General features: G+C 41.6%; 78 protein-coding genes, 8 tRNA genes, 3 rRNA genes and 1 riboswitch (2 of these 90 running past the window's edge). Of the genes, 11 read left to right on the top strand and 78 right to left on the bottom strand.

Translation table 11 applies throughout. The annotated features are described in order from the left end of the window. The 9 genes from WAA20_RS00880 to argF all read right to left on the bottom strand — a co-directional run. Positions 1–295 carry the 5' portion of a LytTR family DNA-binding domain-containing protein gene (locus WAA20_RS00880; RefSeq protein WP_073388682.1) on the bottom strand. It extends 161 nt beyond the left edge of the window, so the window shows 295 of its 456 coding nt (coding positions 1–295); the start codon lies at positions 293–295; the stop codon falls past the left edge of the window. Between the two features lie 99 nt (positions 296–394). Next, entirely contained in the window at positions 395–1105 is a 711-nt protein-coding gene (locus WAA20_RS00875; RefSeq protein ID WP_073388680.1) for a hypothetical protein, read from the bottom strand. A 459-nt stretch (positions 1106–1564) separates the two neighbouring features. After that, positions 1565–3580: a lysine--tRNA ligase gene (gene lysS / locus WAA20_RS00870; protein ID WP_073388679.1), complete on the bottom strand. Its 2016-nt coding sequence runs from the start codon at positions 3578–3580 to the stop codon at positions 1565–1567. A gap of 176 nt (positions 3581–3756) precedes the next feature. Next, positions 3757–4242: a transcription elongation factor GreA gene (greA, locus tag WAA20_RS00865; RefSeq protein ID WP_073388677.1), complete on the bottom strand. Its 486-nt coding sequence runs from the start codon at positions 4240–4242 to the stop codon at positions 3757–3759. 222 nt (positions 4243–4464) lie between these two features. Then, entirely contained in the window at positions 4465–5445 is a 981-nt protein-coding gene (dusB, locus tag WAA20_RS00860) for a tRNA dihydrouridine synthase DusB (protein ID WP_073388675.1), read from the bottom strand. A gap of 246 nt (positions 5446–5691) precedes the next feature. After that, a complete protein-coding gene (locus WAA20_RS00855) occupies positions 5692–6285 on the bottom strand; it encodes a DUF6145 family protein (RefSeq protein ID WP_330393658.1) in 594 nt (197 codons plus the stop codon). A gap of 110 nt (positions 6286–6395) precedes the next feature. Then, positions 6396–7205 (bottom strand): type III pantothenate kinase, encoded by an 810-nt coding sequence (locus WAA20_RS00850; RefSeq protein ID WP_073388758.1) that lies wholly within the window; start codon positions 7203–7205, stop codon positions 6396–6398. 120 nt (positions 7206–7325) lie between these two features. Continuing rightward, the gene (locus WAA20_RS00845) at positions 7326–8126 is read right to left on the bottom strand and encodes a biotin--[acetyl-CoA-carboxylase] ligase (protein WP_073388674.1); all 801 of its coding nucleotides are present in this window, start codon (positions 8124–8126) and stop codon (positions 7326–7328) included. A 385-nt stretch (positions 8127–8511) separates the two neighbouring features. Further along, the gene (argF, locus tag WAA20_RS00840) at positions 8512–9495 is read right to left on the bottom strand and encodes an ornithine carbamoyltransferase (protein WP_073388756.1); all 984 of its coding nucleotides are present in this window, start codon (positions 9493–9495) and stop codon (positions 8512–8514) included. A gap of 343 nt (positions 9496–9838) precedes the next feature. Between argF and WAA20_RS00835 the strand changes: the two genes are divergently transcribed. Continuing rightward, positions 9839–10696, top strand: coding sequence for an Rgg/GadR/MutR family transcriptional regulator (locus WAA20_RS00835; RefSeq protein ID WP_073388673.1), 858 nt, complete (start codon positions 9839–9841; stop codon positions 10694–10696). 551 nt (positions 10697–11247) lie between these two features. Here WAA20_RS00835 and WAA20_RS00830 read toward each other — a convergent pair. The 5 genes from WAA20_RS00830 to WAA20_RS00810 all read right to left on the bottom strand — a co-directional run bounded on the left by WAA20_RS00830 (position 11248) and on the right by WAA20_RS00810 (position 17502). Continuing rightward, the gene (locus WAA20_RS00830) at positions 11248–13008 is read right to left on the bottom strand and encodes a hypothetical protein (protein ID WP_073388920.1); all 1761 of its coding nucleotides are present in this window, start codon (positions 13006–13008) and stop codon (positions 11248–11250) included. Between the two features lie 298 nt (positions 13009–13306). Further along, positions 13307–14536 carry an MFS transporter gene (locus tag WAA20_RS00825; RefSeq protein WP_073388918.1) on the bottom strand — a complete coding sequence of 410 codons (1230 nt, stop codon included), beginning with the start codon at positions 14534–14536 and terminating at the stop codon, positions 13307–13309. Positions 14537–14782: 246 nt separating this feature from the next. Continuing rightward, entirely contained in the window at positions 14783–15718 is a 936-nt protein-coding gene (locus WAA20_RS00820; protein WP_073388917.1) for an SPFH domain-containing protein, read from the bottom strand. Between the two features lie 11 nt (positions 15719–15729). Further along, positions 15730–16176: an NfeD family protein gene (locus WAA20_RS00815; protein ID WP_081373900.1), complete on the bottom strand. Its 447-nt coding sequence runs from the start codon at positions 16174–16176 to the stop codon at positions 15730–15732. Positions 16177–16413: 237 nt separating this feature from the next. Continuing rightward, positions 16414–17502 (bottom strand): cell wall hydrolase, encoded by a 1089-nt coding sequence (locus WAA20_RS00810; protein WP_073388915.1) that lies wholly within the window; start codon positions 17500–17502, stop codon positions 16414–16416. A gap of 434 nt (positions 17503–17936) precedes the next feature. On the opposite strand from WAA20_RS00810, the gene WAA20_RS00805 reads away from it, so the two are divergent. Further along, positions 17937–19223 carry a serpin family protein gene (locus WAA20_RS00805; RefSeq protein ID WP_073388912.1) on the top strand — a complete coding sequence of 429 codons (1287 nt, stop codon included), beginning with the start codon at positions 17937–17939 and terminating at the stop codon, positions 19221–19223. A gap of 106 nt (positions 19224–19329) precedes the next feature. Here the strand turns inward: WAA20_RS00805 and proC are convergent, their stop codons facing one another. The 3 genes from proC to pfkA all read right to left on the bottom strand — a co-directional run bounded on the left by proC (position 19330) and on the right by pfkA (position 22462). After that, positions 19330–20124, bottom strand: a complete 795-nt coding sequence (gene proC / locus WAA20_RS00800; RefSeq protein ID WP_073388910.1) for a pyrroline-5-carboxylate reductase — start codon at positions 20122–20124, stop codon at positions 19330–19332. Between the two features lie 114 nt (positions 20125–20238). Further along, positions 20239–21060, bottom strand: coding sequence for an RNA methyltransferase (locus WAA20_RS00795; RefSeq protein ID WP_073388909.1), 822 nt, complete (start codon positions 21058–21060; stop codon positions 20239–20241). Positions 21061–21493: 433 nt separating this feature from the next. Then, positions 21494–22462: a 6-phosphofructokinase gene (pfkA, locus tag WAA20_RS00790; protein ID WP_073388908.1), complete on the bottom strand. Its 969-nt coding sequence runs from the start codon at positions 22460–22462 to the stop codon at positions 21494–21496. Positions 22463–22644: 182 nt separating this feature from the next. On the opposite strand from pfkA, the gene WAA20_RS00785 reads away from it, so the two are divergent. Beyond that, positions 22645–26136 (top strand): DNA polymerase III subunit alpha, encoded by a 3492-nt coding sequence (locus WAA20_RS00785; protein WP_073388906.1) that lies wholly within the window; start codon positions 22645–22647, stop codon positions 26134–26136. 59 nt (positions 26137–26195) lie between these two features. On the opposite strand, the gene metK is transcribed toward WAA20_RS00785, so the two are convergent. From metK to WAA20_RS00770, 3 genes are all read right to left on the bottom strand, one after another. Then, on the bottom strand, positions 26196–27389 hold the full coding sequence (metK, locus tag WAA20_RS00780) for a methionine adenosyltransferase (RefSeq protein ID WP_073388905.1): 1194 nt from the start codon (positions 27387–27389) through the stop codon (positions 26196–26198). 114 nt (positions 27390–27503) lie between these two features. Further along, positions 27504–27608, bottom strand: a riboswitch (SAM riboswitch). Between the two features lie 226 nt (positions 27609–27834). Next, positions 27835–29298, bottom strand: a complete 1464-nt coding sequence (locus WAA20_RS00775; protein ID WP_073388903.1) for a cell wall hydrolase — start codon at positions 29296–29298, stop codon at positions 27835–27837. Between the two features lie 65 nt (positions 29299–29363). Then, positions 29364–31802, bottom strand: a complete 2439-nt coding sequence (locus WAA20_RS00770; RefSeq protein ID WP_073388902.1) for a Tex family protein — start codon at positions 31800–31802, stop codon at positions 29364–29366. A gap of 334 nt (positions 31803–32136) precedes the next feature. On the opposite strand from WAA20_RS00770, the gene WAA20_RS00765 reads away from it, so the two are divergent. Beyond that, on the top strand, positions 32137–33924 hold the full coding sequence (locus WAA20_RS00765; RefSeq protein WP_073388900.1) for a methyl-accepting chemotaxis protein: 1788 nt from the start codon (positions 32137–32139) through the stop codon (positions 33922–33924). Positions 33925–34249: 325 nt separating this feature from the next. Then, positions 34250–35260 (top strand): hypothetical protein, encoded by a 1011-nt coding sequence (locus WAA20_RS00760; RefSeq protein ID WP_073388899.1) that lies wholly within the window; start codon positions 34250–34252, stop codon positions 35258–35260. Between the two features lie 91 nt (positions 35261–35351). Here the strand turns inward: WAA20_RS00760 and arcC are convergent, their stop codons facing one another. Both arcC and WAA20_RS00750 read right to left on the bottom strand, forming a co-directional pair. After that, the gene (gene arcC / locus WAA20_RS00755; RefSeq protein WP_073388897.1) at positions 35352–36287 is read right to left on the bottom strand and encodes a carbamate kinase; all 936 of its coding nucleotides are present in this window, start codon (positions 36285–36287) and stop codon (positions 35352–35354) included. 180 nt (positions 36288–36467) lie between these two features. Next, complete coding sequence (locus WAA20_RS00750; RefSeq protein WP_073388896.1) at positions 36468–38882, bottom strand: glycoside hydrolase family 3 N-terminal domain-containing protein; 2415 nt, start codon at positions 38880–38882, stop codon at positions 36468–36470. 548 nt (positions 38883–39430) lie between these two features. On the opposite strand from WAA20_RS00750, the gene WAA20_RS00745 reads away from it, so the two are divergent. Next, positions 39431–41230 (top strand): substrate-binding domain-containing protein, encoded by a 1800-nt coding sequence (locus WAA20_RS00745; protein WP_073388894.1) that lies wholly within the window; start codon positions 39431–39433, stop codon positions 41228–41230. A 117-nt stretch (positions 41231–41347) separates the two neighbouring features. Here WAA20_RS00745 and WAA20_RS00740 read toward each other — a convergent pair whose 3' ends face one another. From WAA20_RS00740 to WAA20_RS00705, 8 genes are all read right to left on the bottom strand, one after another. Further along, positions 41348–42883 (bottom strand): response regulator, encoded by a 1536-nt coding sequence (locus WAA20_RS00740; RefSeq protein ID WP_073388893.1) that lies wholly within the window; start codon positions 42881–42883, stop codon positions 41348–41350. Between the two features lie 96 nt (positions 42884–42979). Then, entirely contained in the window at positions 42980–44701 is a 1722-nt protein-coding gene (locus WAA20_RS00735) for a histidine kinase (protein WP_073388891.1), read from the bottom strand. Between the two features lie 25 nt (positions 44702–44726). After that, positions 44727–46319: an extracellular solute-binding protein gene (locus WAA20_RS00730; protein ID WP_242951202.1), complete on the bottom strand. Its 1593-nt coding sequence runs from the start codon at positions 46317–46319 to the stop codon at positions 44727–44729. Positions 46320–46748: 429 nt separating this feature from the next. Continuing rightward, entirely contained in the window at positions 46749–47576 is an 828-nt protein-coding gene (locus tag WAA20_RS00725; RefSeq protein ID WP_027217290.1) for a carbohydrate ABC transporter permease, read from the bottom strand. Between the two features lies 1 nt (position 47577). Continuing rightward, complete coding sequence (locus WAA20_RS00720; protein ID WP_027217291.1) at positions 47578–48507, bottom strand: carbohydrate ABC transporter permease; 930 nt, start codon at positions 48505–48507, stop codon at positions 47578–47580. A 115-nt stretch (positions 48508–48622) separates the two neighbouring features. Beyond that, positions 48623–50020, bottom strand: coding sequence for an extracellular solute-binding protein (locus tag WAA20_RS00715; protein ID WP_073388890.1), 1398 nt, complete (start codon positions 50018–50020; stop codon positions 48623–48625). Between the two features lie 195 nt (positions 50021–50215). Next, positions 50216–53449, bottom strand: a complete 3234-nt coding sequence (locus tag WAA20_RS00710) for a hypothetical protein (RefSeq protein WP_073388888.1) — start codon at positions 53447–53449, stop codon at positions 50216–50218. 441 nt (positions 53450–53890) lie between these two features. Further along, positions 53891–56749 (bottom strand): hypothetical protein, encoded by a 2859-nt coding sequence (locus tag WAA20_RS00705; RefSeq protein WP_073388887.1) that lies wholly within the window; start codon positions 56747–56749, stop codon positions 53891–53893. Between the two features lie 397 nt (positions 56750–57146). Here WAA20_RS00705 and WAA20_RS00700 point away from each other — a divergent pair, with 397 nt between their 5' ends. After that, positions 57147–58013 carry a sensor domain-containing diguanylate cyclase gene (locus WAA20_RS00700; RefSeq protein ID WP_073388885.1) on the top strand — a complete coding sequence of 289 codons (867 nt, stop codon included), beginning with the start codon at positions 57147–57149 and terminating at the stop codon, positions 58011–58013. A 139-nt stretch (positions 58014–58152) separates the two neighbouring features. Here the strand turns inward: WAA20_RS00700 and WAA20_RS00695 are convergent, their stop codons facing one another. From WAA20_RS00695 to WAA20_RS00675, 5 genes are all read right to left on the bottom strand, one after another. Next, on the bottom strand, positions 58153–58998 hold the full coding sequence (locus WAA20_RS00695) for a sugar ABC transporter permease (protein ID WP_073388883.1): 846 nt from the start codon (positions 58996–58998) through the stop codon (positions 58153–58155). Continuing rightward, positions 58995–60284 (bottom strand): carbohydrate ABC transporter permease, encoded by a 1290-nt coding sequence (locus WAA20_RS00690; RefSeq protein ID WP_081373898.1) that lies wholly within the window; start codon positions 60282–60284, stop codon positions 58995–58997. The genes WAA20_RS00695 and WAA20_RS00690 overlap by 4 nt, the downstream gene beginning before the upstream one ends. A gap of 107 nt (positions 60285–60391) precedes the next feature. Beyond that, positions 60392–61888: an extracellular solute-binding protein gene (locus tag WAA20_RS00685; RefSeq protein ID WP_073388882.1), complete on the bottom strand. Its 1497-nt coding sequence runs from the start codon at positions 61886–61888 to the stop codon at positions 60392–60394. Between the two features lie 84 nt (positions 61889–61972). Beyond that, positions 61973–63688, bottom strand: a complete 1716-nt coding sequence (locus WAA20_RS00680; RefSeq protein ID WP_073388880.1) for a glycoside hydrolase family 13 protein — start codon at positions 63686–63688, stop codon at positions 61973–61975. Then, the gene (locus WAA20_RS00675) at positions 63681–64457 is read right to left on the bottom strand and encodes a hypothetical protein (protein WP_073388879.1); all 777 of its coding nucleotides are present in this window, start codon (positions 64455–64457) and stop codon (positions 63681–63683) included. The genes WAA20_RS00680 and WAA20_RS00675 overlap by 8 nt, the downstream gene beginning before the upstream one ends. Positions 64458–65115: 658 nt before the next feature. On the opposite strand from WAA20_RS00675, the gene WAA20_RS00670 reads away from it, so the two are divergent. The 4 genes from WAA20_RS00670 (at position 65116) to WAA20_RS00655 (ending at position 70411) form a co-directional block, all read left to right on the top strand. Further along, positions 65116–65997, top strand: coding sequence for a LacI family DNA-binding transcriptional regulator (locus tag WAA20_RS00670; protein ID WP_073388877.1), 882 nt, complete (start codon positions 65116–65118; stop codon positions 65995–65997). A gap of 435 nt (positions 65998–66432) precedes the next feature. Then, positions 66433–67920, top strand: coding sequence for a hypothetical protein (locus tag WAA20_RS00665; RefSeq protein WP_073388876.1), 1488 nt, complete (start codon positions 66433–66435; stop codon positions 67918–67920). A 110-nt stretch (positions 67921–68030) separates the two neighbouring features. Further along, complete coding sequence (locus WAA20_RS00660; RefSeq protein WP_073388874.1) at positions 68031–69446, top strand: hypothetical protein; 1416 nt, start codon at positions 68031–68033, stop codon at positions 69444–69446. 80 nt (positions 69447–69526) lie between these two features. Then, complete coding sequence (locus tag WAA20_RS00655) at positions 69527–70411, top strand: hypothetical protein (RefSeq protein WP_073388873.1); 885 nt, start codon at positions 69527–69529, stop codon at positions 70409–70411. Between the two features lie 383 nt (positions 70412–70794). Here the strand turns inward: WAA20_RS00655 and WAA20_RS00650 are convergent, their stop codons facing one another. The 43 genes from WAA20_RS00650 to rsmA all read right to left on the bottom strand — a co-directional run. Continuing rightward, the gene (locus WAA20_RS00650) at positions 70795–72165 is read right to left on the bottom strand and encodes an MATE family efflux transporter (RefSeq protein WP_073388871.1); all 1371 of its coding nucleotides are present in this window, start codon (positions 72163–72165) and stop codon (positions 70795–70797) included. A 168-nt stretch (positions 72166–72333) separates the two neighbouring features. Next, positions 72334–72807, bottom strand: coding sequence for a restriction endonuclease (locus WAA20_RS00645; RefSeq protein WP_073388870.1), 474 nt, complete (start codon positions 72805–72807; stop codon positions 72334–72336). A 173-nt stretch (positions 72808–72980) separates the two neighbouring features. Next, positions 72981–74594, bottom strand: a complete 1614-nt coding sequence (gene pckA / locus WAA20_RS00640) for a phosphoenolpyruvate carboxykinase (ATP) (protein WP_073388868.1) — start codon at positions 74592–74594, stop codon at positions 72981–72983. A 372-nt stretch (positions 74595–74966) separates the two neighbouring features. Further along, entirely contained in the window at positions 74967–76265 is a 1299-nt protein-coding gene (locus tag WAA20_RS00635; protein ID WP_073388866.1) for a glycoside hydrolase family 27 protein, read from the bottom strand. A gap of 213 nt (positions 76266–76478) precedes the next feature. Then, entirely contained in the window at positions 76479–77372 is an 894-nt protein-coding gene (gene rsmI / locus WAA20_RS00630; RefSeq protein WP_073388865.1) for a 16S rRNA (cytidine(1402)-2'-O)-methyltransferase, read from the bottom strand. Positions 77373–77490: 118 nt separating this feature from the next. After that, positions 77491–78264, bottom strand: a complete 774-nt coding sequence (locus WAA20_RS00625; protein ID WP_073388863.1) for a tRNA1(Val) (adenine(37)-N6)-methyltransferase — start codon at positions 78262–78264, stop codon at positions 77491–77493. Positions 78265–78281: 17 nt separating this feature from the next. Continuing rightward, entirely contained in the window at positions 78282–79697 is a 1416-nt protein-coding gene (gene ricT, locus WAA20_RS00620) for a stage 0 sporulation family protein (RefSeq protein WP_081373897.1), read from the bottom strand. A 7-nt stretch (positions 79698–79704) separates the two neighbouring features. Further along, a complete protein-coding gene (locus tag WAA20_RS00615; protein WP_338802731.1) occupies positions 79705–80793 on the bottom strand; it encodes a DNA polymerase III subunit delta' C-terminal domain-containing protein in 1089 nt (362 codons plus the stop codon). A gap of 140 nt (positions 80794–80933) precedes the next feature. Beyond that, positions 80934–81374: a YaaR family protein gene (locus WAA20_RS00610; protein ID WP_073388860.1), complete on the bottom strand. Its 441-nt coding sequence runs from the start codon at positions 81372–81374 to the stop codon at positions 80934–80936. 65 nt (positions 81375–81439) lie between these two features. After that, positions 81440–82033 (bottom strand): guanylate kinase, encoded by a 594-nt coding sequence (locus WAA20_RS00605; protein WP_073388859.1) that lies wholly within the window; start codon positions 82031–82033, stop codon positions 81440–81442. A gap of 30 nt (positions 82034–82063) precedes the next feature. Continuing rightward, positions 82064–83560, bottom strand: coding sequence for a PLP-dependent transferase (locus tag WAA20_RS00600; RefSeq protein WP_073388857.1), 1497 nt, complete (start codon positions 83558–83560; stop codon positions 82064–82066). A 110-nt stretch (positions 83561–83670) separates the two neighbouring features. After that, a tRNA-Phe gene (locus tag WAA20_RS00595) sits at positions 83671–83743 on the bottom strand. 6 nt (positions 83744–83749) lie between these two features. Then, positions 83750–83823 (bottom strand) — tRNA-Met (locus tag WAA20_RS00590). Between the two features lie 53 nt (positions 83824–83876). Next, positions 83877–83958 (bottom strand) — tRNA-Tyr (locus WAA20_RS00585). A 9-nt stretch (positions 83959–83967) separates the two neighbouring features. Further along, a tRNA-Thr gene (locus tag WAA20_RS00580) sits at positions 83968–84040 on the bottom strand. A gap of 36 nt (positions 84041–84076) precedes the next feature. After that, a tRNA-Val gene (locus WAA20_RS00575) sits at positions 84077–84149 on the bottom strand. Between the two features lie 41 nt (positions 84150–84190). Continuing rightward, positions 84191–84264 (bottom strand) — tRNA-Asp (locus WAA20_RS00570). A gap of 98 nt (positions 84265–84362) precedes the next feature. Continuing rightward, positions 84363–87278, bottom strand: a 23S ribosomal RNA gene (locus WAA20_RS00565). A gap of 247 nt (positions 87279–87525) precedes the next feature. Next, positions 87526–87598, bottom strand: a tRNA-Ala gene (locus WAA20_RS00560). Positions 87599–87603: 5 nt separating this feature from the next. After that, positions 87604–87721: ribosomal RNA gene (rrf, locus tag WAA20_RS00555) — 5S ribosomal RNA — on the bottom strand. Between the two features lie 83 nt (positions 87722–87804). Next, positions 87805–89349 (bottom strand): 16S ribosomal RNA (locus WAA20_RS00550). The 16S, 23S and 5S rRNA genes sit together here with 7 tRNA genes alongside, the layout of an rRNA operon. Positions 89350–89873: 524 nt before the next feature. Further along, positions 89874–89961: transfer RNA gene (locus WAA20_RS00545), tRNA-Ser, on the bottom strand. Positions 89962–90152: 191 nt separating this feature from the next. After that, positions 90153–90683: a Fe-S-containing hydro-lyase gene (locus WAA20_RS00540; RefSeq protein ID WP_073388212.1), complete on the bottom strand. Its 531-nt coding sequence runs from the start codon at positions 90681–90683 to the stop codon at positions 90153–90155. Between the two features lie 12 nt (positions 90684–90695). Further along, positions 90696–91541 carry a fumarate hydratase gene (locus tag WAA20_RS00535; protein WP_073388213.1) on the bottom strand — a complete coding sequence of 282 codons (846 nt, stop codon included), beginning with the start codon at positions 91539–91541 and terminating at the stop codon, positions 90696–90698. A gap of 98 nt (positions 91542–91639) precedes the next feature. Continuing rightward, positions 91640–92050 (bottom strand): HIT family protein, encoded by a 411-nt coding sequence (locus WAA20_RS00530; protein ID WP_073388214.1) that lies wholly within the window; start codon positions 92048–92050, stop codon positions 91640–91642. Positions 92051–92118: 68 nt separating this feature from the next. After that, the gene (locus WAA20_RS00525; RefSeq protein WP_081373854.1) at positions 92119–92775 is read right to left on the bottom strand and encodes a rhomboid family intramembrane serine protease; all 657 of its coding nucleotides are present in this window, start codon (positions 92773–92775) and stop codon (positions 92119–92121) included. 37 nt (positions 92776–92812) lie between these two features. Beyond that, a complete protein-coding gene (locus WAA20_RS00520; RefSeq protein WP_073388215.1) occupies positions 92813–93820 on the bottom strand; it encodes an SCP2 sterol-binding domain-containing protein in 1008 nt (335 codons plus the stop codon). Between the two features lie 130 nt (positions 93821–93950). Further along, on the bottom strand, positions 93951–95474 hold the full coding sequence (locus WAA20_RS00515; protein WP_073388216.1) for a DUF6382 domain-containing protein: 1524 nt from the start codon (positions 95472–95474) through the stop codon (positions 93951–93953). Positions 95475–95574: 100 nt separating this feature from the next. After that, positions 95575–96072: a TadE/TadG family type IV pilus assembly protein gene (locus WAA20_RS00510; protein WP_167562725.1), complete on the bottom strand. Its 498-nt coding sequence runs from the start codon at positions 96070–96072 to the stop codon at positions 95575–95577. Positions 96073–96100: 28 nt separating this feature from the next. Then, entirely contained in the window at positions 96101–96532 is a 432-nt protein-coding gene (locus WAA20_RS00505; RefSeq protein ID WP_073388218.1) for a hypothetical protein, read from the bottom strand. A gap of 25 nt (positions 96533–96557) precedes the next feature. Continuing rightward, positions 96558–97520: a pilus assembly protein gene (locus WAA20_RS00500; RefSeq protein WP_167562726.1), complete on the bottom strand. Its 963-nt coding sequence runs from the start codon at positions 97518–97520 to the stop codon at positions 96558–96560. Positions 97521–97555: 35 nt separating this feature from the next. Beyond that, entirely contained in the window at positions 97556–99118 is a 1563-nt protein-coding gene (locus WAA20_RS00495; RefSeq protein ID WP_073388222.1) for a DUF5702 domain-containing protein, read from the bottom strand. Positions 99119–99151: 33 nt separating this feature from the next. Further along, a complete protein-coding gene (locus WAA20_RS00490) occupies positions 99152–99403 on the bottom strand; it encodes a Flp1 family type IVb pilin (RefSeq protein WP_278308447.1) in 252 nt (83 codons plus the stop codon). Positions 99404–99507: 104 nt separating this feature from the next. After that, the gene (locus WAA20_RS00485; protein ID WP_073388224.1) at positions 99508–100980 is read right to left on the bottom strand and encodes a type II secretion system F family protein; all 1473 of its coding nucleotides are present in this window, start codon (positions 100978–100980) and stop codon (positions 99508–99510) included. A 57-nt stretch (positions 100981–101037) separates the two neighbouring features. Continuing rightward, positions 101038–101829, bottom strand: coding sequence for a type II secretion system F family protein (locus WAA20_RS00480; protein ID WP_073388226.1), 792 nt, complete (start codon positions 101827–101829; stop codon positions 101038–101040). After that, positions 101753–103015 (bottom strand): CpaF family protein, encoded by a 1263-nt coding sequence (locus WAA20_RS00475; RefSeq protein WP_073388228.1) that lies wholly within the window; start codon positions 103013–103015, stop codon positions 101753–101755. Before WAA20_RS00475 ends, WAA20_RS00480 begins: the two co-directional genes overlap by 77 nt. Further along, positions 103005–104048: a hypothetical protein gene (locus tag WAA20_RS00470; RefSeq protein WP_073388230.1), complete on the bottom strand. Its 1044-nt coding sequence runs from the start codon at positions 104046–104048 to the stop codon at positions 103005–103007. Before WAA20_RS00470 ends, WAA20_RS00475 begins: the two co-directional genes overlap by 11 nt. 237 nt (positions 104049–104285) lie before the next feature. Further along, positions 104286–104762, bottom strand: coding sequence for a flagellar export chaperone FliS (fliS, locus tag WAA20_RS00465; RefSeq protein WP_073388232.1), 477 nt, complete (start codon positions 104760–104762; stop codon positions 104286–104288). A gap of 104 nt (positions 104763–104866) precedes the next feature. After that, the gene (locus tag WAA20_RS00460) at positions 104867–106048 is read right to left on the bottom strand and encodes a flagellin (protein WP_073388244.1); all 1182 of its coding nucleotides are present in this window, start codon (positions 106046–106048) and stop codon (positions 104867–104869) included. Positions 106049–106095: 47 nt separating this feature from the next. Further along, the gene (locus WAA20_RS00455) at positions 106096–109095 is read right to left on the bottom strand and encodes a DUF6240 domain-containing protein (RefSeq protein WP_073388246.1); all 3000 of its coding nucleotides are present in this window, start codon (positions 109093–109095) and stop codon (positions 106096–106098) included. Positions 109096–109267: 172 nt separating this feature from the next. Then, positions 109268–111436 carry a 1,4-alpha-glucan branching protein GlgB gene (gene glgB, locus WAA20_RS00450; RefSeq protein WP_081373856.1) on the bottom strand — a complete coding sequence of 723 codons (2169 nt, stop codon included), beginning with the start codon at positions 111434–111436 and terminating at the stop codon, positions 109268–109270. Positions 111437–111463: 27 nt separating this feature from the next. Further along, positions 111464–115102, bottom strand: a complete 3639-nt coding sequence (locus WAA20_RS00445) for a hypothetical protein (protein ID WP_338801994.1) — start codon at positions 115100–115102, stop codon at positions 111464–111466. Between the two features lie 238 nt (positions 115103–115340). Further along, positions 115341–115343 carry the 3' end of a 16S rRNA (adenine(1518)-N(6)/adenine(1519)-N(6))-dimethyltransferase RsmA gene (gene rsmA / locus WAA20_RS00440; protein ID WP_073388250.1) on the bottom strand. 873 nt of this gene lie beyond the right edge of the window, so the window shows 3 of its 876 coding nt (coding positions 874–876); its start codon lies off the right edge, out of view — the gene reads right to left on this strand; it ends in the stop codon at positions 115341–115343.

Raw genomic sequence — 115343 nt, 5'->3', positions numbered from 1 at the left:
TGCTGATCCTAACAAAGCCTGCGTTTGAATAATCATCTATTATTCCCTGCAGGGTCTCTTTGACTTCTATACAGGTATCCTTTGTATATCCAAAGGTCTTCCTGTCTACGGTCTCGAAGTAAAACATGTCAGAAAGCGGGACAGTAACCCTTTTTTCATCCAACGTTCCTTCTATATATTTAAGAGCAGATCGTAATCTATCAAGGACTCCAATCGTCTCATCATCAACTTCATCATAGTGAAGTTCCAAATAATTCTCGGTTAAAAATTCTTCCTTTGTCTTAATCAGTTTCATCTCAAACCCAACACCACGTTTTGTAATAGTTTCATCATTACATCCTGTCCGGAATCCCTTACCCTTTAATTACGAAAACGCCGGTAACTATCGTAGTCTTTACAGGATGAACATAATGCAGAGGAAGAGGTAAGTCAGCTTAATGTTTCTGTTTGTAAGAAGATATGCACCGCCAAATACAAATCCACCAATTGCTGTATAGATACCCATACCAAGAGATCCCTTTGTGAACCAGTGTCCAAGACCCCAGGTAAGTGCTACCAGAATTCCTCCATATGGAATCTTATCATTTTTGAACCATTTTTCAAATGCATACTGTCCGAATACGATGATAAGAAGTACCATAACAACTTCAACCAGATAATACATATACTGGAATGGGAAAAGAATACCACGATGCATAAACTCTCTTACAACCTTACTGCCGTCCCAGTCGATCCATGTAGAGATCAGACAAAAAACTGTTCCTGTAATAAGAAGTCCCCACTGAAGCACTGACATTTCTTTTGCTCCCTTAACAAGACTGTTTTCTTTGAAATTCTTGTAGAGATCTACTTCTGACTTTTTAGCTGCTTCTCTTACAACATACCAGATTCCAAAGATCCATACGCCGCATGTTAAAAACCAGTGCAGTACTGTCTGAAATTTTGTGTAATCCTTGAAATCTGAGTAGCCATATAAATTAAACTCAATAACGTAAGCAAGTAAAAGTTCAAATCCGATAAATGCAAATATCTCAAGTCCGTAACTAAGAAAATCAAGTCCCTGGAAAAATCTGTTTTTGTTTTTTGTAAGTGTAAGTGTCTTCATTTGTGTGCTCCTTTTTTGTTTTTTATGAGATATATTTTTATGTCATTCATTTATTGGATGTAAACTGACAAGTTCAGAAATGCTTTGTTCATGAATGATTTCTGTGTCGTTCGTTTACAGGATGTAAACTGACATGTTCAGAAATACAGGGATGTATTTCTATGTCATCTCCATCTGATAGACATAGGTTATCTCAGAAGAAGCCTACCTACAATGCTTTAGGTACTAAGTTGCAATCAGGGATGTTTAAGTTGCAATTAATACTCTGATCTCCCTATTAACACGGTCTTTTCAGTCTGATAAAAAAGCTATTTGCATACAAAAAACGCCGGTACCCACTACTATGGATACCGACGCAATCTTATTATTACTATAGGATGTAGTAAGTACATGTCCAGAAATATGGAGTTCTAGAAGAAACTCCTATGCACTTCCATGTACTAATTACAGGACGCTCAATTAGTATAACTTTGCACCTGCAGGAATGTGGTTATCAACCATGAGAAGGTGGAGCTTCTCTTCTCCTTCTTCTGTGTGTACAGCTGAAAGGAGCATTCCGTTAGACTCAATTCCCATCATTGCACGAGGAGGAAGATTTGTAATAGCGATAAGTGTCTTACCTACAAGTTCTTCCGGCTCATAATATGCATGAATACCTGAAAGGATTGTTCTATCCTTTCCTGTTCCGTCATCAAGTGTGAACTGAAGGAGCTTCTTGCTCTTAGCTACAGCTTCACAAGCCTTAACCTTAACTGCTCTGAAGTCTGACTTTGAGAATGTCTCGAAATCAACATCTTCTTCGAACATAGGCTCTACATTAACCTTTGAGAAATCGATCTTGTTGTTAGGTGTAAAGAAACCTGTTGACTCCTCAGCAGCTTCTGCAGCCTTTCTTGCACTTGGATCAAGTGACTTAAGTGCAGGCCAGAGAAGTACGTCACGAATGCTAGGTGCATTTGTAAGGAGCATGCAAAGTCTGTCTATACCGTAACCGATACCACCTGTCGGAGGCATACCGATCTCCATAGCGTTAAGGAAGTCTTCATCAGTGTGGTTAGCTTCTTCGTCACCAGCTGCTGCAAGAGCATCCTGAGCCTTGAAACGCTCTCTCTGATCGATAGGATCGTTAAGCTCTGAATAAGCGTTACACATTTCCCAACCATTGATGTAGAGCTCGAAACGCTCAACCTTGGAAGGATCTGAAGGCTTTCTCTTTGTAAGAGGTGAGATCTCAACAGGGTGATCCATGATGAATGTAGGCTGGATCATCTTGTCTTCACAGAACTCTTCGAAGAAGAGGTTAAGGATATCACCCTTTGTATCATGACCAGGCTCGATCTCAAGTCCTTTTTCCTTAGCAAGAGCTATAGCAGCTTCTGCGGACTCGATAGTCTCGAAATCAACACCTGCATATTCTTTAACAGCATCTGACATAGTAAGTCTCTTGAAAGGCTTACCAAGGTCGATGACCTTATCACCATATGTGATCTGAGTTGTGCCACATACAGTCTCTGCAAGATATCTGAACATGGACTCTGTAAGTTCCATCATTCCTTCATAATCTGTATATGCCTGATAGAGCTCCATAAGTGTGAACTCAGGATTGTGACGAGGATCTGTTCCTTCGTTACGGAATACACGACCAATCTCGTATACTCTTTCCATTCCACCTACGATAAGTCTCTTAAGGTAAAGCTCAAGAGAGATACGAAGCTTTCTGTCTTCTCCGAGTGCGTTGTAGTGTGTGATGAATGGTCTTGCTGCAGCACCACCTGCATTTTCAACAAGCATAGGTGTCTCAACTTCCATGAAATCACGTCCTGATAAGAAGTTACGGATCTCGCGAAGGATAGCTGATCTCTTCTTGAATGTCTCTTTAACTTCCTCATTCATTACAAGGTCAACGTATCTCTGTCTGTATCTTGTCTCTGTATCTGTAAGGCCATGGAACTTCTCAGGAAGTGGCATAAGAGACTTGGAAAGAAGAGTAAGCTCGAATGCATGAACTGAAAGCTCACCAGTCTTAGTCTTGAAAACAAAACCCTTGATTCCTACGATATCACCGATATCCATACGCTTGAACTCAGCATATGCTTCATCGCCAAGGTCGTTACGTGATACATATACCTGCATACGTCCGTCTCTATCCTGGATATTGCAGAAAGATGCCTTACCCATTACACGCTTGGACATCATACGGCCTGCGATTGATACGATCTTCTCTGCAGGAACAGACTCTCTTGAAGGAGTGATTGTTCTTCCATCTTCTCCAACTTCAAGAACTGTCTCAAGTTTTTCAACATTATCACGGATTTCCTGTGTGTGATGTGTCTGATCGTATTTAACTATCTGGAAAGGATCCTTACCGGCATCCTGTAATTCCTTAAGCTTATCACGTCTTACCTGACGAAGCCTTCCTACGTCCTGCTCTTCTGCGGGCGCTGCGCCCTTGTTCTGCTGATTGTTATCTGCCATTTCTTACCTCACTTTATTTACGCAACAAAAGTCCTGTGCATAACACAGGACCTTCTTTTTGAGTCATCCATTCCCAAACACAAGTCTTAGAATCCGCAGCCAATGCGATTTCTAACAGTATTCAGGAAGTCATACACTATTATTAGCTAAACACTTAGCCGCTTACAGGATATAACTTAAGCGATCTGAGGGCGCTCGATCTCAAGAACTTTGAACTTGAGAACGCCAACCTGAGTCTCAACCTTAACTGTCTGGTTCTTCTTAGCTCCGATAAGAGCCTTACCAACAGGAGACTCGTTAGAGATCTTACCCTTAAGTGAATCAGCTTCTGAAGATCCTACAATCTTATAAACAACTTCTTCATCAAGCTCCATATCTTTAACTTTGACTTTGCAGCCGATGGAGATCTTATCAAGATCAACTTCTTCTTCAACTACAACTTCTGCATTTTTGAGAATCTTCTCAAGCTCTTCGATTCTAGCTTCGATATCACGCTGCTCATCTTTAGCTGCATCATACTCAGCGTTCTCAGAAAGGTCACCCTGCTCACGAGCTTCTTTGATCTTCTCTGCAACTTCTTTTCTCTTAACTACCTTAAGATTCTCGAGCTCGTCCTCGTATCTCTTCAGGCCTTCGTAAGTTAAAATCTTCTTCTCATCCATGGTCTGCATCCGCCTCCTAAAAATCTTTATTTAAAACATTATTCTTGTCAAATTTCGTTTAAGCAGTATAGAACTCGATATATTCTACATTAATATATTTCAAAACGCAATAGGGATAATCCCAAATCTTGTTAATGTTCACCTGTCTATCAGTGTGTAATTGTTATAACATAGTTTTCCTGAATCAATGATTCCAAAATATAATAATGTATAATTCTATTTTTATTCTGCTAAAAAGACGTCTCTGCAAGCTTTTCTAAGACTGTCCATATCTTCCATAGCATTAACAGCATCGCGAAGCTTTGCGGAATTGGGATATCCTGTCGTATACCACGAAACATGCTTTCGCATCTCTCTTATTCCGATATACTCACCCTTGTACTGAAGCTGAAGGTCCGCATGTCTCATGATCATATCATATACTTCATGTTTGGTTGGACGATCAGGAATCTCTTCTCCCTTAAGGCCTGCGGCTATCTCTCTGAATATCCAGGGATTACCCTGAGCAGCTCTTGCAACCATTATGCCATCGCATCCGGTCTCATCGATCATCCTCTTTGCAGATTCAGAATCTACGATATCACCGTTACCTATAACAGGTATATCAAGCGCCTCTTTAACTTTTGCAATGATGCTCCAGTCAGCTTTACCGCTATAATACTGCTCTCTGGTACGACCATGAACAGCAACCGCGTCTGCACCCCCTGCCTGGGCAGCAAGTGCGCACTCTACTGCGTTGACACGTTTATCGGTAAATCCTTTTCGTATCTTAACAGTTACAGGACGATCCGTTACGCTTTTTACACTTCTGACAAGCTCTTCTATTAATGAAGGATTCTTCATAAGAGCAGAACCTTCTCCATTAGATACAACCTTGGGAACAGGACATCCCATATTGATATCAAGAATGTCAAAAGGCCTGCCAGATATCATCTCTGCTGCCTTAGCAAGCGTATCAGGTTCCGAACCAAAAAGCTGGAGTGATACAGGATGCTCACCTTCATGGATTTCCATAAGGTCCCCTGTTTTCTTGTTCTTGTATGTAATGGCCTTACCTGACACCATTTCCATACACACAAGACCAGCCCCCTGCTCATGGCAAAGCAAACGAAATGGCAGGTCTGAAACACCTGCCATAGGGCCAAGGATTATATTATTAGGAATCGTTACGCTGCCAATCTGCAGCTCGTGATAATATTTCATCAAACAAACCTCTTGGTTCAACATTGATGGAATTACAGGATGTAGTTAGTACCTGTTTTGAAGTACATGGATGTACTTCAAGGTCGGGAACTACAGGACGTAGTTACGACATGTTTAGAAGTTCATGGATGAACTTCTATGTCGGGAACTTAGTAACATCAATGTTCGGAGTTAATCGAAGATTAACGCCCAACCTCATGATTCGACTGCAAGGAGAATCTAATGAGTTGAGCGTAGCTCAACTCATTAGTCCTCATCATCCGTTTCATCTTCATTAAGAAGCTCTGATATATCATGATGAAGCACTATAACTTTGTAATATGTTTCAAGTGCCTTGAAAAGATCCTGACGCTGTCTTCTTATCTCTCCAATAAGAAGTCCTGCACTTACTTCATCATAAGTGATATCTTCTTCGTCGGCATTAGTCTCCATCGTAATGGTTCCGTCTTCTTCAAATTCAATAGTAAAGACGCCGCCGGCATTCTGTGTATAGAGAACACAGATAATACGAAGCTCTTTCTGGATACTCTCAGGTACCTTACGGAAAAGAGGATTGAAGTAATACTTCTCTTCGTAAGCATTGGCACCGCAAAGGACGATCCTTCCACTTGCAGATACAGAACCAAGCATTCCATCTTCAGTAACGATATCTATAGTCTGAACCTCTTCACCTGTCTTTGCATTTATAACCTTACCGGTTTCCTTATTGATGATAAGATGCTGAGGCTCTCTCTTCTGACCTTCAAGGGTCTCTGAATGAATCTCTTCATCTACCTGATCAGGAGCCATACCGTCCTTATTTTCTTTTATCTCATTGTTATCAAAATCTTTATTACTCATATCCCAACCTCATGATTCTACTGTAAGGAGAATCTAATGGTTCGTAATTGATGGAATTTTATTCCATCAATTCGTGGAGTTAATCGAAGATTAACTCCCAACCTCATGCACTAATTTGCATTATCCTCATAATCGCTTTCCTTGGGCTGAACTTTTCTGTTCTTTTCATAAAGAATTCTAAGTCCCTCAAGTGTAAGCGCAGGATTATACTCATCAATCTCCGGTATATCGTCCACCAGCATTCTTCCAAGTCCGCCTGTAGCTACAACTTTCATGTTTGTAAGACCGGACTCCTCTTTCATGCGGCTTATTATATACTTGGTCTGACCGATTTGTCCATACATGAGACCAGCCTGCATACTTGAAATAGTTTCTTTAGCCAGTATTGATGAAGGTTTCCTTATCTCAATCTCAGGAAGCTTGGCAGTATCCTGCCAAAGAGCCTTGGCTGAAATTCTGATTCCCGGTGAAATAACACCTGTAAAGAATTCGCCCTTTTCATTAATGATCTCATAAGTTGTTGCTGTTCCAAAGTCAATGACCATGACAGGGCCGCCGTAAAGCTCAAATCCCGCAACAGCATCTACTATAAGATCCGGGCCTATCTCCTTGGGATTTTCTGTAGTTATCTTGATACCCGTCTTGATCCCGGGACCTACTATGTAAGGCCTTATGCCCAGATATTTGATAAGCGCTGATACAAATGCATGCATTACCTGAGGCACAACGCTGGCTACTATGATGCCTTCGATATCTTCTTTCTCAATACCATTAGCACCCAGCATAGCGATAAGCTCTATTCCGTACTCATCAGAAGTATGTGTATTCTGAGACATCATGCGGAAAGTAGCGATCTGCTTCTTGCCTTCGAAAACTCCGAATGTAAAATTTGTATTTCCTATATCTACTACAAGTACCAGTTTATTCTTCATGATAACTCGTCTCCTTTTATATTATCTTCAGATAGTATGGTAAAAGATTTATCATCAACATGTCCAGAATTGCATTAATGTAATTCAATATCACATTTACAGAACCGCTCAGACATACCCATACAATCCACGCACAGACACTTCGCCTGAATTTATAACGACTCTGCTTCCATCCTCTTTTTCCACAATAAGTTCACCCGTGTCCGTTATACCAAGCGCCGTTCCCTGATACTCACCATTAGGATCAAGCACTTTCACCGGTTTATCCTTATTAATGAGACGCTCTTCATAGTCATTTTTCAGAAGCTTCAGATTTTCATTCTCAATGAAAAGATCATAGTCTATTTCAAAAGCATTCATGACCTGAGCAATGACCTCATTCCTATCATACTCTTTACCTGTCTGTGTGAAAAGAGACCCAGCCATGTCTGCAATTTCAGGTGCAAACTCTTCCTGATTAACATTGATCCCAACACCTATAACAACATCACACTTACCATCATGCAGATACATCTCCGTAAGTATACCGCACAACTTATGCTTATCAAGAACTATATCATTAGGCCACTTAATAGAAACCTTCTGCCCGCAAACCTTCTCAATCCCCTGCGCAAGTGCAAGCCCCATTACAAGAGTAAGCATAGGCGCCTTAGCAGGATCAGACTCCGGATGCAAAAGAAGACTCATAGCTACATTCTTCTCTTTAGGCGTATGCCAATACCTTCCATTCCTCCCCCGCCCCTTAGTCTGCTCATCTGCAACAATAAGTGTCCCATGAGCTTCACCATTAAGCCCTGCCATCTTTGCATCATCATTAGTAGACCCAGTTTCCTTCTTCACATAAAGATTTCGCCCTGCCCACTTTGTATTAAGCAATTCTTTAATCTTGCCTTCTGTCATTTCCTGCATCCTAGACCTCTTATATACACAACGCTATTGGGAATCTGATAAAAGCCTTTTCATCATCTCTCTACCAATTCCTCCTTAATTATACGCAATAATCACTCCTACGCAACTTCACTCATTATCAACATTTCCAACGTAGTAAATAAATACACAGCCAAATAATTGAGATAATTAAGAATGAGACACTACACAAACTATTACAATAACTGAGAATCAGGACAATAAAAAATAAAATCATTAGCCGATTTTGAAAATAACCTTGCTTTTTCTTAGGGTCTTAAACGCTGAAGTATAGCATGTCCACATAAGCGTTTAAGACCCTTAGAAAAATCAAGGTTATTTTCACCTGAGGCTAACGATTTTATTTTTTATTGTCCTGCGGCACAGCTTAAATAGTCGCGTACATCACCGCCTTGATCGTGTGCATTCTGTTTTCGGCTTCCTGAAACACAAGAGACTGCTCAGATTCAAAGACTTCATCCGTAACTTCCATTTCATCAAGACCATATTTTTCCTTGATCTTCTGACCCATCTTAGTATTCAGGTCATGATATGAAGGAAGACAGTGCATAAATACCGCCTTATCACCAGCATTCTTCATAACATCACTTGTAACTGCGTATGGAGAAAGGTCTTTGATTCGCTCTTCCCATACCTCTTCAGGCTCACCCATTGAAACCCAGATGTCAGTTGCAATAACGTCAGCTCCCTTAGTTCCTTCCATAACATCTTCTGAAAAATCTATTACCGCTCCGGTCTCTTTTGCAATCTCAAGGCATGTATCAATGAGCTTTTGATCCGGATAATATTTCTTATTGGAAACAGCAGTAAAATGCATTCCCATCTTTGCACATGCAACCATCAGAGAGTTACCTGTATTGTATCTTGCATCGCCAAGATAGCACAGGTGAATTCCCTTAAGATGTCCGAAGTGCTCTTTGATAGTAAGAAGGTCTGCAAGCATCTGTGTTGGATGGAATTCATTAGTAAGGCCGTTCCATACAGGCACCTTGGAATACTTGGCAAGAGTCTCAACTATCTCCTGATCAAAACCTCTATACTCGATTCCGTCATACATGCTGGCAAGTACTCTTGCTGTATCAGCAATACTTTCCTTATGACCGATCTGTGAACCTGTAGGCTCAAGGTAAGTCGAACCCATTCCAAGATCATGAGCTGCAACTTCAAAAGAGCATCTTGTACGAGTTGATGTCTTCTCAAAAATAAGGGCAACATTCTTGGTTGGATACTCGTTATGAGGAATACCCTTTTTCTTTTTATCCTTAAAATCTGCTGCTAAATCTAATAAATATTCAATCTCCTCGGGAGTAAAATCCAAAAGTTTCAAAAAATCCCTGCCATGTAAGTTAATCTCTGCCATAACCGCTATTCCTTTCATCTCTAAAAGCCAAATCGTTTGTAAGATATTAAAGATTATAATGCATAATTATACTTTTAACAACCCCATACATGTATATTTATTTATAAAATATGCAAAAGATCACACCTTTGTTTTTCTCATGATCGATAAATTATCAAAACCTGATTTTACGCCGTATATAATATATTATGAGGTAGATGTCAAAAGTTACTTTTGACACCATATGACTACCGGATTGTTCCGTTTCTTTGAAACTCAAACTATCCAATCTACAAAAGCTGTAACCTCGAAATCTATTACTATGACCAAAATCACATAAATGCAGGAGATTTTTATGAAAAGTCTTTCAGAAATAGGAAGAACCTTTCGTGAACTTAGAATCAATAATCACATAAGCCTTAAACAGGCCTCAGATGAAAACGTGTCCATGTCACAACTGTCTCGTTTTGAAAGAGGGCAGGCAGATCTGTCTATATCAAAATTTATATCGGCCCTTAAAAATATACAGACAGAACCCGGTGAATTCTTCAGCGCTCTTAACGACCATCAAAAGTCAGAAACAATCGAATTCATGTCTAAATTATCTAAGCTTGAGTATGAAAGAGATATAGAAGGATTCAGAAGTTTATATAAAGAACAAAAAGAGAAATATTGCAGCAATCCATCTGTATACCAATACCATTTGAATATGATCCTGGCACAGAGTTTTATCTGTAAATGTGACAGAAGCATTCCTTTTCCAAAGGAATATGAACGTGAAATTGCAGACTACCTCTTCGTAACAGATGAATGGAATATCTATGAACTGATACTGATCGGCAACATCTACATGTTCATAGACATCCCCCTTCTACATAAGATGGGCACAGAAGTTTTAGACAAAGTCACAAAAACAGGCGCCAACAAAAACCTTGCAACTATAGTGCTATTAAACATCTTCGAAACCTGTGTCTATAGAAACAACAAAGATGTCGCCACCTACTATAAAGACAACATACCGGCTCTAATTTCCGATGAAACCAAACTATATGAGCGAAACCTCTACCACTTCTTACTAGGCATGTATACATACAAATGGGAAGATAAAACCAGAGGCAAAGAAATCATGGAAGAAGCAATCAAAATCTACGACTACCTAGGCTGCATAAATCTAGCAAAAAACTACCGCCAAGACATGACTGATTATATATAATGAGGTAGGTGTCAAAAGTTCCTTTTGACACCATATGACTAACGGATTGTTCCGTTTCTTCGAAACTCTCACAATCCTAAAACATTCGCAAATCCGCACTACGTGCTACTTTGCTCATGTTTTGCGGGTCATAAATTCATATTCGATTTCGAGCAAGCTCGAATCGAAATGACTTTTGACCCTTACGTCATATAATAACTTAAAACTCCCATTCAGGCGGCGTGGTATCATTGAAGACTTTGCATATGTGACCAAGCTCACAGACTGACAGAATATAAGTCATTGCCACACTTTTTAATTGTTTTGCTAAATTCATGAGCGTAACAGATGGAGTTTTTTATTCTTCCCAGGGTCCACCTGTCTGAGCGTAGCGAGTTTGGACCCTAGAATAAAAAGCTCCAGATATTGCGCCATGAATTTCAAAACAATTATAAGCGTGGCAATGACTTATATTCTGTCAGCCTGTGAGCTTGGTCACATATGCAAAGTCTTCAATGATACCACACCGCCTAGGCGAAGCTAAAGTCAATAACATAGCCAAAGGCAGTGGATCATCTCCACTGCCCGTTTTCGTAGTCAAGTATCTTGGAAGTCTGACCGGGACTGATGATAGAATCTCCAGCCTCATTGATAACACATTTCATACCGGGGAATCCGTTAAGATAAGCGGTTATGATGTTGTGTACATGCACTCCCTCTATGTCCGGAACCTCCATTGCACAGTACATAGGAATAGAATTATCTCTATTGTATAGGTATACACCCAGACCTGCCGCATAGAAAGATGTAACATCATCAGAAACCTTGAAGGAAGCATACCCGAATCTTTTCCCATCAGGACTTATCCACTGTCCCTTGTCAGGAACATCATATGGAACCTCACTTTGATACATGATGCAGGTTCCGCCGTTACCGTTCCACAGCGTCTGATATCCGTTAAAGTGCTCTACCATCAGAGCATACATAGTGACATTGTCGCCGTTTATGATGATACCGTTCTCGCAGGTATTACGATCCCAGCCAACATTGTCACCATGGTCGGCTCTCCATACCCAGAGATTATCACCTACTGTATTATCAAGATCTACAGTGATGCATGCCTTGGTCTTACAAGGTCTGTCTGATGGAATACCGCCCACTCTAAAGTACATATCGCATAGAAGGGATGGCTTTGCACTATCCTTAGCGCCCAGATGTACCAGATTATCAGATTCACTTGTACCTGCATCTACAAGAAGTCCTGCAAGCATCAGATCATCAGCATTATCCGATACGATGCATTCATTTCCGTTTGCGGATCTAAGCGTTGCAAGGCCCATTCCAAGAAGGATAGTCCCTGAATTTTGAATATTAAGAGCCTTATCAAGTTTATATATTCCAGGAGTGAAAATAATATTTTTGCCCTCAGAAAGAGCCTTGTTTATGGTATCTGCATTATCTGTTTTTTCTTTTGCAATATAAAAATCACTAATAGGAAGAACCTTGCCCTCATTAGTATCCTGCTGCCAGCCATAAGATGCGCTGTCGTTCTTCCAATCAGGCACATAGACTCCAAAGCCGTCCTTGTCATCATATACAAGGAATGGCTTTTCTCTAACCACTTTTGTAGTATCTACTACGGTATAAGCAGCTTCAGGCCATGTCTTATCCGGCACTCCAGAAGCCTTGTCACCAGCCATTACAATGTTCCAGTTCTGACCTGTCCAGCCTTTATAGCTGTTATTCCTGGACAGCCACTGCTGCTGACTTCCGGAATCCACTATCCCTTCAATTCTGGAATCTGCAAGAAATCCTCCACTTGCCCAGCCATATTCATCATGAAGAGTAAGGTTCCCATCTACCTGAACTCTTCTCATACCAGTTGCCTGAGACACAGCCCACACTACATCTGACGTGATCTCAACATTCTCAATGCTTCGCCAGAAATTACAAGTTGCGTTATGATTAGAAGGGTCATCCGAAAGCCACCTTGCATAAGTATTGATAGCAGATATCTTAGTATCTGTAGGAAGCATGCCAAGTCCTGCTATCTGAGTATAAAAGCCTGCACTTGTAGATACCTCATAGGATCCGGGCATAAAATATATGGCATAGCGCGCATCATCAAACTGCGCTGTCTCCTGCTTTTCATATATCTTATCAAGAGTTTCCTGCACTTTAGACATATCATCTTCCGGAGAAAAAATATAAACGTTATCTCCAAAGATGTCTGTGTGGAAATCTTTAATCTTAACTTTACTTTTTCCGCATCCAACAGCAATCCCAATAAGTGCCACAAGTCCTATAAATAACAAGTATCTCTTTTTTATCATGAGTGCATTCCCCCTGCATATACCGCTATACCAAAGTCTTCCTACTGATATTGCCTTCCTGCACATCGACACGCCAACTTCCACGATAGCTACAGTCTTATTATGTAGAAAACTTTGGTGTACTAAAAATATAGCTTTATTTTTCTTATATAAAGAATATAGAAAATGCTTACTCCGAAAAAGGTTTCATTTTATACCATGGTGTTCTTTTTATTACAAATCAAACTCCCCCATACTAAGAATTTCATATATTTGCAGACTTACTGCTTAGACGGTGCAGTTTATTATATCTTCGCCATTATCCATTTCTTCTTTCGATAGCCTTTAATATGAAAATGCTCATAAGTGACAAGATCACTATGCCGCCTCCAACAATTGCAAAGCTTCCCACACTCTTAGCATTTACAAAAGCTGAAAAAGAAAATGATCCTACCGGCATGAACAGTACTGCTACTGTAAAAATAATGCTAAACACCCTTCCAAGGAAGTTCTCATCAACAGATACCTGAACATGTGACATAAGTATAATATTGAAAACCGTAAGCGCTATACCAAAGAGTGCAAAAGGAACAAGGCACAGATACATATTCTGCGTCAAAGCAAGACACGGCTCACAAAGCATCGCTATACCCGTTCCTGACAAGAACAGTATCATGATATAAACATTATCCTTGAACCTGTCAGCAACTTTAGAGATAACTACAGATCCAAGTATCCCTCCTACAGCTTCCATGGCAAGGGCTTTACTATAGAAATTATCGAAGATACCCTTGTACATCACATCCGTATATGGAAGTAGCAAATTGTATCCTGCCAGGAAGAAATTAACAAGAGCTGATAGTATCACCAAAAAGAAGATCTGCTTCTTGCTTACAAGATACTTTATTCCTTCGATTATATCTGTAAAAACATTATTACTGCTCTTACCTTTGGGCAGCGCATCCGTAACTCTTACAAGACAGCATTCAAGAAGTGCTGATACCAAAAATGTCATAGCATCAAACAAAAGAGCTCCCCTTGTTCCTATAAGAGCTACAAGCCCTACACTTAGTATTGGGCCTGTAATACCTATGATCTCGCTTCCTGCATGAGCTATAGAGTTAAAAAAGCCTATACGATCTTTGTAGATCATCTCCCTGACAAGAGATTTATAAGTTGGTGAATTAAAGGCATATACAAGGGCAAGAAGCGCATTGGCAGCTATTATAGCCATAGCCATCCTGCCGGAATCAACCAAAAAGCTAAGGACAAAGCATATAAGAGCCGCCAGTAAATCCGTTATTACGACAAGCCTTTTTCTATTGCCATTGTCAGCCTTGACACCGCCCACAAGATTGAAAATGATCTGGATTATCGTTTCTGAACTTTGGTATAAAGCCAGCACTACAGGTTTTCCGGCAAAAAAGCTAACGATACTTATACTATTAGCATAGTCGAATACAATATTGCCAAATCTGGAAGTCCAGCTGCCTAGCCATAGAAGAGCTTCATTCTTTTTTATTCCCTTTTTTATTTCCTTTTCATTCATACAAAAACCTCCGCCTGCTTGATTTATGCTGAGTATAGCATTGACAGATCGGAAGCTTTTTATATTTGCATATATGCAATTTTTTATGAAACAAAAAGGTTTCAAGCCAAAGCCTGAAACCTTTTATCAATATCAATATTATTCTTTATATGGAATCATCTTTACATTCCAATATGATAATTCTCGGAATGATCTTTATATCCCAATCTAATCATTTCTTAGAATGATCTTTTTATTCCAGTCTAATTATTTCTTGGAATCATCCTTAACGATTTCCTTGAAGGATGTTGCAAGGCCGGCAAGACCCTGGACCTCTGAAGGGATGATGATCTTTGTAGCATTACCGTTAGCAGCTTTTTCAAGTGCTTCAAGAGACTTGATAGTAAGAACTGCATCATCAGCGCCAGCTTCCTTGATCATGCGGATACCTTCTGCATTAGCAGACTGTACGGCACGGATAGCTTCTGCTCTACCTTCAGCTTCACGGATTTCTTTTTCCTTCTGAGCTTCAGCAGCAAGGATTGTAGCCTGCTTCTTTGCTTCAGCTTCAAGGATCTGAGACTCTTTTTTACCTTCTGCAACAAGAATTGTAGACTTCTTCTCACCTTCTGCACGGAGGATAGCTTCACGTCTTTCACGTTCTGCCTTCATCTGCTTCTCCATTGCATCTCTGATAGCTACAGGAGGATTGATGTTCTTAAGCTCTACTCTTGTAACCTTGATGCCCCATGGATCTGTTGCGATATCAAGAAGTGATCTCATCTGAGTATTGATAGTCTCACGGCTTGTAAGTGTCTGGTCAAGTTCCATATCACCGATGATGTTACGAAGAGTTGTTGCTGTAAGAGTCTCAATAGCCATGATAGGATTCTCAACACGATATGTGTAAAGCTTAGGATCTGTGATCATGAAGAATACTACTGAGTCGATCTGCATTGTAACGTTATCTTTAGTGATAACAGGCTGAGGCGGGAAGTCACATACCTGCTCTTTTAAGTTAACTCTCTTTGCAACTCTGTCAAAGAAAGGTACCAGGAAATGTATTCCGGCTTTCCATGTAGTTCTGTATGTACCAAGATTTTCAATAACATATTCATATGACTGTGGTACGATCTTAACGCATGATGCGAAAAGAATGACAATGATAACTAGAATTACCATGATAATAATTGCGATATCCATTATTCTCCTCCTTAATGTGCAATGTTTTCTACTATTAGTTTAACACCGTCAATTGCTTTTATTATAACAGTTTCGCCGGCAGATATCTTAACCTCATCATATGATGATCTTGCAGACCATTCCATACCTTCAACAGTGACTTTTCCTTCACCAAGATCATTATCAATATCTGCTATAACATGAGCTTTCTTGCCAACAAGGCTTCCCGCATTGGTCTCGACGACCTTATTGTTAAAGTGTTCTTTGGCAATAGGCCTTATAACCGCCATGATCAGCAAAGAAACTATTGCAAAAGCAACTACCTGAGCCACAAGCGGAACTCCTATCTGAGCCATAACTGCTGCCACAAGACAGCCAAATATAAACCAGATACTTACAAGTGATGTTGTCAAAGCTTCAACAACGACAGCTACAAGAAGCAGAGCCAGCCAGACAACCACCATGTTTACTCCATCCATAGCTACTCCTTTCTCCCAAAAGATATCTTTAGGTTTTTCCCTGTTTTCTATAGTATAAACCAAACATTATGTCTGATAAATATATAACAAGTACAATTTATCATATTATAATTACGCAGATTTAATAAATATCCGTATTTAAAGTTAGTCTCACGCATCACAGAGGGTATATCATTTGAATAAAAACTCCCCTGCCATCTGATGATGTACAGGGGAGTTAAAGTTCTATATTTAGTTTTACCAGAATACGTGATCCTGAATTACGTATCCGCCATCGTGATGACCTACTCTCTTAAAGTGAGTTGCACCGCCTACTGTTGTCTCTCCGTTAATGGCTGCCTGAGCTGCCTGCATGCAGCTTTCACTTATCTTGCCGCTATTATAGACCTCAGCAACCTTACCGTTTAAGGCAGGTGTAAACTGACCTGAAGCGTAGATTACATCATATATTGTATTAGGATATGCAGCGCTCTTAACGCGGTTCATAACAACAGCGCCAACGCCGACCTTGCCTTCATATGGCTGGTTACCTGCTTCGCACTGGATAAGTGCTGCAAGGAGCTTAACCTCATCACCATCAGCCTGAACAGCTTCACGCTGACGAGTCATCTCAGCCTTCTTGGCTTCCTCTTCACGAAGCTTGATCGCAGCAACTGTCTCGCCGACGTCAAGTCTGAAATCCGTAACTACGTATTTACCCTGAACATAGCCTTCTTTATCGTCATATTCAACGCTGATCCAGCCATTTCCAAGATCTTCGATTATGTCGAGCTGATCGCCCTTTGTAATAACACCAAGCGAATCTGAAGAAGTAGTAGCTTCACTTCTTACATAAAGAGCACCGGTATTAACTGTTATGACCTCACTTCCAACTTCAGAAGCAAGTTTCTGGGCATCATCTCCAAAAAGAAGATAATCGTCGTCTGCCCATCCTACCAGATCACCTGATTGAATTTTTGTCCATCCGTCCTTCTGATCCAGAATGCGTCCGCCACAGTCCTTATAAAGTACTCCGGCCTTCTCTGCACTCTCGCTCGGTTCGGTTCTGACATTCAGTGTCTTGCTGACATTGGCCATGACCAGATCTGAGCTGTACCCTGCGACATATGATGTACCTCCATCATTTGTCTTCTCTGCGTTCTCTGAAATAGCCTGTGCTGATTCCTGTGCTTTATCCAATTCACCCTTTTCTGTTTCATCGGAGGCACCGATCACAGAAGCTACACCAACCCCACCGGCCTGTGCTGTAATACCAAGATCTGGTGTAAGCATTAAAGCTGACAGCAAAAGGCTCGTGAGAAGAACACTCGCTCTATTCTTTTTCATAAGCTTTGTCCCTCTTATGGATTTTTTGTTAATTTTCTTTTAAAAATCCACAAGAAACATCTTAACATTTGGACATTGCTTTGTCAAATTCAGGCCCAGTCTGTGCCTGCTTCCAGGCTGATTTTTCCTTTATTTTCAAGCTTTTTTCAGTGCATAATCTCATTAGATTCTTATAAAAAAATCAAAAGATTTATTACCATTTTTTAGGATTATTAAGACAGGCTTAATTTGTATTTTCTAATCGATAATACAAAAATCCATCACACAGATTTTTTCAAAAAAAATCTAAAAAGATGTGACCTCACGGATTTTATTTCCGTCACATATATTGAAGGCGATAAAAAAGGAAATGTTAACCGCCTCAAAAACACTCTTTTAAAGATAAACATCAAAATAATCACAATATATAAAATACAAAGGAGACCTATAAAACCATGAAAAAAAGAATCATAGCATCACTTCTTTCAATAGTAACTGTTTCAAGTCTTATAACAGGATGTTCCAGTCCCAAAATTCTTGGAAGCAGCAACATCCCAGACATTACCAGCCTCTATGATCCATCAAGTGTATCAGCAGAAACTCTTGCCGGCCGTAATGCTGACTACAATAATGCACTTATCCAATACGTTGAAAAAAATGGTTTTGCTCAGGAAAACTACATGATATCCCCAACTTCCTTCAGAGCTGCCATGGCTCTTGCTATCGCAGGTGCCGATAATGAAACCAAAGATGAACTATTACACGCCATGGGCTTTAATGACATGGATGAACTTGTAGCATGGTACGTGAGCGTAACTGAATCTGTAGATAAATATAGCGAATGGCTGGAAGATGCCCAGAAAGATTTTGATAAAAACAAAGATGATTACGGCGATGATGCTACAGAGCCAAGCGGAGCCTTTGACCTCGAGAATTCCATCTGGCGTAACACTACAGCCGCAAGCGGAGAACTTTCTCAGGATTATATGGATTATGTGGCAAAGAACTTTGGTGCTGCAGCAAACAATGTTTCTGCCGATGAGATCACAGATGCAGTCAATAACTGGGTCAATGAAAATACAGACGGTCTTATTCCGTCTATCAGCAACAATCTGTCAGCTGCTGATCTTGTCCTTATCAATACCTTGTACCTTAAATCCTCCTGGAGAAACGATTTTAGTGAATATGATACTGAAGAAGGCGACTTTACAACAATTACAGGAGATGTAGTTCAGAAAGACTTCATGAATCAGACAGAAGAATTCATGTACTATGAAGATGATGATTGCAAATTTGTTATTCTTCCTATGAACGGCGGAGTAGATGCAGTATTTATCTTAGGTGATGCTACAGGCATAATGGATAAGATACCTGAAGCTTCCAGAGAAGATGTTAGCGTAAGTATCCCAAAATTTGAAACTGAAACTTCTTTTAGCCAGAACGAGCTTATAGGCTTTTGCAAAGAGCGAGGTGCAACCTCTGCATTTGAAGAAGGAGCAGACTTTTCTCTTATGAGTGATGAGATGAGCCTTTTCATAACAGATATCATTCAGAAAACAAAAATAGAAGTTGATGAAAAAGGCGTTAAGGCAGCTGCTGCCACAGATATCATGATGTGCGACGCATGTGCACAGGAAGAAGAAAAGCCAAAGGAATTCATTGCTGACCAGCCATTTACATACATGATCCTCACGGACAGTGAAATTCCTGAGCTCCTGTTCTATGGCCAGCTTGTAAAATAAGCTTTATACATTTTCAAAAATTCTATTTTGTAATCCTCCTAAAAAAGAACTCCATGTATAAGAAATATATCTTTCCTATACATGGAGTTCTTTACTATTGCCTTATTTACAGCTGCTTGGTCTTATCTATGCAAGCTTTGATAGCATCGATAACCGCACCTCTGAATCCCTTTTCTTCAAGAACTCTTACAGCAGCGATAGTTGTTCCTCCTGGTGAACATACCATATCCTTAAGTTCTCCCGGATGCTTACCTGTTTCAAGAACCATCTTTGCACTACCAAGAAGAGACTGGGCAGCAAACTGATAAGCCTGCTTTCTAGGCATACCGCCTTCAACAGCTGCATCAGCCATAGCTTCTATGAACATGAACGCATAGGCAGGGCTTGATCCGCTTACACCTCCAACTACGTCCATAAGATTTTCATTAACAACACTTGCCTGTCCAAAGCTTTCGAAGATAGACATTGCAAATGCAAGCTCCTCGTCAGATACAAGCTCATTTCTGCATACTGCAGTGCAACCTTCGCCTACAAGCGCCGGTGTATTAGGCATTACACGGATAAGCTTAACCTTCTTCTCAAAAGCGCCCTCGATCCATTTCAGGGTCTTGCCTGCTGCAATTGAAATAACAAGCTTATTCTCATCTACATCATCCATTATCTCAGCTATTACTTGGGTAAAATACTGAGGCTTAACAGCAAGGATTATAACATCAGCTTCCTGAGCCACCTTACGGTTTGAATCCCTTGTCTGAATGCCAAATTTCTCACTGACTTTCTCACAAGTCTTCTTAGTAGCAGCTGAACCGATTATATCTTCACAGGATACGATATCCTTCTTCAAGATGCCACCGATCATGGCCTTAGCCATATTTCCGAGTCCGATAAAACCTATAACCATTGCACGCCTCCTTATATACCTATTGTATTTAAAATATAGTATATCCAATTCAGATATTCTATACAGACAGTTTATCTGAACCAGATAATTATTTCATAATTGTAGTTTGAGCATTTAACCCATACGCCTCTGCCTTGCCGCTTCAAACCCAAGCAGCGCCGCGGATGTTGCCGCATTCATCGACTCTACCTGCCCCAGCATCGGTATCAACAGATACTCATCCGCCGCATCTGCGATCTCCTTACTAAGACCATTTCCTTCGTTACCTATAAGAAATGCTGTTCCCTTTGTAAAGTCTAGCTCATCATAATTCTTAGTTCCCTTAAGATGAGCCGCATAACTAACTATGCCCTTATCTTTCAACATCTTTATAGTTCCCAGAAGATCATCCGTATACCTGAACGGCTGACGGAATATAGCTCCCATAGTAGATCTTACAACCTTAGAGTTATACACATCCGCGCAGTCGCTACTCATATATATCCCGGTAACCCCAGCACCTTCCGCACTTCTAAATATCGTCCCCAGATTCCCCGGATCCTGAATCCCTTCAAGAATAAGAATCAGCGGCTTAAGCCCCGTACTTGATCCATCCCTATTCTTAGCAGGCATAAACAAATCTTCATCCTTATACTCAACCTGCCTTACCAGCGATAGAATCCCCTGCGGCGCCTTAGTATCCGACATCTTCTTAAACACCTGCTCCGTCACCGCTTCATATCCATTAGGAAGACTCATCAAATACTCTTTATCCTTCCCTGATGCCTTTTCCAAAAATGATTCAGACACATAAGTCTCAAGAATAAGCTCCGCCGGAATTTCCACCTGCATTCTTATTCCTTCAACTATAAAAACCTTATCTTCCCTACGAAGGCGGTTTTTAGCATTATACGCTGCAATCTTTTTTACTTTTTCATTAGCTGCACTACTTATCATACGACTCCATTTAGTAACTTTCTAAGCTCTCCGCTTTCATGCGAACATTTTATTTCAAAATACTATTTTACTAATATAATATCCTATTATCTCAAACTACGCACACCTATTATGCCGCTTACGCGTAGAAGATTCCTGAGGGCTGGCAGTTTATAAATGATTTTCGTGTCTTTAAAAGAATTTTTAGGCTTCAAGAGCTTGATAGATGGATATTTATATTTTGCTCAGGGTCCGCATGTTTGAGCGAAGCGAGTTTCGGACCCTAAAATATAAATATCCAGATATCATGCCTTGAAGCCAAAAATTCTTTTACGACACGAAAATCATTTATAAACTGCCAGCCCTCAGGAATCCCCCCGCGCCCGCGATATCCCCATATTCGCAAAAGACACCGGATTGCTCCGGTGTCCTGAAATTTTTATATGTACACGTATTACAGTATTCTTGCGATCTGATACATGTATTCGTCGATTGACTTCTCCATGTTGAGAGCTTCCTCGATATCGAAATCCTGGAACTTACCATCGCGATATCCAACAACCCTGTTAGTCTTGCCCTGAGTCATGATATCTGCTGCATAAGCACCCATCATAGAAGCATATACACGGTCTTTACATGTTGGCGAACCACCACGCTGCATGTAACCAAGAATTGTAGCTCTTGTCTCAATACCTGTAGCTGCCTCGATACGACGAGCCATAGATGTTGAATGTCCGATACCCTCAGCATTGATGATGATGTGGTGTGTCTTACCTCTCTTACGGTTGTCGATGATGTTGTCGATAACCTTCTGCTCGTTGAAGTCATATTTCTCAGGAATGAGAATATCATCACCGCCGTTAGCGATAGAACACCAGAGTGCGATATAACCTGCGTGACGACCCATAACCTCGATGATAGAGCATCTCTCATGTGAAGATGATGTATCACGAACCTTATCGATAGCCTGCATAGCTGTGTTGATAGCTGTATCGAAACCGATAGTATAATCTGTACAGGAAATATCAAGGTCGATTGTTCCAGGAATACCGATTGTATTGATTCCGTGCTGTGAAAGTTTCTGAGCTCCTCTGTAAGAACCGTCACCACCGATTACGATAACGCCATCGATTCCGTGATTGTGACAGATCTCTGCTGCCTTCTGCTGTCCTTCTTCAGTCTTGAACTCCATACATCTTGCTGTTCCAAGAACTGTACCACCTCTCTGGATGATATCTGAAACAGAATGACGATCCATTTCTATGAACTCTTCATTAAGAAGTCCCTGATAACCTTTTTTAATACCTACTACCTGGAGTCCGTTTGCGATTGACTTACGTACTACTGCTCTGATAGCTGCATTCATACCAGGTGCATCGCCACCGCTGGTAAGTACGCCAATCTTCTTAATCTCTTTTGCCATAATCCATGCTTCCTTTCAATACTTCTCTAGCCAATTTCTTTCAGAAGTTTGACAAAAAAATATCAATATAAATTTCAAAAATACTTCTTTATAAGTTTATCGCAACAAAGTTCTTCTTGCAATGAAAAACTCAAAAATATGTTATGATTATTGGATATAGAGAACTATTTGGGGAGATTTTTATGTCATTTACTCATCTGCACGTCCACACTGAGTATTCTCTTCTAGACGGTGCCAACAAGATAACTGAATATATAAAGAGGTTAAAAGAGCTAAACATGACCGCCGGTGCCATCACAGACCACGGCGTTATGTACGGCGTTATCGACTTCTATAAGGAAGCTAAAGCAAACGGCATAAAGCCCATCATCGGCTGCGAAGTCTATGTAGCTCCCGCTTCCCGATTTGATAAAGACACTTCAAGTGAAGACAGATACTTCCACCTGATCCTCCTTGCTGAGAATAATACAGGATATGCCAACCTTTCTCACATCGTAAGCAGAGGCTTTACCGAAGGCTATTACTACAAGCCCCGTGTCGATATTGATCTGTTAAAAGAGTATCACGAAGGAATCATATGCCTGTCAGCATGCCTTGCAGGTGCTATTCCGCGTGCCATCACGCAGGGAAGCTATGAAAGAGCCGTAGAGATTGCCAAAGAATATGACGACATCTTCGGACACGGCAACTTCTTCCTTGAAATGCAGGATCATGGCATCCCGGAGCAGTCAGACGTAAATGCAGCTCTTCTTCGCATGTCAAGAGAGCTTGATATTCCGCTTGTTGCAACCAATGACTGCCATTATACAAGAGCAGAGGATGCTGCATCCCAAGACGTACTTCTTTGTATCCAGACACAGAAAAAGGTCTCCGACGATGACCGTATGAGAATGGGCGGAAAGCCTGACTACTACGTTAAGAGCGAAGAAGAGATGAGAGCTCTTTTCCCATACGCACTGGAGGCAATTGATAATACTCAGCTTATAGCTGACAGGTGTAACGTCGATATTGAGTTTGGCGTAACCAAGCTCCCGCATTTCGATGTGCCGGAAGGTTACGATTCCTGGACATACCTTAATAAACTCTGCGACGACGGACTCAAAGAGCGCTATCCTGATGACGACGGAACAGTAAGAAAGCAGCTTGACTACGAACTTTCTGTAATCAAGAAAATGGGCTATGTTGACTACTTCCTCATCGTATGGGACTACATCAACTGGTCAAGAGAGCATGATATAGCAGTAGGCCCCGGAAGAGGCTCTGCAGCCGGATCTGTCGTATCCTACTGCATGCATATTACTAATATAGATCCTGTTAAGTATGACCTGCTCTTCGAAAGATTCCTTAACCCGGAACGTGTCAGCATGCCTGATATAGACGTTGACTTTGAATATACCCACCGTCAGGACGTTATTGACCATGTGACGAGAAAGTATGGAAAAGATAAAGTCGTTCAGATCATAACTTTTGGTACCATGGCTGCAAGAGGCGTAATAAAGGACGTTGCCAGAGCCATGGATATTCCTTATGCATATGCAGATACTCTGTCCAAGATGATACCGATGGAGCTTAAGATAACCCTCGATAAAGCTCTTGAGATGAATCCTGAACTCAGAAAAGAATATGAAGAAAACGACCAGGCGCACGAACTCATAGAAATGTGCCGTAAGCTTGAAGGCCTTCCAAGGCATACCTCGATCCATGCAGCCGGCGTAGTAATATGCTCAGCGCCTGCAGAAGACCTGATCCCTCTTTCAAGATCTGCTGAAGGATCCATAACAACTCAGTTCACAATGACAACAATTGAAGAGCTGGGTCTTCTTAAGATGGATTTTTTAGGACTACGTACTCTCACCGTAATAAAGGATGCCGTTAACGCGGCCAACGCTTCTATTGGAGCAAAAAAAGGCGATCCAAACTACATCGATATAGACAACATAGATTACAACGATCCCAAAGTCCTTGCTTCTATAGGAAGCGGACACGCAGATGGAATCTTCCAGCTTGAATCAGGCGGAATGCAGGCTTTCATGAAGGATCTTAAGCCTCAGTCACTTGAAGATGTCATAGCGGGAATATCTCTTTTCCGTCCGGGCCCAATGGATTTCATACCTAAATATATTCAGGGCAAGAACGACCAGTCATCCATAACCTATGACACGCCTGAACTTGAATCTATCCTAAAGCCAACTTACGGCTGTATCGTATACCAGGAGCAGGTTATGCAGATCGTTCAGCAGCTGGGCGGTTATACTCTGGGCCGAGCTGACCTTGTAAGACGTGCCATGAGTAAGAAAAAGCAGCACGTCATGGAAGTTGAACGCAATAACTTCGTTAATGGCAACCCTGATGAAAATGTTCCCGGATGCGCATCCAAAGGAATATCTGCGGATATTGCAAATACCATCTACGACTCCATGATGGACTTTGCCAAGTACGCATTTAATAAATCCCACGCTGCATGCTACGCCGTTGTTGCAATGCAGACAGCATGGCTTAAGTACTATTACCCTGTTGAGTTCATGGCTTCCCTCATGACCTCCGTAATAGATGTACCATCCAAGATTTCCTATTACATATCCGTATGTCACTCTATGGGTATAGAGATCCTGGCTCCCGACATCAATCAGGGCGAAGTAGGATTTTCCGTAAGTACCTATACTGATGAAAAAGGCGATACCAAGAAAGCAATCCTCTATGCCCTCACTGCAATTAAGTCAGTCGGAACCCCAGTCATTGAAGCTGTAGTAGCTGAGCGCCACCTAAACGGTAAGTTCAGAAATTTAAACGACTTCCTTACAAGAATGTCAGGCGATGGCCAGCTCAACAAGCGCGCCGTAGAAGCCTTCATCAAGTCAGGCGCCCTTGACTGCCTTGGTGGAAACAGACGCCAGTACATGTACGCATATTCTGGCATCATGGACTCTCTTCACAACAACAAGAACACCATGGCAGGTCAGATGTCACTCTTCGATCTGGCGACTCCTGAGGTTAAAAGACAGTTCGAAATACCTCTTCCTAATGTTGCCGAATTCGAGAAGGAAGAACTTCTTGCTTTTGAAAAAGAAGTCCTCGGCTTTTATGTAAGTGGTCACCCGCTTGAAGCCTATGCTTCCTTCATGAAAAAACGTACGTCCAACATCACTACAGATTTCTATCTGGATGAAGAAACAGGTATACCGGAAGTTAAGGACGGCCAGAAAGCTATTCTTGCAGGAATGATAACTGAAAGAAGAACAAAATATACCAAAAATGACAAAATGATGGCATTCGTAACACTGGAAGACCTGACAGGAGCAGTTGAAGTAATCGTCTTCCCCAAGACTTACGAACGCGCTGCCATGAAGCTTAATGAAGATGCCCACGTAATAATAGAAGGCCATGTATCTGTAGAAGATGAAAAGAATGCCAAGCTTATCGCTGACAAAGTCATGACCTTTGAAGAGGTGCCCAGAACCGTATGGGTACAGTTTGCAAACAGGGATGCCTTTGATAGTAGCGAAAAAGAAATGCTTGGAATAATAGAAGGCCATGGCGGTAAAGATTCCATAATCGCCTACCTCAAAGACACAAAGCAGATGAAAAAATATCCTGCCATCAAATTCAATGCCGGTAATGAAGTAATGAATATGCTTCAGGACCGCTTTGGAAATGAAAATGTACAGATAACCTAAAAAAGCGCCCCTTGAATTTCTTCAAGGGGCGCTTATATATTTATGCTCTTACCAACTTATTATGCATTAACTGCTGCCTTGAGCTCTTCAACCTTGTTAGTCTGCTCCCAAGGAAGGTTAAGGTCGTTACGTCCGAAGTGGCCGTAAGCTGCTGTCTGCTTGTAGATAGGACGACGAAGGTCGAGCATCTTGATGATTCCAGCAGGACGAAGATCGAATACTTTACGAACTGCCTCTGTAAGCTTCTCATCAGAAACCTTACCTGTTCCGAATGTATCTACAAGGATTGATGTAGGCTGTGCTACACCGATAGCGTATGAAAGCTGGATCTCAGCTCTGTCTGCAAGGCCTGCTGCTACGATATTCTTAGCAACGTATCTTGCTGCATATGCAGCAGAACGGTCAACCTTTGTGCAGTCCTTACCAGAGAAAGCACCGCCGCCGTGACGAGCTGCTCCGCCGTAAGTATCAACGATGATCTTACGACCTGTAAGACCAGCATCACCCTGAGGTCCGCCGATTACGAAACGGCCTGTAGGATTGATATAGATCTTAGTATTGTCATCAACGAGTGAAAGGTCTACAACTGCATCGATAACGTACTTTCTGATATCCTCATGAATCTGCTCCTGAGTTACCTTTTCATCATGCTGAGTTGAGATAACGATAGCTTCAAGTCTCTTAACCTTACCGTTCTCATCATACTCAACAGAAACCTGGCTCTTACCATCTGCTCTGAGGTAGTCAAGTGTGCCGTTCTTACGAACTTCTGTAAGCTTCTTTGTAAGCTTGTGTGCAAGGCTGATTGCATAAGGCATGTACTCTTCTGTCTCGTTTGTAGCATAACCGAACATCATACCCTGGTCACCAGCACCGATAGCTTCGAGCTGCTCATCTGTCATCTGGTTCTCTCTTGCTTCAAGAGCCTTATCAACACCCATAGCGATATCAGCTGACTGCTGGTCAAGAGCTACAAGTACAGCACATGTGTTACCATCAAAACCCTTAGCTGAGTTGTCATAACCGATCTCGCAGATTGTCTGGCGAGCGATCTTAGCATAGTCAACGTTAGCCTTTGTTGTGATCTCACCTGTGATGAGAACGAAACCTGTGCAGGCTGCTGTCTCGCAGGCAACGCGGCTCATTGGGTCCTGTGCCATGCAGGCATCAAGAATTGCGTCAGAGATGTTGTCGCAGATTTTATCAGGATGTCCTTCTGTAACTGACTCTGATGTGAAAATAAACTTATCCATTATGTTTCCTTTCTGTGTGCGAACACACCACGGTCATGGCAGCTCTGCCATAACGCGTAAAAAATCCGCTTGTTGCGTGCACAAACAAGCGGAACTGATTATTGGCTTCAGATCCTCTTATTGCTCGTAATTTGCACGCTCAGGTTGGCACCTTCCTAATAATTAAGGGGTTGCCGTGGCTTCACAGGTCCTATGTACCTCCACCACTCTGAATAAGAGAACTTATAAAAATATGTGTGGGCGCAATTCACATACGTCCACACATATACTACAATACAATTTCTTATATATCAATAGACAATTTACCGTTTTTATCCGCAAAACCCAAATACTTACAGTAAGAATTCAACAATCACAAGTTATCGTATCAATAATAATTATCAAAACAAACGATAAATTGTATTTTTATACTAACAGAAACATTAGACTAGGATGCATAAGAGTATTACTCAGAACCCGCATCTCCTCCAGAATCTTCCGGAGGGGTTTCCTGCGGAGCTTCTTCCGGCGGCGCAGCATCAGGCGGCGTGGTTTCTTCCGGCTGAGCCTGCTCAGGTTGTGCTTCTTCCGGCGGATTTTCAGCAGGTGCTGCTTCCTGCGGCGCAGGATCCCCCGGTGCACTTTCTTCAGAGCTCCCTCCGCCATCAGACTTTTTATTGGTAACCCATCTGTAGAAAAAGGCATGGTTACCGATCATTGTATACTCACTGATCCCATAATAATCTGCCCAGTACTGTGTCATAAAGAACAGATAATCACCAACACGGGCACCGTCCAAAACTTCCTGTGCCGCCTGAATACAGGTGGAATTGGGACCGTTTGCTATTATAAGCTCAACCTTACCTGAACGGTAGGATGCAAACTGCATATTCTGAGTAATGACACTGACGATATCATTAGGGAATGCGGAACTTTTAACCCTGTTCATTATAACGGAGCCAACTGCAAGCTTACCTGTATAGGATTCACCTCCGGCTTCAGCCTGTATGGTAGCTGCAAGCCATTCAAGCTCAGATGCAGATGCAGCGTAGGAACCTGATGTATCTTCCTTGGTAAGCGCAAGTCTTTCTGCGATCTGCTTAGCAAGTTCTGCCTGAGCAGCTGCGGTCTGAGACTCAAGAGATTTCATTTTCTCGTCAAGTTCAGAAAGCTGCTTTTCATAATCATCGAGCTTACTTCTTTCAGAAGAAAGGGCGCTGTTTGTGGATGAAAGCTGTCCCATAACTGTATCTGTAAGATCTGCTAGTTCTCCATGCTTTTCATCAAGGCTTGCCTGATATTCATTAAGCTCAGCTTCTTTAAGCTCAATTTCTGCAACCTGGGCAGCAATGCTGTCGACAAGCGCCTGATATTCTGCAATCTTGGTCTGATCATATACGACTACATCATTTATATACTCATATAATGTCAGAAAATCCTTAAGCGATTTTGCATCAAACAAGATCATAAGAAGGCTTTCTTCGCCTCCTCGTTCGTAGATCATCTGCATTCGCTTTTTAAGGCTCTCATATCGCTCTTTTCTTAAGGCTTCTGTCTCCTGAAGCTTTGCATTAAGTTCCACGATCTGCGCAGAAACCTCTGCCATAGCACTTTCAGTATCAGCTATCTCTGCGCTCAGAGTATCAAGTTTGTCAGAATAATCATCAACCGTATCCTGCAGGTCAGATTTCTGATCCTGAAGGCTTGATACGTTATTCTGAGTCTGCTGCTTCTGCTCATTTAGCTCATTTATAGCATCCTGAGTCTCCTTGGTCTGCTTTTCAAGGTCTGATATCTTTTCCTTGGTCTCAGCTTCCTGAGCCTCCATGTCCGCTATAGTTTCATCCATGCTGCTGCCAATGCTTACTATAGACAGCTGCCCGAACAGAACCGTTATGAGAAGAAGAGCAGATAAGATTTTTTTCCTCATATACCTCTATCCAATAATCACGTAAACAAGGCTTTACACCTACTATTTCAAAGTCACAAGATATATCATTTCTGAGCCTTGATTTTCATTGTAAGACCGATTCTCTGTTTCTTGATATCTACTTCTATTACCTGAACTTCAACGATATCTCCAACGCTCACAGCTTCAAGCGGATGCTTGATGAAGCGGTCTGTGATCTGAGATATGTGAACAAGTCCGTCCTGGTGAACACCTATATCAACGAAGGCGCCGAAATCTACGATATTACGGACTGTTCCCTTAAGGATCATTCCCGGCTTTAAGTCCTTCATATCCATTACATCTGAACGAAGAACAGGTGCCGGCATGCTCTCACGAGGGTCACGGCTTGGCTTTTCAAGCTCAGATACGATATCAGTAAGAGTTATCTCACCGATTCCAAGATCTGCTGCAAGCTTTGCCTTATCCTTGATCTTGGCAGAAAGACTTGAAGATGCGCCAGCAGTTGATGCTCCCGCATTATTTGAAGAGTTCTTATTATTAGATGCACCCTTACCTGATGACTTATTATCAGAAGCATCAGAAACAAATGCTCCGCCAAGTGCTGCTGCCAAAGCTGCACCCATAGCTGTGCCTGTATTTCTTATTACTACTTTATTGTTATTCTTTCGATTTCCATCATTTTTGGAACCCGCATTTTTACTCTTTTGCTCTGCCGCAGCCTTCTGCGCTCCTGGAGCGATGCTCTTTGCTGCTGCCTTTTGAGCTTTTCTTACATCCTCCATTGTAATGCCAAGTGTCTCCATAAGCTTTCTTGTAGCACCATAAGTCTCAGGATGAACTGATGTGTCATCAAGAGGATTATCACCATCATGAATTCGGAGGAAACCTGCGCACTGCTCATAAGCCTTCGGTCCAAGCTTAGGAACGTTAAGGAGCTGGTCACGGGATGTGAATCTGCCGTTCTTCTCTCTATACTCAACAATATTCTTGGCGATAGGCTTGCTGATACCTGAAATATATGTAAGAAGAGGTGCTGATGCTGTATTAAGATCTACACCAACCTTGTTAACGCAGTCTTCTACAACTCCGCCAAGTGCTTCTGCAAGCTTCTTCTGGTTCATGTCGTGCTGGTACTGACCGACACCGATTGACTGAGGATCAATCTTAACAAGCTCTGCAAGAGGATCCTGAAGACGTCTTGCAATTGACGCAGCAGACCTTTGACCTACATCAAACTGAGGGAATTCCTCTGTTGCAAGCTTACTTGCAGAATATACAGATGCACCCGCCTCATTAACGATAACGTACTGGAGAGGAGTATCAACTTCCTTAATAAGCTCTACGATAACCTGCTCAGACTCACGGGACGCTGTTCCGTTACCAACTGAGATAAGGTTTATTCCATACTGCTTTATAAGCTTCTTAAGTTCAAACTTAGCCTCATCCACCTTATTCTGAGGTGCTGTTGGGAAAATAACCTTTGTATCCAGAACTTTACCAGTAGAATCTACTACTGCAAGCTTACATCCTGTTCTGAAAGCTGGATCCCATCCAAGTACAGTCTTACCTGCGATTGGAGGCTGCATAAGAAGCTGCTGGAGGTTCTTACCAAATACTGTGATGGCAGAATCTTCAGCTTTTTCTGTAAGCTCGTTTCTTATATCTCTTTCGATAGCAGGTGCGATAAGACGATCATATGAATCCTGGCAGATCTCTGCTATTACAGGAGAAAGAGAATTCTCTCCATCAGGACTAAGTGTCTTATTAAGGAACATCTGAATCCTGTCTACAGGTGCTGTTATCTTAACGTTTAAGAATTTCTCTTTTTCGCCGCGGTTAAGAGCAAGAACTCTGTGGCCTACGATCTTACTTACCGGCTCTTCATAAGCATAGTACTGCTCGTATACGCTCTCTGCCTTTTCATCCTTGGCAGTTGATGATATAACACCTTCCTGCATTGTTGCTTCACGGATATATGTACGAACATCCGCATTATCAGAAAGGTCCTCAGCGATGATGTCCTTTGCTCCCTGAAGAGCGTCTTTAACATTCTTAACTTCCTTATCTGCAGGTACATCGCCTGATGTAACAAACTCTGCTGCCTTTGCGATAAGTTCATCAATAGTGATCTTCTGCTCTTTTATAATATCAGCAAGCTTCTCAAGACCCTTTTCTCTTGCAACGCTTGCTCTTGTTTTCCTCTTAGGTCTGTAAGGAAGATAGAGATCATCTACAGCTACGATCGTTTCAGCTGCTATGATCTTATTTTTAAGTTCCTCTGTAAGCTTACCCTGCTCTTCAATTGATGCAAGAACGGTCTGCTTCTTTTCCTCAAGTCCTCTTAAATATTTAAGTCTCTCGTCAAGGTTTCTAAGCTGCTCATCATTAAGTGAACCTGTCACTTCTTTTCTATATCTGGAAATAAAAGGGATTGTATTACCCTCATCGATAAGCTTAATGGCTGCTTCAACCTGCCATTTATTAACATTAAGTTCCTGGGTGATTTTAAGTGCGATATCCATGCTAATACTCCTCCATGTCGTACTTTAGATGTACTTGCTATTTATAAGTTCAATGCGCAGTCATCTGTAACGATTCCTGACACCTTTAAACAATAGCTACAAACACTTCTATAGTATATCACAACCTCAATTGGAAAAAGAACTATTAGATCAGATTGACCTTAAAGCGGCCACATTGGATCAGTCTTCTTTCATTATTCATTGATTAAAAGAGTAAAATATTTTTTCAGCATGAATTTTCACTAATTTATCAGTCCGAAGAGTCCGAAATAAGCTTTAGTCGTCGGTCTTATCGTTTTTTATAAGTAAATCTTAAAAAAAATGAGGTGATCCTATGAAGAACCTGAAAGTAAGAACCAAACTCAGCATGCTTCTTGCAGCAATGATAATCGCCATGGTAGCTCTCGTTGCCATGTCTATCTCCGGCATGAACGGAATTCAGACTTCTGCCGTTTCCACTATCACGGAATCAATCAGTCAGGATTATGATGACCAGATCAGAAACGAAGTTGAGACTGCCATCTCAATCTGCGAAATGTATAATCAGTTAACCCAAAGCGGAATGACTATAGAGGAAGCAAAGGAGTATTCTGCTACCGTAATAAGAGGTATCAGATATGGCGAAGCAGGTTACCTCTGGGTTGATACATACGATGGCGATAATGTAGTACTTCTTGGAAATGATACAGAGGGTACTAACAGACTTGGTGCCAAAGACAGTCAGGGCTTCGCAATGGTTGCTGACTTTATCGAAGGTGCCAAAAAAAATCCCGAAACCGGATATTTTAATGAATACTACTTCCCAAAAGAAGGCGAGACCGTGGCTTCTCCCAAGAGAGCTTATACAAAGGTTTATGAACCTTTCCAATGGGTAATCGGAACAGGTAACTATATCGATTATATTGAAACCACAACAGCTAAGCACGAAACCACCCTGCAGAACAAGGCAACAAACATTGGAATCCTGTCTATATCAGTAGGTATTGTACTTATCATAATCGCAATAGTCCTTACCGTTATGATCACAAGATCTATCGTTAATCCTCTCAAAGACACCTCCGTCTGGCTTGACGAAATGGGAGGCGGCGACTTCTCAAGGCATATCGAACCAAAATATGAAAATCAGACAGATGACTTTGGTAACCTGATGCAGCAGCTCGAAAAGACAAGACATTCTGTAAGTAAACTGTTAAAGGGTGCCAAAAACAATTCTGCAACCGTCAACAATTCTTCTATAGAACTTGCACACGGTGCTGCACAAACCAAGGACAACAGTGCGAATATCACCATTGCAGTAAGTGAAATTGCTGACGGTGCTACAAATCAGGCAGAAAGTGTTCAGGACGGCGTTAATGCTATTCAGGAAATTCTTTCTAACGTTGAAACACTCAACACAGAAGTAGATGCAGCTGATGAAAAAGCTACTGCGATGGCTGAATCTTCTGATAACATGCAGGCTAATTTTGAAAAATTAAAAGACGCAATGACCCAGTCCGCTAATTCGCTTCTTGATGTATCAGAAAAAGTTAAAGCTATGGGCGATTCTGTAGAAGAAGTTCAGAATGCTGTTGCTGCTATCAACGAGATAAGCTCACGTACAAATCTTCTTTCACTCAACGCTTCCATTGAAGCTGCAAGAGCAGGTGAAGCAGGTAAGGGATTCGCAGTTGTTGCTACTGAGATTCAGGATCTGTCTGTGCAATCATCTCAGTCAGCTCAGCGTATCGGCGAGATCATGAAAGGTCTCCTGGATAGTTCCGAATCAGCTGTATCAACCGTTAGTCAGCTCAACGAAGCTGTTAGCGGACAGCAGCAGATCAGTGATGAAACTGCAGACGCTGTAAGAGATGTTATAAACATGATCGCAGATGTACGCGAAAACTTCTCAAAAGCAAAAGATGCTGCTGAACTTACAAGAACCAAGTGCGTAGATCTTAATGATACAATGAGCAGCCTTTCGGCAATATCTGAAGAAAATGCAGCAAGTGCTCAGGAAACAAGTGCTTCCATGCAGGAAGTTAATAATACCGTTGAGAATATCAGCGACTTGTCAGCTACTCTTGAAAATGTATCAAACGAACTGACAGCACTCCTCGAGGTATTCCGCGTATCTGATCTGTAAAAACTACATCAAAGTATGACTTTTGGAACGAAGTGACAAAAAGTCATATTTTTGGTATATAACTCATTTTTTAAGTCATTGCTGTAATGTTTTTAAAAGGCCCCGGAATCCTATATAAAAAATTCCGGGGACTTTTTTAACATAAAGCACCTTTCTTAGAATATATCTATTCTTCCCACTAATTCATTATTGTATCTTTTGTACATAATAATACGATGAACCGACATTTTTATAGGATAGAAGGTTCTTGAAAATACCCTTGTTATGGGTTTTAATATTAGTAGTTCTGAAATAGGGTTATGCTCACATGACAAGAGGATAAATTATGAAAAAACGTTTAGTTACATTGCTACTTGCTTCTATGATCACTGCTGTCCTTATCGGATGTAGCAGCAGTGATCTTGCCAATATTTCCGGATCAGATGATTCTACATCTGAAGTTTCTGTTATAGATGAACCGGATGCATCAAATGAATCCGAATCTGTAGATGACTCATCATCTGATAGCAGTATCACCACTATTGACGATGAATCAACAGCTCTTATTTCTTCATATGAAAATTCCATTGCAGCAATAGATCTTTTTGACGAGCTCTTTTTAAATGTTCCAACTGAAATTGATACAACCCAGCTTGAAACTCTCCAAAACGGTGCTTCAGAATGTACGGGTGACAGTTTTATCGGTACCTGGAACAGAACCTTTGTAACAATGGGACAGGAAGCCGATATCACTATAGAAAAAGCTGATGACAATACCTGTACTATAAACGGCTGGTTTGATCACTATGGAAACACAGGTGATATTGTTGATCTAACTGGATATTTCCTTACAGAAAATATGATGTATGCAGAAGATGAAGAATGGGACGCAGTTTATCTGTTTAAGGTAACTGCAGACTCAATGGAAGTTAAACAGATCGGCTTTGGATGCATGGGAGCAGGTTGCAGTGCTAACGGAACCTATGTAACAGGCGATCCTGAATATCTGAATGCACACGATATTGAATTTGCTTTTACAGAAGACGAACTTGATGCTATCAAAGAACTTCTCGAACAAAACGGTCTTGATTATAACGAATATTTCGAAGATGCGATTCTTTTAGGTTATTTTGAAACATCTCAGGGCGAAGCAACATTTGATGATGGCGAAGTTGTATCAGGAAGATGGTTTACATCTGTTGCTCCTCATGGATGTACAAGGAACCTGAACCTTTTCATTTCAGACGATGGAAAAATTTATCTGGAATCAGGTTTTAATTATCCGGATGATACCGAGTTTTATACAACCGATGAAAATGTAACTACTATGCCTACAAACACTAGCGAAGACAACTAATAATATATATAAGTAATTTCTCACACCGCTCAAGACAAGTTTTTCCTAATAAAAAAACGATTCTGCCTTATATGACAGAATCGTTTTTTATTTATGCTGTGATGAATGTACCTGCGCGTCCCTTAAGTGCTTCTGATACATGATCAAGTGATGTTATAAGAACTGAACCTTCAGGATTTGCTTCAAGGAAAGTGATGGCAGCTTCGATCTTAGGAAGCATATCATCTTCTCCAAACTCACCTTTTTCAATAAAGCTTTTAGCTTCAGCTACAGTCATCTTCTCTATAGGAGCCTGATCCTCTTTTCCAAAAGATGTATAAACACTAGGAACAGATGTAAGGATAACAAGGCGGTCAACCTTAAGATCTGCTGCAAGCTTTCCAGCAATTGCATCCTTTTCGATCACTGCTGATGCTCCCTTAAATTTGTGCTCCTGTTCAAGAACCGGGATTCCGCCACCGCCGCAGGCGATTACTTCCTGTCCTGCATCTGCAAGAAGCTTAATCGTATCAAGCTCAACAATGCTGATAGGCTTTGGTGCTGCTACGATCCTGAGATATCCTTTGCCAGGAATCTCTTTTACAAAATTACCCTTCTTGATCTCAGCATCTGCGTCCTCTTTGGACATGAATCTTCCGATCCTTTTGGTTGGTGAATAGAAAGCTTCATCATAAGGATCAACAGTTACCTGTGTAAGAATAGTTGCAACGGATCTGGAAATGCCCCTCTTTTCAAGCTCGCTGTGAAGTGAACTCTGAAGGTCATAACCTACATAGCCCTGGCTCATAGCAGAGCAGACACTCATTGGCGCTGCAGTGTAGTCAATATATATTCTGTGGAGCTCAGTCATTGCCTTATGTATCATGCTGACCTGTGGACCGTTAGAATGAGTTATTGTAAGCTGATAGCCTGCCTCTACAAGATCAGCAAGTGCTTTTGCAGTTTTAGATACTGCTTCTTTCTGTTCATTAGTTGTATATCCAAGTGCTTCGTGACCAAGTGATACAACTGCTTTTTTATTTTCCATGGCAAGGACCCCCGAAATTAGAATGATATGAGGCAATTATAGCATAAAATTTGGCGTTCGGCCTCTAAGCCTTCCTTCTTTCCAAATTTTATTCGTGATAACGTCCTGTTATAGCATAAAATTTGGCGTTCGACCTCTAAGCCTTCCTTCTTTCCAAATTTTATTCGTAATAACGTCCCATCAATCAAGCTTCAGTATCATCATAAGTACACGCTTTGCGCATATTTCCAAGTCGCTTCTATGTATAGCTCCCATCTCCATGGCTTTCCTTACTCTGTCCGGATAGCCATTGGCCATCTTAACATCATTGCCTGCAAGGATCTCTTTGTACTGCTCTGCCCTGTTCCACCAGTCACTGGTTACCATTCCTTTAAAACCCCATTCATCTCTAAGGATTCCTGTAAGAAGGTCCTTGGATTCTGATGCTCTCTGGCCATTGACTGCGTTATAGGCTGACATGATGGTCCATGGATCTGCCTCTTTGACTATTATCTCGAAGGCCTTTAGGTATATCTCTCTAAGGGCTCTTTCGGATACTCTAGAATCGCTGTGTTTCCTATTGGTCTCCTTGTTGTTGGCTGCAAAGTGCTTGACACTTGCTGCTACGCCCAGAGACTGGATACCCTTTACAAGACTTGATGCAAGCTTTCCTGCAAGATATGGATCTTCGGAATAGTACTCGAAGTTCCTTCCGCACAGAGGGCTTCTGTGGATATTAACAGCCGGTGTGAGCCAGATCTGGAGATTATTTTCCTTAAGTTCCTTGCCTCCTGCTTCGCCGACTTTATAAAGCAGTTCCTTGTTCCAGGTAGATGCCAGAAGAGTAGCGCAGGGCCATGCTGTTGTAACTACGCCGCAGTCAGGATTTATACGAACTCCTGCAGGGCCGTCTGCTGTCATGACGTTAGGTACGCCGTATTCCGGCTTATTGCCCATGCCCCAGGTATTGGCAACGCCTCTGTTGGGCTGACCTCCCAGAAGGTCTATAAGATCATCATCACTTAGCTGTGCTATAAAGTCTTCAATAGATATTTTCCCTTCATAGACTTCTATAAGGGGCTTTGTATCCTTGGTCTTATAAGGATCCATAAGAAGATACGGTTCTCTTCCTCTGTCCGCAGGAACTACAGCTTCTTCTGTTCCCGGAACCATCTTTTCAAATATGCACTCGTTAATATCAGCATCAGGACCTGTAGGGAGGTCTTCATAGCTTCCGTCTGCAAGGAGCCTCTTTTTCAAAGATACCGGTGCAAGCTTTCTTGAAAGCTTCTTATAAACTATGTCTTCAGACGCCTTAAACTTATACTCTGTCTCGAAGGCATCTTCTACGCTTGATCCAAGGTAGAAGCTGTATTCTCCCTTTTCTATAACATAGGAGGACTCTTCTATCTTGCCAAGATCATCGTAGGATGACAGCTGGTATCTGGATACATACAGCTCCATAACCTGAGCATCTCCTGCTTCAAGAAGTCTTGTCTTTTCGAATGCAACAAGGACTCTTGAGGGCTTTTGAAGTTGGCCCATAGGTGCTGACATATAGATAGCAGCAACTTCCTTACCGGCGAGCTTACCTGTATTGGTAACTCGTATTCTGAATGTGAAGCCGTCATCTTCTTCAACTACTTTGATCAGCTCTTTGTCAAAAGATGTATAGGAAAGACCGTATCCAAAAGGATATACTACGCGTTCTTTGGCACCTTCTATAGTCTCAAAATATCTGTAGCCAACATATATATCTTCTGTATAGTCTACATAATCTACCGATTCATGGAAGCCTTCTGTAGACGGGTAGTCATCTATATCTATGGCAAAAGAGTCAGGAAGCTTACCAGACGGGTTATCTATACCCATGAGTATCCTTGCAGCTGCAAGGCCTCCTTCCATTCCGCCCTGCCAAGCAAGAAGAGCCGCACCTATCTTCTCACCGCACTTGATCCACTTGGTATCTACGATGCCGCCCACATTAAGGACTACTATAGTCTTTGCAAACTTGCCGCTTACTTTGCTGATCATCTCCTGCTCAGCATCTGTAAGATAGAAATCTCCCTTTGGGAAGATCCTGCCTGCAGTTTTGGGCATGCTGACTTCTGTCTCCCAGGGATTGTACTCGCCGTTATACTCTACATCTGAACGATCCCATCCCTCGCCGGAGAATCTGCTGATACTGATGATGGCTGTATCTGTATAAAATCCTGCTGATGTTAATAGATCGTCAGGAAGCTCCGGCTCTACTGTCATGCCCGGCGCTGCTCCTTTTTGATACTGGCTATCTACATCTTTTTTGTAATACTCGCATAAAGGCTCGAATACATCTACTCCAAGAGATTTGAAGCCTTCATAGATATTCCTTACGTACTTGGTATATACGTCTCCTGATCCGCCGCCTCCTTTTACGTAGTCAAAAGTTCCTTTGCCAAAAAGAGCAACCCTAGTCCCTTTTGCAAGTGGAAGTATATCCTTCTCGTTTTTGAGAAGTACCATTCCTTCGGCTGCTGCCCGCATTGACAGCTCTATATGCTCAGCGCTTGCTGTAACTTTCTTATCTCCTTCAAGAGGAAGATTTGGTTGAAAATTAGCTCTTGTCCATTTTTTCATATGATCAAATACCTTTCCGGCGCATGTAACCTGCGCACCCCATGTGACATGGCTGTTTTGTACAATCAAAGCAGCTATGTCATCATCATACCATTCTATGATAAAATGTATACGCTACCTTTTTTTATTTTTAGTGTGCAAATTTTAGAAGTTTTGTGTATCTTACTCAAACTTCCCACTTGGACGGTGCAGTATCACCCAAGGCTTTGCTGGGACAAGCAGTATATAGATCATTGCCATGCTTTTTAAGCGTTTTATTAAATTCATGAGCATGATAGATGGAGATTTCCATTCTTCCCGGGGTCCACCTGTCTGAGCGAAGCGAGTTTGGACCCCAGAATGGGAATCACCAGATATCATGCCATGAATTATAAAACGATTAACAGCATGGCAATGATCTATATACTGCTTGTCCCAGCAAAACCTTGGGTGCTACTGCACCGTCCAAGTGGGAAGTTTGAATATCTTATTTTATAAATTTTGGGTTTAATAACACTTTGATCTTATGAAGCAGATCAAAGCTTGGGTATATGATGAATTGGGGGATTATGTTTAGTAAAAAAATAGCTCTTTTTATCTCACACATTTATGGCGAATATCAAAAGAATCTCACACAGGGAATAATCGATAAGGCGCTTGAACACGGCTATCAGACGCAGGTATTCACAACCAATGACGGCGAGTCACTTGGAGATCTTTCTAATATAGAAGAGTGCATACTAAGGCTCCCGGTTTATGAGAATCTAAGCGGCGTCATATTCGCATCCGGAACATATGCATCCAGAGATCTCAGAGATAAGATCTCTGGTGCTATAAAAAAGTCCGGGCTTCCGGTTATTGAAGTCAATGATACGGATCCTTTTTTTCCAAATGTAACTATGGATAATAGTACGATGTTCTCTGTCATTACAGAGCACTTTGTAAGCATGCACGGTGCAAAGCGCATATGCTACCTTGGGTGTAAGAGTGAATCAGATATTTCTGAATTAAGACTTGGCATCATCAAAGAGACCCTGTCCCATCACGGTCTGTCATTAGATGATAACGACTACTATGTATGTGATGAAACACCTGATGATTTCGATAGGGCTCTTGATCATCTTACCCAAAAAGGGACTAATATCCCGGATGCCATCATCTGCTATAACGACAGGCTTGCCTATGAGCTGATAATCACTGCAGAAAATAAAGGATATAAGATCCCGGAGGATTTCGGCGTATCAGGATGTGATAACCTGCCTGCAGGACAGAACATGATACCGGCACTTACAACCATATCTTATCCTGTATATGACCTTGGACGTATCGCAGTAAGCAACCTTCACAGCCTTATCCGAGGACGCGAGAGGTCTAATACAAGCGTTTTTGCCAAAGTGATATATGGAGGATCCTGCGGCTGCAGCTACCCTTCTGACAGAAGAGTTCATATGTATACTCACACGCTTCTGCATCAGATATCTGACCTTGAAAAATCTATCATGATGTCTTCCACGATAGCTTCTGCCTTCGGCCCTGCAAGCGATCTTGAAGATATGCTGGATCTTATAGAAGAGTATGCAAGAGAAATTGAAAACTGTAATGGATTCTACCTGGCTCTTAGCGACAGCTGGTGCAATCTGTCAGACAAGATACTAACTCTGACAGCTTCCACAGATTCTATAAGCTATGAAAAGAGCTCCGACACCCTTACTATGTATCTGGCTTTGCAAAACGGCAAAAGGCTCCCTTCCTGCACTTTCAAAAATAATACGCTGCTGCCTGACTTCCTAATGTCAGATAAGGAAAATGCCATAATCGTATCTCCTATATATAACCATGCAGGCTCTATAGGATATATAGTTATGACCTTTGAGAACAACAGGATAAAGTATCCATTTAAGCTAATACAGTATCTTGTGAACTTATCACAGCTACTTAATAACATAAGGAACAGAAAGAAATCCGATGCCATGGCTACGCATCTTGAAGAGCTGTATATGAAAGATGAACTTACAGGGCTGTATAGCAGCGCGGGATTTGAATATTATAAGAATAAAAACAGTTCAGATAGTATAGATGATAGCGATGCAGCCAATATCCTAATGATCGTGAATACAGAAGATCTTGATAGCATAAACAAAGATCACGGTCAGGAAGCCGGGAACTTTGCAATATCTGTAATCTCTCAGGCTATCAGGAACTCTATACCGGAAGGTGCGATCGCAGGGCGTGTAAATAAGGGAACATTCCATATACTGCTTAATAAGAATGCTGCATCTACTGATGAAGTTAAGAAGAAGATACTGACATATCTTGATAACTATAACAGACTTAATCCGAAGGAATATAAGATAAGCGCGCGGATATAGCCTGGTAGATAGGCCTAATGCCGAAGGCATTCTCAATCGGCCTATTTGCTACATTCTTGCCAGTGGCAAGTGATCCCTTTGCTCTAAGTCATGAGATCATCTGCCACCATTTCACCATCAGGTTGTCATATTCTTCCTATACTCTCCGGGAGATACTCCGCACATGGCTTTGAAGGTCTTCATAAAGTGCTTCTCATTGTCATAGCCAACCTCCTGGCTTATCTCTATCACCTTAAGGTCGGTACTTGTCAATAGTTCCTTGGCCTTCTCTATCCTTATCTCCTTCAAATAATTCACAAAATTCTTGCCGGTATATCCCTTAAATGAATAGGAAAAAAGCGAATAGTTCATGGACACATAGTTAGATACAACGGCCATATTCAGATCTTTATTATAATTATCATTTATATACTTCCTGGCCAGTTCTATCTTCTGTCTTATGTTACTGTCATCTGGTCTGTTGCCAAGCCTTTGGTTTAAATTAAGGAGCCAGTCCATAAAAAGGTTCTGATATTCAGACAGGTTGTCGTATTCACTAAGCTTTTTCAAAGACTCTACCATTTTAAGATCGTCATCTGTAACATTGTCCCTATAAACCTGCGGTATCGAAGAAAGGCTCGCGTCCATTTCATCGCAGAACTCTTCAATATCTATCTGACCATTTTCCAGCACCTTAAAGAGCTGCTTCCATCTGTATATGACATCTTCTGTCTTATCAGTTCCTATGATCTGAATCCTCTTGGTGCGCTCAGTTTCTGTCAGAAGCTCTTTTGCTTTTTCTTTTAAATTAGGATTTACACTTTCAAACTTATCGGATCCATATACGCATGTTTTTCCTTTGATAAAAGAAAGCTTACGCATAGATACAGCTTCCTTGTATGCATCCAACAGGCTTGACAGCCCTTCATGAACATCGCTTAACCCCGCGCACTTATCAGGCATTTCATTATTGATAAAAGCTCTGACCATGTCCTCTTTTAGTATGACCACTGATCCGTCCTGATCGTCAAAAGAAATGGCTTCATACTGATCTGAGTAGTTATTACCATCCATTTTGGAGCCAGGATCTTCATGACCTTGATGCCTGGCATCGTCTGCGCTGTTACCTGCTTTACTCTTTTCACACTTATATATACATACCCTATATAAAGTATCAAAAAAGTATAAAGAATACTTATCTATTATCAGCTTCTTTTTCTGTTCATCAAGCTCCTTATCAAGCAGATCTCTTATCTGCCTAAGTCCAAGCTCTTTATCCTTATTTTGCTCATCAGTTCTTTCTTCAAGTTCGGCATTAAGCTTTCTAAGGATTTCGGCTATCTTATCTCTCTCAACAGGTTTTAACAGGTACTCTCTAACGCCGTTTCTAAGCATCTCAACAGCATATGAAAAGTCGTCATAGCCGCTTATTGCAACTATGAGCGGCTTATCGTCAAGCTCTCCTACCCTTCTTACAAGCTCGATCCCGTCCATCTTCTGCATTCTGATATCTGTGAACATGACATCAACATGGGTTGTATGCATTAGATTAAGCGCATCCTCCCCGTTAGAGCACTCAAGGATATTGTCAACAGGAACACCGCTTCTTTGTACCATAGCTTTTATACCCTGTCGTATCATTTTCTCATCTTCTACGATCAATAATGTATGCATGTTCACCTGCCACTTCTTTATATACAGCTGACCTGCTTATATTTCACATATCTGTTATTTGAAATTTGAGCAAGTCAGTACACCAGTATTTACGAACTACTTTTTCTCCAGATCTCTTCTTGGAAGTACTATAGAAACCTTAGTATATTTAAGGGGCTTAGAATATACTTCCAGTCCGTACTCTGATCCAAACGTCAGCTTAATACGGTCCTCAACATTTTTAAGCCCTATGCCGTTTCCTCTTCCGCCGCTTTCTTCTATCTCACCATGTATACGTTTTAAAAGGTTTTGAAGCTCACCTTCATCCATGCCCTTACCGGAATCCGTAATCTCTATGCGGAATCTATCATCATCTTCCCAGGCTTTGATATAAATAGTCGTATCTGCTGCCACAGGCTCTATGCCGTGAAGTACCGCGTTCTCTACTATAGGCTGCAGTGACATCTTAGGTATCTCCTGACTTAGAAGATCCCCAGGTACATTCAGCGACAATATAACTTCAAAATCATACCTTAAGTTTATAAGGAGCACATAGTTCTTGATATATTCAAGCTCATCACTAAGATGCACATTGCCAAAGCCCTGCTTTATGCTATATCTCATAAGCTTGCCAAGAGAAGTTATGGCATCCGATATCTCATACTTTTCATCTATCTCGGCCATCATCTTGATAGACTCAAGTACATTGTAGATGAAATGGGCATTGATCTGGTTTTGAAGAGATCTAAGTTCTGAGCTTTTGGACAGCACCTCTTTCTGGAAACGCCTTACAATCCTGTATATAAGACCTGCTGTGACGAACAGGACTATAGTCATTATAAAGACAAAAATATTGCGCCTATGATATACGGCCCATACCTGACTGGTAATATCCTGGACACTATACATAACACCATCAAGGCTTCGTATAGGATACCGCGCTATAGTCAGGTATCTTCCTGAGATCTTCTTGTATATTATCTGCCTGTCAAGATCTCCAAGATCTGTAGTAAATGCGTCTATAATAAGACTTTCATCCACTTTATCAGATCTATAATATGTACTATCATCAAGACCATCGCCAAAATCAGGCTCTTTGCTGTAACCTGTGCTTGCCTCCAAGCTTTCTGTGTTATCTTTAGTACTTCCAAAGAGAACTTGTCCACTACTGCTTACAAAGAAGCTGTACAGAGTATCATCACCTTCATACACTCCCGGGAACATAGTCTTAAGCGGCATCGCCGCTTCCACATATCCGATAACGCCTCTGTCATAATCTGTAACCTGACTGCATAGACCGGCAAGCTCTGTCCCCTGATCTGTAGTAAGTGAGGAAAAGAGGGTATCGTGATATCCAAAATGCCAGCCCTCTTTGACATCGTCGTACCATGACAATTTCTTCATACGGGTGTTATTGTACAAAACAGGCATCATCTCCTGCACATTGTCATTAACGCCGTATACTCTTACTGCATACAGTACAGGATTATTATTAACAAGCCTTTCAAGATCAGCCACCTGCGTATTATAAAAGTCAAGAATCTGCCTTGTATCAAGGTCCTGACCATCATAGGCCATCGTAAGAATATCCGAAAGTCCCTCATCCGACAAAAAGAACCTTGTAGACATATTGATCGATTCGATATTGGTCGAGATCATCGCATAGTCTCTTGTAACCTTGGCTTCCATGTAGTTATAGCTTTCTTTTATAGCATCTGTTTCAAGATTCCTAAAAAGGACACCTGCCATAACGCCAATAGGAACGAAGGTAAAAGCAAGGATCACAAGGGTGAATCTGCTATTTATTTTTAAATTGCCAAAAAAGCTTCCTTCTTTCATCCAAACCCTCGCACAATATAGCGGCTTATTCCATTCCAAGTCTCTTCTTGTTCTCTATCATCTGTCTGGTCTCTTCTTCCATAAGTCTGTCGTAGCCAAGACTCGTACGCTGACTTATATACTCTTCCAATATCTCATCGAACTCTTCATCTGAACCTGCCAGAAGAAGCCTTGGAAGCGTATCTCCCCACAGCTCTCTGCAGGCAGAATATATCCTTCCTATCTCCGAGTCCTCATTGATGATAACATCGTACTGACCCAGATATGTAGTATAGGGATATGTCCACTCTTCAAGCTGCTTGAGAGGCTCTTCCGTCTCCATATGCCAGTCAAGCTGCATTACATTGTTCTGAAGCATCCAGTAGGTATCATCCGCTCCGTATATGGCATCATACGTCTCACGATCTGTAGAGAGGATCTTCTTAACATCCTCTTTCATAACAGGGACATCTCCTACCATATCGTATGTCTCACCTTCTATCCCCAGATACAAAAGCTTCTGCCCATCCTGACTTAACATATAGTCCATGAACTTTATAGCCCTTTCAGGGTCTTTACAATTCTTGGATATAAAGGTCAGAGTCCAGCCAACTATACCATTAGAAGGAAGCACAGGATCATCGCCGTTAGAATTCCTTGGACCGTCTACTGCTATGTAGATCTTATCAGGATCCTTGGCATAGAGCTCCTTCTCCTGATCTGCAAGGTCAGTCCTTTGATACAGCATGCAGAAGTATCGCCCCTCGCTTACCTTCTCACTTGTCTGTGTCCGCCTGTCTACGAAGATATCATCAGCCAGATACCCTTCTTCACATAGCTTTCTGAAGAGTTTGAGCCACCTTAGATACTCAGGGTCAGTCTTCCTGTCATATTTGACCCCGTCCTTCTCATAAGGAACCGCCAGGAAGTTCTGCAGATACTGGTCAAAAGATACGCACCCGTCCTGCTCAAATTCATGCGCGCCTATCGGTATAAGAGGCTTGCCGTCTACTTCCGGAAACATCTCGGCAGCCTTAACTACTGCATTATAGAAGCCTTCCGGAGTACTCATATCAGGACTTCCTATAGCTTCATATATATCTTTCCTTACAAGAAAAGTCTGATTGGATGCGATATTGTCATGCTCTTCCAAGTCTTTGGGCGTGTAGGTAGAGTTGGGATATCCGTAGATATTGCCATCACTCATGGTATACCAGTCCCTGACCATATCATCAGTCACATCGTAAAAAGAAGCATCGTACATATCCGCAAGCTCGTTAAGAGGATATACCATCCCCCTATCAAGCATCGTCTGAATCTGCGGCTCCCACCATCCTATAGTTACAATATCAGGCAGTGAATCTGAATCAATAAGCGACTCAAGCTTATTGGTCTCATTGCCCATAGGTGTAATGAAATTTATATCTACTCCTGTATCCTTAGTGAACTTCTGAGACACCATATTCTCACCCCAGTCCGTAACAAACCAGGAATAGTTCACATACCAGTCAAGAGTTATGACACCCGTGTCTGCAGCAGGTACATTCCCCCCCTCACCTGCAGCATCTGCGCATCCGGCTAGCATGATAAGTGATAACAAAAGAACGCACTGTTTCTTAACTAGATTGTTTCTACCCACTTTCTACACTTATCCTTTCATTATGTTGCCAAAAAGATCCAATAGATTTGGCATAATTATATCATGTGTAGAGTTTCACTCAAACTTCCCACTTGGACGGGCCGGCATCCCCAAAGTCTTTACTGGGGCAGGTAGTATATAGATCATTTCCATGCTTTTTAATCGTTTTATCAAATTCATGAGCATGGTAGATGGAGATTTCCATTCTGCCCGGGGTCCACCTGTCTGAGCGAAGCGAGTTTGGACCCCAGAATGGGAATCTCCAGATAGCATGCCATGAATTATAAAACGATTAACAGCATGGAAATGATCTATATACTACCTGCCCCAGCAAAGCCCTTGGTAATACTGCAACGTACAAGTGGGAAGTTTTCGCCATTTCATCAATAAAAGCTGCCACCTAAGTGACAGCTTCTGTTGGCCTTGTTTTTATTCTTTGACCGCACCTGCTGATATACTGCTGATAATATATCGCGAGAAGAAGCAGAATACGAGCAGAATCGGTATTACGGATATCGCTACCGCAAGATATGTAGCGCCCTGGTTCTTGGCAGCATCAATGGATGCACGAAGGGTTGCCATCATTACAGGGAGAGTGAATTTCTCATTCTTGTTGAGGATGATCATCGGAAGCAGGTAGTTATTCCAGTTGCCGATGAATCCCATGATACCCATAGTCGCCATAGCAGGTGATATGATGGGAAGAGCAATCTTGTGGAAAGTATATATCTCAGGTGAACCGTCAATTCTTGCAGCTTCTACCAAAGACGGGGAGAGGGATGAGAGAATATACTGTCTTAGGAAGAATACTGTTCCCGGAGCTGCAATAGCAGGCACTATAAGAGGTATATATGAGTTAACAAGATGAAGCTTTGTACACAACTGATAGAAACCGATAAGTGACAACTGTCCGGGAATCATCATGAATGTGAGGATCGCACCGAATATAACCTTGTTACCCTTAAACTTGTACATAGCAAGTCCGTATGCTGTAAGAGCTGAGAAATATGCTCCAAGAAGTGTTGCAGGAACTGCAACTAATACACTATTGAACATACCTCTGAAGAGGTTGAAGTATCCAAATAGTATATCCCAGTTCTCTTTAAGGTGAGTTCCGGGTATGAAAGTGAATGAGCTTGATATTTCAGCTCCGCTTCTTGTTGCATTGACTATCATGAGAGTGAAAGGAAGAAGACAGGTTGCAGCAAGGATTATGAGAAGTATATACAAAATGCCTTTTTTAATAGTAAAACCCATATCACTTCTCCTTTCTGTTAAATAATTTGATCTGTAACAGTGATACTGACAGGATGATTAAAAACAGTGCATATGCTATGGCAGATGCAAAGCCTGTCTGTACAGTACCTGAAGTAAATCCAAATTTGTACAGGTACATCATTACTGTCTGAACTGAACCATAAGATGCTGTTGCCGGATTGACCATAAGGTATGGCAGATCGAACATCTGAAGACCGCCGATAAGAGATGTAATAGCTACATACATCATGATAGGCTTTATAAGAGGAAGAGTGATCTTACCAAAGATAGTCCATCTGCCTGCGCCGTCAATAGCTGCTGCCTCGAAATAATCTTTGGATATACCCTGAACACCTGCCATAAGCATGATGAATGAGTTACCAAACCACATCCAGGACTGGATAACTGCAATAGTAGGTCCTGCTGTTGCTGAGTTTCCGATCCAGTCAATAGGAGCATAATGCGCTCCAAAAAGCTTATAAACCTGATTAAGCAAAATATTAAAAGTACCAAATCTCCAGTCCAAAAGAGTACTGAAAAGAAATGCTACAGATGTTGCCGCGATAAGATTGGGAAGATAATATACAACCCTGAATACTGAAAGACCTGCCATCTTGTATTTGACATCACTAAATACCATCATAAGAAGGAATGCAAGTCCCAGCTGAAGTACAATGTTGACAGTCCAGATACGAACTGTGTTCCACAGTGCTATCCAGAAAAACTTGTCTGTCACAACTCGAGTATAGTTGTCAAGTCCGATAAAATGAGCCTGTCCCATAACTTTTAGATCTGTAAAACTCAGATACAGAGTACGAAGAACAGGATATACACTGAAAATAAGAAATACGATCACGAATGGGGCTACAAATGCGTATCCCCAGTTGTTATATGCAGTTAGTTTGCTTCTCTTTTTATTGATCTTACTCATAGTAACCTCGATTCTTTCTGTTTTAAAAAACCGGAGAGAGGATCGATATTGGCACATTTCTACGCCACCAATATCGAACCATTAGTCTCTCCGGCGTGTTGTCTTTTAGCAGAAATTACCTTGTTACTTTGATATCAGGATATGTAGATTCAATTGTGTCATAGAAGGTGTTAAGAGCTTCTTCCTTAGTAGCCTGGCCAGTCTTGATAGCTCCGATCGCCTGACCCCATGCATCGCCGATAACCTTGTCATACTTAGTTACCTTAGAATAATCGATGCCTTCAGCCTGCTCAAGCCAGAAGCTGTAGAGCTTCTCACCGCCGTATACTGCGTTCTCGTCATCCTTGTGCTTGTCAAGAGCAGAGATCAGTGATACTGTGTCACCTTCAGATGTCTCGATCCACCAGTCAGCTGTCTCTTCGTTAAGTGTGCAGAACTTGATGAAGTCCCAAGCAAGTTCTTTTCTCTCGGAAAGGCTTGAGATACCGATGTATGTACCGCCGCCAAATCCGTAAGCAGGTCCCTGGCATACGCCCCATTTACCTGATGTCTCGCCTACGTTGTCTCTCATTGTAAGAACGCCCCATGAAGGAAGACCGAATGCGAATACTGTTGTCTTCTCAAGGTCTGCTGTAGCTTCTTCGAAAGACTCTGCATCCCATACGTTAACAGAATCATCTTCGTAATTCTGGATCTCAGCTGTAAGAATCGGAACCTCTCCGCTCATTGCCTGATACCATGGTGTTGACCACTGGTTAGCATATGCTGTAAGGTCATCCTGATAAAGTGAGATTACAAGGTCCATGTAATCAAGTCTTGCCTGTGATACGTTAAGTGCTCCGTCTACAACCCAAGCGCTGTCACCTGAGAAATAATTAATCTCAGAGTCTGATGCGAAGATTCTGTATCCTGCATCCTTAAGTGTGTTAGCTGTATCAAGGATTGTTCCATAATCTGCAAAATACTTGCCGATTTCTTCAGGATCATCTGTTCCGAATACTTCTGTTGCAATATCTCTTCTATAGTAGATTCCTGCAGGTGTGATCTGATATGAGATAGCTCTCTGAACGCCATCTGCGTCCTGGCCGACTTTCCAAACATAATCTACGATCTGGCCTTCATAATCCTTAGCTCCAAGCTCGTCAAGATCAGCAAAGAATCCATTATCATAGAAGTCTTCAAGCATCTGAGGCTCGCCTACGATGATATCAGGCTCTGTCTCGCCGCCCATAAGAGCTGTCTGAACCTTGGTTGGATAGTCACCCGGCTCGATAACTACTGTCTCAACTTCTGTACCAGTCTGCTCTGTGTATCTTTCAGCAAACTGCTTAAGGTCAGATGCAAGAGTCCATACAACAAGCTTCTCGCCATTTGATGCTACTGCTTCACCGGAATTCTCTGTACTTGTTCCGTTATCTGCACCTGTTTTGCCATCAGATGATCCGGCGCATCCCACCATAGAAGCAGCCATAGCACCTACTAATGAGATTGCCATTAACTTTTTCAACTTCATAAAAATAACCCTCCTTGTTAAAGCACGTTTTGTGTTTATGCTTTGATTATAGGAGGGTTATAGGTGTCAAAAAATTATCCAAATTTTAAAATGGTGTCGTTTTTTTATATAGCAGGATGTTGGCAAAAATTAATATTGATCAAAATCTTTTAGTCAAAATAGCCATATAATGTTTTCATTTATCGTTTTCATATATCAGTCAAGATATATGTCTACTTTTTTATAAGCACCGCTTCTAAGGGCTATAGCTGCATCTGACTTCATGACCTGGCCTGTGATCTCTTCCTCTTGGCCTTGTGCATCTGTTGCCACCATCTTAGTGATCTTGTATTCACCCGGGATATAATCTTTTCTTTCTCCAAGATGATATACAATATCAGTATGTCCCATGAATCTGGCACTTATCACTTTGTCGCCATCTTCTGACTTTAGGATCAGATACTTTGGAATAACCGGACTTGGCGCAAATACAAGTTCACCTGATTCAAGCATAAAAGGCTCATTTCCAAACATCATAATCTTCCACATACTCATGAATTCTATGGTAGATCCGCTAAGTCTTGCCACAAAGCCCTTGCCATGGATCTTGTCATCAGGACCTGCGCTACTTGCGATAAATGAAGAGTTCTCATATATACTTCTTCCATATACTGAAGGATCCATAAATGGAACAAGGGCTGTGCGAAGATCGTCTATATACTCTTTGTATAGACCTGATCTTACAAGTTCAAGAAGGTACTTGTACTCCATATGAAGCCATATAGACTCGTTTTCAAGCCATCCCGGAGTAAAGCATCTGCACCTGCCAAGTTCGTATGAAGCACTTGATAGAGGTGCATTTATTTTATACATCTTGAGCTTGTCATCATACAGGTCACTTTCTTTGATCCTGTCATAAAGTGCTCTCTTCTTGTCAAGATCTATAGCTGTCTTAAGATATCTCACAGGACCTTCCAAGAAAAGAGGCACCATGTTGACCTTAAAGGATACAGGATGTATGCCATCATCATCCTTGGTATAGTAGGTCACATCATAATAGAAATATGTAGGACATATACCATTTCCAAGTTTTATGGCCTTCTTAATTCCCTCATCGACTATCTCTTTAAATCTTGTAAGAACTGCAAGTGCTTCTGCAGCAGGGACTGTGCTTACACTACCATCGATTCTTTCAAAGACATCGTCCCAGTATTTCTCTTTCCTGTCATTAACAAGATTCCAGTATATGTTACAATCTTCTACATTCTCAGTAATGTGATAAATATCACTCATAAACTCCCAGAGCTCTTTGAAGATAGCAACATCTCCCTCATAAGAAGAAAGTGCATCAATAGTCCATGCAAGAGTTCTTTCAAGTTCGTAGCTTTCTGCCATGGACGATCCCAAAAGTCCCGGAAGACCATTGAGTGCATCATACCAGCCCGGCTTACCGCCTTCCATCTCAACTCCCATCTGCGCAGGATCAAGAGCTGCGAATTTGGTAGTACACAAAAGGATCAGCTTCTCAAGAAGAGTTCCTTTATAGATATGGCCGTCTTTGGTTCTAAGCTCCTTGCCGGTATCCTGTCTTACAGCATCTGTATCAAGTGCATAATACTGTCTGATACCGCCTTCTGTCTCTTCATAGCGTTTGGATCTTTTATTTATTTTCTTCTGAGCGGCAAAATAGGTATAATCCTTCTCAAAAAGAAGCTCCTGCCTCTTCTCAGGGTATAGTGAGAGGTACTCTTCTACAAGGTCAAGGTTGTAAGTCCAGTGATCTGACCAGTATCCCTCACCAAATGAAGCATTAACATCCGCTGTGCTGCTATCCATGATCTTGTCAAAAACATCACCGTCACATACAAGAGCAAGATGTCCCGGTGTGAAGTGCTTGTCCTTAACTACATCATATATAGTATTTCTAAACTTCTCTTTATCAAAATTGTCACCATCATAATAGTCTTCAAGATGTGCGCTCTTACGCTCTACATGGCCTTCTTCTATCTTGGAGATATATCCGGATAGTATATCTTCTAAAACAACTCTATCTATACTATAAGTAATCTTCTCTATACTAAGAGGATTGTAACCATCTGTCTGTATCAGAGAGTAGAACATCTTGATACCGGCTCTGTCTGTATATGGAGCAAAGAAGCTGTCCATCCTGCGGTTCTGATTGACATCCCTGAAGTTACCGTTGCCCTGAGAATAGAACTCCGGTGACATGGCAAAATAGTTATATTCTCTTTCAAGATCTCCGTGCTTTCTTGAATATACATAGAATACCTTGTTATCATCGATCTTTATAGGAAGACCGCCTCTAAGAACATTGTCCATAAAGGTATATCTGGTATACTCATCAAAATTCTTGTCTCCGGTCTTAGTTGAAACTATATCTGTAAGATCATCAGTAAGTTCTATGGCACGTTCAAGCTTTTTCTCAAAAAACTTGGGCGTAAGTTTTGTAAAAGTATTAGCCGAAGGTGCACTTTTTTCAGATGTGCTTTTTTCAGATACACTTTTTTCAGTTACGCTCTTTTTACCAGATCCATCTTCCCCTGATAAGAATCTCTTTAGTACAGACACATCTTCTACCTGACCTATAAGTTCATAGATGCAGGTACTTTCGCCCTTTGATAGTCTATCTTTCTTGGCAAAAAAGCTTGAAGGTATAAGATTGGATCTACTCTGCTTAGTATCAAGTACGCCGCCAAGGCCACCTTCTATAAAGTTAACAGGCTTTGAAAGGCTGTTGTCATAGCCAAAGACTGCGTCAGGGTCTATAACAGGCTTTAAGAACTCGCCTTTTTCATCTATTGCTAGAGAGAAGTTGCCACCTGCAACAGTTGTGACACTTGCTGTATCTTCCATGCTGGCTCTGACTCTATAGTAGGATACATTCTCAAAAGGCTCTTCCACCTGCATCCAGGCTTTGGAGAGCTGCGCCATGTTCTTCATAGAGTCAAGTGATACTCCGTAAGGGATAAGGGCGGGCATACCGTCTATGATCTCGATTTCTTTATCTTCATCTGAGATATTCTCTATACATACCTTTCTGACAAGGCCTCCTATCTTTTCTTCCGGAAGGACGAAGTAGGTAACTTTGGTCCTAAGGCCTGTATCAACATTATCTTCTTCTATAGACAGGGTGTTGGCTCCAACTAGCATCTTGTGAGCATGGTCTTCATCTGCAAAGCTTTCTGCAAACTTATCGCCTGATTTTATGAATGTTCTAAAGCCTGTTCTCTTAACATTCTGATAAGCTGTGTGTGCCGGGTAGAACTCCATGATGGCGTGGTCTTTGTTGTCTACTCCAAAGCTTACGACTCCCTGGCCTCTGTTGACGTAGTAGCACCAGATTGGGATGCCTTTTATGCCGGCGATTCCGGGAAGGAAGCTCGCAAAAGTCGTTTTCTTTCCATAACTATCTATAACAAAATTCTCCATGATTCCTCCTGTATGTTGTCGTTTCTATACGCAAGGCTGGGGCCTTAAATGGTCCATTTTGGCTGACGCTTTCGCTCCGTGAAAAACGTAACGGTACTAAGGGGGCAAAGTACGCCCCCTAAGTGCCGACGTTTTTCAAGGCAGCCCAAATGGACCATTTAAGGCCCCAGCCTTGCTAGGTATAGAAAAATTCAACTGTATTATTTTTATTAGCGCTTTAGTTCTTTATCTAAGCGCTACTTCGATTTGGGCTTTTGTTTTTTATCCGAGCACTACTTTTATTTGTGCTTTGGCTCTTTATCTTAGTACTACTTTTAGTTGCGATTTGGTTCTTTATTTTAGTGCTACTTCTATTTGCGATTTGGTTATTTATCCTAGTGCTACTTTTATTTGTGCTTTGGTTTTTTATCTTAGTACTACTTCTATTTGTGCTTTGGTTCTTTATCCTAGTACTACTTCTATTGTGTTTCTTACGTTTAGATCTAATGCGTCTATAACGTTCTTGCCTATAACCGCTTTAACTGCGCCATTTTCAAGTTTGACGTTTTTGCCGGCAACTTTGCATTCTTTGATGTGGTACTGGCCGTGGTCTAGGTGGGCGGGGTTTATGATTTCTATTCTTAAGGGGCGGAAGGCGTATTCCAGTTCTATCTGGCATCTTCCGTTTTGATCGAACTGTTCTTGTAAGAGGCCTGGTTCTATTACTAGGTTGCCGTACTCTCCTTTTATTCCGAACATATTCATGGTTGCTGTCATGAGGTACCAGCTGGCAGCTCCTGTGAGGTATCCGTAGAGTCCTTTTCCATGTCGTCCGAAATATTCGGGGATTCCGGGATAGATCTTCGAGGTGTCATAGTCTGAGCTAAGTTCATATAGGGCTTTAAGTGATTTATATCCCTGCCTTGCATAGCCTCTTTGATACAGGGCGCTTGCGTACATGACTGCCATGTGGCTAAAGACTGCTCCGTTTTCTTTTTCTCCGAAGGCAAATCCGAACATGCGTCCCATGTCAGTCTTGACAATACCAAAGTCTGTATTGAGTCTATATCCGCCTGCGTCCTTGTCAAAAAGGAGCTTATCTGCGCTCTTACATATCTTCTCTATCTGGTCATCTGTTGCTGTGCCGTTCATGATGGAGAAGACCTGGCCTGTGAGCATCATGTTCTTATGTCCGGGAACCGAGAGATCCAGTGCTCTGCCGCTGTTGTCATAATAGCTGTTGTACCAGCCAAGTTTCTCTTCATTGTGATCACACTGTTTCTTATCATCAGGATTTGCAGTATTAGGTTCTGTATGATCTTCTATCCACTCATTATGTCTTATGTGGTTTATGATCCACATTCCTTTATGACGAAGGTTTGATGACAGGCTCTTTATATCTATACCGATAGTATTACCTGTGATATCTCCGGATACTTTTGACAGGAATCCTTCCAGTATATTTTCTTTACTTTTGATATCTTCATAGATAGTCTCATCATCTATAAGAAGGTCTCCAAGTTCTTCAAATACGTATACCTTGTCATCTGGGAACTTACCTGATTCCAGCATATCTGCAAGGTGTATAAGGTTTCCTGCATAGGCATTTGCAAATGCTACGCTTTCGCCTCTATCGCCTGCCATATCCAGAGCATCATTCCAGTCTGCATCTCGTATCTTTATGATATTGTGCTCGCCAACTTCCCAGAAAGAGGAGAGATTTTGAAGGAGTATGTGCTCTAAGACGCTGCCTGTATACTTGTCTCCATTTGCCTGTCTAAGTGAGTTGTCATCTCTTATTAGCCCAGGATTTACTTTACGTCCTCTAAAGATCTGCTTGTCACAAAAGTATCCGCACTTCTCGTTTAAGAACTCTATATCTCCTGTCTGGTCTATATAGAGTCTTGTTGTTATAAATGGCCATACGCCGTGATCCATCCATACTCTTGTGATTGAGTTTCTGTCAGCTTTGAACTCGCCAGGGCCATCTCCTATGATCGTTGCATTGGTGCCATCGATTCTGACTCCCTGATAGTTACCAAGCAGCATCTGCCTTACTCCTGAAGGGTCCATAAGAAGGAGTGCAAGGCAGTCTTGCCATAGATCTCGCCAGCCTCTGCCACCTTTGCCGTAGTCATGGTGAGGAAGGAAAGAACATCCGAATATCCTTCTAAGTTCCGGCTGAAAAGCTACCCATCTCATGAAGCCGTCGAAATATGCATCACCTGTTGTTATCTTGATATTGACCTTACTGATCCAGTAGCTTCTGGTTCTTTCAAGGCTTTCATATACTTTGGAAGGCGTAGCCAGATCTTCTTTGATTTTTCTAAACTCATCATCTTCTTTGCAAATACCTGCATATACTATGTAAGTCTTATCTTCACCGGGCTTTAGGTGCGTCTTTTCAAAACTTATGGCACCTATTATCTCCTGGCCGCTTGCATCCTTACATTCGGGGAAGTTATGGACTGCCACTTCCTCGTCCTTCTTATCTGATATAGTCTTATTACCATCACGATCACCAAGTGGAATATCATTTATATACTGATGATCGTCATCACCAGATGCTGACTTCCTGATAACATACTCCGGCCAGTCAGGAGTTCCGTCTCCGATGAAGTCATCAAGTACAGGTACGACCTTAACAGGATTCTCTGCAATTTCTTTACTTCCTATGCCGTATCCTTCGACGAAGTATCTGCTGTCTGCCAGATTGTGTCCTCTCTCGTCAAAAGACAGAGTTGGCGCATCTATTATGCCCTTATCTGTGATATATGTCCTTCCAAGAAGTGATGTTACATGCCTGTGGTCTCTTAAGTTGTCAGCACTTCTTCCATATACAGGGATAGCCGGTATGAAGGTTATGTCCATATCCTTATCACCTGCATTTGACAGCTTTACTATATGAACTTCAACGTTTTGATCGTATGGAACGAATGAAGTTATCTCTGACTTAATACCAAGTTTTTTATTTTCTCTTTCTACTTTGTGCCACATGAATCCGGCAGTAACCTTACAAGGCTCCCTATCATCAGTTAGTCTATCTACATTCTGTGATGCACTGCTGCCGTTTGCAGACCATGGCGCCCCATTAACAAGGCACCAGAAATTCCTGGTAAGTCTGTTATTATTGAGGTTCTCAATGCTCATGGGTTCCAAGAGGAAGTGGTTCTGATCGATCTTGGAATCACCGGACAGAAGGGGTGTCACGCAGCTCTTAAGGCCGCGTTCGCTTGCAAGCGGAAAATACAGATTGTTACAAAGATCCGCATCCTCAAGCTCAAATGCTCCGTTTTTATCAAGGAATTTAACTTTATTCATTCATCTCCTACCTTTTTCATAAAGAAACGATTATTTGCAAACTTCCCAATTGGTTCCTTATCATAATAAAAAAAAGAAACCTTATTATTTAGGCTTCTTTTTTTCAAATGGTGTTATTTTTTTATTAAAAATTGACACGCAGTTCATTTCTCTATTACTTATAACTTGTGGGTATTTCTATGTCCTACTTGGGGGTAGCATATCATTATCACACATATCTTTTTCAAAAAACATTGATATCATCAAGTTTTCAATAGCAGATTTTAGAAATGACATAATACAATAAATTCATATTCAAAATATTGATTATTTCTGTTACAATTAATCTGTAGCAGTGACATCGGTGTCAAATACTTCTTTTGACACCCACATCATTTACTTATCCTTAGGTAAATTCATGGACTTAATATCTGATTCGATTCTTCTTGATAATATTATGAAGCTCATTCCTGTCGGAATCTTCTGGAAAGATAAAGACAGGCGTTTTTTGGGTGCAAATCAGATGTTTCTTGATTACTACGGTCTGTCCTCAGTGGATGAGATCATAGGCAAGAATGATGAAGATATGGGCTGGCATATCAACCCTGAACCTTTTAAAAAGATTGAGCTTAGAGTTTTAAACAACGGCAAGTCCGTTCTGGATGTGCCCGGAGAATGCATAGTAAAGGGAAAGCTCAGAAAGATCAAAGCTTCTAAATGTCCCATTATTTCTGACGGCAAGATAGTAGGTCTTGTTGGCTACTTTATGGATATCACGGATGAAGTTACAGAAAGAGACAGACTTTCAGCTTTGTGCCAGACTGATGACCTTACAGGCCTTTTAAACAGACGCGCATTTGGTAATATCGCCACAGCATATGAAAAACAGTACAAAAACAAGATGGCTGATTTTGTACTGTTTATGATAGATCTTGATGATTTTAAACACGTTAATGATAATTATGGTCACGAATATGGCAATATTGTACTTAAATCTGTTGCCAAGAGCCTTACAATGGCTGCCGCAGGCAACAGCATTGTATTCAGATATGGCGGAGATGAATTTATAATAATCCATCAGATCCGTCATGATTCCGATGTTGAATCTATTGGCAAGCATATTACAAGATTCGTAGAAGGGCCACTTAATATTGACGGCAACAACATTTCCATAAAAGTTTCTTATGGATCTGCTTTATATTCAGAAACCATATCAATACCATCTCTTTTGGAACTTGCAGATAAAAGGATGTATGAGATGAAGGAACTCCATCATTCCAAATAAAACAGCTGTCTGATAATCTTTATAAAAAGGGGCTGTGAAAAAATGAGAAATCATTTTTTCACAGCCCCTTACGTTCAGGTTAACTCTATATAAAATAGCAAGAATGCCATATTTCAAAGTTTCTTAGTGAATAAATATTTTATCCCTTTACTGCGCCGTCTGATACGCCTGCCACAAGGAAGTTGGATAATGCAAAATATAACGTAACGATAGGTACTGCTATGAAGATAGCACCTGCTGCAAATCTTGAAAATTCAGTCTCACCTATGTGTGTAAGTCCTACTGCTACTGTCCACAGATCCCTGTTTTTAAGGAGCATATTGGGGAGGATAAAATCGCTCCAGGGCCATGCGAAAGATGTAAGCGCAGTATATACAAGAATGGGCTTTGACAGAGGGAGGGTTACTTTAATGAAGATGACAGGGTTGGTTGCTCCGTCTATCTTGGCAGCTTCATATATGGAATTGCTGATAGTATCAAAATATCCCTTCTGAACAAGGTATCCCATTGGCGCACCTGCAGAGTAGATAAGTACAAGGCTCCATAGGTTATTAATAAGTCCAAAGTTGACCATTATAAGGTACACAGCTGTCATACCCATAAAGCTTGGGAACATGCTAAGTACAAGCGTTGTGGTCATGATAGGCTTACGCATTTTGAACCTGAATCTGCTCATAACATATGCTGTAAGTATTACAAGTGTCGTACTTATAAGGCAGGAAAAAACTGACACGAACAAACTGTTACGAAGCCATGATGGATAATCATACATCGCAGTATCAGTAAAGAGCTTTTTAAAAGTATCAAGACTATATGCTGATGGGAAAAAGCCCTTAAAGTCATATATTGATCCTGTCTTTGAAAATGATGCAAGCACAAGCCACAGGATCGGGAAAAAGAATATCAGTGACACTGCAATAAGTATCAGATACGTCACAGATACTTCCAAAATATTATTAAATCTTACACTCTTTTTCTTTCTCATCTGTAAGTATCCTCCTTCTTAAATGCAGAACTGTTCACATAAGTTCCAATAGAAAATACTGACGTAATGAAAAAGATGATAAGGCTTATCGCAGCACCGATTCCATAGTAGTTATTATCAATGGACAGGTTATAAAGCCAGTTAATAAGCAGGTCCGTATCACTTGCAAGGAAATAACCGTCAAGGTATAAGCCGCCTCTAAGGAAATAGAATACGCCAAAGTTATTGAAGTTACCTACAAAACTTGTTATAAGAGTCGGAGTTGTAGAAAATACAACAAAGGGAAGTGTAAGCTTTATAAACTGAACCCATTTCGTAGCTCCGTCTATACTTGCTGCTTCATAAAGCTCTGCATTCATATTGGAAAGAATACCTGTTGCAAGGAGCATTGAAGTTGGAATAGATATCCATGCATTGACCAAAAGGCCTATTATCCTTGCCTTCCATCCTGCATCTATATCAAGAAATCCAACCGCATTAGCACCTGTTCTTGTAATTAGGTAGTTGATGGGGCCTCCATATGAAAACATAAACTTAAATCCAAGAAGTGTTATAAATCCCGGAACCGCATATGCAAGAATCGGGAAAGCTCTCCAGAAAGTCTTACCTTTGACACACTCTTTATTAAGAAGGAGCGCCAAGAGCAGTCCTCCAAAATAGTTAATAAAAGTTGATGCCACTGCCCAGAGAATATTCCATCCAAGGATCTTTAAAAATGTAGCCTTAAGATCTGAAAGAACAAAAATCTTCCTGAAATTATCAAGTCCTATCCAGTCCACAAGCTTAGGTGGCACTATATCTCCGCCGTAGTTAGTGAAGGCTATAAGTGTCATGAATATAATAGGAAGAACGTTGAAGATAAGTACTCCTACAACCGGCACAGCCAGTGCAACTATATAGAACTTCTTATCTGTAAAAACTGCTACCGCCTTAAAAAAAGGAAGTATTTCTTTACCGCTAGAAAGTCTTTCTCTTGTATTAAGAACATCCTTAATATTGCTGTAATACAGTAGCAGAAAAAGAGCCACGATTATAAATGCAAGGATTCCCTTAAGCATCATCATGATGGAGTCATCGCCTTCAATTCCAAGCCAGGCATCTCCTTCGACTGTTCCTAAGGTAAAAAACCCTGTGATATCAGTTATACCTACAGTAAACAAAAAATACAGAAACAATACAAAGGCAGTTATATATAATAACCCTTTGATCCATTGTTTATACATAAGCTGGCCCGTGCCCATGATAATACATGAGCACAGGACAGGCATCTTGCCTTCTTTTTTCATAATTCATCCTCAACATGATGTCGTGAGTGTAACGAGTAACTAATAATTCGATATTGGTGGAGATTATCTCCACCAATTCGCGGAGTTAATCTATGATTAACTCCTAATCACTGAGCCAGTGTATAGATTGCGTCATATATGCTCTGAGCGGAATTGTCCAGTGCTGTCTGCATACTCGCCGTATCAGTATACTTCTCTGTCTCACCATTCCTTGCTCTGAATGCATCCTTACCAACATCAGCAAGAAGTGTCTGCATAGGATCCCAGATCTGATCTACAGCCTTCACAGATGGCATAAGGTAGATGTTGCCTTCTTTTAAATTGTTGAAGATGATGTCTGTTACGCCGCCAATCTCGCTTGCAACGTCTGATCTTGTTGGAGCAATTCCAAGTATTTCTGCTCTCTTTGAGATCATATCGTATCCTGTTGCAAAGTTTACAAATGCTATACTTGCTTCCTTATACTTGGTGTAAGCGCTGATAGCATAGCCGTTAACTCCTCCCATAACCTTAGTCTGAACGAAATCGCCTTCAGACATAGTAGAAGGATCTGTTGTAAGGTCGCCATTTGCAGGCATCTTGGAAGGGAGCTGTACCATCATAAGGTTTTCAGAAGCCTTGGTCTTAGCTTCATCTTCACTTAAACCCTCTTCTTCATATTCAGCTACAAGCTTGTCATAAAAAAGAGTATAGGTATCAGGTGTAGATATTGAGCAGAAAAATGTTCCGTCAGCAACCTTTGAATATCTGCTTGTCTTAACAGAATCATCGATACACTCTTCGCTCATAAGCTTTGTAAATTCCTTCAGAGCAAGGAGTCCTTTTGCGCTATCACCCTTATTAAAACCTATGTCAGATGGATCAAGGTTACCTGAACCATCTTCTCCAAATACATATCCGCCGTATGAAAAAGAAAATTCTGCCATCATATAAAGATCGTTTACAGGAGCCATAAGACCGTACTGAGAATCTTTATTAGCGCTTGTATCATTATCTCTTAAATACTTGGAATAAGCATACAAACTGTTCCAGTTTTCAAAAAAGTCTGCAACCTTATTTCCATCAAGGTCCCAGGTTGTCTCCCAGTCTTCAGGCATCATGTCGTTACGATAAAAGAGCATTGGCTCCTGAACATTAACAGGAACTCCACAGTAATAATCTTTACCATCTACATTGATCTTGAATGCATCAAATGCTTCCTGAGGAATCTTGTCATAGCATTCAAAATCTTCTAAGTTAAGTGCCATGATATGTTTATCTTCTGCATAAGTCATGATCTGATCGTTAGCCTGATACAGAACATCGGGGCCATAGCCGTAAGGTCCGTTTTCTGCAAGATCAGAATATTCTTCCATATTTGCATCAACAGCTTCTATTCCCTGATCCTTATATGCTTCGTTGAAAGCATTTAAAAGTTCATCAAGATAGCCTTGAGACTTTGCTGTATCATTCTCAAGAATTCGAAGTGTGATCTTTTCTCCTGATGGATTTATTGATGTACTATCTGTACTTCCAGATTCGCCCTTGGCAGCTGATGAACAGCCTGTTGCTACCATAGCAGTTGCAAGTAATGCTGAACATATCTTTACTAATTGTTTGCCCATACCTATCTCCTCTTTTTATCAAATACCTAAAATGTCATTATCCTATTTGTTCCTTGGAAAAATATCTAAAACATGTAGAAACAGTTACTTTAACGTAGATAATAATGCTTTACCACCTACAATGATCAAAGTTTCGTAAGCACTAATCTTATGTTCTACGCAGTTATCCTTATCTATTAAAACTACATCTTTATCTGTGTTATTAATATAAAGATTTATCCCAGTATCACTAATTATATACCTAAGCTCCAGCACATCCCCACTTTCATCAGTGGTTATCACAGGATAAGCATTACTAAAATCATACTTTTGGCGAATTTCTGCAAGTGCTGTAAGGAGCCTGTAAATATCGGTATCCTTGATCTTATCTGCCTTATCCCAGTCCATGCACTTGCGGCAGTCAGGGTCGTAGCCGCCAGGTATCTTTATTTCTGTTCCATAGAAGATACATGGAACGCCTGGAAAAAGATACAAAAGACACAGGGCTGCCTTAAACTTCCTGTCATCTTCTGATACTTCACTATAGAATCTGTGAGTGTCGTGACTATCAAGAAGGTTAAGCATCATATGATTTACTGTATCAGAGTTTCTTGCAAGAAGGTCGTTGAGCCTTTCTGCCATGCCTTTTGCATCTAGTGATCCTGTGCTAAAAAAGTCCAAAGCCGCTTTTGTAAAAGCATAGTTCATGATGCTGTCGTACTGGTCTCCTTTGAGATACACAGATGCATCATGCCAGTTTTCACCAATGATGACTGCATTCTCGTCAGCTTTTTTCACAGCTCTTCTAAAATCTCTCCAGAAATCGTGGCTTACTTCATCTGATACATCAAGCCTCCAGCCATCGATATGATATTCCTTGATATAGTGAACAGCTATTCCTGTAAGGAAGTCCCTTACTTTGGGATTTGAAGTATCAAGCTTTGGCATGTAGTTGCAGGATGCAAAGGTTTCGTAGTTCACATTGTCCTGATCAGGCTTATCGCCGTCTATTATGAACCAGTCATAATACCTTGACTCTTTTCCCTTATTAAGAACATCCTGAAACTGCGCGATTTCGTCGCTGCAATGATTAAACACTGCATCAAGCACTATCCGCATGCCCTTTTCATGAGCCTTATCAACCAGCTCTTTTAAGTCCTTCTTGCTTCCAAAATCCTCATCGATCTCCAGATAATCACTGATGTCATATTTATGATTGGATATGGATTTGAAAATAGGCGTCAGATATATGGCGTTAGCGCCAAGGCTCTTAATATAATCAAGCTTCTGCGTAATTCCCTTTATATCGCCACCTGCAAAGCTCTTAGGAGTTGGCTTATCGCCCCACTTAAGGTTAACATAGCCCATATCCTTGGACGTATCACCTATGCAGAACCTGTCAACAAATATCTGATAGAACCTCGCCGTCTTCATCCAGTCAACCATAGGCAGGATGTCAGCCTTATTTATATAAGGGAACTGGAAAAAGTTGTAAAAGCTTACACTGTAATCATAGGTATCAGTAAGACCATCTTCTGAAAAATACTTATACTCTTTTCCATCATACAAATAGAAAACATATGCAAGCCTTGTATCCTCAAGATGAAGATCTACCGAGTAATAATCAAACTCTTTACCCGAAAAGATCTTATGCATCTTTGCACTATTCTGGTGCTGTTGAATAAAATATTTGCTCTCATAGAAGATGGTGGCTTCTAAGATATCATCTTTGGCCGTCCTAAGTCTTATAGTGATATCATGCTCAGATGTCGGAAAGCAGTAGGACGAGTCCATGATATGTTGCACCGCATACTTATTCATTGGTCACATCACCATTTCTTACGACAACTACTGTATCAAGCGAGCTGTTATCAGGATCTGTAGTAAGTGTAATTGTATAGTTACCATCCACAAGAACATTTACATTAGCCTTCTGCTCTGATCCGCCAAGGCTTCCGCCGCTCTCAAACTGAGTCTCATCAAGCTCTGTAAAAAGACCAAAACCCTTCTGAGTATCCCATGACCAGTCTGCAATTATCTGGAACTGATCACCTGCGTAAAGATCTATTGTGATCGCGAATTCATTGACAGCATTTCCTGTAGGAACAAGCTCGAAGCTATCGATAAGATTCTGTCCGATATCGCCTGCCCAGGCATTGTCCTTAAGTGGTCCTGTCTGTGATGTTCCTGCAAGATACCATTTTCTTGTGTCCTCTGTAAGCTCCTTGGCACTGAAGCTTGCATACAGAGTTGTATCTTCTTCAAAAGTATCTGTTGTAAGGTCTTTTCTTGATGCTTCGATAAAAGAAGGTGCTTCGAACCATCCAAGGAATTCGGAACCGTCTTTAGATTCGAAAGATGCATATGAATCAGGACTTAAAACTTCGCCTTTATTCGCACTTGCACTGCCAAGCTCTGTATCGCCTTCCATAAAGGTTACAGTGATCTGCTCTGCTGTAGCTGCAGTATCCTGGGATGTACCCTCTGCACTTCCTGCACCGGCGCTGCTGCCTGAGCATCCAACCATAGATGCAAAAGCAAGAGTTATACATGAAATTCCTGTTACAAGCCTAACCAAATTCTTATTCATAACCTTCCTCCATATGTTTACTTAATATGTTAACTTAACCGTTTAAGTGAACCATAGCACATATTTTGCCGGCTGTCAATTTTATTTTAGGTGCATGTAAGTTGAGGGACGTAAAGGAAGGGCTGGGATAAATAAAATCATAAGCCTCATGTGAAAATAATCTTGATTTTTCTAAGGATATTATCCGCTTTCGTGGACATGCTATACTTCAGCTCCTAATATCCTAAGAAAAATCTAAGATTATTTTCAAAATCGGCTTATGATTTTATTTATCCCAGTCCTTCCTTTACTTATCGCATCTCGAAATGCATCTGCACCAATTTAGGATCTTACATTTACAGCTCAATGATGCATAGAGCCTTATTTAAGTATTAGGTTTGACTTTTTTAAGGATGCTTTGTATGATTTATTTAAGCGGTTAAGTTAACAAGATGTGTTTGAGGTGCCGAATTATTCGCGATATACTCTATGGTATTAAGTTAATCCTATATTTAGACGAATACCGAACACACTTTACCTAGCAAATTAAGTAGCTAATCTTGCATAGAAATAATATATCGACCATACAGATTCCTGTTGCTGGTGGTTTATAAACTACTAGCAACAACCTTTTTATATGCAATTAGCGTAATTACCACTTTCAGGGGGTTGATGATACATGGACAAGAAGCCTACAGCTAAAGATGTAGCTAAAGCAGCAGGGGTATCTGTTGCTACGGTTTCATATGTTTTGAATAATAAAGAAGGCCAGAAGATCAGTGAAGAGACAAGGAAGAAAGTCCTTCAGATGGCCAATCTCCTTCACTATGTTCCAAGCCATGAAGCCAAGAGTCTTGCTACCGGCAAGAACAATATGATTGGAATAATATACCATGTCAGAGAAGATTCACCATCTAGAAATCTTGAGATCATGCACCTTGTAAACCTGCTTGTAGAGAGATTCAGCAGGATGAATTACAGCACTATCATTATCCCCTTTAACAGCGACGACGCAGACAGTGCTCCCAACCGCATGCTGGATGGAATCATTGCAATAGATATCCCTGAGAAAGACTTTAAGCGCATGGCAGATAAGTACTTCGTTCCTATCATCTGTATGGATATGATAGTCAACGATTTCCTCTTCTATCAGGTATATACAGATATGCACACATTAGGAACTAAAGCTTGCCAGACACTCGGACCTGACTATTATCTATTGACCGATGCCTATGATAACAAGAAATACCAGGACTACATCTGTTCAATAGTCCCACATGGACACGCACTTATTTTCTCTGAGTGCAATGAGGAACTTCTTAAAAAGCTCAAAGGCAAAAAAGTCCTTGTAAACGGTGCATACCTAGCACTTATATTAAGCCAGTACGTAAACCAGGAAGATATTGCTGTTATTTCTTACCAAACAGAACACAAAGAGCTTGGCCTAAAGGCAAAGCTAATACACAACGATATCGATCGTAAGGCTAATATGACTATGAACATCATGCTCAATGCCTTCGAACAGAAATTCGATATTACACATGATTTTAAAATCTGCTAACTTTTCACAGCGCCCTATCCATTCATCCCTGAATGGATAGGTTTTTTCGAATATCCCTAATATTCTGACTATTCCAACATTATTTTTCTTTATTCATAATCCCTTCCACTACACCGATATATTATTAGAATCCCTTTTTGAGGAATTCTCAACATATTTCTCCAATCCTCCCCTTTTGTTTTGGGGAGAAGCAATAACGTAGATTGGGCAGATACCACTGATATAATCCTCGAGCGTCATCCGTACGAGGAGTGTTCAGGGGCATCGTTTGTTGAAGCGTAATAAAGCCTTACGTTTCCGACAATCCTAATGCGTACTACCACAGCCCCTACGACGAGTGGCAAGGTAGCTCGAGGATTATATCAGTGGTATCTGCCCCCGCCATTATGCAAGTCCATGCAACACCCGGATTGTTTCACGACAAGGAGGCCGCCTATGGAATTAAACAATCGCTTCTTTAAACGAGCAGCATCTCTTTTATTGTGCCTTACCACAACAGGGATGATGCTTTTTTCTTTTACTGCCCGTGCAGAATCTCCGGATGAAATGACTCTTGGAGATCAATTTTACGGAACCGGCGAGGTCATATATGACAATACCAGCATTGCTGGCGTATACAGCGGCCCGGCAGAGGACGTTGTATTTGAGATTGAAGAGACCACAACTATCACAGGTATCTGGACTTATCACTGGTATAGAGAATCTATCGATGAATGGGAAGGCGCTTATGTATGGATAGAATCTGAAGATGGCTATGTATATGGCCCTTGGGATGTACAGGCAGAAGAAGGCCAGGGCGGCAGAGAAAATGTTAACTGGTACGTTTTCCCTTATGTAACTCTGGAACCGGGTACCTATTATCTGTACGACTCTAATCTTTCTACCTGGTCATATGCCTATGACACAGATAATAAGGGAATCTGCATGATCAGAGGTATAAGCGGAGGAACTGAAACTAATAATAATACGTCCCTCTCTTTCCTTGACGGAGAGAATCTCCTGACTAATCCAAGCTTTGAGAAAGGTCTTAAAGGCTGGGAAGATCCGGATGAACTCTGGGGAACAGATCCTGATACTACTGATCATGAAGCTACAGACGGCGAATGCTTTGCATGGCCAAGTGAGGGTGCTTCAGAAGATACCTACATCTATCAGGACGTAGATATAGATTCTGATGATATTGGTAAAACAGCTGTTTTGAGCGCTATGATCGCAAACTTTGATCAAACTCCTATTGACCTTGCACGTCTTGAGCTTATTTTCCTGGATTCTAAAGGAAAAGAGATTGAATCCTACTACCAGGAGCACCAGGATATCGAGTGGGGCAGACATACTATTACTGCTACAATACCAAAGAAAACAGCTACCATAAGAGTTCAGCTTCACGCTATCCGGTATGCAGGAAGTATTATAGATGCATACTTTGACGATATTTTCCTGGGAGTGACAGACGAAGAGTTTGCCGATATAGCTTCCTACACTTTTAATGGTTATACCTTTGATATCCCGGCGTATTGGGGCGAAGCTGACGTATATGAAGATGGAATCTACTTCTACGGCGAGGATGAAGATGATCTTCCTGCAGTTTTTATATCCATCATGAATATAGAAGATATCTTTGACGATGAGATATATGGACTTACTGACGAGGAAGCTATTGAATACCTTGAATCCTACAAGGAATGGGTCTTCTCGTATGATATTGATGCCAGGAACATTACTGATTCTGAAGAAATAACTATCGCAGGTTATCCGGCTATCATTTACAGCGCAACCATAACCTTATATGAAGATGACGATATCCGCATGGCCATCTTTATGGACAACGAATATATATATGAACTGATGATCATGGAATACGAAGATTCTGATCCTTCTTATCTCATGGATCTGGATTATATCGCAGCATCTTTTTCTAAGTAAAGGAGAGTAAGTTTGAAAAAATACTATTTTCAAACTTCACAAAGTGGTATCGCGAGCTCCACCACTTAGGCCATTAGTCACTCGTTTCACTCGCGACATGAGGTTAACAAATGAAGAAAATGAATATCAAAAAATCCATTTCAGTCATTACAGCTGCTGCCCTTATTCTGGGAAGCTTCCTCCTTCCGGCAGCAAGTACTACAGCTCTTGCAAAAGGTGGCTCATCAGTCCAGAAAGATGATACTAACGTAAAAAATGATGATCTGGACGATGTAGAAGTTTTCGGAAACTATACCTTCAAACTCCCGGATTCCTGGGAAGACTGCGTTTCTTACGAAGACGATGAATCCGATGCCATTTACTATTTTATCGAAGAGGAAGATGACATTCCTATGTTCATGGTGCTCAAAGAATCTCTTCTTGACTATGTATCATCTTCTGAGCTTAAGACCCTCACAGAAGAAGACGAGTATGAAGTCCTTGATTACTTCAGAGAAGGAGTTACAGAAGGCGAGGATTTTGAAAACCTTACAGAATCAACAGAAACAAAGATTGCGGGCAATCCTGCTATCACCTTCAGCTTCACAGGCGAGATCTATGGCGATAATGATGTAAGAATCTCAGTTTTCATCGACAAGGAAGATGTTGATGTGTACTGCCTCATGCTCATGGAAGAGGAAGATGCCAAGCATTCATATTTCAAGGATATGGAAAAAATAGAAAAGAGCTTCTGCAAAATTGGCGAAGAGCCGGAAATTCCTGAAGATCTTGCTGTATCCGTATATGAAGCTTTAGAAGAAGTAACCTCCTACTCTGCAAGATCCGTATTCGAAATCGAAATGGAAGTAACCGAATACGGCGAATCTTATGACATGAAGCTCTTAATGGATCATGAACTTGAAGCAACCCTTGGCAAAAAAGCTTCATGCCATGTAACAATGAACGAAAGCATTGTAAGTGAAGCCCTTGGCCTTTCCGACGGCGACTATACCATGACAAATGAAATATGCATTATAAATAGTGGCAAAAAGACCACAGCATATTACAGAGAAGACGGAGAAGACTGGGAAATCGAAGACCTTGACGATGATGACAGTGACCTTGCTGAAGTTTCCGAATACCTTGACCATCTTTATAGCTTCGAGTTCTTCGAACTACTTGCAGATGGCTCTATCGATTATGAAGTAGAACCTGAAATCGTAGAAGAAGATGAAGGCGAATTCTACGTTATGGATATGGATCTGTCAGGTGATGATCTTAAGCTTGCAATAGATACACAGTTCTTCCTTGCAGGTGCATATATTTCAGAAGAAGCAGACTATGAAGATGTCACTTCACATGTAACTATCTATATTGATGCCGATACTTTCCTTCCATCAACTGTTGTGATCGATATGCCTGAAGTTGGCGATCAGATAGTTTATAGCATGATGGGAATTGATGATACCGAAGTAACAACCTGCACTATCGTAACTGAATATATTGGATTTGATGAGTTCGATAAGATCGAAGAACCGGATGTATGATTTTTAAGCTACTCCCAAAATCTTCACCTAATACAGATATCTCCAAAAAGATTCTGTAGTTTCAAAAAGGAGATCTGCCTATGACAAAGAGAATCATTAAAATTGTCATCGCTACTATAATGACTCTTACTCTTACCATTGCCCTTAGTGGACTGGGCAGAGTATATGCAACGCAAACCTCCACTGTTGATATGGACTATCTGTATAATACTCTCATTGTTGGAGATACATCATATGCCAATACCCTCTACTATTCAGGCGCCATTGCTGCATATATGGCGGCTGATGCTGACGGTATCGATATATATGTTCCGGATGATCCAAAAGGTGGAACTGGTACAGGTGTTGGAATTTACAGACAGGATGGTCTGGTAGCAGAAAACTATCAGTACGGCATCTATACAATTTATTATGGTGAATTTGTTGGTTTTAATAGGCACGGGCATGGCTCTATCTATAAGACCTATAAAGATGCTTCTTATACTTTTACCAGATCATTCTATGGATATTGGGAAGACGATTATCCTAACGGACAGGGCAATGAAAGTTATACAGCAGAAGAAACTGGCCAATATAAAAAAGTTTCAGAAACTTCAGGCGTGTATGCGAAAGATAAATTTACTGGAATAGAAAATTCCACAACATCTTATTATGCCGGTAATACTTATAGGGCAGAAGGAATATCCACATATAGTTATCCTTATGTTAACGGCTATGCAGAAGGTACTGTTACCTGGACTGTGCAAAATGCCGGTAAACCACAAGAAATTGTCACTTATGCAATGGCAGGCGGATACTTGGTAAATGACAGAACAAGTGAATATACTGCCTCTCATACTCCCAGAGATTTTGATCCGCAAACACAAGTCATTGGTGGCTGGGCCGAGCAAAACAGTTTCTACTATGCCGAAAGCAAAATATCACCTAATTCCTATGATTATAGTAATTATATGGCGCTCAAATAACAGTACTATATTACCCACAGTAACTACTGAATGATATAGTTAGAAATAATTATAATATTAATTTAAAGGAGAGTCTGTTCAAAGCAGACTCTCCTTGTATTTGCACTGTTTTATTAACAACTTCTTCCTATACTTACTGCTCATTACATTGAAGTACTTCAATTTCTTTGCTTTCAAAAGCATTACCATTAAGGATTTGCTCTAAAAACATGCTTACATCCTCCTGTTGAAGTACTTCAATAACTACTTCAATACAACTTCAATAAAAACTTCAATAGCACTTCAACAAAAACTTCAATACAGCTTCAATAACTTTTTTAAATTTCATTTCCATGACTAAGTTAGATAAAAAGCTTATCTTACTGGTTTTTTATCTATTTTTATCATTTGTTAGCCTGCGCCACCTTACGTCTGCAAGGTATATATACCGTAAGGATCATGGTCGTAAACGCCGCCATTCCGCCAATGATATTCGATATAGGCTCTGCCAGATATACTCCGTTAACAGAAGGATTTACGATATATGGAAGGAGCATGGTAAGAGGTACTACCAGCACGACCTTCCTAAATAACGAGAAGAATATAGCCTTCTTGTTCATTCCAAGCGACTTAAATACGGACTGGCCGCCATACTGAAGGGACTGGAACACGAATGCCGCAAAATATAAACGAAGTCCGGACACTGCAAGTGGCATTATATCCTTATCCGAAGTAAAGATATGCACCAGAAAATGCGGGAATGCCAGGATGAATATCCACATACAAAAGGTATATGCGGTCCCTGCTATTATAGAAAGGCGAATTGCCTTAAGGAGCCTGTCATATCTTTTGGCTCCGTAGTTAAAGCTTATTACAGGAGACGATCCGTCGCTTATAGCACCAATCGGAACATCCAGGATCTGTCTTACACTTGAGATTACCGTATATACAGATACATAGATATCTCCGCCAAAGGTACTGAGAACATTATTGCAAACGACCGCAACAAGGCTGTTTGTAAACTGCATTACAAAGCTAGAGATACCAAGCGCTGTGATTCTTAAGGCTTCACTACTTCTAAATTTATGAATGGTATCTTTACTAATTCCAAAATCAGCTTTTTTCCCGGTAAGGAATTTGATAACGAAAACAGCTGAGAAGAACTGGCTTATGACAGTAGCAACTGCTGCCCCTTTTACTCCCATTCCAAATACAAAGATAAAAACAGGGTCCAACACAATATTGGAAACTGCGCCTATCATTACAGTTCTCATTCCGTACGACGAGTATCCTTGGGCATTTATAAATGGATTCATGCCGGTGGCTACCATGGCAAAGACAGTTCCTGTCACATATATTCTGAGATACGGCAATGCATATACGATCGTAGTATCTGATGCTCCGAACAGATACAGCATCGGCTCGGCGAATACTTCCAGTATCACTGTAAGTACAATCGCCGTCGAAACCAGAAGTGTAAACGCTGTACTCAATATGGTATCGGCCTTCTCCTTGTTCCCACCTCCAAGAGCCATGGAAAAAAGAGGTGAGCCTCCCGCACCAAACAGATTAGTAAAGGCAAGTATCAGCGTTATAAAAGGAAAACACAGTCCGATACTTCCAAGTTCCAGTGTTCCTGTAACCGGAATCCTTCCAATATAAATCCTGTCTACAATATTGTAGAGAAGGCTCAGCACCTGCGCCGCCATCATTGGAAGTGCGACCATGGCGATATTGTGACCTACTCTGCCATTTTCAAAATCTACTTTTTTCATTATTATCCCGTTTATAATATACCTAAGTCGTATATCCTAAAGACCAAAAGATCTTTTAACTTACTTTATTCAATATAATATTTTGTAATCAGCTAGAGGCAATGTACTTCCTCTCATCTCTAAACTATAACAATACTTCTCTTATCTTCTTCATCAACTAGACAATTCTTACTTACTACTGCAGTTAGCATGTAACATATCAAGATAATCTCTGTCCCAAAGCATGACATTAAGCTTATCTGCCATCATGGCTGCAGGACTTGTAAAGTACTGATTACAAAGTACTGCTGCCACCATCCTGTCATAATAGTCCTTGGCAGCATATACTTCCTGAACTGCATGAACTCCGACATCCTTATCGTAACACTTGCATTGTATGGCATAGGTTATGCCATTTCTTTCACATAATATATCTGCACCAAAATCTCCGGAACCCTTGGTTACTTCAACCTTGGCAAATCCGTTCATCTTGAGAAGATCAGCGCAGTAGTATTCAAAATCATGACCTTCAAGTTCATCTACAAGCGGCGGCCTTGGCGTCTTGAACTTACGTAGTATAAGCACAAGTACTACAACGCATATAAGTGCCGCAAGCAGTATGATATATACTTTCATGTCGGGGGTTAATTCGATGTTTAGCATTGTCACTTCCTAAAAATAAGTATTTTATCTTACCAAACTATGTTATCACGAAATCCGCATCCGGTGCAGGTTTTTCTATCATTAGTTTTGCATAACACAAAAAATCGCCCCTAATCACAAGAATTAGGGGCGATAATTACTATTTCTATTAAGTTATTACAAGAAATAACTAATTAGAGCTGAGGACCAGCTGCAACGAGTGCCTTACCAGCATCGTTTGTTGTGTACTTCTCGAAGTTCTTGATGAATCTTCCAGCAAGATCTTTAGCCTTTGTCTCCCACTCAGAAGCATCAGCGTATGTATCTCTAGGATCAAGGATCTTAGGATCAACACCAGGAAGCTCTGTAGGAACTTCGAAGTTGAACATAGGAATCTTCTTTGTAGGAGCTGTCTTGATGTCACCGTTAAGGATAGCATCGATGATACCTCTTGTATCCTTAATTGTGATTCTCTTACCTGTTCCGTTCCAACCTGTGTTAACGAGGTAAGCCTTAGCGCCGTTAGCGTTCATCTTCTTAACGAGCTCTTCACCGTACTTTGTAGGATGAAGCTCAAGGAATGCCTGACCGAAGCAAGCTGAGAATGTAGGTGTAGGCTCTGTGATACCTCTCTCTGTACCAGCAAGCTTAGCTGTGAAACCAGACAGGAAGTAGTACTGAGTCTGCTCAGGTGTAAGGATAGATACTGGAGGAAGTACTCCAAATGCATCAGCTGAAAGGAAGATTACGTTGTCAGCTGCAGGACCTGCAGAAACCTTGTTAACCTCAGCAGCGATGTTGTTGATATGTGAAATAGGATATGATACACGAGTATTCTCTGTAACTGACTTGTCATCGAAATCGATCTTTCCGTCATCTGCTACAGTTACGTTCTCAAGAAGAGCGTTTCTCTTGATAGCGTTGTAGATATCAGGCTCAGACTCTTTATCAAGACCGATAACCTTAGCGTAGCAACCACCTTCGAAGTTGAATACACCGTTGTCATCCCAACCGTGCTCATCATCACCGATAAGACGTCTCTTAGGATCTGTAGAAAGAGTTGTCTTACCTGTTCCTGAAAGACCGAAGAAGATAGCTGTGTGCTTACCGTCCATATCGCAGTTAGCTGAGCAGTGCATAGAAGCGATGCCCTTAAGAGGTAAGTAGTAGTTCATCATTGAGAACATACCCTTCTTCATCTCTCCGCCGTACCATGTGTTGATGATAACCTGCTCTCTTGATGTGATGTTGAATGCTACACATGTCTCAGAGTTAAGTCCAAGTTCTTTGTAGTTATCAACCTTAGCCTTTGAAGCGTTGTAAACAACGAAATCAGGCTTGAAGTTTGCAAGTTCCTCGTCTGTAGGAACGATGAACATGTTCTTTACAAAGTGAGCCTGCCAAGCAACCTCAACGATGAAACGAACTGCCATTCTTGTATCTGCATTGGCACCACAGAATGCATCTACTACGAAAAGTCTCTTGTTGCAGAGCTCTTTCTTAGCGATTTCCTTTACTGTAGCCCATGTCTCTTCTGTCATAGGATGGTTATCGTTCTTGTATCCCTCTGTTGTCCACCATACAGTGTCCTTAGAGTTCTCATCCATAACGATATACTTATCTTTAGGTGAACGTCCTGTGAATACACCAGTCATAACGTTAACTGTGTCAAGCTCAGTGTTCTTACCTACTTCGTATCCCTCAAGACCTGCTTTAGTCTCTTCCTCGAAGAGGAGCTCATAAGAAGGATTGTAAACTACTTCTGTTGTTCCGGTGATGCCGTACTGTGTTAAATCTACATTGCTCATTTTTTAAGCCTCCTTTATGGACAATTAAAAATTTGCGGTTGAAGTGCGGAATGAATTTCCACACGAAAATTGTGTCTGATAACCTATCACAAATTCAATCGTTAGCTACAAAATGATTTTGCAGCATAAAGATTAGTATGATAAAAGTTTACCAATCTACATCCGTCATTATACATGGTTTTAAAGGTAATGTCATCATAAAATCTGAAATACAAAGTTAAATATTTGTAAAATTCCTTGTATTTTCAGCATGTGGAACGTTAGCAGTAGTTAACGTCTCACAAGGACATTCACCGAATATTATATCGGCATTTTTTATAGATTTTGTTAGTCTATATATTATTTCTATCAAAAGAATATTGTTTTATGATATCAGGCCTCGATCTCGAAACACATGCATCCATGAGGATTAAGAGCTATTTTGTCCCCGTTTTCAAGGCTTCCTTCTCTTCCTGACCAGATCTCTGTGCATTTTACCTTCTCATCTTTATCAAAACCATAGTTTTCAAACTTTAGCTTTGTTTCTTTGACTTCATCATTCAAGTTGAAGACCGCAAGGTATTTCTTGCCTTCCTTGGTCTTGGACATCCAGGTTACTATATCTTTTTTCCTGGAGATCTGACGAGCCTTACGTCCGTCGCGGTGCATCTCGAGGAGCTTTTTGTTAGTAAGAAGAGAAAGTGTAAACGGATCATTGTCGCGCAGCTCTCCGCCAAACATAAGAGGAGATCTGAATATGCACCAGAGTGTCATGAGAAGTTTCTGCTCATCCTGGGTGAAGTTTGTCATCCTGTCATCGTGTCTGTCAGGTGTAGTCCTTACTCCGATGTGACCAAGAGGAAGCATATCGCAATCCGGCCAGTGATCCTTGCATCCTATTCCCTGCCAGGCCTCTGCTCTTTCGAACATGCCGTAAAGAAGCTCCCACTTATCCCAGAAATCATCTGTCATACGCCACATGTTGGCATTTTCCAAAAGGAAATCCTTCTGGTCTACTCTTGCAGGTCCTGGTGAAAGGCTAAGGACCATAGGTCTTCCGCACTTCTCGATTGCATTTTTGATAAGTGTTATCTCAGAAAAGCCAGCGCCTGGTGCATCAGGTCCTACGTCAACTCTTGCAAGGTCATCAACCTTGACATAGTCAACGCCCCACTGTGCATAAAGCTCAAAAATAGAGTCATAGTATTCCTGAGCGCCTTCCTGACTTGCATCAACTCCGTACATATCTGTATTCCATACACAGATAGATGCAGGATGTGCTATGTCTCTTGCTGTCTTATCAGTTCCAAGTATCTTGGTATTTCTATGAACTGCCTGACGCGGGATTCCGCGCATGATGTGGATGCCGAACTTAAGACCCATATCATGGATCTGATCGGCTATAGGCTTAAAGCCCTGTCCACCTTTAGATGATGGGAATCTGTTCTCTGCAGGGATAAGTCTTGAATACTCATCCATGTTGAGTTCTGCGAACTTGTGATACCAGCAGGAATCTGCTGTTGGCTCTGACCACTGAATGTCACATACTACGTATTCCCATCCGAATTCCTTTAAGTTCTCTGCCATGTACTTAGCGTTACCAAGAAGCTCTTCTTCGCATACGCTTGCTCCATAGCAGTCCCATGAGTTCCATCCCATAGGAGGATACTTTGCTACATGTTTTTCTGACATACTGCTCCTTCCAGCTTTGAATAATCAATTATCCATTTTTTAATATCATTTATGTAATATTGAGTATGACTGCAACAACAATGTAAATAACTTTTGCCACAAAATGTATTCAATAGTTTTCCTGTATCTAATACTTTTTGCTTTTATATATTTATAATCTTATAATCTGTTCTTTTAATATATTTTTAGAATCTTTGATTCAAAAATATCTTTTTAAGAGTTCTTGTTATTTAGAAGCGCCTGATAAATTTCACGTTTTTGCATTCCTCTGTCCTGGGCAACCTTCTTCATGGCATCCTTATGGGATACGCCCTGACTTTCATAGTATTCCATATGTTCTTCTATGGACATGGAAAGCCATTCCTGCTGATTTTCTTTTTTCTGATCGCTAAGGCTTCTTCCTTCAATGACCATTACATATTCGCCTCTTGGATCATTCTCATTATAATAATCTATCGCAGACTTTAAGGTTGTAGGGATAACCTCTTCAAATCTCTTGGTAAGCTCTCTGCATATAGCCATCTTGCGATCACCCAGCGTCTCATACAGATCTGCAAGAGCAACCTTTAAATGATGAGGAGCCTCATAGATGATCATGGTACGGCTCTCATCCTTAAGATCTTCAAGGATGTCTTTTCTCGCCTTCTTATCATCACTTCCCGGAAGGAATCCTTCAAAGCAGAATCTTCTTGTAGGAAGTCCCGAAAGAGTAAGGGCTGTAATGCATGCGGCAGGTCCCGGAAGGGATGTAACAGTAATTCCTGCTTCATGGCACATCTTTACTAGAACTTCTCCGGGATCAGATATTCCGGGGGTTCCGGCATCGGTAATAAGGGCAATATTCTTGCCCTCCTTCATCTGATCTATAAGGTAATAGGCCTTATCCACCTTGTTGTATTCATGATAACTTGTCATAGGTGTATGTATGTCAAAATGAGTCAGAAGATGTATGCTGTTCCTTGTATCTTCTGCAGCTATGACATCAACCATATTCAGAGTTTCCAAAACCCTTGCTGTTATGTCTTTAAGATTACCTATGGGAGTTGCACATAAATACAGCATTCCGCATTTACCATTTGTATTTGCAATATTTGTATTATCATTCATATTTTTTATCTATTCTATATTTTGTAGGTAATCATAAATTACTGAAATCTATGAATCAATAATCTATGTTGTATCACTTCATTCCAAAAGCTATGACTTATGGTATCTTTCTAAAACCTTAATACCCATAGATATCATACACTTCTTGAGTATATTCTCCGGGAGCTTTATATATTATCAGGGGTCTTTCAACAGTGATCCTTGGCTTTCCACCTCTTACCGCTTCGATAAGAACCATATTAGGTTCCTTGTCGATATAAGGGTATACCAATTGCATACGTTTAGGCTCAAGTCTGTGCTTTGTCAGTGTCACCATTATCTCCGAAAGGCGAAATGGCCTGTGAACAAGGAATAGTCTTCCTGACGGCTTTAAAAGTTTTTCTGCCTGAGTCGCTATATCTTCAAAAGTACACATAACTTCATGTCTTGCAATAGCCTTTGGCGAATCCGGATTCTGAAGTCCATGACCTCCTATCATGTAGGGAGGGTTACAGGTTATCACGTCAAAAGATGCTGCTCCAAATATATTACTTGCATCCTTAATGTCCCCGCATACTATAGAAACCCTTGGTGAAAGATCATTTAGATCTATACTCCTCTTTGCCATCTCAGCGCTGTCTTCCTGTATCTCAAGTCCTATAAGCTCTGATGCTTTTGTTTTTGATGACAAAAGAATTGGAAGGATGCCTGTTCCTGTACCCATATCAAGTACACGCTTTCCTTCCATCGAGTTTCCAACCACTATTCCTTTGACCGGATCTGCTGCAGTAGCAAAGCCAGACAAAAGAACAGCGTCCATCCCAAAGCAAAAACGTTCCGGATCCTGTATTATCCGTAGTCCGTCTCTTTGAAGATCATCTATCCTTTCACCTGGCTTTAATTCTACTTCCATCTTAACCTCTTAAGATATTACTGATTATCATTTTGCTGGCCATTTCCATTCTGGTTAGGGCGTCTGTTGCCATGTCTGTTGTTATGGCGGTTATTATTTCTACCGCCATTATTATGACCGCCGTTATCGCCCTGGCCATTACCGCGGTTATTGCCATTCTGGCCATTGTTATCTCTGCCACCGTTTCTGCCGTCAGCGTTCCTATTGTCATTATATCTGTTGTTATCGCCACGATTATCTGTATTTCTATTGTCAGCGTTTCGGCTATCGTTATTTCTGTTGTCTCCGCGATTATCAGCGTTTCTATTATCAGAATTTCTGTTATCGCCGCCACGATTATCGGAATTTCTGTTTTCAGAGTTTCTGTTATCGCCGTTTCTGTTTACAGATCTATTGTCATTATTTCTGTTATTGTTTCTGTTATTATCGCCTTTTCCAGGTCTGTTATTTCTTGGTCCCTGGTTTCTGTTGTTTCTGCCCTGATTTCTCTGGCCGCCCTGCTCCTGGCCATCCTCACTATCAAGGTCACCGCTTGTACCCATATCTTCAAGGGCCTTAAGCTCTTCAAGGCTCACTTCTTCAGTCTTATCGTTCTTAGGTTCATTACCATGCTTAGACTTCTTTCTTACAAAATGAACCTGATCAGCTGTATAGTCGTGAACTTCTTTCTCGTCATTAACATCAACAAGAATACGAACTGTCTGACGAAGGACACCGACATTGGCAACTTCACCTTCAAAACCGTCATCTGTTCTTACGATGTCACCAACTTTAGGAAGCTTTTTATTAAGCTCTTCATAGACCTCTTCTTCGTTCTTGAGGCAGCACATAAGTCTTCCGCACACACCTGAGATCTTGGTCGGATTAAGGGACAGGTTCTGCTCCTTGGCCATCTTGATAGACACAGGCGCAAAATCAGAAAGATATGAGTGGCAGCAAAGTGGTCTTCCACAGATACCATATCCTCCGATTATCTTGGTCTCATCTCTTACACCGATCTGGCGAAGCTCGATCCTTGTTCTGAATACAGCAGCAAGATCTTTGACCAGCGCACGGAAATCGATTCTTCCGTCTGCTGTAAAGTAAAAGAGAATCTTATTGTTATCAAAAGTATACTCAGCATCAATAAGCTTCATATCAAGGCCGTGCTTGCGGATCTTTTCCTGACAAACCTTGAAAGCTTCCTTCTCTTTCTCTCTGTTAGTCTTCTCCTGATTCTCATCAGTCTCGTTGGCAATACGGATTACAGTCTTGATGGGCTTTACAACCTTGTCATCTTCAACGTCATAAGCCGGAGCCACAACTGTTCCGTATTCTATACCTCTGGCAGTCTCCACGATAACATGGCTGCCTCTTTTAATTTCTAATTCTCCCGGATCAAAAAAATATATCTTTCCGGCAGTACGAAAGCGTACGCCTATAACTCTGGTCATCTTAACCTCATTTCATATTATCCTTAATACCGATCATCAGCATCTCTACCGCAATGTCGGGATTAACGTTAACTTGTATTCTTCTTCTCGTCTTGCTGATAAGTTCCACTATGCTATTTAAGCCCTCAAAAGTGCACTTTTCAGCCGTATCTCTAATATACGATAGGTCGCCTGCGAAAATCAAGCCCCCGTCACTTTCCGTCGCCTTGTACACAAGCACATCCCTGAAAAAGAACAACAGCATATCCAAAAAATCGGATATTACTTCCTTCTTGTCGACGTTCTCTGCATTACCGCTCTCATCCTGCGGTGTCTCAATCTCTTTGACCAGATCAAGGATCTCGTGAAGCTCTTTACGACTTATCTTCTGCAAAAGGCTAAAGGTCTGCTTCCTCATCCTCTCAAAGTCTTCATTCTGGGACAGAAGGATGGCCTTACCAACATTACCTCTGGCAAAGGAGACGCACAGATCAGCCCTGTAATCCGGCGTGTGATACTCTTTCATGAGGAAATGCTTAATGTCTTCATCAGGCGCCGGCTTCATGGGAAGCACCACGCATCTTGATAAAATAGTCGGAAGGAAGACGTCCAGATTGTCAGTAAGTATCAACATAACAACATAAGACGGAGGCTCCTCCAGCGTCTTTAGAAGCGCATTCTGCGCCTGGATATTCATCTTCTCTCCATCTGGGAAAATATAGATCTTGTAAGGACCCACGTAAGGCTTGATAACAACGTCATCACAGATCGCACGAATCTCATCAACACTGATAGTGTTAGGCTTTTCGTGTGTGACAGTTATTATGTCGGGGTTACTGGCGCTATCTGCCTGAATGCAGGAATGACACTTATGGCAAGGCTCAATAAGACCATAGTCTTCATGCCTGTCGCTGCACATAAGCGTCTTAGCAAAGATCCTTGCAATGAACTCCTTACCAGACTCCTTCTCACCCGTAATTATATATGCATGCGATGCTTTTCCCGTACGCAGCGCATTCTGCAGATGGTCTATCATCTGCTTTTGTCCGATGATATCGGCAAAATCCGCCATTCCCAGTCCTCTTTCTATAACCTTGTGACCACAAGTTAAGATCATCAAATCTGATTTTTTATAATCACATCCATTCGATCTGACCTTAAATGATCATTTCAAATCAAAACATATAATTTCAAAATCACTTTTCTTTTCAAAGACTTTTTATTATTTCAAAAATCTTTGGATAGATATTTATTTTTTCATGTAAAAATATCCAGGATCAGACCCTCAATATCGCCAATTCTCCCCATGATGGCGATATGGTCTTTTTCGTCCTTAAAAAGTTCCTGTGTAAGGGCATCCAGATTCTCATTAACCAGCCTTACTATGCCATATACGCGGTGTCTTCCTTTTCTGTCCAAAAAGTTCTCTCTGGAAAAAGTATGTGACCTTGTGATGACTTCGTTCAGGAATTCCTTTATAAGCTTCCTGTATCTTTGCATGTCTCTGATGTCGTGCTTTTTGCCTATAAGCTTACCCTGCTGCTGAATGTCCTGCATCATAGTAGTGAGGCGGTCAGCAAGAGTTGTGTCTTCAAGCTTGGAGGCCAGTGTGAATTTGAACTGATCATCAATAGGCTGGGTAGCCTCAGGCGCCTGCACCTGCTGCGTCTGCCCGACCTGACCTATCTTTATATCCATCCTGGCACCTCCTTTTCAAGAGTTATCAGATTAAGCAAAGATTCCTTCACTAAAATTCTGCTTTATCAAACATCCATCTCTTTAAGATACTCTGTTATCTCGTCGAGAATATGGTCTATTGTGCCTTCGTTATTGAATCGTCTTGTTATGCCTGCCGCTTTGATCTTTTCCTCAGAAAAATCCTCTTCGTCTGCAAGGTACCTGCGGCACATCTCATCGTACTTGGGGTGCTCCTGCTTATTTTCCCTGTGCATAGCACGCTCTAAGCGGATTCTGTCTGAGATCTCGATATAAACAGGAACTACCTTGTCCTTACCAAAATATCTGACCATGGACTCATACGCTTCAATTGTGCCGATCATAAGAGAGCTTCCTGACTCAAGATCGATCTGACCGTCATCTACAGTAAAATAACGCCATGGACCATAGCATGTATCATAAGTTCGTCCTTCTATTATTTTTCGGTCATTCAAAAACTTCTGATAACCCTCTTCATCACAAAAGAAGTACTGAACTCCATTCTCTTCTTTATCTCGCATAGGTCTTGTAGTATATAAAACAACCTTTTTAAGATTGCATGTATTTCTTTCAAGAAGGTTCTTGTATACAGTATCTTTGCCTGTTGTGCTCTTTCCCATGAGCAGAACTATTTTACCCATTTATTCCTCATTCCGGGCATCTGTAGCCTGTCACACTACAACCCTTATTAATGATTTTTGTTCTATTCCCTGAACATTAAGTCCTTTATCAAGGTCTTCTTTTATAGCTTTGATAAGATCTGCAGAAATCTCTTCTCCCGGTACAACGAGTGGAATCCCCGGAGGATACAGATTAACAAAGTCTCCTGCTACTCTCCCTGGCGCACTGTCCAGTGGTATATATTCATGTTCCCTGTCCCAGGCATTGCGAAGAGATATACTTCTGGTCAATCTTTCGTGTCTGATATCGGATTCATTGTTGGCTTCAGAATTATCTTTAGTATTCACTTCGTGATCGTTTTCGAAATACCCTTCAGAAATGCAATCAGGATTCAATTCATGATCTGTCTCAGAATCAAATTCATCTATCTTTGACTCTATCGCACCATCTATATCTTCCAGAGCCTCTATAAGCCTCTCTATGCCCTTCTGCGTATCCATACCAGTGATTATCATAAGAACATAGCTTTCACATGCCATTTCGGGCTGTAAGCCGTATCTGGACCTTAATATATCGTACAGCTGCGTTCCGGTTATCGATGTATTCCTACAGGAGATGACAATCTTGCATGGATCATTAACTACTGAATACCCCGGCACTTCCAGATGCCTTAATCTTCCTGCCACGTCCAGTATCTGATCATGATATGACAAAAGAGCTTTAGCATATTCATCTCCATGCTGCATCATATAAGTTATGCAGTCATCTATTGAAGCCATCATCAGGTAAGAAGGACTACTTGACTGATAGATCCTTAGAAATCTCTTAAGTCTGTCTCTATCGACCAGATCACCGTTAACATGTAAAAGAGCCGTCTGGGTAACTGATGGAAGCGTCTTATGAAGACTATGTATTACAATATCTGCTCCCTGGGCTATAGCTCCTTCCGGCATCCCCTCTGCTATATCAAGATGAGCTCCATGAGCTTCATCAACTATGAGAGGCAATCCATGAGAATGAGCAATATCAGCAATCTTCCTGATATCAGAATATACACCCTCATAAGTCGGAGATGTGATAAACACAGCCTTAACTTCTGTATTATTCATAAGTGCATCAGCTACATCATCAGGTGATACAGGTCCGCAAAAACCAAATCCGGAGGTATTCTCAGGATACAAATACTTTAAGTTGAGATTACGAAGATATGCTGCATGAAATAAAGACTTATGGCAGTTCCTTGCTGTAAGGATTGTATCTCCATCACCTGCCACAGCCGATACAGCCGATAGAACGCCGCATGTAGATCCATTTACAAGGAAAAAGGTTTCCCCCGCCTTATACAGATCATTAGCCCTCTTCTGACAGGTATATAGCAAGCTACTGGCATCATGAAGGTTATCAAAATCATCTATCTCTGTAATATCACGATCAAAAAAGAGATCTGTACTCATACCAGTATCAATATTTCTCTTGTGCCCAGGCATGTGAAAAGGATACATATCACTATTCGACAGCTCTGTCAGCTTATCCCATAATTCTCCCAAAGGTATCTCCACAAATCTAAACGTATTTAACCCTTAAATTATACCATATTCTCTATGTCAAATAATAAAAAAGCACAAGACAATGTCTTGTGCTGATTAATTAAAAAAAGTGCCTTGAACAGGAATCGAACCGGTGACACACGGATTTTCAGTCCGTTGCTCTACCAACTGAGCTATCAAGGCACAGAGTAGCGGGGACAGGATTTGAACCTATGACCTTCGGGTTATGAGCCCGACGAGCTTCCAGACTGCTCCACCCCGCGTCATTGAAGTTCTTCAAGAACTCCCACTATTTCCAAATTATTAAGTTTTCAAGTGGGTGGCGGTGGATTCGAACCACCGAAGCAATTTGCAGCAGATTTACAGTCTGTCCCCTTTGGCCACTCGGGAAGCCACCCTTATGAAAAAGCCGATGAGCGGACTCGAACCGTTAACCTGCTGATTACAAATCAGCTGCTCTGCCAATTGAGCCACATCGGCGTTTCATAAAATATCTTTAGAATTTCTTCTAAAGAGTGGGACCTACAGGGCTCGAACCTGTGACCCTCTGCTTGTAAGGCAGATGCTCTCCCAGCTGAGCTAAGATCCCGTATTAAGTTTGCTGGACTTCTACAATGTTCTGTAGAAGAACGACCCGAATGGGGCTCGAACCCATGACCTCCGCCGTGACAGGGCGGCGCTCTAACCAACTGAGCCACCGGGCCTTATTTACTTTATTGTTCCCTGAAGACCGAACACTGAAGATTTTATCACTTTGTTTCTATGTTGTCAACCACTTTTTTGAAGTTTTTTTCAAGACTTTTTGGTTAAGTCCTCGACCTATTAGTACACATCAGCTGAGAATGTTACCACTCTTACACCTTGTGCCTATCAACCTCGTACTCTCCAAGGGGTCTTACCACTTGCGTGGGGATATCTCATCTTGAGGGGGGCTTCACGCTTAGATGCCTTCAGCGTTTATCCCTGCCAGACTTGGCTACCCTGCCTTATGCGATTGCCTTCGCAGCAGATACACCAGCGGTCCGTCCATCCCGGTCCTCTCGTACTAAGGACAGCTCCTCTCAGATATCCTACGCCCGCGCCGGATAGGGACCGAACTGTCTCACGACGTTCTGAACCCAGCTCGCGTACCACTTTAATGGGCGAACAGCCCAACCCTTGGGACCTGCTACAGCCCCAGGATGTGATGAGCCGACATCGAGGTGCCAAACCACTCCGTCGATGTGAACTCTTGGGAGTGATAAGCCTGTTATCCCCAGGGTAGCTTTTATCCGTTGAGCGATGGCAATCCCACGTTCTGCCACCGGATCACTAAGTCCTACTTTCGTACCTGTTCCACCCGTCGGTGTCACAGTCAGGCTCCCTTATGCCTTTGCACTCTTCGGATGGTTTCCGTCCATCCTGAAGGAACCTTTGAGCGCCTCCGATACTCTTTCGGAGGCGACCGCCCCAGTCAAACTCCCCGCCAGACATTGTCCCCGGACCGGTTTCACGGTCCATGGTTAGAAATCCAGTACGGTAAGGGTGGTATCCCAACAGCGGCTCCATGACAACTGACGTCATCACTTCTTAGCCTCCCACCTATCCTGTACATACAATACCGGATCCCAGTATCAAGCTGGAGTAAAGCTCCATGGGGTCTTTCCGTCCTGGCGCGGGTAGCCAGCATCTTCACTGGCACTTCAATTTCACCGGATGCATTGCCGAGACAGTACTCAAATCATTACGCCTTTCGTGCGGGTCGGAACTTACCCGACAAGGAATTTCGCTACCTTAGGACCGTTATAGTTACGGCCGCCGTTTACTGGGGCTTAAATTCAAAGCTTCGATTGCTCTAACCTCTCCTCTTAACCTTCCAGCACCGGGCAGGCGTCAGCCCATATACTTCACCTTTCGGTTTCGCATAGACCTGTGTTTTTGCTAAACAGTTGCTTGAGCCTCTTCTCTGCGGCCTTCATGTACTCATACATGAAGGCTACCCTTATCCCGAAGTTACGGGTACATTTTGCCGAGTTCCTTAGCAATGCTTCTTCCGTCGGCCTTAGGATTCTCTCCTCATCCACCTGTGTCGGTTTACGGTACGGGCAGATATCACACTATAGCGGCTTTTCTCGACAGGTCCTCCGGACACTTCACTACTTTATTTCGCTCCGCATCACACAGCACAATCCTACCAAGGGGTTTCTCCCTGGCCTCGCGCCATGCTTGCCCCGGGCTGCTCTCCCGGGCTGTCCCTGTTACCTGTGTCCCCACAGTTCTGATGATATCTGGTGCAGGAATATCAACCTGCTGTCCATCGGCTACGCCTTTCGGCCTCGTCTTAGGCCCCGACTTCCCCAGGGCAGATCAGCTTTACCCTGGAATCCTTGGATATTCGGCCTGAGGGATTCTCACCCTCATCTCGCTACTCATTCCGGCATTCTCTCTTCATAACGCTCCGCTGCTCCTTATCGGTACAGTTTCAACGCTCTTATGAATGCTCCCCTACCGATCGCTTATACCCGTAGATACAAACAATCCCTAGGCTTCGGTGTCGTGTTTTAGCCCCGGTAATTTTCGGCGCAGGACCTCTCGGCTAGTGAGCTATTACGCACTCTTTGAATGGATGGCTGCTTCTGAGCCAACATCCTAGCTGTCTATGAAATCCCACATCCTTTTCCACTTAACACGTACTTTGGGACCTTAGCCGTAGATCTGGGCTGTTTCCCTTTTGACTGCCCAACTTATCTCGTGCAGTCTGACTCCTGTGCTAAACCTGACTGGCATTCGCAGTTTGATAATCTTTGGTAAGCGGTGAAGCCCCCGCGGATATTCAGTGCTCTACCTCCAACAGGCACGCTACAAGGCTAGCCCTAAAGCTATTTCGGGGAGAACCAGCTATCTCCGAGTTCGATTGGAATTTCTCCCCTATCCACAGCTCATCGCCACCCTTTTCAACGGATGTGCGTTCGGACCTCCACAGCCTTTTACGGCCGCTTCATCCTGTCCATGGATAGATCACCCGGTTTCGGGTCTATGTATACTGACTAGTCGCACTATTCACACTTGGTTTCCCTTCGGCTTACGTATCTTAGATACTTAACCTTGCCGGTACACATAACTCGCCGGACCGTTCTACAAAAAGTACGCGATCACTCGTATATAGAGCTTTCGCAGCTTGCAGGCACAGGGTTTCAGGTTCTCTTTCACTCCCCTCCCGGGGTCCTTTTCACCTTTCCCTCACGGTACTATGCGCTATCGGTCACTAAGTAGTATTTAGCCTTACGGGGTGGTCCCCGCTCATTCAGACAAGGTTTCACGTGTCTCGTCCTACTCTGGATTCTGTCTCGTCTCATCCACTTTCACATACACGGCTTTCACGTTCTCTGGCAGGTCTTTCCAGGACCTTTCTGTTAGCAGACTTGAATCGATTATACAGTCCGAACCCCAGAAAGCAAGCTCTCTGGTTTGGGCTCTTCCGCGTTCGCTCGCCGCTACTTACGGAATCACTTTTGTTTTCTCTTCCTCCGGCTACTTAGATGTTTCAGTTCACCGGGTTCCCGGCCTTAACCTATGGATTCAGTTAAGGTCAACTAGGTACTTCCTAGTTAGGTTGCCCCATTCAGATATCTGCGGATCATGAAGTATTTGCCTCTCCCCGCAGCTTTTCGCAGCTTATCACGTCTTTCATCGGCTCTTAGTGCCAAGGCATCCGCCCTGCGCCCTACATAACTTAACCAGTTACGTAGGAATCAGTCCTGATCTTTCGATCATTCTGGATTCTCTTCTGACCTATAACACAGCGATATGTTATAGTCAGTGCCCATTTCTTTAGAAATGGTTTTTGATGAATAAATTCATCATTTTGATGTCTTGATTTTGGTTTGGACATAGAACATATCTTAATCATTTGGTATGACTAGATATAATCTATATTTCAGTATTCGGTTTTCAAGGAACAATATGAGATAGATTACTATCTCGAATGGAGATGGAGAGATTCGAACTCTTGACCCCCTGCTTGCAAGGCAGGTGCTCTCCCAACTGAGCTACACCCCCATTAAATCTGGCAACCACCTATCCTCCCATACCGTTACCAGTATAGTACTTTCGGCCGCTAAGGTCTTAACCGTCGTGTTCGAGATGGGAACGGGTGTTTCCCCGAAGCGCATCGTCACCAGAAATATTCTGTTTTAAAGGTTCATCGCCTTTAACAACTAAACAGTAATGCAACTCCCTACTTCTTCCTTCTTTATTTTCCTTAGAAAGGAGGTGATCCAGCCGCAGGTTCTCCTACGGCTACCTTGTTACGACTTCACCCCAGTTATCCGACCTGCCTTAGGCAGCTCCCTCCTTACGGTTAGGCCACTGACTTTGGGCATTTCCGACTCCCATGGTGTGACGGGCGGTGTGTACAAGACCCGGGAACGTATTCACCGCAGCATTCTGATCTGCGATTACTAGCGATTCCAGCTTCGTGCAGGCGGGTTGCAGCCTACAGTCCGAACTGGGTCGTTATTTTTGGGATTTGCTCACCTTCGCAGGGTTGCTTCCCTTTGTTACGACATTGTAGCACGTGTGTGGCCCAAATCATAAGGGGCATGATGATTTGACGTCATCCCCACCTTCCTCCAGGTTATCCCTGGCAGTCTCCATAGAGTGCCCATCTTACTGCTGGCTACTATGGACAAGGGTTGCGCTCGTTGCGGGACTTGACCCAACATCTCACGACACGAGCTGACGACAACCATGCACCACCTGTCTCAGATGTCCCGAAGGACTGATGGCATTACCCATCATTCATCTGGATCTCAAGATTTGGTAAGGTTCTTCGCGTTGCTTCGAATTAAACCACATGCTCCACCGCTTGTGCGGGTCCCCGTCAATTCCTTTGAGTTTCATTCTTGCGAACGTACTCCCCAGGTGGAATACTTATTGCGTTAGCGCCGGCACTGAAAGACTATGTCTCCCAACACCTAGTATTCATCGTTTACTGCGTGGACTACCAGGGTATCTAATCCTGTTTGCTCCCCACGCCTTCGAGCCTCAACGTCAGTTGCTGTCCAGTAAGCCGCCTTCGCCACTGATGTTCTTCCTGATATCTACGCATTTCACTACTACACCAGGAATTCCGCTTACCTCTCCAGTACTCTAGTCTACCAGTTTCCAAAGCAAGCCCACGGTTGAGCCGTGGGGTTTCACTTCAGACTTGATACACCGTCTACGCTCCCTTTACACCCAGTAAATCCGGATAACGCTTGCCCCCTACGTATTACCGCGGCTGCTGGCACGTAGTTAGCCGGGGCTTCTTACTCAGGCGTCGTCATCCCCTCTTACGAGGTCTTTCTTCCCTGCTGATAGAGCTTTACATACCGAAATACTTCTTCACTCACGCGGCGTCGCTGCATCAGGCTTTCGCCCATTGTGCAATATCCCCCACTGCTGCCTCCCGTAGGAGTTTGGGCCGTGTCTCAGTCCCAATGTGGCCGTCCGCCCTCTCAGGCCGGCTACTGATCGTCGCCTTGGTGGGCCGTTACCTCACCAACTAGCTAATCAGACGCGGGTCCATCTCATACCTATAAATATTTTCACACTGTGTCATGCGACGCTGTGCGCTTATGCGGTGTTATCAGTCGTTTCCAACTGCTATCCCCCTGTATGAGGCAGGTTACCCACGCGTTACTCACCCGTCCGCCACTAAGTTATTCAAGATTCTGCCGAAGCTTCATCAGCGAATAACTCCGTTCGACTTGCATGTGTTAGGCACGCCGCCAGCGTTCATCCTGAGCCAGGATCGAACTCTCACTTTAATGTTTGTTCTTTCCGGTTCAGAGTTACACTGACTTAATCAGAATAATTCTGCTCCTCTGTCGATCTCTCGACAGCTTGATGGTGGCTAAACCATCAAAAATTTACTTTGGTTTTTGTTCTTCTGAACATTCTGTCCTTCTTATTTAAGAAGAACTGGAATTTTCAGGGTTGCATTACTGTTAAGTTGTCAAAGTGCTTGGTACTTCTTTCAGAAGCACTGTGTCTTGGCTTGTCCGCCGCAACGTGTTATATCTTAACTCGTTGTCATTGGTTTGTCAAGAACTTTTTTAAAATCTTTTTTGCTGTCAAACCGCTTCGTAAGTGACCTCCCGGCCCTTCGTGAAACTGTTTTATTTGCGACAGCGAAATTGATTATATCTTGATGTTGATCTCTTGTCAACATCTTTTTTCGATTTTCTTTTTCTTCCTATATAAGTGATCTGATCACCTATATTTAAGGGACAAAAAAAGAATCTTGTAAACTTCTCAAGATTCTCTTCATGCAAAAGCATTAAATCGAAAACGGAGAAAGCGGGATTTGAACCCGCGCACCGGTCGCCCGGTCTACACCCTTAGCAGGGGCGCCTCTTCAGCCACTTGAGTATTTCTCCATATGCCTGAGTTACCACTCTACCAAACGGTATATATATTTGGTTCTACATCACTTTGGAAGCCGATCATACTACCTCGTATATCGAAGTACTTCCTCTGCGACGCAACACTTATTATACAGATGAGTTTTAACTTTTGTCAATGACTTTAGGCATAAATCAGTAAAAAATGTTTTAAAACTATTACGTTACTATACCTGTTCGTAAAGATTTGTTCCCTCACTGTCTATTACGACTATGCATGGAAAGTTCTCTACTTCAAGTTTTCTTATTGCTTCTGTTCCCAGATCATCATAAGCGATAACTGTAGCAGATGTTATAGCTTTTGACAGAAGAGCCCCGGCACCGCCTATTGCTGCAAAGTATACTGCGTCGTTTCGGACTATTGCATCTTTTACTTCTTGTGTCCTTTTACCTTTACCTATCATGCCTCTGAGTCCCAGGTCAAGGAGACTTGGAGCGTATTTATCCATTCTGCTGGCTGTTGTGGGGCCTGCTGATCCTATGGGTCTTCCGGGTCTTGCAGGAGATGGTCCCATATAATATATGATATTGTCTTTAAGCTCTAAAGGTAGCTCTTCTCCCTTTGCAAGTGCTTCTGACATTCTTTTGTGAGCTGCGTCTCTGGCTGTATATATAGTTCCTGTGATATAGATCATGTCACCAGCCCTGAGCTTTATGGCGTCTTCTTTAGTAAGTGGAGCGTTTATATAATATTCCATTTTCAACCTCATTTATAGAGTTCTTGATATGTGTCTGTTAACGTGACAGCAGATATTTACTGCTACCGGTAGTCCTGCTATGTGGGTTGCATAGGTGTTGATATTGACTGCAAGGGCTGTTGTTGAGCCGCCAAGACCTCCGGGGCCGATACCTGTCTGATTGATCTTCTCAAGCATCTCTTCTTCCATATCTTTAACATATGGTATATCTGAGTGCTTGCCAACTTCCCTTGTAAGGGCTTGTTTGGCCATGATGGCACACTTTTCAAAGGTACCGCCTATTCCTACGCCTACGACCATAGGAGGGCATGCGTTAGGGCCTGCATCCTTTACGGCATGAAGGATGGCGTTCTTGACGCCTTCTTCGCCGTCTGCAGGTTTGAGCATATAGACTTTACTCATGTTCTCGCTTCCAAAACCTTTAGGTGCGCATGTTATCTCGACCTTGTCTCCTTCTACTATTTCATAGTGGATCACAGCTGGTGTATTATCATTTGTATTTTGTCTTATAAGGGGATCGCCTACGACAGATTTTCTAAGATAGCCTTCTGTATAGCCCTGTCTTACGCCTTCATTAATGGCGTCTGTCACGTTTCCTCCGACAAGGTGAACTTCCTGACCTACTTTGATAAAGATAACTGCCATTCCTGTATCCTGGCAGATCGGTATCTTGTCAGCATCCGCTATCTGAAGATTCTTCTGAAGCTGAGAAAGAATGCTTCTTCCAAGTTCGGACTTTTCAGTAGAAGCTTTTTCATTAAGTATTTTTTCCATATCAGGAGAAAGATGGTAATTGGCATCAATGACCATCTCCTTTACTGCTGTTGTTATATCTTTTACATCTATTTCTCGCATAATTTCCTCATTCCGGACAATAATTCATAGAGATAAAAATTACTTTTGACACTTAAACATAGTAAAAGGCAGCTAATTATATAGCCGCCTTCTTGATTCAATCAAAATTTAAGCTGGCTGCAGATGTCACGAAGCTTGTCATCTTCGGGTTCCTTTGGTTTCCATACAATGGACTGACCATCGTTTGTATAACGTGGAATAACATGAAGATGGAAGTGATCTACGGTCTGTCCTGCAGCTGCGCCATTGTTCTGTACAAGGTTAACGCCATCGCACTCGAGCTTGTCTTTAAGCCTTTCTGCAACTTTTTTTCCAAGGATCATTGCTTTTCCAAGCGTTTCTTCAGGAATCTCAAAGATATTTGCGTAGTGATCCTTTGGAAGGATAAGAGCATGTCCGAGGTTGGCCGGGCCATTATCGAGAATCACATTGAACATGTCATCTTCATAGATTGAATTGGTAGGGATATCCCCATTAGCTAGTTTACAGAAAATACAGTTATCGTTTTTCATACGTCTCTCCTTTTAAATTGTATAGTTCTATATACGTGAAGTATTAATATCTCTATTAAATACTAAGATCAAAGTTCCATAGGTTTAATCTTTTTTCCCTTAATAAGTACCAAAAGAAAACTTACGATCATTCCTATTATAAGGCCGCCTATGTGGGCTGCGTTATTTATGTTCTGCTGTGCAAAACCTGAAGCAACCATGAAAAGCACTACAAATGCGCCTCTGTAAACCAGGTTACTTGAAGGGGCTCCTACTTCATTATCAGGTACTTTCCTTATCTTTTCATATATAGAAAGAACAAGTACAGCTCCGACAAGTCCGTATACTCCGCCGCTTGCGCCAATTGAGTAGCGGTCGAGCATGAACATTTTTTCATATAAGATAGATATTACATTGCCGCCTATTCCTGATAAAAGATATACGAGGGCAAATCCAAGGTGTCCGACACTTATCTCAATAAGCCCTCCTATAAAGAACAGGCCTACCATATTGGAAAGAAGATGCGATATGTCAGCATGAAGAAATGTAGCGGTAATAAGTCTGTACCACTCATCCTTAGAAAAGACGCTGTAGGTATCAAGAGCGCCTTTGTCTGTGAGCAGATCGCCATACATTATCTGACAGATAAAAAACAAAACATTAACGATCACGAGCATCAGCATAACAAAAGCTGTAAGATATCGCCCGTAAAAGTTTCTATACCATTGTTGATCATATTTTGCCATAAATTACAGATACTAACCTTTTTATCTTAAGCTTAGCTCACGCTCCAAAATCAAATATCTGATCAAGTCCGCGGAGAAGCTTAAAGTCACCTTTCATTTTCATATTGCCGGCCATAAAAGCTCTTTGGAAGGTCATGCGGCCTGTGACTATCTGATCCAAAGACTCCTGCGTCATCTGAAGCACAACATCTATTCCATTTCTTTCAGAAGAAATGACCTCTGCCAAAAGAGATGTTCCTACGTCAAACAGTATAGTCTTCATTACCGGCCTGTCTGTTACTGTTATAGCATATGTTCCTTTGACTTGGGTATCTGTTTTGAAATGTTTTTTGAAAAGATCTATATATTCTTCAGGTGTTGATGTGCGCTCATCATTTTTGAGCTTATCTCTGAACAGTGATGACAGTTCCTGAATATCTGCTTTCTGGGTCTGCACATACCTGTCGTCAGATACGTATTTGGACAGCTGTTCAGACTCTTGGGGAGTCAGATCCACACTCTTTGTAAGAGATACTTTTTGTTTTACCACCTGATTACTTGCAGGAAGCGCAGTTATTTTCTGGGAAATTGTTCTATAGAAATTCTCAGCCTTTTTTTCTATAAGGCGGATGTAATCGGGATTACTGTCGAAAAGTGAAGTGTCAGCGATATAGCCACACACGCCGTCACAAGGAAGACCGCCCAGTATCTCCCAGGCTGTCTCAAGGCTGGTGACGCCATCGCGCTCACCGTATGTTGTGGACATGACAACAGGCATCATATACATGTGGCTTATCTTGTCTTTGTCGCCATAAAGCCAGCATGCATCAAGGAACTCCATGAGATATCCTCCAATGCCGTACCATTCAACTGTAGACGCAAGGATAATGCCGTCAGCATCCTTGAGCGTGTTAGGCAATGCTGTGATACCGCTTTTCTGATCAAAGAGATTAAAACTGGCCACATCGACATTAAGTTCCTTAAGAACATCCGTCATCCTGCTAATAACGTATAAAGACGGATCATCAACAATGCCGCGGCCTCCGTAGTAAATGTTGATCTTCATGGATTATGTGCCCCTCCGTAATATGAAGATAAGCTCCATGCAATTGCAATGGAGCTACCATATCCCTGTATCTCAGGACATATCTAAACTATGTCCTACAAATCCCTACACATAATTTAGTATATCATATTTATCTATAATCAAAAACAATATCAGAGAGTCTGACTTCGTCGCCAGGTACTATTCTGACCGCCTTCTGGGCCTGGAGTCTGCATCCGTTATGATATGTTCCATTGGTGGATCCAAGATCGATAAGGTACATATCTCCGCTTTGTTCGAACAAGCGTGCATGGATTCTGCTGATCGTCTTATTGGGAATGACAAAATCAACACAGCCTTCCATCTTGCCTATTGTAAGAGGAAGCTTGTCTGTACTAATCTGAATACAGTTATCAAGGCCCCGGCTGTAAAGACGGCCACTAGTCTTAATCTTTGGAGCATCAAGTACAGTTGTTCCAATGTCGCTTGTCATGGATAGTTTGCTTTGTCTGGCTGGTTCCTGTCTTGAAGCAAACATCTGAAGGTTAGGCATCAGTACTGGTGAAGCTGCTGCCCCAAAAGCCTTTTCATCAGATCTTGCAAAAGAAGGACTGGACGGACAAAAGCTTTTTGAAAAATCTTCATCTATATCAAAATCATCATCGTCATAAGACTTTGCTTTTCTGCGCTTTTTCTCAGCTTCCTTTTTCTTTTTGACATTGGACATTTCTGTTTTTATATTGTCATCGATCTCTTTCATCTCGATGGATTTTTTCTTACGATCTGCAAAGATAAGAGCTGCAATACCCATGATGAATGTAACAGCTATTACAGAAAGGGATATTATGTTTTCTCTTGGAGAAAGGACATACAGATATCTTATAGCAACTCCGATCATCCCTATTATTATAGAAAGTATAGAAAAGATATATAGACTCTTTATATCTGATTCATTCTTATCTTTCTTAGAAGCTTTCTTAGATGCTTTTGAAGTATTCTCATCGTCTTCATCAAAATCTTCGTAGAAATCAGGATGAGCTGTGGCTACCGCTTTGCTGCTTTCAAGACTGTCATCCATGCCCTGTGCCATGCACTGCTGCCTTGGATGAGCTACTTCCTGAGGTTTTGCAAATTCAGACATCTTACTCTTCATCATTCCTGCGATCGTAGAAAGGTTGTAACCGTTCTCTTCTACAAGGGAACAGAACTCATATGCTGCATTTACTGCTCTGTCATCATTATGATCAACCTTATCTGTAAGTTCGATCGCAAAAGTCTCGATGTCTTCTCTGTTATCTCCGGGAAGACAAAGGAAACGGAAGTGGCCATCAACAAGATTGACCATTACTGTATCCATTGTCATTACAAGGCTGTCTTCATCAAGTAGATACTCAGACATATCAAGACATACTTTTTCAAGATCTGCAAAAAAGTCCATCAGCTGCTGTGAATTCATTCCTCTGCTTGCAAATCTGTCGCCCATGCTTCTAAGTCCGTCGGCTTCATAATACAGGAAGGAATCTGAGTTGATGCTTCTGACGCTGCAGGCCATAAGTCCCTTTGTCTTCTGGGCTTCCAGCATTTTGTACCTGTAATCCCCCGTATCCTTATCGCCAAGATCCATAACTATGTAATTGTGAGAAAGATCTCTCTCATATCGAATATTGTAATTCATACCTAACCTCATGTCGCGAGTAAAAAGATTTGCTAATGCTTGGAAGTGGTGGAGCTCGCGACACCACTTCTAGAGTTTAAAAATGTAATTTTTAAACTCCTTATTCTGATGTTAAAACTTTGTACAGGTCATATGCTCTTGTAAAAAGTCGTACTCTTTTGGAAGGTCTTGTATAATCAGCCTTCCAGGAAATTGATGATGCCCATTTCCCCTGAGGGTTTATGCTGTAATAACTAGTTCCTCCGTGATAGGTTTCCATCGAAAGGGTAACTTCGACTGTATTAAGAAGCCAGTCGCTTGACGTCTGAACAGTCGGTTTGGGACTTCCAAAATACCAGGCGCCAAACTGCCAATCGCTGTTCTCAAGTGCATACTGTTCAGGCTCTTCGTCCGATATCACTGCTCCCCTTAAGGCAAGAAGATAAGCATCCTGAGACATTATGACTCTGTCGTACATCATGAATCCCCAGTGAACGACAAGAACTATGACCAGGAGTATTACCGGGAAAATAAGTGCCAGTTCAACAGTAAGATAAGCATTCTGGATCTTACTTATTTTCTGACTACTATCTTTTCTATCCGTTATTTTTTTCCTCAATATTTTAGCTTCTATATTTTGATAAAGATCAGATACTGCAAAGTGCACAGACTACCCCCATTCCCGCTGTCAGAAATGGAAGAAACGGAAGCTGAGACTTCTTCCCGGCCTTTTTGGATATCAGAAGTGCTATTGAAAACAAAGCTGATATCACAAATGCAGCGCAAAGGCCGATAATAACGTTGATAAGTCCAAATACAGGGCCAAGTGAAAGGATCACAAGTCCGTCTCCGTAGCCTATCTGCTCTTTGGAAAGATAAGCAAGTGCAAGAACTATTCCTCCCGGAATAAGGGAACATATCTCGGAATATATTGTCGTGCCATAATGAAGCTGACAGATTCCGCAAGTAATTGATACTATTCCGGCGAAGATCAAAATCTTCATTGATACAGCTTTATTCTTGATATCATAGATTCCTGATACCAGCAGTATAAGCATCATCAAAATTATAAAAAGCATGTTAATCTCCTAAAAATCTTCCAAATCAATGTGCGCATTTGGAGCATGGTGTGTAGCCCTGTTCCTTAGCTGTCTCCAGCTTCAGAGTGATAATATCTCTGGTCAGCTGGCTGCAATCAAGACTACTATGATATCTGGTTCCGTAAGCAGTGTAATAAACTGTTCCTGTTCCGCCGCCGCAGGTTTTACATGGATAATAAATAGCTCCGCTTTTATTTCTTTTTTCATCTATATCTGCATAAGGGCAGTTTGAAATATTTCTTGTAAGATATGTACATCCCTTATCCATGTGATATACTGCTCCGGCTTTTCTGGAGACATAGACATCTACATCTTCCTCTTCGTCATCATCTTCTTCCGAAGATGCAACGGCAAATCCCGACCAGTCATGACCGTAGTATCTGGCTTCCATTCTGATATCCGAAAGACCAAAACAGTTAAAATACGGGTGTGTAGAGTAGACCGCTTCCAGGCCAACTTCACCTTCTTTTGTAAGGTTTAGAGGAACCACCACAATCTGTCCTGTAAGGATCGGTGTATCCAGAATACTGGAAGGATTCAGATAATTTTGTACCATCAGATAGGTAACGCCTGCATCAAATACATTTCTGCCTGCTGTTTTGTATTCAGCCGGTATCTGGGCCAGATCATTGAATATGGTATCGCTCTCATCGCCCGAACTTAGGACATCTTCGCCAAACTGATATACCATGTCGGCTTCGTATCGAAGAAGACATATCTCATTACCTGTCTGGTGAAGGGCCATCTCAACTGCATTCTGTAACCTGAGCATCTCAAAAAGAGAGAATACTGTTACAAAAAACATCAGGAAAAGAGGAATAAGGAGCGATGCCTCAAGTGTAATGGCAGCACCTGGCGATATCCTTTTGGGCCTTTTGTGCTCTGCCCGGAGAGGCTTATGCTTTTTTATTTTATTCAGATTATTTCGTTTGTCCGAAAAGGACATCCCCAAGTGCTTCATTAACATTTTCTTTTTTACTCCTTCCTCTTTTGCAAAAGACATTATTCAGGAGCTTCTTCATATCCAAAATATCTGGTAAATTCATATGAATTACCGCTCTCGCCGTCGAAGGTTGCTGTGACCTTAAAGCAATCAATGCAGCCGTCTATCCTGAAATTTTCATATCCGCTTACTTTTCGAACATCAAGTTCCATAATATCCATCATGCGCTTTGTCTCCTCATCAACAGATCCAATCGCTTCATGAAGGAGCATCAGTATAAGAAGATATCCCTTATATTCAGGTCCACTTTCATTTGAACCGGTTACTCCGTGTAGCCCCGAACAAATATTGGTCTTCCAGGAATCATCCGTTTTAAGGATGGGAACTTTGCCGCCTGACATAAGCATTGCGACATCGTTTCTTGCCTCTATAAAACCAAGGATTGCCGGTAAAACAATTCCAACTAATACTGACAGCTCAGCTCCTATAAATGGTATAAGCATACATAGCTCTTTTACCGAGGTTACAAATTGTCCGGGTTTTGTTGACGCATTTAACGCATACACAAAATCAATTCCGAATCTTATAGCAAGAAGCCACCATACTACTGCAGCAAGATTACCTTTATCAGTAGTTTTTTTACCTATGAGATATTCAATCTCATATTGAAGATGTGAACCTTCTTTGGCATGTTTGTAATATCCAAACTTTTCAAAAAGATATACATTGAAAAGACCAAAGTTTTCAAAAAGATTGGCATCAAAGTTATCGGAAAGGCCTGTGCCTGTAAGCTTATCGCTTCTTCCTGTATAAACAGATCCTGCATCAAAGCTTGCATCTGATACGCTTTCTCCAGAAGGTATTACAAGATCAAGGATCGTGAATTTCTTCGTTTCTGCATCCTGCCCGGTAAGACTTGTCATGGTCTCCTGGGTTTCTTGGGCATCGTCAAGATTCAGTTCTCCCTCTGTATGCCCTTCCATGTCATCATTAGCATGATCATCGAATAATCCTGATATCTTTTCATAAAAGCTTATGAGTTCATCAGGGAAGGTTATCTCATCGCCGCCTGCGCCTTCTCCTTCGACATCAGCTTTGCCGCTTTGTGCTTCCTCGGCATCACCAAGAAGTCCTTCAAGAGGCTCTGACTCAAGATATGAAAAGATCTGCCTTTGAACTACAGCGCTTCCGTTATCACCGGCAAAGGTGTACTCACCTACGCTGACATCTGCTAAAGATAATTCTGAGAAGTTACTGGTATTAAGAAGAAATTCTCCTATGGCAGAAATAGTGTTTCCATCCGTGTTGGCACTAAGGTAATAATCAAGCCTTTCTGTCATATTGGACAAAGAAGGGGAACCTTTGTCATAGGCTGTATCAACCATCAAAAGACCGTACTGCTCGCGAAGGGGTCTGTTATATTCGCCAAGTACTGCATTTCCTGAAATATCTGTAACTATCTCAACCTTCATCTTTTCAGCTCTTATTCTGGCGCCTGTAAAAAGCGCCAGTACAAGAGATAAAAGAATAGGAAGCATTAGAGCCATAAAGACGGTAAGTGAAGCATTTTGGTCATCCCTCTTCCGGGACATAGAATAATAGCTTTCTGTGTTAGAATTCATGATCAACCTCATGTCCTTACAGCTGCGAATAAATTAATATGTTGCAGCCTGGCTTACACCACTGTCGATCGTGCCGAATACTGTTTCAAGAACTCCGTTGATGTTCTCCTTAAATACAAGAACAAGTCCGATAAGAACTACGATGATAAGAACGATCTCGATTGTTCCCATTCCTGCGTTGTCATCAGCAAGTGATGCGTCAAGATTTCTGCATGCAAGACGGTTTGATGCAACAGCCTTTGCAATAGCAAGTTTCATTTTTGCGTTTTCCATAACTTTTTTCATTTCTTTTTCTCCTTTTGTTAAAAAAAGTATTTTTCTATAGTAAGCAGAATGATCTTTACTGAATCTAATGAACAGTTTTGAATGATTCTGCATGCTACCTTTTATTAAAACGATGTGAATGCCGGGTACATGATGATCACCATTACTATTCCAAGCATCATCATCATAGGTGCAAGAAGCCTTGTGGTTACTTTCTCACCGGCTTTTCTTGCTATGTTAAGTCTCTCTTCAGAGGCTTTGGCTGCTTCCTGCTTCAAGAGAGCAAGAAGTGAGCTGTTTCCCTTACGAAGGTTCTGGGAAAGCAGATTGACAAGTCTTGTATATGGCTGACTTCTGCACCTGAGTCCAAACATCTCATAGGCTCTTGTCTCTGATTCGCCTGTCCTTAACTCATTGACCATGACTCTTATTTCTTCGTAGGCGTATCTTTTTGGACCGCCTTCACTCAGACTTTTTTCATAGTCAACGCACAGCTTTTCAAATATGCTTCGAACAGTCATGCCCGCTCCAAGATACAGGACCAGTTTTGAAATGATCTGGGAATAATCTTTTATCATTTCTTCTTCACGTTCCTTGATGCTGTTTTTTAACTGTTCATCCTTAATGAAATAAAAGAGGACTCCAACTATAAGAACAAATAGCATCATAAGTACGCTGTTATCTTTGATGTTCTTTTTCCATGTGATCTTCTGATCGTTCATGGTCTCAGGAAGTGTCTGATATACGCCTGTTGCTGAGTTTTCGCTGTTTGTTTCTATAAGCTCTTTCATATGCTGATCCCTGGCCTGCTCAGCGGTAAGGATCTTAGGGTAGACATATACGCTGAACTTCTGCTCAAAGGTAAGTTCCTGCGCTGTATATTTGGCTGTGATATTAACCAGTATTCCTGCGTCCGGAACCTCATCATTTCTGACTTCTCCGGTAAAGCCCAGAACTCTGTACTGATCTGATGTCCATTGAATCTTGAAGGGATATCCTTCGATAGAATTAACCAGATTTAGATCGGAATGAACTTCCTCTAAAGATTTATTATCTGCAAGAATTATTTTTTCCATACGAGCTGAAAGCTCTTTGTACATGACGTTTAATTCTTCATCTGTATACTGCCTTGCATCGACTTTGACATTATAGGTTCCTATCTCTTCTCCATTGCTTCCTACGGCAACGAGATCCTGCGAAGTTGTCATTCCGCCGTAAGATGCCCTGGATAAGCCTGTCTGATTATCAAGGATCTGTTCCTGATTACTTTTGACCGCAAGAAATATCGCTATGATACATCCTGCAGCTACTATTACTATAGAAAGACCTATTTTTTGTATATAATACTCTGCTGCCTGCTCTTCACCTTTATTGGTGGGCTTCAATGTATTTAGATCATTCTTTATCCTGCTTACTTCCAGAGCTCTTTTTCTTCTGATGAACCTGGAATAGATAAAGCCTGCTGCCCTGTATATGGCTCCGGAGATCCCGGTGTTCTCTATACTTTCAGGAAGCTCTTCATCTTTGGAAAGAATACACAGCACGATTATCGAAATAAGAACAAGTGCATATATTCCTGTTTTTATATAAAATTCCATACCCTGTTTCCCCGAATAATTTTGCCATTGTCCATGGCTTTTGAAGCGACGTTAAAATCAGACTTTAACGTCTATGATCTTCTCAATGACCGCATATGCCACAAGATATACCACAAGGCAGACTGTCATGATGACGTCCCCTGCAAAAGTGTCATACAGACTGTTAAAAAATCCCGGATTCATGATTCCGACGTAGGCCATTATGGCGAACGGAACAACTTCCATTATTCTTGCTTCCATCTTGCCTGCGCTTATCATTACGTCGATCTCTTTTTCAACATCTGTCTGAATGGTAATCTGTGCAACGGTTTCTTCCAGCATCTGAGTGATGTTGCCGCCACTTCTTTTGGCAACCGAGAACACATTTGCAAATTCTCTTATATAGGTGTTTTCTGTTCTTTCGCCCATCTCATACAAAAGATCCTCAAGAACGATATTATTTCTAAGTCCCTTACAGATACGCCTTAGTTCCTTACATATTGGAGCCTGTTCTCCATATAGTTTTTTCATATCCTTGTAAGCAACTACAAAGGCATTTTCCAAGGCATATCCTGCCTTCTGGCTGGTTGAAACGGACACGAGTACATCCTTGAACTGCTGCCCTATCTCATGATTTCTTTTGATGTTCCTCTCTTTGCGCATCTTATCTACGAAGGGCACAATGAGAGGAGACAGAATTCCATAAGCCCAGAAGGAATGATAAAAAAGATAACTTATGACCGCTATGATAGCGATTCCTGCAATTATGGCAGGAACATCCTCTTTCTGAGGCCTACGAAGCAGCTCTTTGAGCTTCCGATGGGAGTACCAGTCCGGCAGCTTTAAGCTTATCCCTGTTTTCGAGTTCACCTGTTTTCCTCCACTCTCCTATAACTTTGCCGTTTTCATCTTCTCCTGTTTCAACATACTGCCACAGGACATTCAGTCTTACTTCTCCAGTTTCATCATTAAGGCCTCCCGGGACTTCACAGATTTCAAGTAGCTTTCTGCTTCTGTCTCTTAGCCTTCCAAGATGTACGATAAGGTCTATTCCTGATGAAAGCTGTCTTCTAATAGCAGGAAGAGGAAGGTCCATAGCCATCAGTATCATGGTCTCAAGTCTTGAAAGCATATCCTTGGCACTGTTAGCATGGCCTGTACTCATACTGCCGTCGTGTCCTGTATTCATGGCCTGTACCATATCAAGAGCTTCTCCGCCGCGAACTTCTCCCACAACTATCCTGTCAGGGCGCATTCGAAGACTTGACTTTATAAGGTCTCTTATTGATATCTCCCTGCAGCCTTCAACATTGGCATTTCGGGATTCCATTTTTACTATGTTGGGAACATGCAGAATCTGCAGTTCAGCGTTGTCTTCGATCGTGATGACGCGATCAGTTGAAGGGATACTGTCTGACAACGCATTAAGAAAGGTTGTTTTGCCGGAGCCTGTTCCTCCGCTTATGAAAATGTTATAGCCTGCTCTTACAAGGCTCTGAAGATCTTTGACTATATATTCGGGAACTGAACCAAAGCCTATAAGCTTTTTCATATTGATAGGTTCGTCCGGGAATCGTCTTATTGTTACTATAGGACCGTTAAGTGCTATGGGCGGAAGTACAATATTTACACGTGAGCCGTTTTCAAGTCTTGCATCAACTATCGGCGATGACTCATTTACAACTCTGTTACAGCCTGCAACAATCTTCTGTATAACATCTTCAAGCTTTTCTTTTGATTCAAAGGTCAGATCATATTTGGAAAGGCGACCGCTTTTTTCAATAAAGATGTCATCTTTGCCATTGATCATGATCTCCGTGACAGTAGGATCATCTACAAGATCCTGGAGGACGTCAAGCTTTCGCATCGCATGAAAGAGTTCAGAGCGGAGCGTTCTTTTTTCAGAAAGAGTCATTATCATATCGCTGCAGGAGGATATGACTTCGCGGTCTATCATCTCAAGGATCTCTTCATCGCTTATGTCCCTTGTCATGTCCATGGAGGCAACAAGTCTTTTTCTTATGTCTGTCTTTAATGTTTCAAGTTCAGCTCGCATTTTGTGCCTCCTTATCAGAAAGCTCCTTAGATGCTTCGTGAACGTTATTTACATAAACTTCTATTGCCTGATTTCCTGCATCCATCAGATTGTCAGGGAAGTCGAAGACCATGCTCTTATCAAGGATGTGTCCGTTACCTGAAAGACGTATTGTCCTGCCATAGGTTTCAAGCTTACTTAGTGACTGTCTGTCGCTTCGTCTTATGGTAAAAACGCGGTCACACATGGAAAGGATATCTGTAAAGCCGTCAGCAACCTCTGAAAGATCAAGGACAAGGTACTTGTAAAGTCCTGTTTTTTCTATTTCCTGAATGAGATGAATCCATTCTTCTTTTTCAATACCCTTTAGTGTCAGGAAGGATGTGGCAGGAGGAACTATATCAAGATTTCCCTGCTTAACGCAAACTCTTTCAAGATAAAGGGAAAGTCTTTGCTTATCATTTTCAAAATGATAGAGGAGATCCTGAAGGTTCTGACCGGGCGATGCATGTATTCCAAGGTCTGTAGCAAAGGCTTCAAGATTCATATAAAGTGTTCGACCGTTTCGACCAAGAATCTCGCCAAGCGCCTTGGCAAAGGTTGTCTGTCCGCACCTTTTTACAGGAGAATAAACGCCGTATATGGTAAGCTTTTCATCCTGTCTTTGCTTTGAACTTAAGGTATCGGGCTTATCCATGCAAAAATCCATGAGCTTTTGCATTATCTTGTCCATAGACTGATATTTGGGGGTGGATCTTATCTCAATATCATCGTCTAAGGATTCGACTTCTTTATAGCTTCCATCCTTTGAAGGCTCTTCTAAGATTAAAAGTCTTTCAAATCCGGCATCTCCTACCTTATCATAAACAGATTGAGATACTACAAGCGCTATAGTCTGCTTCTTAAGCTCATTATCATAAGCTTTCAGGTCTTCTTCGTTGGTAAAGTCTACTATCCTGAAGGGGAGCTTTAAGTTACGGCGCAGATATTCATCCAGCCTGAAACAGTAGTCTGCCTCGTTATCGCAGACAGCAATAATATTCCTTTTACTCATTTCTTCCTCACAAAAGGGCGCAAAAAAATTGCGTTTCCAAATCTTAATAATATCGGGAATCGAATAAGTGGCGATGCCATTTATTCTCACGAAAGAATTTCGTGATCTTGTTCGTAATGAACTCGATGCGACAATATTATCAGATGTAAAATGGAAACGCAAGTTCTAATTTTGGTTATTTTGTGGTCGTTATTGCGTATTCTTTTCCATGCTAAAGATATTGGAAACAGCTTCTGTTCAGGCTCTGTAGCCTCTGTTAGTGTAGGGATCTGTAACTATCTCATTGAGATGTCCCGGGCTGTATGTAAGGCCTGCAAATACCTGCTGGGCGCCGGTTATAACAGATGCTGCCTGATTGAGTTTTTCAAGCTCTCTGTAACAATCACGCATTTTTACAAAAATATTGATAACGTCATTGATAAATCCAACATCGCGCCTTATTCCTGCAGACACAAGATGTCTTTTGGAAAAGATATAAAGCTGCATGAAAGTATTCGCTATTCCATATTTGGTATTAAGCGATCTCATAAGCTCAGAGATACAGTTCTGGGCTTTGGTAAGTTCTCTTTCAAAGGTGTCATAGTCTCTTTCCAAAAGGGACTTCTTGGCATCTCTCAGATAATCCAGTGTCATTTCATAGAGTATTGTGATCATCTGAGTTGCATTGGCTTCGGATATTCTTCTTGTATAGTTACTTATCTGTTCTTTGGTCATAGCTTTCTCTCCTTGTTGAGTTATATTGGCACTTTACTCTTGGTTGAAAGTGATGGAGTTTTCGATATCACTTCTAGGAGTTTGAAATTCTTTTAAACTCCCAATTACTGAAGAAGCTGCAGGACTTCGCTTGGTCTTTCATTGGCCTGAGCCAGCATGGATATTCCTGCCTGATCAAGAACTGTGTGAGTTGAATATACAGTCATCTCTTCTGCCATATCTACATCCATGATCCTGGAATATGCAGCTGTCATATTTTCAATAGTTACGTCAAGTGACTTATTGGTATGCTCAAGTCTGTTCTGATATGCACCAAGTCTGCTTCTTGCAGCAGAGATATATGCAAGACCCTTTTTAGCCATATCGATTGCTGCATATGAATCATCCAATGTTTTAGTGTTAAGATTGTAAATTCCTATATTTGAAAGAGACATTGTTGGTATTCTGATATCAAGGTACTGTCCTTCGTTGGCACCGATCTGAACTGCCATCCCGCCGGTAGCTGTAATTTCAAGCTGCAGTGTGCATGGAGTAGTCTCAGGAATTGTTTCATCAACTTTTATCTGGATCTCCTGACCCTTGTTGTTAGAGAATTTTATGATATCTCCATCTATGGAAATGTTTTCATATGCGTTACCCTTGGAATCTGTAAGAGTTCCTTTAGGTGATATCATCTCTCCGTTTTCATATTGGGGGATGATTTTTTTGGTTCCTGTTACGGGATCTTCTTCAAATTCGCATGAAAAGCCGGTTATCTTGGCAATACCTGCAGGTATTTCGTCTGAATATGTACTTACCGTGATAGCGGGGTCGGTTACATATTTGCCTGAACCAGGCTCAAGTACTGTTGCATAACCCTTCAGGTCAAATGATCCGTTAAGGAGCTTTTGTCCGTTAAATTCTGTTGTATCGCAGACTCTCTGGATCTCACTCTTGAGCTGCTGTATCTCTTCATCGATTATCAATCTGTCATCATCTGTATTGGTCTCATTAGAAGCCTTGGTAGCAAGCTCGCTCATTCTCTGGAGCATATCCTGCATCTCGGCAAGGACGCCGTCTGCAGTTTCTACGATTGAGATTCCGTCTGCATTAGAATCATCTGCTGTATCAAGACTCTTGATCTGTGAATTCATTCTTCTTGCCATTGCAAGTCCTGATGGATTGTCCTTGGCATTGGCAATCTTAAGACCACTTGATAATCTTTCAAGTGATTCTGTCAGCTTATTGTCTGTTGTTTTAAGTGCATTGTTTGCTACTAGAGCAGATACATTGTAATTGATCTTCATAGTACTCCTTGTGATCTTTACACTACTTTCAGTGTCTCCTATGCAGTTTATGATCCTTCCATCATGGATATTGAATCTGTAACTGCCTTTATAAATAGTTCCGCTGTCTTTATAAGACTCTTATCAGTAGTATCTGCTTCCCTGCTCACTGCTGCATTTGTGTCATCGCTTGTTTGTTTTGTTACTTCGTACATGATAGAGAGATCTGTTGATGAGATATCTCCTGTCATTATGTACTTTATATTCTCCATAAAGCGTCTTACATCTGCTCTTCCATGAGCTGATGTTGTAAGCATTCCGCCTACCTTTGACGCATCATGAACATTAGGATCTGGCAAAAGAGATAGATCTGCCTTTACTGTTCCGTAGTTTTCGGTTTCAATACTGGCTTCTACTTTAGAGGATGCCCCGTCTCCTTTTTTGAAGGAGATGTGAAGGGATACTTCGCCTGCGCCTGTATCTACAGGAATCTCATAGCTTCCCTTATCAGCCAGGGTACTTGCAACCGACAGCTCTTTGTGAAGAAGTTTTATAGCTTTTATGTCAATATATGTATCGGCTGTATTCATGGCTGTTTCAAGGCTTCTGGCCATATTATCGATAGTATTTTTATAATTATTAAGGTCTTTGAGGCTATCAAGGGCTTCATTTAGATTCGCTCCGCTTAAAGAATCTTTATCTTCCTGATCTTTATCTTGAGGAGCTTTTACTCTTTCTCGAAGCTGATCCCATATCTTATTAAGACATCTTCTTTTTCTTGAAGCGATTATCTCTTCCATGGCTTCAAGGTTTCTTACTGTAACAGGGATGTCTGCCTTTTCAAGCTCCGACGCACTATCTTTTGAAAGTCCGTCTGAAAGAGTGTTTCTTAGATCTTCAAGTTCTTTTTTGTTTACTTCTTTTTCAAGGCGCTTTTCTTCTTCGCCCTGATGCTCCATGGCATCTGCGAATGCGGGAAGAAGGGTATTTTCAATTACGTTACCGGCATTTTCAAATGCAAGCATCTTCTCAGGGCTGATGTTGTCGTATGCCTTATCAGCCTTAGATGAGTAGTATCTGAAGGCTGTTTCTATCTGCACATCGATTGCTGTATTCTTTCTCTCACCAGCTTTAAGTCCGCCAAAATCGTCATCAAACTTAAAGTCCATGCCGCGTTTTGATCTTGTCAAAGTCCTGTTTGCGGTAAGAAGATTACCAATTGTCATCTCTGATCCAGTTTCAAGGACCATTCCTATAGCGGCATGATCTGTCTTTTTAAGATTCTCAAAAAGTCTGTAGATTCCGATGTAGGACTCTTTTTCCTTATCAGTGATCTGGCCGTTTTTTTCAAGCTTATATAAAAATCTTGAGTACTTATCGCTTTGCTTATCAGGATCCTTGTCCTTATCGTCAAGGTATCCGCCAAGCTCATCAAGAGTCATGGCAAGCGGATTGCGACCTTCTCTTATCATGTCAAGAACTGCTGATGGCTTTAATTTATCGATGGTAGAAACAAGCTTATTGTCGATGGCTCTTACTGCTTCAACGCTAGAACTTGTGACCTCTGCATGGTTGTAAGAGAGTATCCGGACTGCGCGTCTGTTGTCGTCTGTAAGCTCAAGGTCTATACCCTTAAGTACTTCATCAACATTTCTGAATGCCTTCTTGATGCTGTCTCCAAGATCGCTTCTAACCTGCGTTCCAACAGCTTCATAGGTTGCCTGGGCTTTTTCGTAAGATGCTTTAAGAGCTGAACCCTTATTAAAGATATCTTCAAGGGTTGCCGACTTAAATTCCTTGGTAAGAGCACCAATTACTGCTGCCGGGGACTCTTTGATAACGCCCACTTCTTCATTAGTCTTTTTATATAGATCATAAAGATCAAGAGCGTTACTTCTGTCAGGGAAAAGAACATTTGCAATCTGGTCATTCGCAGCCTTTAATTCTTCAACCGCCTTCTCAACATACGAAGTATCAATCGTAATACCGCTTCTTAAAAGGCGAAGATTGACTTCTGCGCTCATCTCAAACCTTGTCTCTTCAAGGAAAAGAGATTTCTTAAGGCTAACAGCTTTTTGTACAAGGCTCTCATGATCTGAAAAACTTCCCTGAGTAGCCTTCTTTCCATCTGCTATTGCTGCTGCCGCGCTGTCTATGATGACTTCTCTTGTAAGCGGGAATGAAATATTATCTATCTCTATTTTCTTTTGAAGATTATCTGGAGTAAGTGCAAGACCGTCTTTTAAAAGCTTTCTTGCAGTATCCTGCATCTTCTCATCGGCTGCTTCAAAGCCTGCTTCTTCTATAACTTCAGAGATTGAAGCTGCAATATCATCTAATGCCAAACCAGCTCCAGTCTTGTTAAGATATCCGCCCTCCATATAGTAGGAACCCTGGCCGCTTCTGCGTCCATTGGTTGCATGGTCTGCCAGATAGAAATTGTCTACGGAAGGCTCAAGCTTATTTTCAACAAGGTAGTTTACTGCTGTGTCTTTGGGCTCAGTTAATAACGACCCTTTTTCAACGGCATTAACTACGTCTCTAATATTTTCTTTGGTTGCTGGGATATCATTTTGATGGAAAGCATCGAGAATATCGCCTGCCATGACTTCATTGCCGACGATGTTCTTAAGAGTCTCTATATCAAGATCATCATTATATCCATCTATTATCTGTCCGGACTGAGCCAGGACTGTTTTGACTTTATCAAGTATTGTCACAGCTTCTTGAGGGTCAAGATCTCTCATATCAAAGCCGTCTTCTTTAGCTTTGGCATAGTCTTCCTGCGACATTGTATGTGACATTACAACATCAAAATTATGGACACTTGAAAAATCAAGGCTGTTTTGCTCAAGGCTTTTTGCAAGTGCGCTTGTCTTATTAGAATAAGCTTCTATGTCATGTCTTCCTGAATTAAGATCAACATCTGCGCTCATGCCAAGGTTAACAGGACCTGTCATTCCAAAAGGCTTTGGTGCCATACTACTAGCTGTAAATGAACTGATTCTTTCTGATAAATTATCTTCAGGGGATGCCATAAACTGCCCCAGCGCCGATACGTTTGTCATATAAAACCTCAAAATGCTTTCTCTGCCGGCACGTCCTGTTATGGCTTGGAGAAAAAAATAAAGTGCGGCTGCATATCCTTTGCAGTCACACTTTATTTCGGCACATTATATCAGATTCTTAACCGTATTTGCATTTCTAGTTTGATTTAGTGATTATATAAGATAACCCAAATCACTTATTATCCTCAGATTTCTTAGTGGAAGACTTAGCAGTTTTCTTCTTTGTAATCTCCTTTTTAGCTGTCTCTTTTTTGCCACTTTCCTTTTTAGTAGTTTCTTTTTTGGCAGCTTCTTTTTTGGTGGTTTCTTTTTTAGCAGTTTCTTTCTTTTTTACGGCCTTACTTTTGTCTGTCTCCTTGCCATCACTATCCTCTGCATGGGATGCGCTGCGAAGAGTTCTTGGAGCACGCTCAGACCTTACCATTGTATCTTTCTTGGAAGGATCCTGGAAAAGGAATACTTCTGCTGCGTATGGAGGAAGATCAAATGTCAGTGAATAGTCTTTGTAATCACAAAGACCGGGCTCTGCCTTGATCTTGTCCGGAACGCCTGTACCCATTCCGCCAAATTTAGGATCAGCGCTGTCAAGAATGTGTGTATATGTTCCGGAGAAAGGAACACCAACCTTGAAGCCTTTCCATTCCATTGGAGTAAAGTTTATAACAAAGAGAAGGTTATCTCTTCCGTTTGATGCCTTACGTACAAAGCTGTAGGTACTTCTGTCTGAATCATCTGCATTGATCCAGTCAAATCCGCCCCAGTTATTATCGATCTCATGAAGTGCAGGATACTTGTTATACATTCTAAGAAGCTCTGCTACATAGTCCTTCATTCCTCTGTGAAGAGGCTCTGCAAGAAGTCCCCAGTCAAGCTCTCTCTTCTCACTCCACTCACGCTTTTGGCCAAATTCCTGACCCATAAACAGAAGCTTCTTACCGGCATGACCGAACATAAATGTATAGCCGGCTCTAAGGTTAGCAAACTTATCTGTCTCATAGCCCGGCATCTTCTCAAGCATAGAGCACTTAAGATGTACTACTTCGTCATGGGACAGGGGCAGGATATAGTTCTCAGCTTCGTTATAGCTCATAGCAAAGGTCATCATGTTATGAGCGCCCTTACGGAAATATGGATCAAGCTTCATGTATTCGCAGAAGTCGTGCATCCAGCCCATGTTCCACTTAAATGAAAAGCCAAGGCCGTCATCATCAAGCTTACCTGTAATCTTGGGCCATGCTGTAGACTCTTCTGCTACAGTCATAAATCCAGGGTATGTACCGTGTATAACGCTGTTTAAGTGCTTGAAGAATTCTATAGCTGCGAGGTTTTCATTGCCGCCGTATTTATTAGGAACCCACTGGCCGTCTTTTTTGCCATAATCAAGATAGAGCATTGATGCTACTGCATCAACTCTTATTCCGTCGATGTGGAATTTGCGGATCCAATAAAGTGCGTTAGCTATGAGGAAGTTCTTGACTTCATTTTTTTCAAGGTTAAAAATCTTGGTACCCCAGTCAGGGTGCTCACCTTTACGCGGGTCCGGATCTTCGTAGATGCACTGACCGTCAAAGCGGGCAAGGCCGTGGGCATCAGGGCAGAAATGCGCCGGTACCCAGTCAAGGATAACGCCTATGTTGTTCTCATGGAGACGATTTACAAGATACATGAAGTCAACAGGTTCTCCGTATCTTGCTGTAGGAGCATAATAGCCTGTTACCTGGTAACCCCATGAGCCGTCAAAGGGATGCTCAGCTATACCCATAAGTTCGATATAGTTATAGTTCATCTCTTTAAGGTACTCTACTATGCGGTCAGCGAACTGACGATAAGTATAGAAGCCGTCTTCGGTTCCGTCAGGATGCTTCATCCAGGAACCGATATGGCATTCATAGATAGCTATTGGTTGTTTGTTGAGATCTTTTTTGGATATCTCACTTGTCCATTTATCATCAGACCATGTAAAAGCGGAAAGGTCTGTGGTCCTTGATGCTGTTCCAGGACGAAGTTCAGAAAAATTAGCGTAAGGGTCTGCTTTGTAAAGCTTCTCCCCGCCCGGTGTAGTGATCATATATTTATACAACTCGCCAACACCTACTCCGGGAATAAATAACTGCCAAATGCCGGTTTTGAGTCTTTCCATTTTGTGGACATCTTCATTCCAGCCGTTAAAGGAGCCTATAACATGAACACTTGCTGCGTTTGGAGCCCATACGGCAAAAAACATACCTTTTTTACCGTTTTCCTCAGAAGGATGAGCGCCAAGTTTTTCGTAGATTTCATAATGAGTTCCGTTTCCAAACAGATACTCATCAGCTTCAGAGATAAATACCTTATTTCCCATACAAAACTTCCCGCCTTTAATATTAAGTTATTTATGATCCACTCTTTCGAAATCTTTCTCTGTCAGAATAATCATATCTTCTTCATCATATCGCTTATTGAGTACAACGTCAAAGAAATGACTTATGGTCTTTTTTTCGGCACTGCGAATCGCTTCATCCACGATATCGCGTACCTCAGAGATCGTTACATCATGATCAATGGTCTGCATCTCCTCGATTCTTGAGTGAAGAGAGAGCATACCAAAGTTGTCGATCTTGTACTCACGCTCAAGGGCATACTGCTTGGCATATGCTACAAGCGACTCATTATCAAGCGCTTCTACATCAACTCTTACGTTGAAGCATCCTGAAAGCTCAGGATGGCGCTTTAAGAGACGATCCATATCCTTATGGTTGTCTTCCATGACAATGATTATGCCATGCTTATCTGCTGTAAGCTCTTTGTACAAAGACTCAACAGTATCAGATTTCATATCAGCTGCACGCTGGATGATAAGTGCACCTGAGTCAAGTTTTTCGATCACGCTGCTTACGCTCTTTCTGTTAAGAGCCTGCGCTGTGATCTTGGCAACCTTTCCGGAGAATCCGGAACCATTGGCCTGAACTGACTTTATTAAACCTTTGGCAAGGTTGATCGTGCCTGTACCTTCTTCGCCTGTTACTATGGCATTGTTGGTTGAAGGTGACATATTAAGTGAATCAATTGCCCGGATGATCTGCTTTCTGGACTTACGATGGTGAATATAGGGTCCGAAAAGATCTTTCTCCTCCGGCGTCATAACGCGTACCCTTGTATCCAATTCCTTCGCCTCCGACTCTGTCTCCGCTTCCCCTTCGGAAAAGCCGGCTTCCTGTGCATTGTCTACTGGTTTTTGTTCTGGTTCTGATTCTTTTGTGTCTGTTTCTTCTGTGTTTGCTTCTTCTGTGTTTGCTTCTTCTGAGTCCTCTTTTGATGTTTCTTCTATTGGTGTCTCATCTTCAAGGTCTTCATCTGATTTTTCTTCTGAAGCATCTGCCTCTTCTACTTCATTGTCCTTTGATGCTTCATCTTCTATATCTGATTCATCAGCTTTGGTCTCTTCAGAAGATTCTTTATCTGTATCTTCTTCAGCTTTATCTTCTGTATCGTCTTCCGTCTCGTAGTCGAAAGATTCTCCCAGGCTCATTTCAACTACTTCTTCAGTGTATTCCGGAACTTCGAGAGATTCTGAATCATCCTTTTCTACAACTGTAATTCTTCTCCTTCCGGCTTTTACAGGTGCTTCGGTTTCTGATTCGGAATCTTCAGCATCTTCAGGTTCGGAATCGTCTGATTCTTCTGACTCATCTTCATCATCTTCTTCAGAATTTTGATCTTCTGATTCTTTGAAGTCTACGAATTCTTTAATGTCGTTATTAAAAGCATCAGCGTCGTCTAAATCTTCTGTATGATCTTTGGATTCTTCTAAATCACTGCGATCATCTGAGTCTTTTGATCCAGATTCTAAATCCTTATCTTTAGATTCTTCGGATTCTTCTGACTCCTTTTCTTTTGAATCATTCAATTCTTCTGCAGCATCAGACTTTTCTGACTCATCTTTTGATTCTGTATCCTCAGAATCTTTTTCTTTGATTTCTTCACTGCTATCAACTGCATCTGAATCTTTTTCCTTAGCTGAAATATCCTCAGCCTTTTCATCACTCTTATCATCCGAGTCTGCATCAGGCATGTCATCAACGAGCTTATCAAGATCCATGACATCGTCTTCATCCATGATCTTTTCTTCATTGGCTCTTCTGATGCCTTCAGCTCCTGCTTTGACAAAAGGTTCTGTAGAAGGTCTTACCACATTGCCAGCGTGGCTAAGGAGGGCTCTACCTGCATTTCTTTCAGGCTTTGGACGGTTGCCTCCCATGAGTTCGCGCTTAACTTCTTTCTCCATTTCCTTTTGGAGATCGTATTTAACGTCCTCATCATACTGGCTAATAACTGTGCTGATCTTATCCTGAACGCGCTTGGCAACTTCTTCTTCCTGGCGCTGGCGCTGCTGCTGCTTGATGCGGTTCATGATATCGTCGATACTGATTTGACCTGTGATCTGATCTTCAACTGTATCAGCTTCAGGTACTACCATGCTTATCTGACCATCAGTATCCTGCTTTAAGATATCATCATAATGGCTGGTAGCAACCTTTCTTGTAGGTCTTATGGTAACTCCGGGTTCTTCTTTCTGATCAAGCGGAGCATCTGTTCTGGCCCATGCTGCCGTATCCGGTGTTACAAATTCCTTGGTCGCATCCTCAAAGAACACTTCTGTGGTAGCTTTAACCGGTTTGTTCTTTTCCTCCTCAGCCATGATCTGTTCCATGCTCTCGGCAATGGCTTTCTGGAGGTTAACGGTATCGTATCCTACAGGTTTTGGTGGCGTTTTAGGAACAGAAGGTTCAGGCTTTATGCCTGTATTTACAGAAGCAGGCTCTGTCACGTGAGGAGCCCTTCTGTATGAAGCCATCTGATCTCTTGTCTGCATCGCTTCAGTATACTGACCACCCAGACCTTTATAGGTAGGATTTGTATTCTGGAAATCCTGCTGATCATAATAGCCTGGATTTGTGTTCTGTTGATCTGGCTGGCTATAGTAGCCTGGATTTGTGTTCTGTTGGTCTGGCTGGCTATAGTAGCCTGGGTTTGTGTTCTGTTGGTCTGTCTGGCTATAGTAGCCTGGGTTTGTGTTCTGAAGATCCGGCTGGCCATAGTAGCCGGAATTTGTATTCTGAAGGTCTGTCTGACCGTAGTAACCAGGATTTGTATTCTGAAGGTTTGGCTGGTCGAAATATCCCGGATACATATCTGTCATAGAGGGATTTCTTGCATCCACAGGAGATGAGTAATAAGCCTGCATTTCCTGCTGAGTAGGCATCCCTGCATTTAAGGCAGCCTGCTCTACGGCATTTCTTTCTTCAGGTGAATTATAGAAAGGTTTTGTAGGCTGCTTGGTCTCAGTTATTTCTTTTCCTATAGGATCTTCATCTTTTTTCAAAATGGCTTCACGGTCAATGCTTCCGTCAAGCCCGTTCTTGTATGCCTGATATCTGGCCTGCTGCTCCTGAGACAGCGGCTCGTGAAGTGCCTTGAGCTCCAAGGCCTTCATAACAAATTTGCCCACGCCGAACCAGAGGAACATCTCATCGACTTCCTCTATACACTCTGTTGTCAGGCCTACACGATGGTACAGATATGCAAGCTCATATGCCCACTTCTCTCTGTAATCGTGTTTCTTGAACTCCTCAAGTACTGCAATACGCTCTTCAAGACTTACATCCTGAGCTTCGTAAAGCCTGTACTGAAGGATATAACGTCCGGTATCGCGAGGTGCGATTCGAACGAACTCTTTATAATATTCCACAGCCTGAACAAACTCTCCCATTTTAATGGAGAGTTCACAAAGTGAATATACAATTGCTCTACTGCTGGGATAACGCTCATATGCGAGCAGAAGGATCTCTTTACTTTCTTCGAAACGACGGTTGACCTTATAAAGATCACTGATAGTGCAGAGCATAGTTGTGCTCTTAACACGTCTCCAGTCGATAGTATCTGCAATCTTAACAGCTTCCCCGTATTTGCCTGAAGAAATCAGGACTTTTATCTCCTCTGCCCGAACTCTATATTCATACTTATCCAAAGTCATAGCCCTCTTTTTAAGGATTTTCCCATTTAAAATTTTAACATAGGTCTATCTGTCTGTCAAAAGACAAAAGCCCGAAAATAGCAGTATTTTCGGGCTTTTCTTGGCTATGGCACAACGTTTTTGCGAATATTTTATTGCGAAAATGTCATATGATTATTTAAGTTTTATTTCAGAATAACAAAAAGATGTTTTTTATATTACTCAATCTCATATTATATAAAGACAAAAAACATCA

The organism is Butyrivibrio fibrisolvens, assembly GCF_037113525.1.
Lineage (GTDB): Bacteria > Bacillota > Clostridia > Lachnospirales > Lachnospiraceae > Butyrivibrio > Butyrivibrio fibrisolvens.
This window is presented reverse-complemented; position numbering and strand designations above follow the sequence as displayed.

Bases quoted from the DNA above. Each gene is read 5' to 3' on its own strand.
- greA (WP_073388677.1), bottom strand. From the start codon at position 4,242: ATGGATGAGAAGAAGATTTTAACTTACGAAGGCCTGAAGAGATACGAG.
- ricT (WP_081373897.1), bottom strand. From the start codon at position 79,697: ATGACCAGAGTTATAGGCGTACGCTTTCGTACTGCCGGAAAGATATAT.
- dusB (WP_073388675.1), bottom strand. From the start codon at position 5,445: ATGAAATATTATCACGAGCTGCAGATTGGCAGCGTAACGATTCCTAAT.
- WAA20_RS00680 (WP_073388880.1), bottom strand. From the start codon at position 63,688: ATGAATAAGTATGCGGTGCAACATATCATGGACTCGTCCTACTGCTTT.
- WAA20_RS00690 (WP_081373898.1), bottom strand. From the start codon at position 60,284: ATGAAAAAAGAAGGCAAGATGCCTGTCCTGTGCTCATGTATTATCATG.
- WAA20_RS00515 (WP_073388216.1), bottom strand. From the start codon at position 95,474: ATGAATTACAATATTCGATATGAGAGAGATCTTTCTCACAATTACATA.
- WAA20_RS00455 (WP_073388246.1), bottom strand. From the start codon at position 109,095: ATGACAAACGTATCGGCGCTGGGGCAGTTTATGGCATCCCCTGAAGAT.
- WAA20_RS00810 (WP_073388915.1), bottom strand. From the start codon at position 17,502: ATGAAAAAGAATAGAGCGAGTGTTCTTCTCACGAGCCTTTTGCTGTCA.
- WAA20_RS00485 (WP_073388224.1), bottom strand. From the start codon at position 100,980: ATGGAATTTTATATAAAAACAGGAATATATGCACTTGTTCTTATTTCG.
- WAA20_RS00795 (WP_073388909.1), bottom strand. From the start codon at position 21,060: ATGATAAGTAGTGCAGCTAATGAAAAAGTAAAAAAGATTGCAGCGTAT.
- WAA20_RS00845 (WP_073388674.1), bottom strand. From the start codon at position 8,126: ATGCAGGAAATGACAGAAGGCAAGATTAAAGAATTGCTTAATACAAAG.
- WAA20_RS00855 (WP_330393658.1), bottom strand. From the start codon at position 6,285: ATGAGTAATAAAGATTTTGATAACAATGAGATAAAAGAAAATAAGGAC.
- WAA20_RS00610 (WP_073388860.1), bottom strand. From the start codon at position 81,374: ATGGATATAAAGATAGGTCAGGTCGGGCAGACGCAGCAGGTGCAGGCG.
- WAA20_RS00470 (WP_073388230.1), bottom strand. From the start codon at position 104,048: ATGAGTAAAAGGAATATTATTGCTGTCTGCGATAACGAGGCAGACTAC.
- WAA20_RS00875 (WP_073388680.1), bottom strand. From the start codon at position 1,105: ATGAAGACACTTACACTTACAAAAAACAAAAACAGATTTTTCCAGGGA.
- WAA20_RS00700 (WP_073388885.1), top strand. From the start codon at position 57,147: ATGGACTTAATATCTGATTCGATTCTTCTTGATAATATTATGAAGCTC.
- glgB (WP_081373856.1), bottom strand. From the start codon at position 111,436: ATGGGAAATAAGGTATTTATCTCTGAAGCTGATGAGTATCTGTTTGGA.
- WAA20_RS00710 (WP_073388888.1), bottom strand. From the start codon at position 53,449: ATGGAGAATTTTGTTATAGATAGTTATGGAAAGAAAACGACTTTTGCG.
- WAA20_RS00825 (WP_073388918.1), bottom strand. From the start codon at position 14,536: ATGAATGAAAAGGAAATAAAAAAGGGAATAAAAAAGAATGAAGCTCTT.
- WAA20_RS00745 (WP_073388894.1), top strand. From the start codon at position 39,431: ATGTTTAGTAAAAAAATAGCTCTTTTTATCTCACACATTTATGGCGAA.
- WAA20_RS00715 (WP_073388890.1), bottom strand. From the start codon at position 50,020: ATGAAGTTGAAAAAGTTAATGGCAATCTCATTAGTAGGTGCTATGGCT.
- WAA20_RS00720 (WP_027217291.1), bottom strand. From the start codon at position 48,507: ATGAGTAAGATCAATAAAAAGAGAAGCAAACTAACTGCATATAACAAC.
- WAA20_RS00760 (WP_073388899.1), top strand. From the start codon at position 34,250: ATGAAAAAACGTTTAGTTACATTGCTACTTGCTTCTATGATCACTGCT.
- WAA20_RS00705 (WP_073388887.1), bottom strand. From the start codon at position 56,749: ATGAATAAAGTTAAATTCCTTGATAAAAACGGAGCATTTGAGCTTGAG.
- WAA20_RS00685 (WP_073388882.1), bottom strand. From the start codon at position 61,888: ATGGGCAAACAATTAGTAAAGATATGTTCAGCATTACTTGCAACTGCT.
- WAA20_RS00530 (WP_073388214.1), bottom strand. From the start codon at position 92,050: ATGAAAAACGATAACTGTATTTTCTGTAAACTAGCTAATGGGGATATC.
- lysS (WP_073388679.1), bottom strand. From the start codon at position 3,580: ATGGCAGATAACAATCAGCAGAACAAGGGCGCAGCGCCCGCAGAAGAG.
- WAA20_RS00525 (WP_081373854.1), bottom strand. From the start codon at position 92,775: ATGGCAAAATATGATCAACAATGGTATAGAAACTTTTACGGGCGATAT.
- proC (WP_073388910.1), bottom strand. From the start codon at position 20,124: ATGGTTATAGGTTTTATCGGACTCGGAAATATGGCTAAGGCCATGATC.
- WAA20_RS00725 (WP_027217290.1), bottom strand. From the start codon at position 47,576: ATGGGTTTTACTATTAAAAAAGGCATTTTGTATATACTTCTCATAATC.
- WAA20_RS00520 (WP_073388215.1), bottom strand. From the start codon at position 93,820: ATGAAGATCAACATTTACTACGGAGGCCGCGGCATTGTTGATGATCCG.
- WAA20_RS00615 (WP_338802731.1), bottom strand. From the start codon at position 80,793: ATGATCTTAACTTGTGGTCACAAGGTTATAGAAAGAGGACTGGGAATG.
- WAA20_RS00675 (WP_073388879.1), bottom strand. From the start codon at position 64,457: ATGAATAAGAATTTGGTTAGGCTTGTAACAGGAATTTCATGTATAACT.
- WAA20_RS00815 (WP_081373900.1), bottom strand. From the start codon at position 16,176: ATGGATGGAGTAAACATGGTGGTTGTCTGGCTGGCTCTGCTTCTTGTA.
- WAA20_RS00765 (WP_073388900.1), top strand. From the start codon at position 32,137: ATGAAGAACCTGAAAGTAAGAACCAAACTCAGCATGCTTCTTGCAGCA.
- WAA20_RS00495 (WP_073388222.1), bottom strand. From the start codon at position 99,118: ATGAATTCTAACACAGAAAGCTATTATTCTATGTCCCGGAAGAGGGAT.
- WAA20_RS00695 (WP_073388883.1), bottom strand. From the start codon at position 58,998: ATGAGAAAGAAAAAGAGTGTAAGATTTAATAATATTTTGGAAGTATCT.
- arcC (WP_073388897.1), bottom strand. From the start codon at position 36,287: ATGGAAAATAAAAAAGCAGTTGTATCACTTGGTCACGAAGCACTTGGA.
- WAA20_RS00830 (WP_073388920.1), bottom strand. From the start codon at position 13,008: ATGATAAAAAAGAGATACTTGTTATTTATAGGACTTGTGGCACTTATT.
- WAA20_RS00805 (WP_073388912.1), top strand. From the start codon at position 17,937: ATGAAAAAAAGAATCATAGCATCACTTCTTTCAATAGTAACTGTTTCA.
- WAA20_RS00655 (WP_073388873.1), top strand. From the start codon at position 69,527: ATGACAAAGAGAATCATTAAAATTGTCATCGCTACTATAATGACTCTT.
- WAA20_RS00500 (WP_167562726.1), bottom strand. From the start codon at position 97,520: ATGTTAATGAAGCACTTGGGGATGTCCTTTTCGGACAAACGAAATAAT.
- WAA20_RS00740 (WP_073388893.1), bottom strand. From the start codon at position 42,883: ATGCATACATTATTGATCGTAGAAGATGAGAAAATGATACGACAGGGT.
- WAA20_RS00605 (WP_073388859.1), bottom strand. From the start codon at position 82,033: ATGGGTAAAATAGTTCTGCTCATGGGAAAGAGCACAACAGGCAAAGAT.
- WAA20_RS00460 (WP_073388244.1), bottom strand. From the start codon at position 106,048: ATGAAGATCAATTACAATGTATCTGCTCTAGTAGCAAACAATGCACTT.
- WAA20_RS00670 (WP_073388877.1), top strand. From the start codon at position 65,116: ATGGACAAGAAGCCTACAGCTAAAGATGTAGCTAAAGCAGCAGGGGTA.
- WAA20_RS00775 (WP_073388903.1), bottom strand. From the start codon at position 29,298: ATGAGGAAAAAAATCTTATCTGCTCTTCTTCTCATAACGGTTCTGTTC.
- WAA20_RS00625 (WP_073388863.1), bottom strand. From the start codon at position 78,264: ATGGAAGTAGAATTAAAGCCAGGTGAAAGGATAGATGATCTTCAAAGA.
- fliS (WP_073388232.1), bottom strand. From the start codon at position 104,762: ATGACCAAAGAACAGATAAGTAACTATACAAGAAGAATATCCGAAGCC.
- rsmI (WP_073388865.1), bottom strand. From the start codon at position 77,372: ATGAATGATAATACAAATATTGCAAATACAAATGGTAAATGCGGAATG.
- metK (WP_073388905.1), bottom strand. From the start codon at position 27,389: ATGGATAAGTTTATTTTCACATCAGAGTCAGTTACAGAAGGACATCCT.
- WAA20_RS00785 (WP_073388906.1), top strand. From the start codon at position 22,645: ATGTCATTTACTCATCTGCACGTCCACACTGAGTATTCTCTTCTAGAC.
- WAA20_RS00750 (WP_073388896.1), bottom strand. From the start codon at position 38,882: ATGAAAAAATGGACAAGAGCTAATTTTCAACCAAATCTTCCTCTTGAA.
- WAA20_RS00770 (WP_073388902.1), bottom strand. From the start codon at position 31,802: ATGGATATCGCACTTAAAATCACCCAGGAACTTAATGTTAATAAATGG.
- WAA20_RS00665 (WP_073388876.1), top strand. From the start codon at position 66,433: ATGGAATTAAACAATCGCTTCTTTAAACGAGCAGCATCTCTTTTATTG.
- WAA20_RS00835 (WP_073388673.1), top strand. From the start codon at position 9,839: ATGAAAAGTCTTTCAGAAATAGGAAGAACCTTTCGTGAACTTAGAATC.
- WAA20_RS00735 (WP_073388891.1), bottom strand. From the start codon at position 44,701: ATGAAAGAAGGAAGCTTTTTTGGCAATTTAAAAATAAATAGCAGATTC.
- WAA20_RS00645 (WP_073388870.1), bottom strand. From the start codon at position 72,807: ATGCTAAACATCGAATTAACCCCCGACATGAAAGTATATATCATACTG.
- WAA20_RS00635 (WP_073388866.1), bottom strand. From the start codon at position 76,265: ATGTCAGAAAAACATGTAGCAAAGTATCCTCCTATGGGATGGAACTCA.
- WAA20_RS00540 (WP_073388212.1), bottom strand. From the start codon at position 90,683: ATGGAATATTATATAAACGCTCCACTTACTAAAGAAGACGCCATAAAG.
- WAA20_RS00650 (WP_073388871.1), bottom strand. From the start codon at position 72,165: ATGAAAAAAGTAGATTTTGAAAATGGCAGAGTAGGTCACAATATCGCC.
- WAA20_RS00820 (WP_073388917.1), bottom strand. From the start codon at position 15,718: ATGGATATCGCAATTATTATCATGGTAATTCTAGTTATCATTGTCATT.
- WAA20_RS00475 (WP_073388228.1), bottom strand. From the start codon at position 103,015: ATGCGAGCTGAACTTGAAACATTAAAGACAGACATAAGAAAAAGACTT.
- pfkA (WP_073388908.1), bottom strand. From the start codon at position 22,462: ATGGCAAAAGAGATTAAGAAGATTGGCGTACTTACCAGCGGTGGCGAT.
- WAA20_RS00490 (WP_278308447.1), bottom strand. From the start codon at position 99,403: ATGAAAAAAGTTATGGAAAACGCAAAAATGAAACTTGCTATTGCAAAG.
- WAA20_RS00660 (WP_073388874.1), top strand. From the start codon at position 68,031: ATGAAGAAAATGAATATCAAAAAATCCATTTCAGTCATTACAGCTGCT.
- pckA (WP_073388868.1), bottom strand. From the start codon at position 74,594: ATGAGCAATGTAGATTTAACACAGTACGGCATCACCGGAACAACAGAA.
- WAA20_RS00505 (WP_073388218.1), bottom strand. From the start codon at position 96,532: ATGCTTTTTATAATTTTGATGATGCTTATACTGCTGGTATCAGGAATC.